The sequence below is a fragment of the Candidatus Sulfuricurvum sp. RIFRC-1 genome (assembly GCF_000310245.1).
GTDB lineage: Bacteria > Campylobacterota > Campylobacteria > Campylobacterales > Sulfurimonadaceae > Sulfuricurvum.
This window is the reverse complement of record NC_020505.1, coordinates 1,151,020-1,266,362: the sequence shown is the minus strand read 5'-3', so window position 1 is coordinate 1,266,362 and position 115,343 is coordinate 1,151,020. Positions and strand designations below refer to the sequence as shown.

At 41.7% G+C, this 115,343-nt stretch carries 105 protein-coding genes and 1 other RNA gene (2 of these 106 only partly in view); 63 read left to right on the top strand and 43 right to left on the bottom strand.

What is annotated here, in order from left to right; translation table 11 throughout:
* On the top strand, nt 1-1,188 hold the 3' portion of the coding sequence (locus B649_RS06330) for a VWA domain-containing protein (RefSeq protein WP_015653686.1). 579 nt of this gene lie to the left of the window's left edge; only the last 1,188 of its 1,767 coding nucleotides appear in the window; the start codon falls outside the window, past its left edge; it ends in the stop codon at nt 1,186-1,188.
* Between the two features lie 13 nt (nt 1,189-1,201).
* Nucleotides 1,202-1,987, top strand: a complete 786-nt coding sequence (locus tag B649_RS06325) for a CbbQ/NirQ/NorQ/GpvN family protein (RefSeq protein ID WP_015653685.1) — start codon at nt 1,202-1,204, stop codon at nt 1,985-1,987.
* Between the two features lie 18 nt (nt 1,988-2,005).
* Here the strand turns inward: B649_RS06325 and B649_RS06320 are convergent, their stop codons facing one another.
* Together B649_RS06320 and B649_RS06315 are read right to left on the bottom strand one after the other, a co-directional pair.
* Complete coding sequence (locus tag B649_RS06320) at nt 2,006-2,419, bottom strand: Rrf2 family transcriptional regulator (protein ID WP_015653684.1); 414 nt, start codon at nt 2,417-2,419, stop codon at nt 2,006-2,008.
* Between the two features lie 48 nt (nt 2,420-2,467).
* Nucleotides 2,468-3,682, bottom strand: coding sequence for an NnrS family protein (locus tag B649_RS06315; RefSeq protein ID WP_015653683.1), 1,215 nt, complete (start codon nt 3,680-3,682; stop codon nt 2,468-2,470).
* Nucleotides 3,683-3,833: 151 nt separating this feature from the next.
* Between B649_RS06315 and B649_RS06310 the strand changes: the two genes are divergently transcribed.
* The 5 genes from B649_RS06310 to B649_RS06295 all read left to right on the top strand — a co-directional run bounded on the left by B649_RS06310 (nt 3,834) and on the right by B649_RS06295 (nt 8,638).
* Nucleotides 3,834-5,126, top strand: coding sequence for an OprD family outer membrane porin (locus B649_RS06310; RefSeq protein WP_015653682.1), 1,293 nt, complete (start codon nt 3,834-3,836; stop codon nt 5,124-5,126).
* Between the two features lie 201 nt (nt 5,127-5,327).
* The gene (locus B649_RS06305) at nt 5,328-7,442 is read left to right on the top strand and encodes a ribonucleoside triphosphate reductase (protein ID WP_015653681.1); all 2,115 of its coding nucleotides are present in this window, start codon (nt 5,328-5,330) and stop codon (nt 7,440-7,442) included.
* Nucleotides 7,439-7,615: an anaerobic ribonucleoside-triphosphate reductase gene (nrdD, locus tag B649_RS12545; RefSeq protein ID WP_015653680.1), complete on the top strand. Its 177-nt coding sequence runs from the start codon at nt 7,439-7,441 to the stop codon at nt 7,613-7,615. The genes B649_RS06305 and nrdD overlap by 4 nt, the downstream gene beginning before the upstream one ends.
* On the top strand, nt 7,599-8,264 hold the full coding sequence (locus B649_RS06300) for an anaerobic ribonucleoside-triphosphate reductase activating protein (RefSeq protein ID WP_015653679.1): 666 nt from the start codon (nt 7,599-7,601) through the stop codon (nt 8,262-8,264). Before nrdD ends, B649_RS06300 begins: the two co-directional genes overlap by 17 nt.
* Before the next feature lie 71 nt (nt 8,265-8,335).
* Entirely contained in the window at nt 8,336-8,638 is a 303-nt protein-coding gene (locus tag B649_RS06295) for a c-type cytochrome (RefSeq protein ID WP_015653678.1), read from the top strand.
* Nucleotides 8,639-8,750: 112 nt separating this feature from the next.
* Here B649_RS06295 and B649_RS06290 read toward each other — a convergent pair whose 3' ends face one another.
* From B649_RS06290 to B649_RS06250, 9 genes are all read right to left on the bottom strand, one after another.
* Complete coding sequence (locus B649_RS06290) at nt 8,751-9,101, bottom strand: chaperone NapD (protein WP_015653677.1); 351 nt, start codon at nt 9,099-9,101, stop codon at nt 8,751-8,753.
* Nucleotides 9,098-10,042, bottom strand: a complete 945-nt coding sequence (locus tag B649_RS06285; RefSeq protein ID WP_015653676.1) for a hypothetical protein — start codon at nt 10,040-10,042, stop codon at nt 9,098-9,100. The genes B649_RS06290 and B649_RS06285 overlap by 4 nt, the downstream gene beginning before the upstream one ends.
* Nucleotides 10,039-10,518, bottom strand: coding sequence for a 4Fe-4S binding protein (locus B649_RS06280; RefSeq protein ID WP_015653675.1), 480 nt, complete (start codon nt 10,516-10,518; stop codon nt 10,039-10,041). Before B649_RS06280 ends, B649_RS06285 begins: the two co-directional genes overlap by 4 nt.
* A gap of 2 nt (nt 10,519-10,520) precedes the next feature.
* The gene (locus tag B649_RS06275; RefSeq protein WP_015653674.1) at nt 10,521-11,129 is read right to left on the bottom strand and encodes a nitrate reductase cytochrome c-type subunit; all 609 of its coding nucleotides are present in this window, start codon (nt 11,127-11,129) and stop codon (nt 10,521-10,523) included.
* Entirely contained in the window at nt 11,126-11,941 is an 816-nt protein-coding gene (gene napH, locus B649_RS06270; protein WP_015653673.1) for a quinol dehydrogenase ferredoxin subunit NapH, read from the bottom strand. Before napH ends, B649_RS06275 begins: the two co-directional genes overlap by 4 nt.
* Nucleotides 11,941-12,738: a ferredoxin-type protein NapG gene (gene napG / locus B649_RS06265; protein ID WP_015653672.1), complete on the bottom strand. Its 798-nt coding sequence runs from the start codon at nt 12,736-12,738 to the stop codon at nt 11,941-11,943. Before napG ends, napH begins: the two co-directional genes overlap by 1 nt.
* A 5-nt stretch (nt 12,739-12,743) precedes the next feature.
* The gene (napA, locus tag B649_RS06260) at nt 12,744-15,533 is read right to left on the bottom strand and encodes a nitrate reductase catalytic subunit NapA (protein ID WP_015653671.1); all 2,790 of its coding nucleotides are present in this window, start codon (nt 15,531-15,533) and stop codon (nt 12,744-12,746) included.
* 157 nt (nt 15,534-15,690) lie between these two features.
* Complete coding sequence (locus B649_RS06255) at nt 15,691-16,590, bottom strand: type IV pili methyl-accepting chemotaxis transducer N-terminal domain-containing protein (protein WP_015653670.1); 900 nt, start codon at nt 16,588-16,590, stop codon at nt 15,691-15,693.
* Nucleotides 16,590-17,243: a Crp/Fnr family transcriptional regulator gene (locus B649_RS06250; RefSeq protein ID WP_015653669.1), complete on the bottom strand. Its 654-nt coding sequence runs from the start codon at nt 17,241-17,243 to the stop codon at nt 16,590-16,592. The genes B649_RS06255 and B649_RS06250 overlap by 1 nt, the downstream gene beginning before the upstream one ends.
* Nucleotides 17,244-17,394: 151 nt before the next feature.
* On the opposite strand from B649_RS06250, the gene moaA reads away from it, so the two are divergent.
* From moaA to B649_RS06230, 4 genes are all read left to right on the top strand, one after another.
* Nucleotides 17,395-18,360: a GTP 3',8-cyclase MoaA gene (gene moaA, locus B649_RS06245; protein WP_015653668.1), complete on the top strand. Its 966-nt coding sequence runs from the start codon at nt 17,395-17,397 to the stop codon at nt 18,358-18,360.
* Between the two features lie 33 nt (nt 18,361-18,393).
* A complete protein-coding gene (locus B649_RS12200; protein WP_015653667.1) occupies nt 18,394-21,084 on the top strand; it encodes an EAL domain-containing protein in 2,691 nt (896 codons plus the stop codon).
* Nucleotides 21,085-21,280: 196 nt separating this feature from the next.
* Nucleotides 21,281-23,023: a nitrite/sulfite reductase gene (locus B649_RS06235; protein WP_291750826.1), complete on the top strand. Its 1,743-nt coding sequence runs from the start codon at nt 21,281-21,283 to the stop codon at nt 23,021-23,023.
* A gap of 66 nt (nt 23,024-23,089) precedes the next feature.
* Nucleotides 23,090-24,355, top strand: coding sequence for a DNA polymerase IV (locus tag B649_RS06230; protein WP_015653665.1), 1,266 nt, complete (start codon nt 23,090-23,092; stop codon nt 24,353-24,355).
* A 9-nt stretch (nt 24,356-24,364) separates the two neighbouring features.
* On the opposite strand, the gene B649_RS06225 is transcribed toward B649_RS06230, so the two are convergent.
* Nucleotides 24,365-27,544, bottom strand: a complete 3,180-nt coding sequence (locus B649_RS06225) for an AsmA-like C-terminal domain-containing protein (RefSeq protein WP_015653664.1) — start codon at nt 27,542-27,544, stop codon at nt 24,365-24,367.
* Between B649_RS06225 and mltG the strand changes: the two genes are divergently transcribed.
* From mltG to rnpB, 15 genes are all read left to right on the top strand, one after another.
* Nucleotides 27,543-28,418, top strand: coding sequence for an endolytic transglycosylase MltG (mltG, locus tag B649_RS06220; RefSeq protein WP_015653663.1), 876 nt, complete (start codon nt 27,543-27,545; stop codon nt 28,416-28,418). The two genes, B649_RS06225 and mltG, sit on opposite strands and share 2 nt — an antisense overlap.
* A 101-nt stretch (nt 28,419-28,519) precedes the next feature.
* Complete coding sequence (locus B649_RS06215) at nt 28,520-30,715, top strand: NADP-dependent isocitrate dehydrogenase (protein WP_015653662.1); 2,196 nt, start codon at nt 28,520-28,522, stop codon at nt 30,713-30,715.
* Nucleotides 30,716-30,855: 140 nt separating this feature from the next.
* On the top strand, nt 30,856-31,818 hold the full coding sequence (mdh, locus tag B649_RS06210; RefSeq protein WP_015653661.1) for a malate dehydrogenase: 963 nt from the start codon (nt 30,856-30,858) through the stop codon (nt 31,816-31,818).
* Nucleotides 31,815-33,206, top strand: a complete 1,392-nt coding sequence (gene fumC / locus B649_RS06205) for a class II fumarate hydratase (protein WP_015653660.1) — start codon at nt 31,815-31,817, stop codon at nt 33,204-33,206. Before mdh ends, fumC begins: the two co-directional genes overlap by 4 nt.
* Before the next feature lie 20 nt (nt 33,207-33,226).
* Nucleotides 33,227-34,396 (top strand): ADP-forming succinate--CoA ligase subunit beta, encoded by a 1,170-nt coding sequence (gene sucC, locus B649_RS06200; protein WP_015653659.1) that lies wholly within the window; start codon nt 33,227-33,229, stop codon nt 34,394-34,396.
* 3 nt (nt 34,397-34,399) lie between these two features.
* Nucleotides 34,400-35,272, top strand: a complete 873-nt coding sequence (gene sucD / locus B649_RS06195) for a succinate--CoA ligase subunit alpha (protein ID WP_015653658.1) — start codon at nt 34,400-34,402, stop codon at nt 35,270-35,272.
* Nucleotides 35,272-35,571: a heavy metal-associated domain-containing protein gene (locus tag B649_RS06190; protein WP_015653657.1), complete on the top strand. Its 300-nt coding sequence runs from the start codon at nt 35,272-35,274 to the stop codon at nt 35,569-35,571. Before sucD ends, B649_RS06190 begins: the two co-directional genes overlap by 1 nt.
* 23 nt (nt 35,572-35,594) lie before the next feature.
* The gene (locus tag B649_RS06185) at nt 35,595-35,924 is read left to right on the top strand and encodes a 4Fe-4S dicluster domain-containing protein (protein ID WP_015653656.1); all 330 of its coding nucleotides are present in this window, start codon (nt 35,595-35,597) and stop codon (nt 35,922-35,924) included.
* Nucleotides 35,924-37,072 carry a 2-oxoglutarate synthase subunit alpha gene (locus B649_RS06180; protein ID WP_015653655.1) on the top strand — a complete coding sequence of 383 codons (1,149 nt, stop codon included), beginning with the start codon at nt 35,924-35,926 and terminating at the stop codon, nt 37,070-37,072. Before B649_RS06185 ends, B649_RS06180 begins: the two co-directional genes overlap by 1 nt.
* A complete protein-coding gene (locus B649_RS06175) occupies nt 37,072-37,926 on the top strand; it encodes a 2-oxoglutarate ferredoxin oxidoreductase subunit beta (RefSeq protein WP_015653654.1) in 855 nt (284 codons plus the stop codon). The genes B649_RS06180 and B649_RS06175 overlap by 1 nt, the downstream gene beginning before the upstream one ends.
* Nucleotides 37,927-37,935: 9 nt before the next feature.
* A complete protein-coding gene (locus B649_RS06170; protein ID WP_015653653.1) occupies nt 37,936-38,499 on the top strand; it encodes a 2-oxoacid:acceptor oxidoreductase family protein in 564 nt (187 codons plus the stop codon).
* A gap of 168 nt (nt 38,500-38,667) precedes the next feature.
* A complete protein-coding gene (locus B649_RS06165) occupies nt 38,668-39,870 on the top strand; it encodes a hypothetical protein (protein WP_015653652.1) in 1,203 nt (400 codons plus the stop codon).
* Nucleotides 39,863-40,444, top strand: coding sequence for an SCO family protein (locus B649_RS06160; RefSeq protein ID WP_015653651.1), 582 nt, complete (start codon nt 39,863-39,865; stop codon nt 40,442-40,444). Before B649_RS06165 ends, B649_RS06160 begins: the two co-directional genes overlap by 8 nt.
* A 2-nt stretch (nt 40,445-40,446) precedes the next feature.
* Complete coding sequence (locus B649_RS06155; RefSeq protein WP_015653650.1) at nt 40,447-42,387, top strand: EAL domain-containing protein; 1,941 nt, start codon at nt 40,447-40,449, stop codon at nt 42,385-42,387.
* Nucleotides 42,388-42,420: 33 nt separating this feature from the next.
* Nucleotides 42,421-42,752: RNase P RNA component class A (gene rnpB, locus B649_RS12380), an RNA gene on the top strand.
* Nucleotides 42,753-42,822: 70 nt separating this feature from the next.
* Here rnpB and B649_RS06150 read toward each other — a convergent pair.
* From B649_RS06150 to B649_RS06115, 7 genes are all read right to left on the bottom strand, one after another.
* A complete protein-coding gene (locus tag B649_RS06150; protein ID WP_015653649.1) occupies nt 42,823-43,833 on the bottom strand; it encodes a site-specific integrase in 1,011 nt (336 codons plus the stop codon).
* A 50-nt stretch (nt 43,834-43,883) separates the two neighbouring features.
* Nucleotides 43,884-44,099, bottom strand: a complete 216-nt coding sequence (locus tag B649_RS06145; protein ID WP_015653648.1) for a hypothetical protein — start codon at nt 44,097-44,099, stop codon at nt 43,884-43,886.
* Entirely contained in the window at nt 44,099-44,311 is a 213-nt protein-coding gene (locus B649_RS06140) for a hypothetical protein (RefSeq protein WP_015653647.1), read from the bottom strand. Before B649_RS06140 ends, B649_RS06145 begins: the two co-directional genes overlap by 1 nt.
* Nucleotides 44,312-44,321: 10 nt before the next feature.
* On the bottom strand, nt 44,322-45,638 hold the full coding sequence (locus B649_RS06135; protein WP_015653646.1) for a hypothetical protein: 1,317 nt from the start codon (nt 45,636-45,638) through the stop codon (nt 44,322-44,324).
* A gap of 187 nt (nt 45,639-45,825) precedes the next feature.
* Nucleotides 45,826-46,083 (bottom strand): hypothetical protein, encoded by a 258-nt coding sequence (locus tag B649_RS06125; RefSeq protein ID WP_015653645.1) that lies wholly within the window; start codon nt 46,081-46,083, stop codon nt 45,826-45,828.
* A gap of 136 nt (nt 46,084-46,219) precedes the next feature.
* On the bottom strand, nt 46,220-47,122 hold the full coding sequence (locus tag B649_RS06120) for a hypothetical protein (RefSeq protein WP_291750825.1): 903 nt from the start codon (nt 47,120-47,122) through the stop codon (nt 46,220-46,222).
* 8 nt (nt 47,123-47,130) lie between these two features.
* The gene (locus tag B649_RS06115) at nt 47,131-48,960 is read right to left on the bottom strand and encodes an ATP-binding protein (RefSeq protein WP_015653643.1); all 1,830 of its coding nucleotides are present in this window, start codon (nt 48,958-48,960) and stop codon (nt 47,131-47,133) included.
* A 169-nt stretch (nt 48,961-49,129) separates the two neighbouring features.
* Between B649_RS06115 and B649_RS12195 the strand changes: the two genes are divergently transcribed.
* Nucleotides 49,130-50,026, top strand: a complete 897-nt coding sequence (locus B649_RS12195; RefSeq protein WP_015653642.1) for a restriction endonuclease — start codon at nt 49,130-49,132, stop codon at nt 50,024-50,026.
* A 196-nt stretch (nt 50,027-50,222) separates the two neighbouring features.
* Here the strand turns inward: B649_RS12195 and B649_RS06105 are convergent, their stop codons facing one another.
* From B649_RS06105 to B649_RS06080, 6 genes are all read right to left on the bottom strand, one after another.
* A complete protein-coding gene (locus tag B649_RS06105; RefSeq protein ID WP_015653641.1) occupies nt 50,223-51,920 on the bottom strand; it encodes a hypothetical protein in 1,698 nt (565 codons plus the stop codon).
* Nucleotides 51,921-52,136: 216 nt separating this feature from the next.
* Nucleotides 52,137-53,705: an EAL domain-containing protein gene (locus B649_RS06100; RefSeq protein WP_015653640.1), complete on the bottom strand. Its 1,569-nt coding sequence runs from the start codon at nt 53,703-53,705 to the stop codon at nt 52,137-52,139.
* 16 nt (nt 53,706-53,721) lie between these two features.
* Entirely contained in the window at nt 53,722-54,216 is a 495-nt protein-coding gene (locus B649_RS06095) for a hypothetical protein (RefSeq protein ID WP_291750824.1), read from the bottom strand.
* 14 nt (nt 54,217-54,230) lie between these two features.
* On the bottom strand, nt 54,231-55,289 hold the full coding sequence (locus B649_RS06090; protein ID WP_015653638.1) for a substrate-binding domain-containing protein: 1,059 nt from the start codon (nt 55,287-55,289) through the stop codon (nt 54,231-54,233).
* A gap of 129 nt (nt 55,290-55,418) precedes the next feature.
* Nucleotides 55,419-57,701, bottom strand: coding sequence for a sensor domain-containing diguanylate cyclase (locus B649_RS06085; RefSeq protein WP_015653637.1), 2,283 nt, complete (start codon nt 57,699-57,701; stop codon nt 55,419-55,421).
* Nucleotides 57,702-57,779: 78 nt separating this feature from the next.
* Nucleotides 57,780-59,033: a diguanylate cyclase gene (locus tag B649_RS06080; RefSeq protein ID WP_015653636.1), complete on the bottom strand. Its 1,254-nt coding sequence runs from the start codon at nt 59,031-59,033 to the stop codon at nt 57,780-57,782.
* A gap of 142 nt (nt 59,034-59,175) precedes the next feature.
* Between B649_RS06080 and B649_RS06075 the strand changes: the two genes are divergently transcribed.
* The 18 genes from B649_RS06075 to mrdA are packed head-to-tail and all read left to right on the top strand — an operon-like array spanning nt 59,176 to nt 75,777.
* Nucleotides 59,176-60,444, top strand: coding sequence for a citrate synthase (locus tag B649_RS06075; RefSeq protein ID WP_015653635.1), 1,269 nt, complete (start codon nt 59,176-59,178; stop codon nt 60,442-60,444).
* Between the two features lie 46 nt (nt 60,445-60,490).
* A complete protein-coding gene (locus B649_RS06070) occupies nt 60,491-60,922 on the top strand; it encodes a CoA-binding protein (protein ID WP_015653634.1) in 432 nt (143 codons plus the stop codon).
* Between the two features lie 9 nt (nt 60,923-60,931).
* Nucleotides 60,932-62,143 carry a threonine ammonia-lyase gene (ilvA, locus tag B649_RS06065; RefSeq protein WP_015653633.1) on the top strand — a complete coding sequence of 404 codons (1,212 nt, stop codon included), beginning with the start codon at nt 60,932-60,934 and terminating at the stop codon, nt 62,141-62,143.
* Between the two features lie 14 nt (nt 62,144-62,157).
* Entirely contained in the window at nt 62,158-64,284 is a 2,127-nt protein-coding gene (locus tag B649_RS06060) for a hypothetical protein (RefSeq protein ID WP_015653632.1), read from the top strand.
* On the top strand, nt 64,281-65,162 hold the full coding sequence (locus B649_RS06055; RefSeq protein ID WP_015653631.1) for a hypothetical protein: 882 nt from the start codon (nt 64,281-64,283) through the stop codon (nt 65,160-65,162). Before B649_RS06060 ends, B649_RS06055 begins: the two co-directional genes overlap by 4 nt.
* 57 nt (nt 65,163-65,219) lie before the next feature.
* On the top strand, nt 65,220-66,074 hold the full coding sequence (locus tag B649_RS06050) for an NAD(+)/NADH kinase (RefSeq protein WP_015653630.1): 855 nt from the start codon (nt 65,220-65,222) through the stop codon (nt 66,072-66,074).
* Between the two features lie 3 nt (nt 66,075-66,077).
* A complete protein-coding gene (locus B649_RS06045; protein WP_015653629.1) occupies nt 66,078-67,619 on the top strand; it encodes an AAA family ATPase in 1,542 nt (513 codons plus the stop codon).
* Nucleotides 67,616-68,392 (top strand): TatD family hydrolase, encoded by a 777-nt coding sequence (locus B649_RS06040; RefSeq protein WP_015653628.1) that lies wholly within the window; start codon nt 67,616-67,618, stop codon nt 68,390-68,392. Before B649_RS06045 ends, B649_RS06040 begins: the two co-directional genes overlap by 4 nt.
* Nucleotides 68,393-68,407: 15 nt before the next feature.
* A complete protein-coding gene (locus tag B649_RS06035) occupies nt 68,408-69,628 on the top strand; it encodes a lytic transglycosylase domain-containing protein (RefSeq protein WP_015653627.1) in 1,221 nt (406 codons plus the stop codon).
* Nucleotides 69,621-70,427: a septal ring lytic transglycosylase RlpA family protein gene (locus B649_RS06030; protein WP_015653626.1), complete on the top strand. Its 807-nt coding sequence runs from the start codon at nt 69,621-69,623 to the stop codon at nt 70,425-70,427. Before B649_RS06035 ends, B649_RS06030 begins: the two co-directional genes overlap by 8 nt.
* A gap of 5 nt (nt 70,428-70,432) precedes the next feature.
* Entirely contained in the window at nt 70,433-71,005 is a 573-nt protein-coding gene (hisB, locus tag B649_RS06025; RefSeq protein WP_015653625.1) for an imidazoleglycerol-phosphate dehydratase HisB, read from the top strand.
* On the top strand, nt 71,002-71,493 hold the full coding sequence (locus B649_RS06020) for an HAD hydrolase family protein (protein ID WP_015653624.1): 492 nt from the start codon (nt 71,002-71,004) through the stop codon (nt 71,491-71,493). The genes hisB and B649_RS06020 overlap by 4 nt, the downstream gene beginning before the upstream one ends.
* Nucleotides 71,494-72,003 carry an LPS export ABC transporter periplasmic protein LptC gene (gene lptC / locus B649_RS06015; protein WP_015653623.1) on the top strand — a complete coding sequence of 170 codons (510 nt, stop codon included), beginning with the start codon at nt 71,494-71,496 and terminating at the stop codon, nt 72,001-72,003.
* 7 nt (nt 72,004-72,010) lie between these two features.
* Nucleotides 72,011-72,505 (top strand): lipopolysaccharide transport periplasmic protein LptA, encoded by a 495-nt coding sequence (gene lptA, locus B649_RS06010; protein ID WP_051013651.1) that lies wholly within the window; start codon nt 72,011-72,013, stop codon nt 72,503-72,505.
* Nucleotides 72,502-73,113 carry a ribosome biogenesis GTP-binding protein YihA/YsxC gene (yihA, locus tag B649_RS06005; protein ID WP_015653621.1) on the top strand — a complete coding sequence of 204 codons (612 nt, stop codon included), beginning with the start codon at nt 72,502-72,504 and terminating at the stop codon, nt 73,111-73,113. Before lptA ends, yihA begins: the two co-directional genes overlap by 4 nt.
* Nucleotides 73,110-73,571, top strand: coding sequence for an N-acetyltransferase (locus tag B649_RS06000; RefSeq protein WP_015653620.1), 462 nt, complete (start codon nt 73,110-73,112; stop codon nt 73,569-73,571). Before yihA ends, B649_RS06000 begins: the two co-directional genes overlap by 4 nt.
* Nucleotides 73,538-73,993, top strand: a complete 456-nt coding sequence (locus tag B649_RS05995) for a hypothetical protein (RefSeq protein WP_015653619.1) — start codon at nt 73,538-73,540, stop codon at nt 73,991-73,993. Before B649_RS06000 ends, B649_RS05995 begins: the two co-directional genes overlap by 34 nt.
* Nucleotides 73,990-75,777: a penicillin-binding protein 2 gene (mrdA, locus tag B649_RS05990; protein WP_015653618.1), complete on the top strand. Its 1,788-nt coding sequence runs from the start codon at nt 73,990-73,992 to the stop codon at nt 75,775-75,777. Before B649_RS05995 ends, mrdA begins: the two co-directional genes overlap by 4 nt.
* Before the next feature lies 1 nt (nt 75,778).
* Here mrdA and ybeY read toward each other — a convergent pair whose 3' ends face one another.
* Nucleotides 75,779-76,201: an rRNA maturation RNase YbeY gene (gene ybeY, locus B649_RS05985; protein ID WP_015653617.1), complete on the bottom strand. Its 423-nt coding sequence runs from the start codon at nt 76,199-76,201 to the stop codon at nt 75,779-75,781.
* 125 nt (nt 76,202-76,326) lie between these two features.
* Here ybeY and B649_RS05980 point away from each other — a divergent pair, with 125 nt between their 5' ends.
* The 6 genes from B649_RS05980 (at nt 76,327) to B649_RS12180 (ending at nt 85,518) form a co-directional block, all read left to right on the top strand.
* A complete protein-coding gene (locus B649_RS05980) occupies nt 76,327-79,944 on the top strand; it encodes a restriction endonuclease subunit S (RefSeq protein WP_291750823.1) in 3,618 nt (1,205 codons plus the stop codon).
* Nucleotides 79,945-79,960: 16 nt separating this feature from the next.
* Entirely contained in the window at nt 79,961-80,623 is a 663-nt protein-coding gene (gene queC / locus B649_RS05975) for a 7-cyano-7-deazaguanine synthase QueC (RefSeq protein ID WP_015653615.1), read from the top strand.
* A complete protein-coding gene (locus tag B649_RS12190; protein WP_015653614.1) occupies nt 80,616-81,257 on the top strand; it encodes a SprT family zinc-dependent metalloprotease in 642 nt (213 codons plus the stop codon). The genes queC and B649_RS12190 overlap by 8 nt, the downstream gene beginning before the upstream one ends.
* Nucleotides 81,258-81,329: 72 nt before the next feature.
* Complete coding sequence (locus tag B649_RS12185; protein ID WP_015653613.1) at nt 81,330-83,225, top strand: PAS domain S-box protein; 1,896 nt, start codon at nt 81,330-81,332, stop codon at nt 83,223-83,225.
* Nucleotides 83,222-83,659 (top strand): response regulator, encoded by a 438-nt coding sequence (locus B649_RS05960; RefSeq protein WP_015653612.1) that lies wholly within the window; start codon nt 83,222-83,224, stop codon nt 83,657-83,659. The genes B649_RS12185 and B649_RS05960 overlap by 4 nt, the downstream gene beginning before the upstream one ends.
* A gap of 5 nt (nt 83,660-83,664) precedes the next feature.
* On the top strand, nt 83,665-85,518 hold the full coding sequence (locus B649_RS12180) for an HD domain-containing phosphohydrolase (protein ID WP_015653611.1): 1,854 nt from the start codon (nt 83,665-83,667) through the stop codon (nt 85,516-85,518).
* An 18-nt stretch (nt 85,519-85,536) separates the two neighbouring features.
* Here the strand turns inward: B649_RS12180 and B649_RS05950 are convergent, their stop codons facing one another.
* From B649_RS05950 to mobB, 5 genes are read right to left on the bottom strand one after another with little or no spacing between them, the layout of a single operon-like run.
* Complete coding sequence (locus tag B649_RS05950) at nt 85,537-86,541, bottom strand: hypothetical protein (protein WP_015653610.1); 1,005 nt, start codon at nt 86,539-86,541, stop codon at nt 85,537-85,539.
* Nucleotides 86,538-88,487 carry a methionine--tRNA ligase gene (metG, locus tag B649_RS05945; protein WP_015653609.1) on the bottom strand — a complete coding sequence of 650 codons (1,950 nt, stop codon included), beginning with the start codon at nt 88,485-88,487 and terminating at the stop codon, nt 86,538-86,540. Before metG ends, B649_RS05950 begins: the two co-directional genes overlap by 4 nt.
* Nucleotides 88,488-88,523: 36 nt before the next feature.
* On the bottom strand, nt 88,524-88,718 hold the full coding sequence (locus B649_RS05940; RefSeq protein WP_015653608.1) for a hypothetical protein: 195 nt from the start codon (nt 88,716-88,718) through the stop codon (nt 88,524-88,526).
* Nucleotides 88,702-89,547, bottom strand: a complete 846-nt coding sequence (locus B649_RS05935) for a class 1 fructose-bisphosphatase (protein WP_015653607.1) — start codon at nt 89,545-89,547, stop codon at nt 88,702-88,704. The genes B649_RS05940 and B649_RS05935 overlap by 17 nt, the downstream gene beginning before the upstream one ends.
* Nucleotides 89,544-90,050, bottom strand: a complete 507-nt coding sequence (mobB, locus tag B649_RS05930; RefSeq protein WP_015653606.1) for a molybdopterin-guanine dinucleotide biosynthesis protein B — start codon at nt 90,048-90,050, stop codon at nt 89,544-89,546. Before mobB ends, B649_RS05935 begins: the two co-directional genes overlap by 4 nt.
* Before the next feature lie 156 nt (nt 90,051-90,206).
* On the opposite strand from mobB, the gene B649_RS05925 reads away from it, so the two are divergent.
* From B649_RS05925 to B649_RS12540, 4 genes are all read left to right on the top strand, one after another.
* Entirely contained in the window at nt 90,207-90,635 is a 429-nt protein-coding gene (locus B649_RS05925) for a FecR family protein (RefSeq protein ID WP_015653605.1), read from the top strand.
* Entirely contained in the window at nt 90,632-91,231 is a 600-nt protein-coding gene (locus B649_RS05920) for an OmpA family protein (RefSeq protein ID WP_291750959.1), read from the top strand. Before B649_RS05925 ends, B649_RS05920 begins: the two co-directional genes overlap by 4 nt.
* Before the next feature lie 2 nt (nt 91,232-91,233).
* A complete protein-coding gene (locus B649_RS12175; protein WP_015653603.1) occupies nt 91,234-93,333 on the top strand; it encodes a CHASE2 domain-containing protein in 2,100 nt (699 codons plus the stop codon).
* Between the two features lie 71 nt (nt 93,334-93,404).
* Complete coding sequence (locus B649_RS12540) at nt 93,405-93,890, top strand: hypothetical protein (protein WP_291750958.1); 486 nt, start codon at nt 93,405-93,407, stop codon at nt 93,888-93,890.
* Here B649_RS12540 and B649_RS05910 read toward each other — a convergent pair.
* The 6 genes from B649_RS05910 to B649_RS05885 form a co-directional block, all read right to left on the bottom strand.
* Nucleotides 93,799-95,451, bottom strand: coding sequence for a transglycosylase SLT domain-containing protein (locus B649_RS05910; RefSeq protein ID WP_015653601.1), 1,653 nt, complete (start codon nt 95,449-95,451; stop codon nt 93,799-93,801). The two genes, B649_RS12540 and B649_RS05910, sit on opposite strands and share 92 nt — an antisense overlap.
* Nucleotides 95,448-95,735 (bottom strand): YggT family protein, encoded by a 288-nt coding sequence (locus B649_RS05905; RefSeq protein WP_015653600.1) that lies wholly within the window; start codon nt 95,733-95,735, stop codon nt 95,448-95,450. Before B649_RS05905 ends, B649_RS05910 begins: the two co-directional genes overlap by 4 nt.
* Complete coding sequence (gltX, locus tag B649_RS05900; RefSeq protein ID WP_015653599.1) at nt 95,732-97,030, bottom strand: glutamate--tRNA ligase; 1,299 nt, start codon at nt 97,028-97,030, stop codon at nt 95,732-95,734. Before gltX ends, B649_RS05905 begins: the two co-directional genes overlap by 4 nt.
* A 47-nt stretch (nt 97,031-97,077) precedes the next feature.
* Nucleotides 97,078-97,728 (bottom strand): TrkA family potassium uptake protein, encoded by a 651-nt coding sequence (locus B649_RS05895; protein ID WP_015653598.1) that lies wholly within the window; start codon nt 97,726-97,728, stop codon nt 97,078-97,080.
* Nucleotides 97,729-99,009, bottom strand: a complete 1,281-nt coding sequence (locus B649_RS05890) for a TrkH family potassium uptake protein (RefSeq protein WP_363921159.1) — start codon at nt 99,007-99,009, stop codon at nt 97,729-97,731.
* Nucleotides 99,010-99,140: 131 nt separating this feature from the next.
* Nucleotides 99,141-101,342 carry an SLC26A/SulP transporter family protein gene (locus B649_RS05885; RefSeq protein ID WP_015653596.1) on the bottom strand — a complete coding sequence of 734 codons (2,202 nt, stop codon included), beginning with the start codon at nt 101,340-101,342 and terminating at the stop codon, nt 99,141-99,143.
* 157 nt (nt 101,343-101,499) lie between these two features.
* On the opposite strand from B649_RS05885, the gene B649_RS05880 reads away from it, so the two are divergent.
* Nucleotides 101,500-102,630 carry an FAD-binding oxidoreductase gene (locus B649_RS05880; RefSeq protein WP_015653595.1) on the top strand — a complete coding sequence of 377 codons (1,131 nt, stop codon included), beginning with the start codon at nt 101,500-101,502 and terminating at the stop codon, nt 102,628-102,630.
* Here B649_RS05880 and B649_RS05875 read toward each other — a convergent pair.
* Complete coding sequence (locus tag B649_RS05875; RefSeq protein ID WP_015653594.1) at nt 102,621-103,085, bottom strand: hypothetical protein; 465 nt, start codon at nt 103,083-103,085, stop codon at nt 102,621-102,623. The two genes, B649_RS05880 and B649_RS05875, sit on opposite strands and share 10 nt — an antisense overlap.
* A 2-nt stretch (nt 103,086-103,087) precedes the next feature.
* Complete coding sequence (locus tag B649_RS12170) at nt 103,088-103,882, bottom strand: C40 family peptidase (RefSeq protein ID WP_015653593.1); 795 nt, start codon at nt 103,880-103,882, stop codon at nt 103,088-103,090.
* Nucleotides 103,883-104,011: 129 nt separating this feature from the next.
* Between B649_RS12170 and hemH the strand changes: the two genes are divergently transcribed.
* The 4 genes from hemH to B649_RS05850 are packed head-to-tail and all read left to right on the top strand — an operon-like array spanning nt 104,012 to nt 107,426.
* Complete coding sequence (gene hemH / locus B649_RS05865; RefSeq protein ID WP_015653592.1) at nt 104,012-104,959, top strand: ferrochelatase; 948 nt, start codon at nt 104,012-104,014, stop codon at nt 104,957-104,959.
* Complete coding sequence (locus B649_RS05860; protein ID WP_015653591.1) at nt 104,960-105,601, top strand: HAD family hydrolase; 642 nt, start codon at nt 104,960-104,962, stop codon at nt 105,599-105,601.
* A 3-nt stretch (nt 105,602-105,604) separates the two neighbouring features.
* Entirely contained in the window at nt 105,605-106,849 is a 1,245-nt protein-coding gene (locus tag B649_RS05855) for a hypothetical protein (protein ID WP_015653590.1), read from the top strand.
* Nucleotides 106,839-107,426 carry a TetR/AcrR family transcriptional regulator gene (locus B649_RS05850; RefSeq protein ID WP_015653589.1) on the top strand — a complete coding sequence of 196 codons (588 nt, stop codon included), beginning with the start codon at nt 106,839-106,841 and terminating at the stop codon, nt 107,424-107,426. Before B649_RS05855 ends, B649_RS05850 begins: the two co-directional genes overlap by 11 nt.
* A gap of 39 nt (nt 107,427-107,465) precedes the next feature.
* Here the strand turns inward: B649_RS05850 and B649_RS05845 are convergent, their stop codons facing one another.
* The 3 genes from B649_RS05845 to B649_RS05835 form a co-directional block, all read right to left on the bottom strand.
* Nucleotides 107,466-110,501 (bottom strand): efflux RND transporter permease subunit, encoded by a 3,036-nt coding sequence (locus B649_RS05845; RefSeq protein WP_015653588.1) that lies wholly within the window; start codon nt 110,499-110,501, stop codon nt 107,466-107,468.
* A 74-nt stretch (nt 110,502-110,575) separates the two neighbouring features.
* A complete protein-coding gene (locus B649_RS05840; RefSeq protein ID WP_015653587.1) occupies nt 110,576-111,322 on the bottom strand; it encodes an efflux RND transporter periplasmic adaptor subunit in 747 nt (248 codons plus the stop codon).
* Nucleotides 111,319-112,542 (bottom strand): TolC family protein, encoded by a 1,224-nt coding sequence (locus B649_RS05835; protein WP_015653586.1) that lies wholly within the window; start codon nt 112,540-112,542, stop codon nt 111,319-111,321. Before B649_RS05835 ends, B649_RS05840 begins: the two co-directional genes overlap by 4 nt.
* Before the next feature lie 140 nt (nt 112,543-112,682).
* Here B649_RS05835 and B649_RS12165 point away from each other — a divergent pair, with 140 nt between their 5' ends.
* The 3 genes from B649_RS12165 to B649_RS05820 are packed head-to-tail and all read left to right on the top strand — an operon-like array spanning nt 112,683 to nt 115,010.
* Nucleotides 112,683-113,399: a DUF695 domain-containing protein gene (locus B649_RS12165; RefSeq protein ID WP_015653585.1), complete on the top strand. Its 717-nt coding sequence runs from the start codon at nt 112,683-112,685 to the stop codon at nt 113,397-113,399.
* Complete coding sequence (locus B649_RS05825; protein WP_015653584.1) at nt 113,399-113,767, top strand: diacylglycerol kinase; 369 nt, start codon at nt 113,399-113,401, stop codon at nt 113,765-113,767. Before B649_RS12165 ends, B649_RS05825 begins: the two co-directional genes overlap by 1 nt.
* A 58-nt stretch (nt 113,768-113,825) precedes the next feature.
* Entirely contained in the window at nt 113,826-115,010 is a 1,185-nt protein-coding gene (locus tag B649_RS05820; protein ID WP_015653583.1) for a saccharopine dehydrogenase family protein, read from the top strand.
* Nucleotides 115,011-115,013: 3 nt separating this feature from the next.
* Here the strand turns inward: B649_RS05820 and amrB are convergent, their stop codons facing one another.
* On the bottom strand, nt 115,014-115,343 hold the 3' end of the coding sequence (amrB, locus tag B649_RS05815; RefSeq protein ID WP_015653582.1) for an AmmeMemoRadiSam system protein B. It continues 471 nt past the right edge of the window; 330 of the gene's 801 nt are visible here — the last part of the coding sequence; the start codon falls outside the window, past its right edge; its stop codon occupies nt 115,014-115,016.

Here is a 115,343-nt window from a genome sequence, read left to right as displayed (position 1 = left end):
GAAGAGGAGATACAACGACAAAACGATGAGCAGCGTCAAAGTGAAACCTTGCAGATGAAGAAAAAGAGTGAACAGATCGATGATAAAAAAGAGACGGACGGACTTCTCCTCTTTTTACCCGAATCGATACTGAGTTTTATGGAGCAAGTGCGTGTAGATCGGCAGGAAAACGACAGTTACGATGAAGATGCCCTCTACAATGCCGAAGATTTGGATGAGATAACGCTGGGACAAAAAGATGCCAACCTCTGTGCACGGATCAAAATGGATCTGGATATCTCTGCCAACAGTATTGAAGAATATCCATTAGGTAAAGGGCATTTTATCGATGAGTGGGACTATAAAAAAGAGGTCTATCTTAAAAACTATGTCTGCATCAAACCCTTTGTTTCTCTCTATACCGAGCCTATCGAGTTACCCAAACGACTGCAAAAAATGATGCGCCGTATCCAAAGTGAACTGGATCTGATGGAACTCGATCGGATCAAAAGAGATAATCTCCCCTATGGCGATGAGATCAATATCGATACATGGATCGATTACAAAGGACATCAGAACCGTTCAAACCACCCGCAGCGATTTTTTGAGACGTATGAGAGAAAGATGAGGGATATGTCTACTCTGATCTTGGCGGATGTTTCCCTCTCCACGGAAGCGGGGATCACGCAAGAGATACGGGTTATCGACATGATACAAGATGCCCTGATGGTGTTCTCCGAATCGCTGCACCGTCTGCAAGATCGGTTTGCCATCTATACGTTTTCATCGATCAAAAATACGAAGGTCAACTTTCACATCATTAAAAATTTCAAAGAGAGCTACAGCGACAACGTTCGCGGTCGGATTCATGCCATTAAACCGGGGTATTACACACGGCTCGGTGCAGGGATACGGGAGAGTGCCAAGATTTTAGAGAAACAGCACAGTGCTAACAAGCTTCTGTTGATTCTCAGTGACGGAAAACCCAATGATGTCGATCGCTACGATGGACGTTACGGGATCGAAGATACGAAAAAAGCGATCGAAGAGGTGAAACAAAAAGGGATCACGCCGTTTTGTATCACGATCGATATCGATGCGAAAGAGTATCTCCCCTATCTGTTCGGGAGAAATTCGTATGCCGTGATTCGCGATGCCAAAAAACTCCCCAAAGTGTTACCCGAAATCTATATGAATTTGACCAAATAAAAGGAATAAAATTATGTCTAAAATGTACTACGTGCCGCAAAGCAATGAAATCGAGCTTTTCAAAGCCGCTGCGGGGATGAATCTCCCCGTGTTGATCAAAGGGCCGACGGGCTGCGGTAAAACGCGATTTATCGAAGCGATGGGAGAAGAACTGGGACGGGAGGTTTACACCGTGGTGTGCCATGATGATCTCAGCGCCGCCGATTTGGTAGGACGTCATCTGATAGATGAAAACGGGACGTATTGGCAAGACGGACCCTTGACGAAGGCGGTGCGCAACGGCGGTATCTGCTATCTGGACGAGATTATCGAAGCCCGTAAAGACACGACGGTGGTGTTGCACTCCCTCGCCGATTATCGTCGTGTTCTGCCGATAGATCGTACCGGTGAAGTGATTGCCGCCCATCCTGATTTTATGCTGGTCGTTTCTTATAATCCGGGGTATCAAAATGTCTTAAAAGGGATGAAACCCAGCACCAAACAACGCTTTATTTCCCTCAGTTTTGATTATCCTGCACCGGAAATAGAGAAACAAATTCTCCTTAAAGAGAGTGGTGTGGAGGAAGCGATAGCCCAAAAGCTGGTTGCTATTGCGGGTGAAATTCGTCAACTCAGCGACAGCGATATTCAAGAGGCGGTATCGACACGTTTGCTCATCTATGCCGGAAAATTGATTGCTCACGGGTTTGATCCTTACCAAGCGTGTATCCATTCGATTGTCGAATCGCTCAGTGATGAGGAGGATGTTTTAGCGGTGCTTGAAAAATTGATTTCTCTCCATTTTACCAAAACAGCATAGGACTCATCGGTAGAAAAATTATAATTTTGTCTCTTTGTTATTGATCAAAGAGGCGAGAGTAGTGGTCGTTAGCATGGTTTCGATCATCTCTTTCGGCATGGCCCACTGATCGTGGAGGGCACATGGATTCGAAGCGTCGCATTTCTCAAATCCCAAAATACACCGATCATGTTCTAGGGGTTCTCCGATCGCTTCGAGGATGTCGCACATACGGATTTCATCGGCTTTTTTAGCGAGACTTATCCCTCCCTCTCGTCCTCTGGCAGAGTGGACAAGCCCTTTTTTTACGAGATCGGTAACCATCTTTGTGAGGTATTTATAGGGAAGGCCCAGTTCTTGGTGGAGAATATTGACTGAATGAGAAGCTTCGTTATGGCGATAAAGGTAGGTGAGGACACGGATAGCGTATTCGGTAGTTTTTGAGAAATGCACAGGTCTGCTCCAAAAGAGAGAATTCAGAACATTGTAATCTATCTTTGCTTAGCCTGATACCTTTTTACCGAAAAGCAATGTTTTGGCGTACCGCATCCCCCAAGCAATAAATAAAACAATCCATGTGAAGGCTGTTATATCAAATATCCATCCGTGAGTCCCTCCGAATGCGGTATCGATTGAGAGCGCAAAACGAGAGAGAACAAGAACTTGTGTCCACCAAAAGAGGGTAATAGCGATCATATCCGCATGAGGCGGTTGTCCTGAGTGACCTAATGTGACGCGTGTTCCAAAACCGATCAGGATCGTGGTGAGAAATCCCAACACCAACAAATGGGTTCCTGCAAATAAAAAATTACTATCATAAAGTATTTCGATTATTTGGATAAAAGCTCCGATTAAAAGGGCACTCGGAAGCCAAAACAGTGCGAGATGGAGTATCCAAAGGATGGCAGGTGAATTAAAAGGGTGCAGTTTCCATCGCAATAGTTCACGAAATAAATAGAGTCCGAGGATAGAACTGATCAATGCTTCGCCCAAACCGAAAGCAACCATGGCAAAAAGTGTTTTTACAACAAAACCAGCAAAAACGGTTTCAACAAAATATTTTGTTTTTGTCTCCTGAGAATGGCTGAAAAAAGGGATCATCCGCTGTGCAACGCTAAAAGTAAGAAATACAAAAAAGAAATTGACCAGTATCGGGCTGAGCAAAGAGAGCCAGTTAAATGGACCGATAAAGAACTCTATGGTATTGGCAATGATCCATATAAAATGGACACCGATTGCAATCGCATGGGCGATTAGTATCCAAAACGGATCTTGCTTGAGGGGAGATTGCCCGATTTTATAGATCCAATACAGTGTATAGACGGCCATCGAATTGGCAAATAAAAGTACGATCATCGATATCCATACCATCGGAGCCCAAATCAAGGAAGAGAGGAAAAAAAGAACGGATCCGATTTGATAGAGCCAAACGATGCGGATGTAGACCTCTTTTGGGATTGCCATACTTGTACAAAAACGTGGAAAGGTTGTAAATAAAAAGCCGTGAAAGATTTGGGCAAATACGATGAACGCCAATGAATAGAGATGGAATTCATTTTCGGGGATCTGGAGTACAACGAGCCCTTTGTGTGACAAGCTAAAAATCAGTATGGATACAATTGCCCAAAGAAGACCGAAGACGAAAAACGGCTGATGCGGCTGTGATAAAAAGTAACTCTTGTTTTGTTGGGGTTGTGAGATAGAAAATTGTGTCATTTTTAGCTCTTTCAGATAGTAATATCGGGATTATATCGGTAGGAAGCAGTAGATGAATTGATCGATGTCAAGAGATGGATTTGATCTGGGTCAATTGATTGGGTATTGAAAAATGATAGAGTGCTCTTATACAAAACATAAGGATGGTAAGATGAAATTAGGAAAACTTAGTCTAGTTGCCGTTTTGGCATTAGGAACAAGCGTATACGCGATCGATAACGTAAAAGTGAACGGAGAGGCGAAAGTTTGGTATCAAACGTTTGAAACAGAAGGGGTCGGTCAATCAACCAATGGTCTTGATTTTTTTGATCACGATGTAAATCCTATGGCCAATGTAAAACTGAGTGTCGGAGCTACCGCTGATTTGCTTCAAAATCTCAGTGCAGGGGTAAAAGCTTCAGCTCTTACAACACTCGGTTTGGAAAATAATCTCGTCGGGGATGTCTCTACCACTAAATTTGATGCGCAGGGCAACAGTGTAGGAACAGCTAAACTTGATGACCAGTCATGGGTAGAAGAGCTTTATTTAGCCTATAGCGTAGGTAAAACGACCGCTAAAATCGGTCGCCAAGCGCTTTCTACTCCATTGGCATTTACCGAAAACTGGAACATTACCGAAAATACGTTTGAAGCGGCAGTATTGCTGAACAACGATCTTCCTGATACGACGTTAGTTGGTGCATGGGTCGGCAAGCATAACGGTGTGGGATTATTGAAACCGACAACCGGTCGCGGAACCACTATCGCGTATAACGGTGAATTTAGTACGTTTGGAGCGGATGGTGCGTATGCCGTAGCGGCCATTAACAAATCCATCCCGAATACAACCGTGCAAGCATGGTATTACAATGTAGGTCAAATCGCCGATGCGTATTGGTTGCAAGCCGATGCAAAGGTTCTTGGTATGGTAACTCTCGGTGCACAGTTTGCCGGGATGAATCCGGACTCTGCATTGGGCGGCGGTACTACCGATCGCAGTACGGAGATGTATGCGCTTAAAGCGGCTGTAGACGTTGCAGGAGTCAATGTGTATGGAGCATTCTCATCGGTCAATGACGGTACTCTTGGATTTTCAAACGTGGCAACGGGGGATAAAACAATGATGTATACCGGACTTGCGAGTGTTTACTTCGACGGTGAAATCGTTGCTGCTCCCGATACCGATGCATGGAAAATCGGTGCATCGACTAAAATGGTTCCGGGTGTCACTCTCGCTGCGAGTTACGGTGAAGCGGAAACCGGAAATAATGGCGGGACTGCAGCAGCGGTTGCCGGTGCAAGTCTTCAGGATAATGACTATTCCGCTTGGGATGTTGTTGCCAGTACCAAAGCAGGTCCCATCGATCTCACCGCGATCTATACGGAATTTGATAGAGAAAATGCTTCGGGTGTGAAAACTCTCGACAATGCGCTCTTCCGTCTTATCGCCTCTTTGAAATTCTAAGCGATCTTTTTTTATCTCAGGGCCTTCGGGCCCTCAATATTCTCCTTATGTTAAGCTTTTTTACGCGAGGACTCGTCATCCTCGCACTTCACTTTTCGGTCTAAATTGACCCAAGTCAAAGATAACTTCTCCGTAATTCAATACAATAACTTCCATAAAAATATTTCAAAAAATGCAATCAGATAATGAGGAGCTATAAGAATGAATAAGATACAACGTGTTATCAAACGAGACGGCTCGACGGAACTTTATTATCCTTTTAAAATTGAAGATGCGATTCGAAAAGCATACGATAGTGTACGAATACCCGTCAATGAAGACGTTATCACTGCGGTACTCTTCCAGATTGTCTATAACAATATAATTGAAGTTGAAAAAATACAAGATTTAATCGAAGAGGAGTTGCATAAATCAGGTGAATTTGAGGTAATGAAATCATTTATCACCTACCGATTTTTACATAAAATGCAGCGGGAACATATCTTAGGATTGGGCGAAGATACCACCTATGTCAACAGTACACAGAGTGTTGAAGAGTATATACACAAATCCGACTGGCGGGTAAATGCCAATGCCAATACCGGATATTCTAACGCGGGATTGGTCAATAACCTCGCGGGCAAAGTGATTGCGAATTTTTGGCTTGATAAAGTTTACGCACCGTATGAGGGGGCGGCTCATCGTAACGGTGATATCCATATCCATGATCTCGATTGCCTCACGGGTTATTGTGCCGGATGGAGTTTGCGGGCACTTTTAAATGAGGGATTTAACGGTGTAAGAGGGCGGGTCGAGAGTGCACCTCCGCGTCATCTGCGTGAAGCGTTGGGGCAAATGGCCAATTTTTTAGGGATATTGCAATCGGAATGGGCAGGAGCACAAGCGTTTAGTTCGTTTGATACCTATCTCGCCCCCTATGTATTTATCGATGCTTTGCCTTTAACAGAAGTCAAAAAAGCGATACGGGGGTTTGTTTATAATCTCAATGTCCCCGCACGCTGGGGTCAATCTCCGTTTACCAATGTGACGATCGACTGGGTCGTTCCCGAAGATTTACGCGATCAGTTCCCGACGTATCGCGATCATCATCTTTTTGAAGAGATCAGTGAAACGGCGCACCATCAGCGACGGCTTCGCGAACGAGGGAAACGCATTCTCAAAGAGCTGACGTATGGCGATTTTCAGGCTGAAATGAACATCATAAACCGAGCATTTTATGAGGTAATGACCGAAGGGGACAACGGAGGACAGCCATTCACTTTTCCGATCCCCACGGTAAACATTACCGAAGATTTCGACTGGTACGGTGAAAATACCGATATCCTGTTCGAAAATACGGCAAAAATCGGTTCCAGCTATTTTCAAAACTTTATCGGGAGTCAGTACATCCGAAATGACTCAGGAGAGGTCGTCGAAAATCCTCATGCGTATAAACCCGGAGCCGTACGGAGTATGTGCTGCCGTTTACAGCTTGATTTGCGAGAACTGCTCAAACGGGGGAATGGACTTTTTGGCAGTGCGGAGATGACGGGCAGTATCGGAGTAGTGACCATCAATATGGCGCGTTTGGGATACCTCTATAAAAATGATTATGAGGGGCTGATCCGTGCATTGGATCGGTTGCTGGAGATTGCCTATTCAACACTGGAGAAAAAACGCCATTTTGTTCAGGATATGTTTGCGCGAGGTCTTTATCCCTACACGGCCCGTTATCTCAAAGATTTTCGTAACCATTTTTCGACGATCGGCGTCAACGGAATGAACGAGATGGTTCGTAATTTCACCGGAGACAGTGAAGATATTTCGACAATATCGGGAATCGATATGACCCAAAACATACTTGATTATCTGCGTGAACGAATGCGATTTTTCCAAGAAGAGAGCGGTAATCTCTACAATCTCGAAGCGACGCCGGCGGAGGGGACAACATACCGTTTTGCCAAAGAAGATAAAAAACGTTATCCCGAGATTTTGCAAGCAGGCGAGGGTGAAAATATCTATTATACGAACAGCTCACAGCTTCCGGTCTCGTTTACCGATGATCCGTTTGAAGCCCTTACGCTTCAAGATGAACTCCAGTGCCGTTATACAGGGGGAACCGTTTTGCATCTGTACATGAGCGAGCGGCTCAGTTCGCCTGAAGCGTGTCGACGGATGGTCAAAAATGTCATTACGAATTTTCGCCTCCCCTATATCACGGTGACACCGACATTTTCGATCTGTCCGGTACATGGTTATATGAACGGCGAACATGAATTTTGCCCCAAATGCGATGAACAGATACTCAATCAAACCCAACACAAGGAAATCCAATGAAGTCTCATGAAATTTTAGAAATGAATGCCGCAAAACGTACCCGTTGTATGGTCTATACGAGAGTGATGGGATATCACCGACCGGTAGAGAGTTTCAATCTCGGTAAAAAAGGGGAACATAAAGAGCGTATATGCTTTCAAGAATCCTCGAAACGCCATGCATCCGCTCTATGATATCACCTGCTTTACGCTTCTAGACTATCCCGACATTCCTGCCGCCATTTTTTGGTTTGCAGGATGCAATCTGCGATGCACATACTGCTACAATCCCGATATTGTTTTAGGATGGGGGACGATCAGTGAACAAAAAGCGTTAAACTTTTTATCTTCTCGGCGTGGATTATTGGAAGGGATAGTGCTCAGTGGCGGCGAAGCCACAACGTATCCAAATCTGATCCCTTTTTGTCATTCGATTAAAGCGTTAGGCTTCAAACTGAAACTCGATACCAACGGTATGCGTCCAGATGTTGTCAAAGAACTGCTTGAAGAGAATCTGCTCGATTATGTCGCTTTGGATTATAAAGCACCGGCTTCTGAAATGAGCCGAATATGCGGCGGCGGGTCTGAAAAACGGTTTTGGGAGTGTTTGGATACGGTGCAATCACATGGTGTTGATTTTGAAGTACGTACAACATTGCATCCTGATATTTTGAATGAACGTCAGATCATAACAATGGCAAACAAACTGAAAGCTATGGGATATCAGAAACCTTTTTACGTACAGGTTTTTCGTGCGGGAACAGAGACATTAGGGAAGGTTGAATCTCCGTCTCGTCCAATTGATTTAGACCTTTTATCCCATTTCGTCGCATTGCGATATTAAAATTGACTTAGATCAAAGCTATTAATTTTGATACGTTATATAATTTTTTATATCATGTATAGGAGTTTCATATGAAAAAAGGTTTGATGTTATTTGGCGTATTGATCGGTTTAGGTTTTGTGAGTGCTCATGCGGCTGAAGAGGGTGCGGTACTTTATAAAAAATGTGCAGCTTGTCACGGTGCTACAGGTGAAAAAGCGGCATTAGGCAAAAGTAAAATCATTAAAGATATGAGCTCAGCAGAGATCATAACAGCCCTCAAAGGGTATAAAGACGGTACCTACGGTGCGGCTTCAAAGGCGATCATGAAAGGGCAGGTTGCATCGCTTAACGATGCTCAAATGTCTGCTCTTGCCGCTCACATCTCGAAATAACTTCTTCGCCCCGTTCGGGGTGATCTTTCCAGGCAGTACCTTTCTTTTGCTTGACCTCCTATAGAAATCTATCGCTGCTTGGAACGATCATCTCTGGAGTATCAGCCTGCGTTTAAAAACGATCCTTGAGATCCCCATTGTATTTAATATCACGTTTCGTTGCATTTTCATCATTTAGCCATTCGGGTAAATCACCGCCAACAGCTTCCAGTTTATCACGCTCCGCATTGAGTTCGTCTTCGCTGTAAGCAAACGACATATCAGCTGAAATAACGTGTTCCATCTCTTGAATTTTTACCAGCTTGGCAATCTCTTCTTCGACACCTTCGCCTTCAATAGTGACAATAATACGACCTTTTTCATCGTGCAAATGGTAGTCACAAAAATCGGCCGCTTTGAAAATCTCGACCACCTCATCGGTAAACTTTGGATTGGTTTGCACCACTATGCTTGAAATATTCACGGTATTCTCCAGTAGTAAATTTTATTCTCTTCGCCTGAACCTATCAGGGTATGCTCATCCAAAAAGATAAGCGTATCATAAAGGGTCTCTCCGCCTTTGAGTCGTCCGATTTTTTTTTGAGTTTCCAGTTCAAATATCTGTAACTCATTTTCATCTCCGTCCGTATACACTCCAATGGAGGCTGAGGGGCTCAACCCTACGGCGTAGACAAAAAAGTTTGTTTCGATGAAATAACTCCCATGCGCTTTATACACACCTACACGTCGGTCATGTCCGCCGCTGATGATCGTATTATTTTGGTATGCGAGACGATTAATCGCATCGAGATTGATTCCGCTGAGCGTTTTGAGTACTTTTCCGCTTCGTGTCTCGATTTGAACAATCTCGCCGCTCTCATCTCCTACGGCTAAAAGTGAGCGCTTAGGGCTCAGTGCCATATCTCCAAATACCCCTCCGCCTGCTTGTACTTCGTAGAGAGATTTGCGTTTGTCCAAATCCATCAGAATAATCGCATCGCCGGAGAGTCCAAAAATAAGGTGATTTGCATCCACAAATCGAACTTTTTTGATCAGCAATCCACTCGTCTTGCCGATTAGCATCACCAATTTATTCTCACGCCAAATATAGACATTTCGAAACGACGATTCGCCGCTCTCCGTAACCATCACGGTTGCCCCCGCAAAATGATCCACCGAATAGATTTTGGGCAAAAATATTTTTCCTGAACCACTAGTTACGCTCGGAAGGGATATGGAGGAGAGTTTACGTCGTGAAGCGAGATCGAATACATTAACGACACCGGTATCGGTAGAGGCATAAATTTTACCCTCTCTCACCACCATATCACTAATCAGACCATCCGTTTTAAGTATTGCAGAAGGCGTTATGAGCTCTGCAATTGCTTGAACAAAAAAAAGAAAAACGAGAGATAAAATTTTCACGCTACCACCTCTATCGCTCCGCTTGGGCATACGCCGATACAATAGCCGCAACCGGTACATTTTTCAGGAAGAATTATAGGATTCAACATCCCTTTAAACACTATCGCATTTTCCAAACAAGGTTCTTTGCACGAAAAACAAATACTCCCTTGATGCGACATGCAGTTCGACATCCTGATCTTAGCATGTCCTTGGATAAATTTCGTCGGATCGCTAAGAACTTTCGGGGTACAGGCATCCAAACATTTATGGCAATCGCTGCATCCCGAAATTTTAAAATCCACAAAAGGGACTCCTTGCGTATCGCGAACAAGAATCTTTTCCTCGCAGGCGCTTACACACATTGCCTCACACGTAAGACATTCGTTAAATGTCGCACCTTCCATCACGTACGGGGGACGGACGATATACTGCGCTTCCTCTTTAAAGAGAGAGGCAATAGCGCCGAAAAAACCCCGACGTGCTTCGTGTTCCATTTTTACAAACCGTTTCCGACTTTGACGCCGATGTCGAGTTCATCAAGGAGATACGATTTGTTTTTATGTTTTTGCCCTTTTTTGTCTGTATAGGCAGGTTTAAAGGTATTTGCCACTTTTAAATCCCCTTTTGTCTGAGGAGCGTGGCATGCCGAACAGTTATAGCGCCCTTGCCATAGCTGCCCATGAAGATCTTTTTTAATGATTTGATCATCGCTTTCTGCTTTGAGATTATCATCATCATCGACCGATATTGCCGGTCTAAAACTGGTAAAGTGACTCTTAGGAATCGGTGTCGCTCCCATGTCTTTGGCAATCTCAGGCATATGACACCCGAGACACGAGTTGTTGTTTTTATCAATTTCCCCAAGGTCATCAATATCATGGGGAATCATAGGCGGTGCATTGGTATATGCACGATCAAACCGTTTTGACGTACCCGGAGCCTCTTTATTGTAATTCGTACCATTTGGGACAGCTGTATCTTCGGTATAAATATCGACTTTACGTAATCCCAATTGTGTTTCATCCACATCTGTATTAACAGCGTAAACACTGCTAATGATTAGTGAAGCAGCGACCAAGCTACCGATTAGTTTTTTTGCTTTCATTCCTCATCCTTTGGTTGTTTTAGTTGAGATCGGATTGAAAATCCGAGCGCGTTTTCTTGACAGACATCTACGCATCTGCCACAATTGGTACACTCACCCATAAGCACACTTTCGCTGCTGTGATTAATCATATGAAGCACCTCTTTTTCAGGGCATACGGTAACACAGCTGCGACAGTCAGTACATTTTGACGCATCATGCCACACACGAATCAGAGAAAAATTCCCGATTAATGAATGAACTGCTCCCAGAGGGCAGACGTATCCGCACCATCCGTTTTCATGCACCAGCAAATCAAATAAAAAGATTACGATCAGTGCACCGCCGCCCATCCCCATACCGAAGATAAGACCACGATGGGCCATCGAAATAGGACTGATAAGTTCAAATACCGCTACACCCATAAGGGCAGAGAGGATTAAACTCAGAGCCAAAATCCAATAGCGCAGCGATCGGCTCATATAAAACCGTTTTTGCACTTCGGAAAACTTTAATGCTCGACGCAGCCATGCGGCACTGTCGCTAATAATATTGATAGGACAAACCCAGCTGCAAAAAGCGCGTCCGCCGATGATTCCGTAAAAGATCGTTATAATCAGCGCACCCAGCAAGATGTCCATCCCTATGCTTGCCCCCGTAACGGCGATTTGCATCACCGCATAAGGATCACTCAGCGGGAGTGTTCCCAACACGGAGGAACTGCTGAGATTGCCTTGAAGGAATTTCCATCCCCACACATTGGCTCCTACGTAAAGAACCAACAGCGAGATTTGCGTTAAACGACGAAGGAGTAGATAGCGATAGTTTTTCATTACAGCTCTCCTTCATCATTCAGTGAATCGAGAGCGCTCTTTTCACTGATTTTCGTTTTGGTCACTTCATTGGAAGCTCCCTCTAGCCGTTTTTCATCGGCTTTGTCCCACCCTTTGATATAGTGGTCTCCCACTTTACCCATAGCCAAAGCTCTGGGAAGAATATGGATCGCGGCGATCTCGGTAACACAGGCATGTTCGCACAGCCCGCATCCCGTACAGTGATCCGCATGAACGACAGGTTTTAAAAATGCATGCTTGCCGGTACGATCATTTTTAGAGTGTTCGATGGTAATCGCTTCACCTAAAAGAGGACAGGCTCGATAGCATGCATCACACTGAATTCCCCATGTCGCGATGCACGAATTCTCATCGACCACCGCCAAGCCCATGCGCGCTTTGTTGATCTCCAAAACCGCTTTGTTTTTTACATAGCTGGTTACTGAGGGTTCATTAAGCGCACCGCTTGGACACACCGGAACACACGGAATATCGGTACACATATAACACGGGACAGCTCTTGGTGTAAAATAAGGGGTTCCAGTCGGGAGATTATCTCCCGGACGTGCAAGGATCAGGGTGTCGTAAGGACACGCTTCCACACACAAACCGCATTTGATACACTTTTGCATAAATTCCGCTTCATCCAATGCCCCCGGAGGACGCAAAACAAGAGGTGCCGCTTTCACTTCCCCCACATAAGCACTCCAGACCAAAGCCCCCATCGCACTAAGCCCGATCCCTCTAGCGATAGAGAGAAGAAAACGGCGACGATCATTAGGAGTTTCAGTTTTCATAATCGTTACGCTTTATAAATTTTGACCGCACATTTTTTATGGTCAACTTGTTTGGAAATCGGGCACGTATGATCCAAACATACTTTATTAATAAATACTTTTTCATCAAACCACGGCACAAATACAAGTCCTTTTGGAGGACGGTTACGGCCGCGTGTTTCAACGTGTGCTTTTACTTTTCCTCGGCGTGATTCTACCCACACCATTTCACCTCGTTTGACACCGCGTTTTTCAGCATCTGCGGGGTGCATATAACACAACGCCTCAGGAACGGCGCGATAAAGCTCAGGAACACGCATCGTCATCGTTCCGCTGTGCCAATGTTCGAGTACACGACCGGTACATAACCAGATATCATAGTTTGTATCCGGTACTTCAGTCGGCTCCATATAGGGGCGGAAGAAGATTTTGGCTTTGTTGTCCAAATTCACTTTCGCACTGTTCGTAACCCCTTGCAGATTTCCGGTTGGAATATCTTTGAACGCATGACCGTAAAACGCAAAGGCACCGTTAGCGGCTTTTTTCGCATACGGATCGTATTTCGCGTTGTAGCGCCAGAACGTCTCTTTGCCATCAACAACCGGCCATTTTAGACCGCGTACACGGTGATACGTATCGAAATCGGCGTAATCGTGTCCATGTCCGTCACCGAATTTGCGATACTCTTCCCAAAGGTATTTTTGCAAGAAGAAGCCATACCCTTTGAATACTTTGCCATCGCTTCCGACAACATTACGTTTGTCACCTTCAACTTCAGAGTTTTGATACCCTTTGCCTACTGCATCCGGCCATTTGAACGCTTTCGCACGATTATTGGCAAATAGCACTTCATAAAGGGTTGCATTTTCATCATAACCCATTGCTTTGGCTTTACCCATCACATCCGGCAATCCGCCATCGAGTCCCGGAATTTTTTGTGCTCCCCATACCTCTTTGATCGTAAAGCGTTTGGAAAGTTCAACAAACTGCCACGTATCGGACATTGCATCCCCCATCGGAGTCACTTGCTGTCTCCAATGCTGGGTACGACGTTCTGCATTACCGTACGCTCCCCACTTTTCATACATCATAGCACTTGGCAAAATCAAATCCGATACTTTTGCCGAAATCCCCGGATAACCGTCAGAGGTCACAATGAAGTTGTCCATTGTACGTGCCGCTTTAATCCAGTGTTCCGCATTACCGGTATCTTGATACGGGTTACAGACGCTGACCCAGGCAAATTTTACTTTACCGTCTTCGAGATCACGGTGGATTTGGGTAAAGTGCGATCCCATTTTAGGGTTAATCGTCCCCTCTGGAATTGTCCAGATCCCCTCTGCCATTTTACGGTGTGCAGGGTTCATGACCACCATATCCGCAGGGAGACGATGGGCAAATGTTCCTACTTCACGCGCTGTTCCGCATGCAGATGGCTGACCGGTGAGTGAGAATGCTCCATTACCCGGTTTTGCTTGTTTTCCAAGGAGGAAGTGAACCATATAGGCTTGTTCATTCACCCATGTTCCACGTGTATGCTGATTGAATCCCATAGTCCAGAAGGTCAAACATTTACGTTTTTTCTCGATGTAGAGATCGGCCATTTTTTGAAGTTTTGCTTTGTAATCGGCAAGACTTTCATCCGAATCACCTTTGGAAACTTTGGCTACATAATCGAGAGTGTAAGGTGCAAGCCCTTTTTTAAACTCTTCGAACGTGATTTTCCAGTGTTTATTCGCATCTCCGCTGTTTTTCATCTCCAGCGTATCACCCGCTTTATACCCTAAATACCCGAGACTGACCCCCTCATCGGCGGTAAGAACTTTGGATTTTTGTTTGGCTGCGGTATCGAGCTCTTTTTTACCGTATTTCGGATGGTTGATATCTTCTCGAAGACCGTATCCGATATCTACAGGACCCGTTGCAAAGACGATATTTTTATCCAAAAACTCTTTGTCCATCGCTTCGGGATGATTGTAAACAATTTCACGGGCGATATAGTTCCAGATTGCCAAGTCGGTATTCGGTTTAAAGATGATTTCGACATCGGCAAGGTCCATCGTGCGGTGTTTGTAGGTTGAGAGAACAACCACTTGCACTTTATCGGGGTTACTGAGTTTACGATCACTGACTCTCGACCAGAGAATAGGGTGCATCTCCGCCATGTTCGATCCGAAAGCAACGATTGTTTCGGCGAGTTCAATATCTTCATAACAGCCTGATGGCTCATCCGCACCGAAAACGTTCATAAATCCGGTTACGGCTGATGCCATACACAGACGTGCATTCGGGTCGATGTTGTTGGTACGGAAACCTGCTTTCATCAATTTGAGTGCGGCATGTCCTTCCATCGCTGTTTGCTGACCTGAGCTGAACATTGCAATACCGGTTGGCCCTTTTTCTTTCAGGGCTGCTTTGATATGCACTTCCATTTCATCAAAAGCACGCTGCCAGCTAACCGGTTTGAACTTCCCTTTTTTGTCAAACTGACCTTTATCATTCATACGTAATAACGGTTGCGTAAGACGGTCGGCTCCGTACATAATCTTTGCATTAAAATATCCCTTAATACAGTTAAGACCACGATTAACCGGAGCCAATGGATCCCCTTTGACCGCAACGATGCGATCATCTTTGGTAGCCATCATAATTCCGCATCCCGTTCCGCAAAAGCGGCAGGCCGCTTTGTCCCAACGCCATCCTGCTTGTCCCTGGAGCGCTGCCGCTTCGACCTTGGCAGGAACTGCCATTCCAATCGCTGTCGCTGCCGATGCAGCAGCGGCACTTTTTAAAAACTCTCTTCTATCCAATGACATAAAAGCCTCCTTAGTGGAATCAATGTTATCCATTGTTATTAATGGATACAGTACGTTACCTTGATGCTATGATATAACTCATGCACTTCAACAATTATAAAGAAATTAAAAAAGAAAGATATTGACTTAGGTCAAGAAAAAAGAAGGATTGAAGTGCCTACGAGGCACTTCGAATAGAATTGGCTTTTTCGAGGTTGTTTTTCAGCTTTTTAAGACGCATTGAGGTTTGATGCAGCTCTTCGCTGACTTGGATCATGACATCTTCATTTTGTTCCAAGATGGCTTCGGCTTCAGGGGTAGAAGCAACCAAAACAGCGGTTGCAGCTTCACTCTTTTCGACCGCTTCGGTTGCACTTTGGAGCGCTTCTTCAACATTCCGTAAAAAATATTCAATATGCGAACATGCGACATCGAGTTCATTTCCCTGACACTCTAAATTCTTTATACCGCTGATCGTTTGCGAATGATTCAAAAATTTGTCAAAATTTCGTTGAATTTCCAATGTGGTACGTGCCATATAGAGAATGATTCCAAACGATATGAACGCTAAAAAAATCTGAATACGATGGGCTAACAATCTTTTTCCCATCATTGCATCTTCGTATTGGCTCACGGCCTTATCCATTAATAATAAGGTTTGATCTCCGCTGTCATAAATGGTTTTGAGATCGAACAGGTTGTGATCTCCCTGCAAATAGCGGTCTATCAAGCCCCCCATCCGATTCCAGTGCGCATGAACTTCCATCATTGTTCTATCGATTTCATCATTTGAAAATCCGCGATAATCCGATGCTGCCATGTTGAGCTGTTTAAAATTGGTATCAAACTCCGCACGGGCAATCTGTAGCCGTTCATATGCCCCTTCTTCATCCACCAGAAGGCGATGCAGTTCTAACACCGTACGCTGGGACAGCATTCTTTGTTTTCCGGCGGTATTGATTACTTTTGCATCCAGTTTTTGACTGGAATTCAACCAAATATCGACCAATATGATCGTTATGAGATTAATAGATAAAATAACTACGATCCATCTAACTTTAGTGGATATGGACTGCATCAGAGTGCCTCCTTAAAATAGTGAGATAAATCTTCTTTTTTTAATACGACTGTTTTCTGGTTTTCTTCAGAAATTAATCCCAACCGGATAAATTTCGCCAAAACACGTGAGAGTGTAGCGGGTTGAATGTTTAAACGATAAGATATTTCCTGTTTTTTTAAACTGTTATAAAGTCCCAAATGATCAGAAAGCATTTTAGCTACTTTTGCCGTGACATCATACACCATTCCCATACTGATCATGCAATCCACCATCTCCTTTTGATCGGATAAAAGGTTTACTAAATTGATGAGCAACTGGTTCTCTTTTTTGACCACATCTTTAAAAAGTTTTAAATCAAAAGAGATAACCTCACTGGGAACCATGAATTCTATATTACTAAAACAGCTGATGATATCACATTTTAGAGAACCTATATTGGTTAATAAGGTTTGGTCCGATAAAGAATATAAAAATATTTCACTGTCAAATCGGTCAACTTTGTAAAATTTAGCTTCGCCCTTTATTAAAAAATAGACTCGGTTCAAATCATCTTCTTCATACACTAGAATCTCGGATGCCCCATACGCTTTGTACTTAGCTGTCTGATTTAATGCGATCAATGATTCAGGATTGCTTTGTTTGAAAAAGTCAAGACGCTCTGTTAATAGCATTCTGTATTGCCTTTTTTTATAGTTAGATTATCAATAGTAACACACATACACGGGTAATATCTTGATTTGTATCAAGTAATTTTGGTACGGCACTAGGATATTATCAACATTACAAACGCTAATGGCATAATGAAATATAAAGGGTGACACCATGCTGCAAGATTCTTTTGGTAGAGAAGTAACGTATTTACGGGTATCCGTTACCGAACGGTGCAATTTTCGATGTCGTTACTGTATGGCCGAAAAACCGTTCAGCTGGGTTCCTAAAGAGAACCTGCTGAGCTATGAAGAGCTTTTTGCCTTTATTAAAATCGGTATTGACAACGGTATCCGAAAAATCCGACTGACCGGCGGAGAACCGACAACGCGCGAAAACCTCGATGAATTGATCGCGATGATTCATACGTATGCTCCCGAAGTCGATATCGGACTCACAACGAACGGGTTTTTATTGCCGGCGCTGGCTCAAAAACTGAAAATTGCGGGACTTAAACGGGTCAATATCTCTCTTGATTCACTTGAACGCGAAACGCTCCATTATATCGTTCAAAAAGATGTATTGGAACAGGTGAAAGAGGGTATCCGAGCGGCAGTAGATGCGGGATTGTCGGTAAAGATTAACAGCGTGATTTTACGGGGAATCAATGACCACGAAATTGTCCCTTTATTTGCGTACGCAAAAGAGATGGGGGCACAAATCCGATATATTGAATACATGGAAAACTCCCATGCAAGCAATGCGCTTAAAGGACTTCGAAGTGATGAAATTATCGATACATTAGGCAAATCCTATCCTTTTATCCCGATTAACAAAGAGGTGAACGGACCGGCAGATCTGTATGAAACGCTTGATGGATATCGTTTTGGAACGATCGAGCCGCATCGACATGATTTTTGTGCGACGTGTGATCGCCTACGGCTGAGCGCTGAGGGCGATTTAATCGGATGTTTGTACTTTGAGGGGGCGAAAAGTATTAAAGAGGCGATACGGGACGGAAATACTAAAAAAGCGACCGAAATCCTATCGGATGTGGTGTTTAACAAACCCGAAAAGAATTTTTGGGGTACTGAAAATGTAGAAGTCTCTTCACGTGCCTTTTACCGTACCGGAGGATAACTTAATCAAGCGATTGAGTGGAAGGGAAAAATAATGAATAAATTTCATATCAGAATTGGTTTAATCGCATTGGGAGTTGTCATCGGAATATGGAATTTTTACATTTTAGGAATTGAATGGATAGCGTATCAAGAGACGAAACGCTCCTATTCTCAAACACGCGCATTGATTCAATTTTCACAAAGTATAGGTGATTTTGTCCATGAATCTCAAAAAGAGCGGGGATTAAGTGCCGCATATCTGGGCTCAAATGGTGATATCGAGTTTAAATCTAGGTTGAAGAAACAGCGGCTTCTCAGTGATAAAAAGTTTTTAGCACTCCTTCAGAGAGTGAGAACGTTAAGTCGCTATTCTTTACCGGCTACTTTCCATCAATCGATTCAAATGTCAATTGAGAAACAAAAGCAACTGGGCGATATCCGTGAACGGGTCTTCAACCTTGAAATCAGTGCGTCCGAAGAGATCGATTTTTATACCGAACTGAATGCCAATTTTTTAGGATTACTCCCATTATCGGCCAAATTAGCACCGACTCGTGAAATTGCATTGCGATTGTACGACAATACATTGCTGGTGGAGTGTACCGAAAAAGCAGCCATCGAGAGAGGAACTCTTGCGAATATTTTTGCTGCCAAACGATTTGAGCCGGGAATGTATGAAAAAGTAATTTCGGTTCATGCTATCCATCAAAGTTGTAAACAATCATTCATTGATAAAGCGTCCAATAACGAACGAAATTTATACAATAGCTATTTTTCCCATACATTATTTCAAGATTCTCATCGTATATATGAACAAGTCCTCAGCGGTGATTTTTCGATGGGGGCTACTAAATGGTTTAACCATATGACTGTCAATATCGATCAGTTAAAAACCCTGCATGAAAGATTTGATCAGCTGCTTGAAGAAGATCTGTCCCGATTAGAGAAAAAAACGCTCTTAAAGCATGAAATTTTTTTAGTCGGCTCTTTCGGTTACGGATTTTTTATGCTTTTGGGGGCTATCTATTTAGTCCAGCAAATGTTTGCGATGATCAATACGCTCCGAATCTCATCGGTCGTATTTGATTCCAATGAGGGAGTTTTGGTTGCCGATATAAACGGAAAAATCATGCGGGTGAACCCTGCCTTTGAAAAGATCAGCGGCTACAGTGAATCGGAAGTTTTAGGATTGACACCGGCACTCTTAAAATCGGGACTCAACGATAGCCAGTTTTATAAAGATATGTGGGATTCACTTATTAACAAAGGGTTTTGGAACGGAGAAATCTACAATCGCCGTAAGAACGGAGAAATTTATCCGGAATATCTAAGTATCTCTGCCGTTCGAGACGAATATCGAAACATTACCCATTATGTCGGAATTTTTTCCGATATAACGGCTAAAAAAGAGAACGAAGAGCGTATCAATCGATTGGCTTTTTACGATCCGCTGACGCAGCTCCCCAATCGCAGATTGCTGTTTGAACGTTTGGAACATGCGCTCGTAAAAAATGAAAGAAATAAAACCTACAGCATGGTGGCTTTTATCGATTTGGACAATTTTAAAATTGTTAACGATACCAAAGGACATTTGGTAGGCGATGACTTACTGAAAGAAGCGGGAAACCGTCTCCTCGAAGCGATACGTGCTGAAGATACTGTAGCCCGTTTAGGAGGGGATGAATTTGTTATTTTGATTGAAGATTTAGGACCTTCTCGTGAGCAGGCTTTCAAAATCGCATCCGATATCGGCAGCAAAATATCCTTCTCTCTCCAAAAACCGTTCGAAATACACGAAGAGCTTTTCTTTGTCACCGGAAGCATCGGAATTGCTATTTTAGATAATTATACACAGACCGTGAATGAGATTTTAGCGCAGGCGGATACGGCTATGTATAGTGCCAAAGAGTCAGGAAAACATACTTTCCGTTTCTTCGATTCCGCACTTCAGCAAAAAATGTTGAAAAAATTAGAGTGCGAAAAAACACTCTTTAATGCACTGGAAGAGAACCAGTTTCAACTCTTTTACCAGTTTCAATACAACCATCAAAATGAGATAAGCGGAGCAGAAGCACTCATCCGATGGTTTCACCCGGAAAGAGGGATCGTCTCCCCCACCGAATTTATCCCTATTGTCGAAGAAAACGGCTTTATCACTGAAATAGGTAAGTGGATTATTGCCGAAGCGTGCAGAACACTGCATGAGTGGAGTCATGATCCCATACGAAAAAAATGGACGCTGTCGATCAATATCAGTCCGAAACAATTTTTGGACGAATCGTTTACGAGTGTATTATTAGATAATGTAAATAGATACGCACTCCCGCCTTCACTCCTTCGTTTGGAAGTGACCGAATCATTGCTGATCAATGATATTGAAAAAATTCAGGACATTATGTATCATCTTAAATCGCATGGATTTACCTTTTCGCTTGATGATTTCGGAACCGGGTATTCGTCATTATCCTATCTGAACAGTTTTCCTTTCGATGAGTTAAAAATCGATCAGTCGTTTATCCGAAATATGGAAAATGATCCGCATGCTTCTGCGCTGGTTCGGGCAATCATTACGATGGCGGAAGTACTTGGGCTGGAGATCGTAGCCGAAGGAGTTGAATTGGCTGAACAACATACAATCCTCCAATCTATCGGCGGTATTCATTATCAAGGGTATTTGTTTTCAAAACCCGTATCAAAGAATGAGATGCAGTCTGTACACTCACACGAATCCTCAGACGTTTGACCTATATCAAAGCAATTCATTTAACAATCCTCTATAATTATCGAACCATAAAATAATCTTCCCCTATCAGGGGTTGATTCAAGCAGTATGGTAAAAAAATGACCTCCTTCATCTAGCTTCGATTCAAAGCACTGTACTGTTTGACTCAACTCATAAACATTAAAAACCAACCTAATCATCAGGGTACAATATGGAAATGACGGAAAAAAAATTAAATAAACGTGAACGCCATAAAGCTGCACTCTCTCCTATCGAATATTATCCTCAAATAGAGACTTTGGACTTTAACAGTATCAGCGAAGGGGACATCTTTTATTTACAGGATTTCGGTATTTTTAACACCCCTATCGAAGAGGAAGCGTATACCCTTCGTTTACGTATAACTGCAGGGCGGATTACCATCGCTCAACTGCGAGCCATTGCCGACATTGCTAAGCGCAATGAGCTTGAAATTATTTTGACCGCGCGTGCCGGTCTGCAATTGCATGGGCTAACTTGCGAGAATGTATTGCAGATATATAAACAGATCAACGAAATCGGGATTACAACATGGCAAACTTTCGGCGATAACGTACGCAACATTGTGAGTGATGTGTATGATGGACGAGGGTGTATGAGTGTGATCGAGACCTATCCTCTGATAATGCAAATGCAGGAATATTTTCTCAAAACTCCCCGTCTTGTCGGTATGCTGCCGCGTAGAATATCCACAGGGATTTCGGGCAACAGTGCCAATGTCACCTCATTTTTTGCCAATGATCTCTATTTCGCATTGGCAAAGAGAGAGGGTGTTTTTGGGTTTAATGTCTATATGGGGGGTAAAAATACCGAGATCGCCCGCAGTGCCGATATATTTTTGCTTCCCGATGAGGTAGTATCTTTTTTCAAAGCCTTTATCGAAGCATTCAACAAGCATGGATTGCGATTTACCCGAACGCGAACACGCCTGTTTCACCTCCTCGAAGAGATCGGAATGGAAGCTTTTGTGGAATATGTCGCACACGAGTACAAGCAATCTTGGCAAAAAGCGGGCGATTTGGTTCTGGAAAAAGGGCTTTTTTCGAAATATCAGCGGCTTAAAGACGGCAGTTATGCATTTTGCTATGAGAGCAATTTCGGGCGTATCAGTGCCGAAGAGTTGATGGCTATTGCGGATTTTGCCGAGACACACTCTGCCGAGGTACGATTAAGTACGGATCACAATCTTTATATTCTCGGATTATCTCAGCCATTCTCTCCTTTTGAACATCTCAAAAAGAGTCAAACTATCGTAGCGTGTGCGGGGAGCCAATATTGCCCTTACTCGTTCTGGGACATTAAAGACGATGCGCAATTGCTCCCTTTGGAGAAAATCAGTGAGCATCGTATTCAAATAGGGATTTCAGGATGCGCAAAAGGGTGCGGCAGACACCAGCATTGCGATATCGGGCTCATCGGGCTGCGTACCAATAATTTCGGCAATACGGACAAAGGGGCACGGATCTATCTCGGTGCCGAACACTCCGCAGGGATCAGTGTCGGACGAGAACTCTTTGAGATGGTTCCTCTGGAACATATCCGATCGGTGATAGATCTTATTATCCATGAGTATGAACAAAGCGGTTGTGATACGTTTGAATCTTTTTCTACACAAATACTAAAGTGCTATTCCATAGAATTTATTGCATTATGGCTCTTGATAAAATTGGAGAGCGGAGCAATAACCCCTTTGTACGCGATGGATACTCTTGAGCATGTTGCTGAAGAGTATCGTTTTATGGCAGAAAAAGAGCGCTTAAGCGGATATTTTTCGACGGCAGTTTTAGCACTGATTGAGGATGATTTTAAGGATGCAATACGTCAGATGAGCAAAAAACTGTGGAGCGTCGGAGAAAGCGACCCGCAGATTGCTCCGCAAATTAAAAAACTTCTCGTCAGTAAAAAATACTGGGAAGTTTGAGATATATTTCATTTCATATAGACATAAATTGGCAATTATTTTTCAAGGTGTTATATTCTTCGATGTATGATAATCCATTTAGATCTTGACTGTTTTTTCGCCTCTTGTGAACGTGTCCGTAACCCCTCTTTGCTGGGGAAATGTGTTGCGGTCGGAGGGAGAGGCGATCCTTTTATTTTTGACAAAAAAACCGTACCCGCTAAAAAACTGATGACCCTCAATTCCGGGGCGTTTGTCCCCTCGCTGTTTCATGCTGAGCACGATAGCAGTAACTATTTTAGAGACGGCGATACGATACGCGGCATTATCACTACGGCGAGCTATGAAGCTCGTCGCTACGGTATCAAAACGGCCATGAGTGTTCACGAAGCACTGAGACTTTGTCCTCACCTCATTGTCCTTCCTCCCAACCATCTTCTCTATCATACGATGAGCCATGAATTGATGGAGTACCTCTCTACCGTAGTACCGGTGATGGAGCAATACAGCATCGATGAGATGTTCGGGGATTTGCGAGGGTGGATTGATGAAGCGGATACCTACGAGTTTATCCGACACCTCCAGCATCAGATAATGTTGCAGTTTAAACTTCCGGTCTCGATCGGAGCGAGCCGCTCCAAATGGATAGCAAAACTTGCCACCTCAGCCGCCAAACCTTATGGGGTTCGTGTCATTTATAGCGATGAGATTGAACCGTTTGTTCGCGATATCGGTATCGGTGAATTTCCGGGTGTCGGAAAAGCGTATTCGCTCAAAATGGAACGCTACGGCATTAAAACCATCGGTGATGCGTGGAAATCGCAAACCCTGATCCAATCATGGGGCAGGGGAGGCATGGACCTGTATGCGAGGATGAGAGGGTGTGATAACGAAGCGGTGCAAGCGAGCCGATCCCGAAAAGGGATAGGGATATCACGATCGATGGATCACCCCATAAAAGAGAGAGAGGAACTCTATCGGCGCATCCATATCTTGGTACGTCATTGGAGCCATACGATTATGAAACTGGGGGTCAATCCTACCACCTACGCTTTTTCATTGGGGTATGAGAATTGGGGGCATTCAAAAAAGCAATTTACCCTTTATCGCCTTTTTAATGAAACATTCCTTCAAACTTTTACGATCGAAAAATTTAAAGAGCTTGATATCTATCCCCATATCAGTGTCCGCTATATCGCTATGAGTGCTACCAAATTTATCCATCATGATCCGAAAAGTTTTGATCTGCTTGAAATCCAAACGGATACTAAAATGCGCAATCTGACCGATGCTTTGACCAAAGTGAGGGATAAATACGGGATGGATATTGTTCGTGGAGGAGGGGAATTGTAATATTGGAAATTACTTTTTCTTCTTATCATCCATCATCCACAAAAACGGATACACAACCGTCCGTTTGAGAATATTAAACGGAGCCGTGGCAATCTCTTTGGCAATCGCCGTTTCGACTTTAGGATCATCGAGTTTTCCGCTGAGGGTGAGGGTTGTGGAAAGAGAACCGTCCTCCCCGAAGAGGATATACCCCACCATCGGCACTTTTCCCAGAACGGAACCCAGATCGGTTTTAAGGGTCAGCGTACCATTGAGTATTTGGGCATTCAGATCAGCACGCCCTTCACCGAGAATATTCATCTCAGGAGAGTTCAGGGTGAAATTATCGACATTCACAATACCTTTATTATAGGCAAAATGGGCATATCCCTCTTTGACCGGAAGTCCTTGTCTGTTGTAGCTTGGGAGTGAAAAGGTCGCTAATGAGGGGACGGTATTGACAAAGGCGAGGACATTGTTGAGTACCTTATAATCTTTTAAAATCGTATTTTCAACCCGCATAACCCCTTCAAATGCGTCGGCTTCTCCTTTAGCCTGAAAGGAGAATTTCCCTCCGCTAAAATCACTGAGGGCAAAGAGATGCTCCATAAATTTATCGTTGAATCCGTTTCCGTCAATATAAAAGAGGCCGTTGCGTATTTTAAGCGCGGCGCTTCCACCCATGTGGTAGAGCGAAGCATCCAAATCATCATTGTTTAATGTGGCTTCCATTCGATCAGCGACAATTTTACGTCCTTTCATCAGATAGAGGTAGGTATTGGAGGTGTGAATGCGAATCGGGGGCGTTTGAGAATCTCCCTTGGATGAAGACTCTTGATTCGGTTGATTGGCGATAAGAAAAGAAAACAGCTGCGGGACATTGATACCGATGTTTTTAGCCTGAACATCGATTTGATCATCGCGCCGATTGATGATTAGACGATCATTAACCCGAATACTCGTCCGTCCGTCTTGATAGAGACCGCTAAAGTGATACTTGGATACGGCCTTATCATTAATCATCATCAGTGAATAAGGGTATTCGATCGTACCGTTAAAGGTATATTGCGAGTTTTCAGGAGTATAAAAAAGGTTAAGATTTCCCTTTTCAACATGATATTGACGCAGAATAGGGGAGCGCATCGAGAGCAAGGCTATATCATCCAGTGTAATTTTCCACCCATTTGGGATGGTCGAAAAATGGGCTTTAAGAGCATCAGAGTCTAAAATTATCTCTTCACCGGAGGCATCGAGTGAGAGTTGAAGGGATTCTTGTGCGTCAACGAGAGGGGATATTTTAGGACTGAGCGGAATCATATCGTTGATTCGAATGGACCCTTTGAGCGTATCGAGCGATAAGTGACCGGTGAACTTTCCTTTCAGTAAATCACCTAAGACGGCTTCAATTTGCTCAAATGCAATCTCATTCCCATCCATACTCGCATGGAATGGGGATAAGAGTAGTGGGAGTTGATGGATACTCCATGCCGAGGCGTGTGAAGAGCGGAGCGTTGAATGGTTGTGATCGTAATGGATATCGATGTTAAAAGGGGCATGCGTGAGCTGTATCTCTCCCAATTTAAAATCATTGAGTTCAATCTGTATATCCGTTTGCTTTTTCGATCCGTTAAAATACCCGTTGATTTTTCCATGAATAGTATTTGAGAGGCTGAAAGGGACAGATTGGAGAGAACTTGTCGCATTGCGATAGTCGAATGGGGCACGAAAGGCTTCAATGTCGAGTTTCTCTCCCAGTACGTTCCAGCGTGATGGCATGATGCTGAGAGAATCTCCTTTGGGAGCAATGATGTATTTAACACGCAAAGGTTCACGGGAATCCCATAAACTCAGCTGTTTTTTGTTCCCTAAGGGTACGATATCATAGGCATCAATCGATACCGACCCTTCTTCGCTGGAAGCGTCATATTCCCCTTTTACCCGTGCGTGAGCGACATCTTCACCGTAATGGGCCGTAAAATTGTCGAATGTAACCTTGTTTCGATTGACATTGACAACTCCCCCTTGCGTTTTTAGCGGTATCTGGTCCAAAAGTAATTCCGAAGCGGTAGGTCGAAAGATCCCTTTTACAACAGTATCCAGGCTATGCAGATTGATAGAGAGATTCAGATCCACATCACATTCTCCCGAACTTTGCTGAATCGGCAGGTGAATGTCATAAAAATTTAAAAGATTTGTGATCGGAACATTGAGTTTGGCATGCGCCGTCCGTATTTGAGCATCCAGCATAGTGTGAGGGGTCGTAAAGTCAAGAATTACACTGCTGTTTTCGGTTGGGAGAGCATAAAAAGTCCCGCTTTTTGGAAGAATGTGAAGTTTGCCTACGCGGTAGTACAAATCGATACGGGGAGATTTGATAGGTTCGAAACCTTGTGCAAAGGTGTATTCTCCATTGAAAATAGTCGCTTTGGCTTGCAGCCCCTTGATAAGTTCTTCGGGTTTATCGTAATGAAATTTACCTTCAAAGCGTTCAAGAGTGATTAACGAAGCTTTGGCATAGTGAGTTATCCACGGTTGAACTTCAGGATCAACATCTAAAAAATCGATGATCGGTTGAACGCTGCGCAGCGGCTCATCGGTATGAAGGGCAAACATCAACGAATCGGTATCTCCGGATGCTTTGATAATGAGGGGAGGAGTTTGGGGAAGGTTTAGGCTTATATTAGTATGTAACCGTTGTTGCGGGAGTTCTACCGTTAAATTTCCGCTAATGAGCGCACCGTTGAGTCTGGCATGGGGCAATGATAGTTTAAAGAGATTTTCATTGAGGGAAAAAGTGCCGTTGTAAGAACCATTTTCATCATATAACGTAATTTTGCCGAGGGAGTTTTCACGGTAGTGCAAAGAGAGGCGAATGGACTCATATTGAATAGTATCAATATCGATTTGCTTTACCCAGCGCTGAGTATGCCGAATAAGGGGAGGAAGTTTTCCCAATGGCTTTAGGGTAAGAGGAAGATTGTCACGTTTAAACGCGCTCAGATCAACTTTTGAAGCACGAATCAGGAGCCCATTTTCCCATTTGAGATATAATTTCTCGATTTTGAGTCCATTAAAGCTCAAACGATCACAATTAATACCTTCAAGCAAAGCGATAAACGTGAAAAAGCCTAGAAAAAAAGTAAAAAATAAACCAAAAAGAATGTACCTATGGGTTTTGGGAATAATATTGGTGATAATTGTCTCTTTCATGACCTACCTGTTCTCTACCGTCACATCACCAAAAATCGTCTATATCCCGCAAGGTTCCGTATTTAAAAGTATAGCACACCTCCAAGATGAAGGGGTAAATCTCTATAAGATTGATGCCTTTATTCTCCGTTTGCTCGGTCAGCCTCAGCAAGGGTGGATTGATCTAAAAGAGGAGAAAACAAGCCGTATCGAGTATCTTTATAAATTGACAACGGCAAAAGCGGCTACTCGTGCTATTACCTTGATCCCCGGAGAGACTACGGTCATATTTTTACGTCAACTTAGTGATGAACTTTCACTCGATATGAATCTTCTTCAACGTGCGTATGAAAAGCATGCCCCTTATAAAGAGGGGAGTTTTGTACCGGATACCTACAGTATTCCGAATGCGATCAGTGAAGAAAAACTGATCATACATCTTTTAAATGAGTCGGAACAAAAGATGAGAATCTGGGCAGATGAGTATAAGAAGCCGTATAATAAAGAAAAATGGTTACAAATTGTAACAAAAGCATCGGTTATTCAAAAAGAGGCTGCATCATTGTCCGATATGCCGTTTGTTAGCTCCGTGATCGATAATCGGATAGAAAAAGGGATGCGTCTTCAAATGGATGGAACCCTTAACTACGGTGAATATTCTCATCAAAAAGTGACGGCGCGTCGAATACGCACGGACAAAACTCCCTATAATACGTATAAAAACAAAGGTTTGCCTGCCTTTCCCGTCTGTAATGTTTCCAAAGATGCCATCCATGCTGCACTCTATCCTAAACACACGGATTACCTCTATTTTGTCCGAGGCAAAAATGGTGAACATGTGTACAGTAGTTACTTTTCTACACACCATCAAAACATAGTAAATGCTACAAAATGAAACATATTTCTAACTTTTTGCGCTTGTAGTATGGGCAAAGTGAAAAAATGTCGGACGTAAGTGTTATGATGCTTTCATAAAAAAAATAACAGGAGAACCTGATGGCAAAAATCATTTGGTCAGTAATTGATGAAGCACCGGCACTAGCGACCTATTCGCTACTTCCAATCGTAAATGCATTCACACAAGCCGCAGGCGTTGAAGTTGTAACAAGTGATATTTCACTTGCAGGTCGTGTTATCGCAACATTTCCAGAACGTATGAGTGACGCTCAGCGTATCCCCGACAATCTTGCACAGTTGGGCGTTATCGCTACACAACCAGATGGTAACATCATCAAGCTCCCTAACATTTCAGCTTCAATTCCTCAATTGAAAGCATGTATCGAAGAACTTCAGTCTCAAGGATACGATCTTCCTTTGTATCCTGAAGAACCAAAAACAGACGAAGAAAAAGAGATTTTTGCACGTTACGCAACGTGTCTCGGTTCAGCGGTTAATCCGGTTCTACGTGAAGGTAACTCAGACCGCCGTGCTGCGGTTGCGGTTAAAAACTTTGCGAAGAAAAATCCTCACAAACTACGTGCTTGGGACGAGGGGTCAAAAACTCGCGTTGCCCACATGAACAGCGGTGATTTCTATGCGAATGAGCAATCAATCACCAAAAAAGGTGACGGTAAAGTGACGATTTCACTTAACGGTAACGTTCTCAAAGAGATCAATGCGGTTGATAGTGAAGTCCTTGATGGTACATTCTTGAGCACTAAAGCATTGCGTGCGTTTTACGCTGATGCGATTTCTGAAGCAAAAGAGAAAAACATCCTTTGGTCGATCCACCTTAAAGCAACGATGATGAAAGTAAGTGATCCGATCATGTTCGGTCATGCGGTATCGGTATTCTTTAAAGATGTATTTGAAAAATATGCGGCAGAGTTCAAAGAGATCGGAGTTAATCCGAATCTTGGCCTTGGTGATTTGTACAAAAAATTGGCAAAACTTCCTGCTGATAAAAAAGCGGAAATCGAAGCGGCTATTATGGCGGTTTACCCGACTCAGCCTGCAATGGCGATGGTTGACTCCGACAAAGGGATCACAAATCTTCACGCTTCAAATGACGTGATTATCGATGCATCATTGCCGGTTGTGGTACGTGACGGCGGTAAAATGTGGGATCCATCAGGAAAAGTACAACAATGTATCGTTACGATCCCAGATCGTTGTTACGCAACAATGTACTCAGAGTGTATTGAAGATTGCAAGAAAAACGGACAATTTGACGTTACTACTATGGGTTCTGTCTCTAACGTCGGTTTGATGGCTCAAAAAGCGGAAGAGTACGGCTCACACCCAACGACATTTGAAATCGCAGAAGAGGGTGTCGTCACTGTTTCTGATGATAGCGGCGTATTGATGAGCTTCAACGTTGAGAAAGGCGATATCTGGCGTATGTCTCGTGCTAAAGATATCCCGATCAAAGACTGGGTTCGTCTTGCAGTAGAGCGTGCAGAGATCGAAAACGTTCCGGTTGTGTTTTGGTTGGATGAAAACCGTGCGCACGATGCTGAAATTATCAAAAAAGTAAACGCGTATCTTCCTGAGTTCAATAAAGGAGGAATCGAGTACCATATTATGGCACCTGAAATTGCTATGGCGTTTTCATTGAAACGTGTACGTGCAGGACAAAACACCATTTCAGCAACAGGTAACGTTCTCCGTGACTACTTGACTGACTTGTTTCCGATTTTAGAACTTGGAACATCGGCTAAAATGCTCTCAATCGTTCCTCTCCTTGCAGGTGGAGGATTGTTTGAAACAGGTGCGGGCGGATCGGCTCCGAAACACGTTGAGCAATTCGTAAACGAGGGTCACCTTCGTTGGGATTCTTTGGGTGAGTTCTTGGCTCTTGCAGAGTCACTTCGTCACATTAACAAAACGAAAAAAGATAACAAATTGTCTGCTCTTACAGCGGCATTGGATGAGGCAAACGCGGCGTATTTGGATAACAACAAAGAGCCTTCACGCAAAGCGGGTGAGCCGGATAATAAAGCAAGCCACTTCTTCTTGGCTCAATACTGGGCAAAAGCATTGGCTGAGCAAACAACGGATGCAGAGTTAGCATCTCGTTTTGCTCCAATTGCAAAAACTTTAGTTGATAATGAAGCGAAAATCATGGAAGAGCTTCTTGCAGTAGAAGGAAAAGGTCAAGAGATCGGCGGTTATTATCATCCTGATATCGCGAAAGTAACAGCAGCAATGCGCCCAAGTGCAACATTGAATGCTATTATCAGCGCAATCTAAATTTTAGATTCCGGTTCGCCGGAATCGTTTTTTATCTGTAGAGGTTCTCTATAGATAAAAGGCGATTCAATCGTCTTTTACTTCTCTGATTATAAAATGATAGAGAGTATGTAGTAATTTATGACACAAGGAGTAAAGTGATGATTAAAGGAAAACGTGTCGGTATCGTAGGTGCGGGGAACGTAGGTTCAACGGTCGCTTACTCTCTTGCAATGCTCGGCTCATGTCATGAAATTATTTTGCGTGATAATAAAATCGAAATCGCTCGCGGGAAAGCGCTGGACATGTCTCAAGCGGCTGCGGCAGTACGATCTCATACGGTTGTAAGTGTCGCTGAAACGATGGCAGATATGACCGACTGTAATGTGGTCGTTGTAACAGCAGGAAGCCCGCGTCTTCCGGGTATGAGCCGAGATGATTTGTTGATGATTAACGCTAAAGTAACCCGTGAAGTTATGGAAGGGATTGCCAAATACTCCCCTAACGCAATTGTCATCATTGTTTCAAATCCTCTCGATGCAATGACCTATGTAGCCCTCAAAGAGAGCGGTTTTGATCGCAGTCGAGTAATCGGTATGGCGGGAGTACTCGATAGCTCACGTATGGCAGCCTTTATTCAAGAAAAATTGGGTTACGGCGGAGGTCAAATCCGTGCATCGGTTATGGGTGGACATGGCGATGATATGGTTCCCTTGCCGCGTTATTCGACGGTAGCAGGTGTTCCTCTCTCAGATGTACTCAGCCAAGAAGAGATTGATGAGATCGTTCAGCGTACCCGTAAAGGGGGAGCAGAGATCGTAGCGCTTCTTCAAACAGGATCAGCGTATTATGCTCCGGCAAAATCTACCGCCATCATGGTAGAAGCTATTTTGAGAGATACCAAACAAATCCACCCGTGTGCCGTTTACCTTGAAGGTGAATATGGTTTTAGCGATGTTGTCAGCGGTGTTCCGGTTATGCTTGGAGCTAACGGCGCTGAAAAAATCATCGAAGTGACACTTAATGAATCTGAGAAAGCAATGTTTGCCCGTTCATGTGCATCGGTTCAATCGCTTATCGACACACTCAATACCAATAAATTTTTTGAAGGAGCCAAAGTATGAGTTATCGCGTTGAAAAAGACACCATGGGTGAAGTTCGAGTACCGAATGACACGTATTGGGGAGCGCAAACACAGCGTTCATTAGAAAATTTCCAAATCGGAGAAGAGAAAATGCCGTATGAAATTACACGCGCATTTTCGTATTTGAAAAAAGCGGTTGCTTTGGTCAACTGCGATCTTGGAATGCTTACCAAAGAGAAAGCGGATGCTATCGCTCAAGCGGCCGATGAAATGCTCTTGGGAAAACTCGATGCTCATTATCCTTTGGTTGTATGGCAAACCGGTTCAGGTACCCAATCAAATATGAACAACAATGAAGTGTTGGCCAGCCGTGCAACAGAGATTTTGGGCGGTGATTTCCGAACTCAAAAATTGGTTCATCCGAATGACGACGTTAATAAATCTCAAAGTTCTAATGATACCTATCCTACAGCGTTGCATGTAGCAGCAGTTGTCGCAGTAGAAGAGCGTTTGCTTCCGGCAATTGATCATTTGCGCAAAACATTGGCTCACAAAGCAGAAGCGTTCAGCGATATCGTTAAAATCGGCCGTACTCACTTGCAAGACGCAACACCGTTAACACTCGGTCAAGAGATCAGCGGTTGGGTAGAGATGTTGAACAAATGTGAAAAAATGGCGAAAGATTCTCTCGAATCGGTTCGTGAACTCGCACTCGGCGGTACAGCGGTCGGTACGGGTTTGAATGCACATCCTGAATTAGGTGAGCGCGTTGCGGCAAAATTGTCTGATCTTACCGGTCATCAATTTGTGACTGCACCGAACAAATTTCACGCGTTGACCAGCCATGATGCTTTGGTTTTCGCACACGGCGCACTTAAAGCGCTTGCTGCGGATATGATGAAAATCGCGAACGATGTACGCTGGTTGGCATCAGGACCCCGTTGCGGAATCGGTGAGATCACAATTCCTGAAAACGAGCCGGGCTCATCCATCATGCCGGGTAAAGTAAACCCGACTCAAAGTGAAGCAGTAACAATGGTTGCGTGTCAAGTCATGGGGAACGATGCATGTATCGGTTTCGCGGCAAGTCAGGGAAATTTTGAGCTTAACGTATTCAAACCGGTTATTGCGTACAACTTTTTACAGTCAGTACGTTTGTTGGCTGATTCGATCGTTTCGTTCAACGACAATTGTGCGGTTGGAATCGAGCCGGTACGTGATCAGATCGATGCGTACTTGAATAACTCATTGATGCTTGTTACGGCATTGAACCCGTACATTGGGTATGAAAATGCGGCGAAAATCGCTAAAACAGCACACAAAGAGAACTCTACACTGAAAGAAACCGCGATAAAACTCGGTCTCCTCAGTGCCGAAGAGTTCGATAAATACGTCATCCCTGAAGAGATGACAAGACCTATAGCGTAAACTTACAACAGGAGGAATGGATGAATATTCACGAATATCAAGCAAAAGAATTATTCAAAAAGTACAATGTACCGACCTTGCGCGGTCACATTGCATTTACACCCGATGAGGCGGTTAAAGCGGCTCAAGAACTCGGCGGAAACATCTGGGTTGTTAAAGCTCAAATCCATGCTGGAGGACGCGGTTTAGGGGGCGGTGTTAAGCTTGCCAAGTCAACGTCTGAAGTGCGCGAAATGGCGGCTCAAATCCTAGGGATGCAGCTCATAACACACCAAACAGGACCTGAGGGTAAACTTGTTCAAAAAGTGTATATCGAAGAGGGTGCCGATATCAAAAAAGAGTACTATCTTGGACTCTTGCTTGACCGTGCTCTTGAAATGCCGATCATGATGGCTTCAACTGAGGGCGGTATGGCGATTGAAGATGTTGCCCACAACACCCCTGAAAAAATTATCAAAGTTTCCATCGATCCATTGACCGGTTTCCAATCTTTCCACGGTCGCAAATTGGCTTTTGGCTTGGGTCTTCCTGTCGAAGAGATCAACACGTTTATCAAATTTGCAGCGGCGCTTTATCGTGTTTATATGGATCACGATGCTGAGATGATCGAGATCAATCCGTTGGTTAAAACGGGTGATGGTAAATTCTTGGCATTGGACGCGAAAATGGGCTTTGACAACAATGCTCTCTACCGTCAATCACAAGTCAATGAAATGCGTGACTTCACAGAAGAAGAACCGACAGAAATTGAAGCGGATAAATACGGACTCAGCTACATCAAACTTGATGGCAACGTCGGTTGTATGGTTAACGGTGCGGGTCTTGCAATGGGTACGATGGATACGATCAATTACGAAGGGGGAAAACCTGCCAATTTCCTCGACGTAGGCGGTTCAGCGAGTGCCGAAACGGTAGCTAAAGGGTTTGAGATTATCCTCAAAGATCCGAACGTCAAAGCAATTTTTGTTAATATTTTCGGCGGAATCGTCCGTTGTGATCGCGTTGCTAACGGTATTATCGAAGCAACAAAAATCACCAACGTAAACGTACCGGTTATCGTACGACTTGATGGAACAAACGCTATCGAAGCAGCTGAAATTTTAAATAATGCCGGTATCGCTAATATCGTAGCGGCAACCGATCTCGCAGACGGTGCGCGTAAAGCCGTTGCAGCAGCGAAAGGAGAATAATTTATGTCTATTTTGGTCAATAAAGATACAAAAGTAATCGTACAAGGTTTCACAGGTAAAGAGGGGACGTTCCATGCAGAGCAATGTATGGCATACGGCACTAAAATCGTCGGCGGTGTTACACCGGGCAAGGGTGGACAAGAACACCTTGGTCAACCGGTTTTTAATACGGTTTCCGAAGCGGTAGCTCACACGGGCGCTACGGTTTCTATGATCTTCGTTCCGCCGGCTTTCGTTTCGGATGCGGTTATGGAAGCGGCTGATGCGGGAATCACTCTTGCGGTAATTATTACCGAAGGTGCTCCGGTAAAAGACATGATGTTTGCAAAAGCCTACGCGGTTAAAAAAGACATGATGACCATCGGGCCGAACTGTCCGGGAATCATTACCGCTGAAGAGTGTAAAATCGGTATTATGCCGGGGTTCATTTTCAAAAAAGGGAATGTCGGTCTTATCTCTAAATCAGGGACATTGACGTACGAGTCAGCGAACCAAGTGGTTAAAGAGGGATTTGGTATCACGACTGCGGTTGGTATCGGCGGCGATCCGATTATCGGTTTGAGCTACAAACAACTCCTTCCGATGTTTGAAGCAGATCCGGAAACGCATGCAATCGTTATGATCGGTGAGATCGGTGGAGATTTAGAGATCCAAGCGGCAGCGTATATTAAAGAACATATTACCAAACCAGTCGTTGCATTCATCGCGGGTCAAACAGCACCTGCGGGTAAACGTATGGGGCATGCTGGGGCGATTATCTCCGGCGGTGCCGGTACGGCGGCTGAGAAAATGGCGGCACTTGAAGCAGCGGGCGTTAAAGTCGTTGTTTCTCCGGCGGATATCGGTAAAGCACTCGCTGAAGTGATGAGAAAATAATGAATACCGTCTTTGAGGTGGCCAATATTCGTTGCGGCGGGTGCGCCAACACAATTACAACTTCTCTCAAAGAAGCAGGGTTTAAAGAGATCTGTGTTGATCTCTCGTGCGAGCCTCGCAAAGTAACAGTCGATATTACGGACGAGGCGCAATTAGCACAAGTTAAGGCAATATTAAGAAGTCTCGGCTATCCTCTATCAAGTGAGGAAGAGGGCGCTATCGATAATGCCACACTAAAGCTCAAGAGTTTTGTCTCGTGTGCTATAGGTAAATTTTCAACTGATACAAAATCAGATTAATTTCAAAATTGTGAGGAGAACAGATGTTTAAAACGATCAATCCCGGTAACGTCCCTGTATGGGTAAATACCGATAACTGTAAAGCATGTGATATTTGTGTATCGGTATGCCCATCGGGTGTACTCGGTATGCGTTATGAGCCGACATCAACCTTGGGCGCTATGATCTCGATCAATCACCCTGAAAGTTGCATCGGCTGTAACGAGTGTGAACTCACATGTCCTGACTTTGCTATTTATGTTGCAGATAAAGCAGATTACAAATTTGCAAAACTTACTGATGAAGCAAAAGTACGTCAAGCGGCTATTATCGCTAATAAGTATATGTCACTAGACCAAGCAGGAGTGAAGTAATGGCAAGAGAAGTAATTTCAACAGGTAACGAATTATCAGCACTTGGTGCTTTTGATGCAGGTTGTATGTTTTTCGGCGGATATCCGATTACACCATCGTCGGAAGTAATGCATGAGATGTCTGATCTTCTACCGACTGTCGGCGGAAAATTTATCCAAATGGAAGATGAAATCGCCGGTATCTCGGTTGCGCTCGGTGCTTCGATGGCGGGTACAAAATCGATGACGGCAACCTCAGGTCCGGGGATTTCGCTTAAAGCAGAGCAAATCGGTCTTGCATTTATCGCTGAAGTACCTTTGGTTATCGTAAACGTTATGCGTGGAGGTCCATCAACCGGTCTTCCGACTCGTGTATCTCAAGCCGATATTGGTCAAGCACAGTATCCGACGCACGGTGACTATGCATCGATCACATTGTGTGCAGGTTCACTCGAAGAGTGTTACACTCAAACCGTACGCGGATTCAACTTGGCTGAAAAATATATGTCTCCGGTATTCGTCCTTTTGGATGAGACGGTAGGTCACATGCACGGTAAAGCAGTTCTCCCTGATCTCGAAGAGGTAAAAGCTAAAATTGTTACCCGTAAACGATTTGACGGCAAACCGGAAGATTATCGCCCATACGATGTTCCTATGAATACCCCTGCGGTATTGAATCCAATGTTCGAAGGGTACCGTTTCCACTTCACGGGTCTTCACCACGGTCCAACCGGATTCCCTACGGAAGATGCGGCACAATGTCAGTTCAACATCGAGCGCCTTGTCGGTAAAATCGATGCGGTTGCGGCAGATGTCGGGTTGGACAATGAAGCCGATTACGAAGAGTTTATGATGGACGATGCGGAAGTGTGTTTGATCGCATATGGCAGTATCTCTCGCGGTGCTAAAGAAGCGGTTATGAAACTTCGTGCTGATGGGATCAAAGCAGGTCTTTTCCGCCCAATCATGATCTGGCCGAGCCCTGCGAAAAAACTCAAAGAAATCGGTCAAAAATTTGACAAAATCTTTGTAACCGAGCTCAACATGGGTCAATACCTCAAAGAGATCGAACGTGTAATGGGACGCAGTGATTTCACTACGCTTCACAAAGCAAACGGCCGTCCAATCGCACCACTTGAAATGGTAGCAAAAGTTAAGGAGATGTTCTAATGGCTTTCAATTACGATCAATATTTACGTGTAGATAAAATGCCGACACTTTGGTGTTGGGGTTGTGGTGATGGTGTAATCCTTAAATCGGTTATCCGTGCTATCGATAAAATGGGCTGGGATATGGACAAAGTGTGTGTCGTTTCTGGTATCGGATGTTCCGGGCGTTTTAGCTCATACATCAACTGTAATACCGTTCATACCACACACGGTCGTACGATTGCATACGCTACGGGGATCAAATTGACTCGTCCTGATGCGCACGTTATCGTTGTAGCGGGAGACGGTGACGGACTTGCGATCGGTGGTAACCACACGATCCATGGTTGTCGTCGTAACATAGATTTGAATTTTATCCTTATCAATAACTTCATCTACGGTTTGACCAACTCTCAAATCTCTCCGACAACTCCACAGGGTATGTGGTGTGTATCGGCGCAAAACGGTAACATTGACCCAACCTTCGATGCGTGTAAACTCGCTATCGGTGCAGGTGCTTCATTCGTAGCGCGTGAGACAATGCTCGATCCGAAAAAACTCGAAAAAGTTTTGGTAAAAGGGTTCTCCCATAGAGGATTTTCATTCTTTGACATTATGTCTAACTGCCATATCAACCTTGGTCGTAAAAACAAAATGTTGAGTGCTATGGAAAACCTTGCATGGATAGACAGCATCACTGTTCCGTTGAAAAAATGGGAAGCACTTCCAGCAGAAGAGCAAATGAACAAATTCCCTACGGGTGTATTGCGTGAAGTGGAACAAGCTGAGTACTGTGATATGTATGAGATGGTCATCGCATCTGCACAAGGCAAACGCGGCAAAATCACGCAAGATGACTTTGCGAAAAAAATCTAAGGAGAAACCATGAGACATACGATACGATTTACAGGCGTCGGTGGACAAGGGGTTCTTCTCGCCGGTGAAATTATGGCAGCGGCCAAGATCAAAATGGGCGGTCACGGGCTTAAAACAGCTACCTATACCTCACAAGTTCGCGGTGGAGCAACGGTTGTTGATATCACTCTCGATGACAATGAAATTTTTTACCCGTATGCGAATGAGGGTGAGATCGATTTCATGCTCTCAGTTGCTAACGTGAGCTACCAGCAGTTTAAAAACGGTGTTAAACCGGGCGGAATCATCGTTGTTGAGCCAAACTTGGTTCACCCAACCGAAGAAGATCGCCAAAAATGGATCATCGTAGAGATTCCAATCATCACCATCGCAAAAGAGGAAGTCGGAAACGTTATTACTCAATCGGTTGTTGCCTTGGGTATCACCAATGAGTTCACCGGTGTACTTGACCCTGAAACATTGAAAGAAGTTATGCTTTCAAAAGTTCCTAAAAAAGTACACGAAGTCAATAACATAGCTTGGGATTTGGGTATCAAATACGCCAAAGAAGCAAAAGCAAAACTCGGAATGTGATTTTTTTATATGCGGTTTTACCCGCATATAATTTTCATTAACATGTAATGTTTAAATATTCGAAAATCTTATCAAAATACACTTCTAATACCCCAAATAACTTCCTAAAATAGACATTCCTCATCTCTTTTGTGATAAAATTTTCTACCACACTATCAGATGGAAAATATGGCACGATTCAATTTACTTTTTTTACTTTTTATTACTATTTTCATCGAGGCAAACGCCCAAGATAAGAAGTCGATTTTTGTTCTTCATTCCTATTCTCAAGAATACAGTTGGACGAAACTTCAACACGATAACTTTGTCTCAAAATTGCAGACGTCATCTCCCTCTGCACTGGATATTTCAGTCGAATATTTGGACACCAAACGTCTTCAACTTTCACCGGAATACGAAACCTTTTTTCGCTCCTATTTAGAAGAAAAATTCAAAGGAGTTTCTCCCGATGCAATTTACGTAACCGATGATAATGCGTTAAACTTTTTCTTGCATCAAAAAAGACCTTTATTCGCTGCTTCTCCAATTTTCTTTTCAGGGATCAATAACCTTTCTTTAGAGACGAAACTGGATAAAAGCCGTTATACCGGAGTGTATGAAACCAAAGATATTGTCCCGAATATTGAGCTGATACGGCAGTTTTCTCCGCAAACACGCGATATTTGGATAGTGGGTGATGATTCGACGACGTATCATTCTATCGAAACGGATATCCGTGCACATATTCATAAATATCCTAAATATACGTTCCATTTTCTCTCTTCCAAACGAATCAGTGATATAACCGCAAGACTTCCGAATTCTCCGAAAACGTTTGTACTGCTCACAACGATCGGAGGATGGAGTGATGCAAATAGACATAATTTCACGTTAAAAGAATCGATTGCAATTTTGAAGCAAAACAAAAATCTTATTTTGTGCAGTATGGAAGATGCTTACGTTCAAGGGGGAGTCGTCGGCGGTTTTGTTACAAGCGGTGCGAATCAAGGCTCCCATGCAGCGGAACTCGTACTGCGCCATTTCAAAGGAGAATCGGTTAATACTATAGGATCGATTACGAAGAGCCCGAATGTCTATATGTTTGATCGTAGCGCATTGATGGAATCACGCTTGATTCTTTCTGAATACATTGCACACGATTCGATCATATTGCATGAAAGAAAGTCTTTTTTTGAACGCTATCAACAAAATATTTTGAATGCCATTTTTATCCTCTTTATTTTCTTTTTACTTTTTTTACTCATCGTATTTCTGATCTCATTACAAAAAAATTCTCATATTAAAATATTGGAAAAAGAGCTGAAAGAGTGTTCGGATGAAGTGGTGCTTCAAAAAGAGAAACTCACTCTCTTAGAAGCTGTGAATGAATAAAAAACTTATTTTAGCGGCTATTTTTTTTATGATACTGCTGATCGTTCTCCCTTTTGTGCAAGCACTCTTTTTTGCACAGCAATCGTCTGGGAAAATTACGATTGACCAGCCTATAAATGCCCCTTACTTAGCCACTGGAAAGAAAGATTTATCCTTGGTTTTTTTCGGCTATGTAGGATGTGCCAAGGTATGTACACCGATTCTGCATCAAGTGGATGATTTGTATGATTCACCCGAATTTGCCCCAATAAAACCGTTTGTCGGATTTACTTTTGTCAATTTGATGCCGGACATCCAGCCCGATCAAGTTCCAGCATTTGCAAAATCGTTCAATGGTGATTTTGAAGGTATCTATTTGACACAAAAAGCGTTGATGGGAATTGATAGAGAGTTTAGTCTCTTCTTTTCAAAAAGCCTCTCGGATCCTACCGAAATAGATCACAGTGACCATATTTATCTGGTTAAAAAAGAAAAGAATGGTATAGTAGTACTCAAGAATATTTATATAACCCATCCGCTAGACCGTGAACAGATGATTGCAGATATAAAACACTATGTGAGGGAAGCACCATAAAGATGAACATTCCTGATAAATTTTTTACGATCCCCTATATCCCGGAATTTGCCCAAAAAAGTTTCAACGAATATTTTCTGAAAGCTGATAAAGTGATGCTGGTCATGATCACGATTCAGTGGGCTATCGCAACGCTGATCACGTCAGTCAGCTATGATACCTATTTATACGGCTTTATCGGAGGAGGGCTTATAACCCTTATTCTGTTCATCGCTCATCTCTATTTTAAAGGGACGCAAGTGATGCGTGCCCTCGTTGGGGTAGGGATGATGTTATTTTCTCTGATCTATATCCAGCAGCATCTTGGACGGATTGAGATGCATTTTCATGTTTTTATCGCTTTAGCTATTCTCTCTGTCTATAAAGATATCGTCCCCGTTATGGTTGCTGCGGCAACGACGATCGTTCATCATTTAGTTTTTAATTTCCTTCAACTTTATGAAATCTCATTATTCGGCATGCCGGTCATGGTATTTAATTACGGATGCGGGATGGATATTGTTTTTTTACACGCTGTCTTTGTCATCGTTGAAGCATTGGTAATCGGTTACATTATCAAATTGCAGATTGAATACGGTGTAGAACTTAACCGTTCGGAAAAACAGATTTCAGGTTTAAATGAGGAACTGAGTTTTACCTCCTTGCATGATTCGCTGACAGGTCTTCCCAACCGCTATAATCTCTATTCACAGCTCAAACTGATGGTCGCTAATGCCAATCGCTATGAACGTAAATTTGCCGTATTGTTTTTAGATTTGGATCATTTCAAAAATATTAATGACACACTTGGACACAACATCGGAGATGCATTGCTCAAAGCCGTTTCACTAAAACTCAAAACATTGATTCGCGAAAATGATATCGTTGCACGGATCGGCGGTGATGAATTTATTATTGTCCTTAATGATTTTAGTGATTCAGGAAATTTAGAGCAAGTCATCGTGAAAATTCTCGATGCTTTTCGTCATGAATGGCCTGTGCAAACGCATTTCCTTAGACTTTCAACCAGTATCGGAGTCGCGATTTATCCCGATGATTCCAAAGAGATCAACGAACTGATGAAATTTGCAGACATAGCGATGTACAAAGCAAAATCGGAAGGGAGAGATCAGTTTAGCTTTTTCACATCAAAATTAAATGATCAGGTCCATAAAGAGGTCAGAATTGCTCACGATATGCACCGCGCGTTGGAAGATAGCGAATTTGTCCTCTATTATCAGCCAAAAATTCATATCAAAACGGGAAAAATTATTGGTGCAGAAGCTTTGATCCGATGGCATCATCCTGATAAAGGGATTATTTATCCCGATCAATTTATTTCGATTGCGGAAAATACCGGATTTATTTTAAAACTCGGAACATGGGTTATCGAAGAGAGTGCCGAGATGATCAGCCGATTAGCGCATAGCGGATATACGGATATTCACGTCTCGTGTAATATTTCAACACGACAATTTCAAAATCTACATTTATTTTCAGACATTGAAAATGCGATTCGTATCAATGAGATCAATCCGGCACAATTCGCGATTGAAATTACCGAGAGCGTTATGATGGAATATCTGGATGTGACTCTTGAAGTGATTAAAAAAATCAAACGTTTAGGGATTCATATCTGCATGGATGATTTCGGTACAGGGTATTCGTCATTGTCGTATCTTCGACAGTTTCCGATTGATTCGTTAAAAATCGATAAAAGTTTTGTGGATGATATTTCTGAAATGGGGAATAATGATCACATACTTCTTAACACCATCATTTCGATGGGAGAAACCTTCAATCTAAATGTTATTGCTGAAGGGGTTGAACATCAGTATCAGATGGAGTATTTAAAAGAGCGCGGATGTGGATATTATCAAGGATTTTATTTTGCCAAACCGGTTCCTGAAGATGAATTTTTCGATTTATTAAAGAAAAACAGTACGATTTCAATCTCTGGATAGTACTTTCTAATCTAATATACTTTATAATTTCATCAGGTACAACAGGTGATAGCTTGGAACTAGTAATCCCAAGAGGTAAAGTCCGGGCTGCTGTAGGACACGGTTCCATCTAACGGATGGCCATGGTAACATGAGGGACAGTGCAACAGAGAGTAGACCGCCTCGCAAGAGGTGAGGGTGAAACGGCGGGGTAAGAGCCCACCAGTCTTTTAGGCAACTAAGAGAGCTATGTAAACCCAACCGGGCAGCAAGAAACAGATGGTTAGCGTCCTACATCGCTATTGTTTCGCTAGAGGCCTAGAGTGATCTAGGCAGTAGATTAATTATCACTTCATCCAGAACCCGGCTTACGTTGTACCTATTTCTTTCAAAGTCCCTGTACAAGGGAGTTCCAGAGCCTTCATTTTTTCGACTGTGACCATATTGTGTCAACGATTAGCCAAATAAATTGAAGTCTCTTCCTAAGTCTATTTTTCTTGCATCAATTACACTCGCATAATGTGCTAATGTAATCTTCGGACTAGAATGTCCTAACAATCCCGCTAACTCATTTATACTGACAATCCCGTTTTGAAGCATCAAAGTTGCGAACGTATGACGTGCTGAATAGAGCTTCCGTTTTGGCAATTCGCACTTGTTTAAAAGTGCAGGCCAACGGTGCTTAAATTTCGTTGCATCATCGATATCTCCAAAGAGAAAATCGTGTTCACTCTTGATCTGCTCCACTTCACTCAATACGAATGCAGGGCAGGGTATCTTACGAATAGAATTTCGGGTTTTTGGTACATCGACACGTCCACGAGTGCGAACCCGTTTTATATCGATCCATCCATCCGATATGTCTTTCACTTGTAACCCTAGAATCTCTTCGGGTCTCATACCAGTATGAAATGCCAACATTAAATAGGGTCTCATGATCCCTTCGGCTTTAGAGAGAATCAGATTGACTTCTTCTTTAGTGAAGTAGTCAACCTTTTTCTGCACATCACTCCGTAATTTAATATTGACTGCTGGATTGGTGCTTAATACGCCATCATCGATGGCAAGCTCAAAAACCTCATACAAAACAGTTTTATAAGCACCTTTAGAGACGGACTTGATCGGGAGGCTGTTGATGTAGCTTTTAACATCTAGCCGAGTAATCTTGTCTATCTCTAAATCTTTAAAACGTGCATTAACCTTATCCCAAATCGGTTTTTTAACGAAGTAGGATCGGTTAGAGTCTTTGAGTGTTAGAAATACTTTAAAATAATGCTCGAAGGTCTTCGGCTTATTTTGATGTATTTCACCTGTAACTATCATAGAAGAAAGCTTTGGGATGATCGTTTTATTTACAAACGAGCGATTGGGTTTGGTATCGTCCAACCCCGTTGCCTTACGTATTCTTCGACCTTCTACGTAATAATCAACCCATAGCTTGTTTCCACGAACGAAACAATTTGCCAATTCACCATCCTTTCGGACAGAAACGCTATGCGCCGTTATTGTATCATGACTCATATTAGCAACCGATTTAGGACGCTTTCGTATCGCTCATCGGCGTATTCTCCCGTTATGAGAGGATGAACCTTTGAAACGTCGAAGCGGACGCATTTTCCGATAATAACATAATGTTCATCTTTCTTAATATCAATAGTTCTAAACTTACGGCGCAATGTGTCTGGATGGATATCGTAATACTGTGCCAGATGGGGGAGGGATAGATATTTCATTATCGTCTCTTGGATGCAGTTCTGGCATTTAATTCATCCCTTGCCATTTCGATTTGATAGGATAAAAGCTGATACTTTACCGATGTTTCTTCTAGTCCGTATTGTTCCAATGGAAGATCAATTAATAATCTACGCAAGCCATAAGTTGTTTCATATCGGATCGATTGATAATGTTTATTTACATACGCTTTTATATCTGTTTGATTATTCATATTGACTCACTTAAAATGGAATATCATCGGTCAAATCCCGACGATCCAATTCACGGCATATCGCCACATATTTCTCAAAGAGTTCACCGTATAGAGGATCACTTTTGGAAATAGCGTGCATTTCTCTTGATAAGCTTGCTTCGAAATTTTGCAGTCCTTCGTCACTGTAAGTTTTGAGTTCTGTTTCAAAGTCTGGTTTCTCCTTGTATTCTTCATGTAAATTTTTTAGGTTTTGTTTTAATTCATAATCGTCTCTTGCTTTTTGCAGTACATCGAGCATGAAATACATAGTCGGGATACTGTCATGGATGAATAAGCGTGTAAGCACCTTTTTCATAGATTTCTCGGCATCTTCTAGGGAGTATCGATAAGTGATCTTTTCGATCTTCTCTAAGGGTGTATCAACTTGCATGAACTCTTTGATACTGTAGGAGTCTTGTATATGTTTCCATATAGGCAAGGTTTCCGCTCTACGTCGATTAGGTGTATTAATCTGATCTTCGGTGATCGTTGAGAGATCAAGAAGCCGTACTTGATCACAAGCGTGTTTAAACAGTGTTTCGGCTCTTTGTAATGCTTGATCCACCGTATCAATCCCGAAGGTCTTTAAATACTCTCTGTGCATCTCAAACTCGACGTTAAAGATCGGTTGTTCCATATCCAATCCATTGACTCCAAAGTGATTAATCATAAGCTCACGTTTGATCTGTGATGCTTGTTTGAGTTCAGTACGTTTGTTGTATATACGGAGTAAAAACGGTTTTTTACCGACGTAATAGGTTTCTAGTTCATACGCACTAGCGTGTTCGGCAATATTGGCATGGTGATCTTTCTTTTTAGAGAGAATCATCTCTTTACGTAAGTATTTAAAATCATGCTGTACGAACATATTCACATCGATACGGGTGATCGGAAAGATGTTCATAGTGAGATCTTTTAAAAACACTTTATTGATATATTCGATTTGAGATTTTAGACCTAATGTATAGATTCCCACTGCATTGACTTGAACACGGATGTTTTGAATATTAGGGGATTTTTCGGAGTCTTTGAAAGCGACACGAAAGAACTCATGATAGAACCAGTGAAAGCCGTCTCTTCCCATTCCGCTGTATTGCACTTCGATATCGTTGATCTTGACGATGATATCGTTATCAGCGTATTGGTAGTTGAGCTTTTTGAAATAGGCTTTTTTATCTTCGATCTGATCCATAAGAGACTCATAGAATCGATCATATTGTCCTCCGCTTTGTGCGAAGTATTGGAGAGCGTCGATACCGCTCACAACTGGGGTTAAAGTTACTGAATCATTTAAGTTGGTATCCATAGTGAATAAATCCTGATAGTAATTTGTTTATAGTCATGGGGAGACTCCTTGTTAAGTAATTTGATTTATGTCTGGGGATGTTATTAGAATCCCCAGACGCTAACACGCGCAGCTAAAGGCAACGAGCCTTCAAGCGGCATAGCCGCAGGATAGGCTCGGAACCTACGCATGCGCTACGGTTTCTTTGTTAGATACCGTAAAAGATAGCTTTGCCCACTGTGGCAACTTCTACCTCGACAACTTCATTCTCACGCCCTTTGTAAAGTTTGACCTTTTCAGGAGGGATAGAGATATCCATAAGCTCTTTACGTGATCCGCCATTTTTCAATGGAGTTTCTAAGAGCAACTGCACTTTATTTTTACCTTTGATTACTTCACCCGTTTCACGGTTGGTGTAATCGTTTGAAGTGAACACGTTCAAAAGAACTGCACTAATTTTTATCATGGTTAATCCTTGGGATTGGAATTAACCGAAGCTTCGGTGCTGTTAAGCGATTTTGCAAAATCTGAGGAGAAGTTTAGGATTTTTGAAAATTTTAGGATAGAGATTTTTACCCCGAAATTTCAGGGTATTTTTTATTTTAGGAGGTAGGTGAAGGTTTTATCCCCTGCAGTAGGGATTTTGAAATTTCTTCAAAATATTTTTGTAATTGGTCACTTGTTCCAATTTTTCCTTTTTCACGGCTCTTTTCTATTCGGTTTTCAAGTATTTGACTGATCTTATCAACATCAATAAAAGGTATTTTTTCATTTTTTGATGGGTACGCAAAGATAGGAAGTTTTTTAAAAATAGTTTTTAAATAGACACCTTCCATCTTATTTGGATAAATATTTACTTGTTCTCCTAGTCGTATAAATATTGATTCAATTACATTTTTAAGAGTGTTCTTCGGTACTTCCATGTTTATATAAATAGTTCGATACAAGTAAATCGATGCCGAAGTAATGATGACTTTGCGTGTGACATTATAACCCTCAAAAAACTTTGCAATTTTTTGAATGTTTTTATATTCGTTGTATCGTTGAATATATTCTTCTTGAATTTGAGTTAATTTTCGTTTTCTCATTAATAATCGAATATTTTTGGCTACATCTGGAGTTGAAAGTAAAAAAGTGTTAATCTCCGAGAAGACGTTTAAAATTGATTCAGAATCTTTTTTAAAATCTTCAAATACTTTATAACTTTGAAACATGAAGTGAACTTTTTCAATATCCCCTAGAGAGTGATAATACTCAGCACTCATTTTAAATGCATTCATATAGCGATCAAGATATGTTTTATCATCCTTGATATTAGCAATACGTTCTCTTTGCAGATCGGATGTATTTTCAAGTACGGCAATTGTTGAATACATTTTATCTATAATAGTTTCAATAAATTCAACGAGAAGGTATTGTCCTTCTCTAAAATTATCTGAGAATTTTAAGATAGGTTCGAGTTCATTTTGAAGTTCAGTATGAGTCATTATTTTAGCCAAATTCAAAAAAAATATTATCTTAATGCCAGACTGGCATTTGCAAACTGTTGTGTCCAAAAAGCATGCTTTTTACCATTAGAATAACTAGGAATTTGACTTCGTAAAAAATCAATTTCTCTTTTTGCCTTTGCGATATGACTCAAGAGAGCTTGTTGTTTTGTTTCTGATGTTATTCGAATTAACGCATTTTTAGGTATCACATGAAGTTTCAAACGTTCATTCTCTGGACTGGTAAAACACTCATAATCATGTAAAGAAAATAATTCTTTGAATTCTGCTTTATCAAGGACAATAAATCCTTCTTTATATGCCTTTTCTCCTTTTGGTATAACTTGATCTTCAATAATCATGAGATAACCACCATCAATTAAAAAATTATGAATTAGCCGCATTTCGTCATTCCATTTATCTGGATGAATTTCATGAAAAACATTAGTCATCAAGACAATATGACACGAACTTTTATTCATATTATCTCGTAAATCTGTCTCACTAAAAAAATGTCTTTTCTTGCTATCATGATAAACAATATTTATATTGTCTTCACAGATTTCACGATCTTCATCATCAATATTGTAAGCAAAATATTCTAGACAACTTTGTGTATCAATACCCTTTTCTTTGTCCAACTCAAATAATGTTGTGACAAGTCGCCCTTTACCTGCACCAAAGTCTAATAAAGAAAGAGGACGATGCCTCGATAAATACTCATAAATTTGTTGAACTTGACGATCATTTTTGTCCGTCATTACAGAGTCTGGCGCTTGTAGACATTCATATGCATATTGAATAGTTGCTAATTGAGCAGGAAGTGATAAAAAATCAGTCAATTCATTAATTTTTTCTTCATCTCCTATCAATCCTTGCAAAACTTTTTCAGGAATTTTTCCTGCATAAGAAACTGATCCATTATCCATGTACCAGATACTCAATGGATCAACATGAGCTAAGAGACTGACAGAATGTGTAGCGATCCAAACTTGTCCATTTTTTAGAACAGATCTTATTTTATCTATCGTGTCCAAAAGGATATTAGGATGTAGTGAATTTTCAGGTTCATCTATAAATAAAATAATATTTTCAAGTTTTGTTTCAAGAGAATAAAGAGCGATACATAATTGCAAAAGTATTTTTTGTCCATCTGACAAATTCGTTTGCCCCAATGGAAAGCCATATAATGTTGCTTGTCCATTTACACGTTTTAACTCAGTATTTAAAAAATCTCTAATATATTGTTGTAGTCTTTCATAATCAAATTCAATCTTATCTTTTTCTAAAGAGTTTTTCTCAGAAAAAGGATGCTTTGAATCCCACCATTGATTTTGAATAACCTGTATTTTAGACAGTACCGCTTTATGCCAATTAGAACTATTAAGATCATCCATTTCAGAAGAGTATTTGTCCCTATCTTCGCCCGTCAGTGTATGTGGGTCAATCAGTTCTAAAGATTGAGCTTGAAAATTTAAAAAAAAATATTTTTCTTCTGCTTCAATATCAGTATGAATCAAACTAAAATTTAATTTCCTTACATCATCTTCAATTTTTTCTTGCAAGTATTGAACTCTTTTTTTTCCTTTTATATTTTTCTCATTATCTTCAGAATTCAAGCTTCCTTCAGTCAAATTCAAACTACTTTTTAGGTACTCAATATTATCAATTAGTTTTTCCTTTTCGAGTACCGATGGTTTTATTTCGAGTGTTGAAGATATTAATTTTAGTAATCGGCTTTTTCCTACCCCATTTTGACCAGCAATGACTACAAGTTCACCTAATCGATACATTTTTATAGAATCAAGTCCAAGATTTTGTTCATTAGCAGGAATTATTACATCAGTTATTTTCATTATTTACCTTATAAACTTTAATTGACAAAAGTATATCAAGTATATAATATTTAGTAACTAATAATATTTTTTAGTATATAAAAAATCATCCTTTTATTAAACACAATATACCTATTTCAGCTACATATCAATACAATCTCCACATACTCAATTAAAAAAAAAGAATAATATGCAAAAAAGTATCCTCTACAAACGAAAATTATATTTAGCAGTGACAATTTATATTATTGCATTAGTAGCAATTTATTTATTTTATGGATTCGTATTATCTATTTATTTTGCACTAACAGTAGTATTGTTGGCATATTTCATAAATATCATTGTTAATTTTGCAGAGTTAAAGTTTGACGAAAAAGATCAATCGATACAGCAAAAAGAAGAAGAAAAAAATCAACTAGCGCGTGTTCATAAAAATGAAATAGAAGCAGTTATGAGCTTCTTAGAAAAAGAACGTCAAAAAATCCATGAAATAAAAACTGATGCAATTAATGAGGTTCAAATATCTACAAATAAAGAAATAGAAAAGATTAGACTTGAGGCAGAAGAACGGATTACAATACTGCAAGAGTCTGAACAATCCAAGCTCCAAGAGATCGAGCAAAAATACAAAGATCAGATTATCGAACTGGAAAAAGCGCAATCATCTAAAAATGGATGGATACCAAAAGAAGAGTGGCTAAAACTCCAAAAAGAAAAAGAAGAAAAAGGACGCTTGTACGAGCTTAGAGTTGGAGAACATTTTGAACGCGATGGTTATGAAGTTGAATACAGAGGAATTAGCTTGGGCAAAAGAGATGGAGGGATTGATCTAATCGCTAGAAAAGAAGCAGAAATTATCTTGATCCAATGCAAAAATTGGAAAGGCAACATAAAAATAAAACAAGCTGATATCCGAAAGTTTTACGGTGACTGTTCAAAATATATTGAGGATAATTTACTATCACGTGATGAGGTTCAATATAGATATATAATACCTTCAAGAGGTTTACTTGATTATCAAGCTGAACGATTCTTTATAGAGAATCATACACGGATTCGATATGTTTTAATTGAGGCACAAAATTAATAAGAATGACAAAAATGGCGGTTAGCATAGCGTTTCAGTCACAATACCCCTTGAAAGCCCGTAAACATGGGAGTAAAAAGCACTCGGCTTACGTTGTACCTATCTTCGATTTACTACTTTTACTGCTCAGTGCTGCACAAATTTACAATTAAAAGTGAAGATTGAACATCTGGCTCCTACCGCGATTATTTATTTTTTACTCTTTTTCATTTTTAGCTAATCCAGAAAGAATTGCAACTAAAATTAAACTTAGTATCCACCCTAATAAATTTTCAATCCACACCATAAAGCGGATAGTATGATTGAACGTAGTGAAAGGGATTAAGTCAGTTATATTACCTGAAGGAGTAGGAATATAAACCCCCCAATCTTTCTCCATTTGTAAATCTACAACGGGAAGAATTATATCAAGTGAATACCATATAGGTTGAAATGTTGTATACTCACCAGGTGATGCATAATACCAATTATTTGAAGAATTAAAATCTGATGGGGATGAAACCCATGGCGTTCCATGAATATCAACTTTACAACTACGATTATTATCTATATAAAGTAGTGGATTACTTGGTGCAAAAATAGCTACTTTTGCTGCATACCAATATATTAATCCAAAAATAAGCCATATGCTCATCATGACTAATAAGGTTCTCATAGGACGGTAACCATATTTTGATGTGATACCATATAGGAGTTTGAAAAAATAAGATAATTGATAATATAAATAAGACTTTATAAAAAAAAGACGACATTTAATGAGATAAGACAAGTTACTTTTCTCATTCTTAGTATTTATCTGGAGATTTTTTATTCGGGCTTTTTTTAATGATTGTTTTTTATCATGGAAAGCAATCATTAAATAGTCTGCCTCTTCGTCATGCCCCATATCGCGTAATACTTTTACCAATTGTTTCCATGGTTGAAGATTTAGTGTCTCTTCATCAGGAATTTTATTTAACCAGTTAATTCTGAATTTAGCGTCAGTGGGTCCATAAATATGATTATATTTAAAACCATCAAGGTAGACATGCTTTATAGTATCCTGATCCCAAAAGTTCTTTTCGACTTTTTCTATTTTTGTTTCGATATTTGAATCACTTTCATCAATTTGTAAATTATCATCTTCAACTTCAACAAGTGAGTCAATGTATGAACCAGATAGATTAATATTTCCTTCAACAATTGTTGTATAGTCGAAATATATAGAACCCGCTATATACATACTATGTAATGACAAAGCGCATTCATTAGGGTTTTTGAATGTACCTTTATGACACTTCATATCCGAATCAATTCTTGCTCCATTAAAAGATATTTTTCCAATACTAGTAAACCCTTTGTTCAAATACACACTACCATGAATTACTACACGGTTGCAGTGCATACAGGCGGTTTCCTTAGCATCTTTTTGAAATTTCCCATTTTTACAGACTAAGCTTCCATTAATTTCAGCTGCAATAAGTCGAATATCTTTTTTTGATTCAAATCCCTCACGAAACATGACACTACTACGGATGTGAGCTCTATCCCCACGTAGTCCTTCTATTAGAAGACAGCCTTCCAAATCTAACGTTTTTATATCAGCATCAATTAGAATTATTTTATTATCAAATACTGATTTTATAAAATGAAATGGATAATTAATGGTTGTTCCATTTAAATCAAGTTCACCAGTAACCCATGCACCTGAAAATCTAAGACCTTTTGGGTCAATATTGAATTGATTTTTCTTGTTTACTGCCAAACAACGTAAAAATTCTGCTCGTACCACATTATTATCTGTTTTCTCTAAAGGACGATTAGAATTAATTTTAGCCGTTTCTCCTTTTCTACAACTATCTAAAACTATTTGTTCGGCAAAAGTTAATGGCATAAGTTCACTAAGTATTTTCATATTTTTATATCCAGTTTTTTTAATAAATTCTATAAATATCGCTTTTTCTCATTCCCACTTTTCAAGTGGGAATGCATATCACTTGTAGACTTATACATTCCCACTCAGGAGAGTGGGAGCGAGTGAAGCGCTCTTTGGGGTGTTCGCATTTTGATTCACACCCGATTTGGAAAAAACAAACGAGTGTGATGATTAGTGGTTGCACAATCGTATTTTTCATGACTCATTAATGATTAAAAAAACTTCTTTCATTTTATCTGCCGGTATCGGTTTGGAATACAAATAACCCTGAATGTTTTCACATCCGTTTTGTACCAAAAACTCTTTTTGTTCAAGAGTTTCAACCCCTTCGGCGATAATTTCCAAATTCAAACTTTGTGCCAGTGCTACAATCGCTTTTGCGATAGCGGCATCTTCTTCATTGTTCGGCAGTCCGCTGATAAAGGATTGGTCTATTTTGAGTTTATTGATAGGCAGTTTTTTGAGGTAGGAGAGGGAAGAATATCCTGTTCCAAAATCATCAACCGCTATTTTTACCCCTGTAGCACTGAGCTGTTTTAAAATATCGATCGCTTCATCTGGGTTGGTCATGATTTGATCTTCTGTCACTTCAAGCTCAAGACACTCTACCTTGCATCCTGTTTCCGTAATAAGATTCTTAAAATAATCGATGAAATCTTTTTGTTGAAGCTGTTTGATGGTGAGATTCATCGCTAAAATCCCAGGGTTCAATCCCTCTTTGTACCATTGAGCCATTTGGGTCATGGCACTTTTCATTACAAATCGATCCAGTTCGACAATCAGCCCCGTTGATTCGGCAATCGGGATAAAAGCGGCAGGAGAAACGAGGCCGATTGATGGGCTTTGCCATCGTACCAAAGCTTCCATCCCTACGAGAGTATTGGTTTTGCCATTTATTTGCGGTTGATAATAAACAATAAACTCCTCATTTTTGAGTGCAGTCCGCAAACTTGTATCCATAACAACGCGTTCAAGTGCTCTGGCTGTCATTTCAGAACTGTAGTAGCGAATGTTGTTTCTACCCTCATTTTTAGCGGCATACATCGCTGCATCGGCATATTTTAGGAGATCTTGAGCCGTATCGCCGTTATCAGGAAAGAGGCTGACACCGATACTGCATCCTACATAAAGTTCGTGATGTTCAACAATAATCGGTTCGGATAGAATTTTGAGAATTTTGTCGGCAAGCAAAGGAGCTTCTTCTACTTGTTCCTTCCCTTCGACAATCACCGTAAACTCATCACCGCCAAATCGCGCAAGGGCCTCTTTGTTGTGAATAGTTGTATTCAGCCTTTGTGTCACAATCCGTAAAACTTTATCACCCGCTTCATGTCCAAGCGAATCATTGATCTCTTTAAAATGGTCGAGATCAACAAAGAGAAGTGCCATTTGAGTATTATTGTCTTTAGATTTATCGATTAGATGTTCAAGCCGTTCAGTAAACAAAATTCTATTTGCCAGACCTGTAAGGGCATCATGTGTAGCCTGATATTGGAGGGCATTTTTTTGTTCTCTGAGTTTATTATGCTGTTCAAGAAGGGCTATCTTCGAGGCTCTTATCGACGTAATCATGGTGTTCATTGTGGATGAGAGGGCAAAAATTTCTTGTGAATCATACTCTGGAAACAATTCTATAGGGATACCGTCTTTATCACTGTTGCTGATAACATCGATAATATCCGATATCGGTTTTAAAATGAAAAAATGTATGGCGATGAAAAGAGATAAAATCAAAAGTAAAGAGATCGCTGCGGTATTGATCAACGCTTCTGTAATAATATTATTCAGTTTTTCGTTTCATTTCATTATCAGAGATAAAAATACTGATTGAGCCTAGTTTTTCACCTGAAGCAGCCGTGATCTCATATTTATTCGAGTAATAGCACGTTTCTAGCTGCTGGCGTTGTTTATCGCTTTTAGCGTTAAAATCGATAAGCGTACCATCATCATCCCGAATTTTTCCACTGGTATAGGCACCCCGGCCTAAAATTTTCCCCATTTTGTAATCTTCAACAACAATGGCAAATATATTTTTAGGTTCCATTTCATTGTATACGAGATGGTCATATTCATTAACCGCATAAGCTTCTATCAGGTTGGAAACGTTTTTTCGAAGAGAAGATACCGTGATATTTGAACTTTGTTTCATCTCTTCTATCATTGTATTTTTGGTTGCCAAATAGGTGTAACTCGAATGTATAGACATGATTAAGCTAACGGTGGAGATGATGATAATCCCCAGTGTGACCATCATGGATTGTTTGTTAGAACTCATATTTACGCTTTTCATTAATTTTTGCTCTCAATACCTAAAACATTTCTTTGGATAACGCTGAACAGCTCGTGGACATTTTCACGAGAAACTGCCAGTACAGGAAGCTGTTGATTTTTTGGAACTATTTGCCCTTTGAGATGCATATCCATGCTAAGTACAGCTTTTTCTCCCATCAAATAAGGCTGCTGCATCGCAGATGCTACAAGGACACCTTTGGAAATGAGATCTATAAATTCAGGTTCTGCATCAAAGGTGAGTAAGAGAATTTTCTCTTTTTTCCCTGAATGGGCTATAGCATCCAACGCACCCTGATACCGATCTGAACCCTGAAGCCAAATTGCACGGAGGTTGGGATGGTTTGCCATCAATTCTTTTGAATAGTTATACGTCTCTTGATAGGAAAAAGTTGATTGCTGTTTAATATCTGCACTTTTGATATGCGCCTCATCCATCGCCTGCATAAAACCGGCAGTTCTCGCTTGACCGTTCAGCCTTTTTTGAGGGATTGCGATAATACCGACTCTTCCATCGCTCCAATCACGCTGGAGCATTTGCTTGGCTAGAATATTCCCGATTTGGTAGGCACCTTGTTTGTTATCGGAAGAAATATAGGAGACATAATCACCCCCGTCTGTTCCGATATCAGAGATAACGACAGGGATATTTGAACTGGATGCCAATTTTAGAATGGTAGTGCACGCAGATGAAGTGGTAGGTGAAACAATAATTCCAGATACATTTTCGCGAATCGCTTTTGCAACAAACTCCAGTTCGCGTTTCGGACTATTTTCAGCACTGTAGATCTCAAGTTTATACCCGAGTGTATCGGCACTTTTTTGTACACCGCGTCCCATGATGGACCAAAAAGGGATTCTGGTATCGGAAACGATGTACGCTAATTTTTTTTCTACCGGAGGTTTAGTGAGCACTAATGGTGAATTTTCCGAGGAAAAAAGGGGTGTTTTGACTGCATCGTTTTCTTGCGTTACAGTGTAACCGAAGAAGAGGACAAGCGTGAGGAATGAGAGTAAAAAAAGGAGCAATACAATAACTCTAGGGGTAAGCTTGTCCATACAATACCTTTTTGCACATCTATTAAATTGTAGTACAACGTACCTTACTTTACCTAATCCGGCAGTAATTTTTACCTTCTTTTCCACGCGCAAGAGGAGTCCGGTCTTTAATATTCACTTTTTTACCGATCATTCTAAAGTAAGTATTGCCTGATCCTGTTTAGAATCAAAAACATGGTAACGGTTTTTACCCGATTGCTTAGCTACATACATTGCCTGATCTGCCTGACGGATTAGCTGATCCCCGTTCACTTCATCATCTTGCGGAAAAAAAGTTACTCCAATACTGGCAGAGACTTGAATCACTAAATCACCCAGATGAATGGGTTGGCTTGCTGCTTCGAGAAGCCTTCCAATAATCGGCAATGCGGCTGACATATCATCTAAATCCACGAGAATAGCGACAAACTCATCTCCGCCTAATCGTGAGAGGGTATCTCCCTCTCGTAATGATTGTTTCATCCGCGCTGAAAGAGCTATAAGCAATTGATCTCCGACAGGATGTCCATAGTTATCGTTTACCGCTTTAAACCCATCAAGATCAAGATAGAGCACAGCCAATTGCTTTCCTCGTCGTAGGGTTTGAATCATTCCTTGGTACAGACGGTCCGATTCCAAAATTCGATTAGGCAAACCTGTGAGTGCATCATAATGGGCTAAGTATTCGAGTCGCTGTGAATGTTCCATTAATTTGGTTTGCAGATTTTTTTCTTTGGTAATATCATAGAACCATCCCAATACACATGATATTCCTTCAAATTCTATCGGCATATAAGAAGCCAATACCCAAATGGTTTCATTGTTGACAGATAGTTCTACCAATTGGTTATAAATGATTTCATTGTTTTTGATTTGAGAGACGATTTCATGATATTTTTCTTGATCAGCATAATAATTTTTTGGATTTTTCCCTAAAACGTCAGAAACATCAGCCTGAATGAGACGGGCATACGCTTCATTGGCGAAAATAACTTCTTGACCTTCATTTTTTGCTATTCGGACAGCAATCGGACTCATTTTTAGTAAATACTTGAGGGTATTTTCACTGTTTTCTAAACGAATTTGGTAATGCATTTGCTGCGTAATATCCTGAACAGTACCTAACGAGTATAGAGGCTGTCCGTCTGAATCAAATTTGGTTTCACATTGTTCACTCACATATTTAATTTTTCCATCGCGCATTAGAAGTCTATGGATAATTTCGTATTTTTCTTTTGTTGTTAGAGATCGTTCATAGGCATTTGCAACTTTCTCACGGTCATCAGGATGTATAACATTCAAAAATGCATCGTAGGTAGGGTTAAAGGTCGCTTTATCAAGTTCAAAAATATTAAAAATTTCATCGGACCATTCCAACGTATTACTGGATATGTCAAAATGCCAATTGCCAAGATGAGCAATTTTTTCGGCTTGTCTTAGGTTATTTAACAGATTTTTAGTTTCTTCTTCACTTCTTTTACGCTCGGTAATATCTTCAATAATTGCAATTCCGCCTTCGATAGAACCATTGGCATCACGCAAAGGTGCATAGAACAGGATTAGCCAGAGCAGTGTATTGCTGAGTGTTGTTAGATATTCTCCTTCATAGGATCCGTCTTTTCCCTCAATGGCTTCACTTAATGCGGGTAATATGCGCTGATCTTTCAACGTGTTCATATCAAGACCGATAAGACTCTCTTTCGGCGCTTTTAAAAGCTGAGCGAAGTGGTCATTGCAGTAGGTAATTACAAGCTCTCTATTATAATGAAGTATGCCGGCGGGTGTATGTTGGAGAATAAGACGATAACGTTCCTCACTGAGCTTTGCTTCTTGTTCGCTTGCTATGGCTTTTTGTTGCAAAACAAAGCTTTGGCTCATACTCGTATTAATAGAACGGGCAAGAAAAACCAGAAAACCAAAATAAAGCAGCAGTGCAATTCCTATATTGGAAGATAGCCTGCTTTGATCTAGAAGTAAACAAATCGTGATGGGCAACAATGTTAAAAGAGAAAAACCAATATTGCTGGGAAGATCAGAAGCATTTGAAAGGGTATTTCCTGCTGTCAAACCGGCAATAATTATAAGCAAGAAAATTAAATGATCAAAATCACTTGAAGAAAAGAGTAAAGCACCAATCGAGCCCCAAATAATAGCGGATACAAGTGTAGCGATACGTAAATTTATCAGACGTTGTCGGGTAATTACAGCATTCGTTTCGGGAGTGTTCTGATATGCGGTAATAATGGCTATACGTATAAGTGATATAAGGAAGAGGAAAATAAACCAAATTATGACCATTTGAGAATTATCAATATTTCGTTCAGCATACATCAATACCAATCCCAATAAAAGACTGGAAACGACACCTATCTTACTGCTTTCGAACAAGAGTTTCAAATGTTCACTTTGTATTTGAAGATTAATGATTTTCATGGAGTACCCCGACTTTTACAAATCATGTAAGTATTGCCTAAAGATATGGTTTGATTATAACATATATTTATATGTCAATCACCCGACTCGATAACAATTTCTCCCTTCTTCTTTTGCCCGATAGAGAGCATCATCGGAACGTTTAAAAAGACCCAGCGGTGTATCATTACCTGATTGCATTGCAATTCCGGCACTGATATGAACCGGTTGTGAAAGGTTAAAATCATATTCGGATACTTTTTGCAAGAGTCTTGAAACCAATTGTTTCGCATCTTCGATATTTTGTTTATGAGTCAAAATAGCAAACTCTTCACCGCCGATGCGGTAGAATTGATCCTCTTCCCGCAGATTGGAACGGATCAGTGATGTTAAACTTTTAAGGATATCATCTCCAATTTGGTGTCCATACGTATCATTAATCGTTTTGAAATAGTCTATATCAAAGATTATCAATGTTAATGAAGGGTTTCCGATACGAGCAATCAGATCCGTATCGAAGCTTCGTCGATTATAGATGTTGGTCAATCCATCAAGTTCAGCGAGAATCGAAAGGGTTTTATTTTTTTCCTCAATAATTTGTTGCTTATGATCAAGCCGTCGCATAAAATAGAGCACAATAGTGAAAAGACTCAGTAAAAATAGAGTCAATATTCCCATAATCAAATAAAAAATTCGGTTTGCTTCTGATAGTTCATCATCAAAAGGCATTTTCAACGAAATCATGGCCCGAATATTTCCCACTCTCTCTCCGAATCCCGCCATATTTCCATATTGTTCAATCAATTCAATCGGAGCCTTATCGGGGGTAGAGTGGCATTTCATGCATGAATCTTTGCTCGGGTCTATGGGCATGGCATAATAGATATAGTTATGATTATTTTCATGAAGAATCGAGCTGTATTCTTTAACGCTGGGGTTGGAACGAAAATATTGGAGTAATTTATGTTCGTCAGGAGAAGCTTGATTGAGTGAATTTCGAGGATTGTCTGTCGCTAATTTGTAGTAGATTCGGGTAATGTTATGTTCGTCTCTAAGTGTATTGAGCTGTTGATGAACCCCATGCGCTATATAGGTGAAGGATAAGACTTTTGGATCGAAAAACTCCTTATAGAGTTTGTTTTCTTCTTTCAGTTTATAGATAACCGGCTTTAGGTCATCTTCGAGATACCTATGCAATGCTTGTTGATTCAGTAGCAATTGATCCAATTTTTTCTTATTTTGATCTTCTGCATATTTGTGAGTGTATTCATAGAGTGCTACTCCTATAATCGCATAACCGGCGATTAGCAACAGCGAGAAAAAGATAATAAGATTCTTATTTTTTAAATCCATGATATTTCCATGTGTAAAACGGTTTTAGTTATATAGTATATCTTATATTAAATCATAATGAACACAAAGAGCGCTTAATTGCCATCTAAATGGGGTAAAAAATGCTATATTACTCAAATGAGACAGATGGAAAGGAGCTGCTATGGATACCGTTACCCTCACGGATAATCGCACGGGGAAAAGTTATGAATTCGCCGTTTTACCTTCAACACTTGGGCCGGATGTTATTGATGTTCGTAATCTCTACAAAGAGATGGGGATGTTTACCTACGATCCCGGATTTACCTCTACGGCGAGTTGCACCTCTGCGATCACCTACATCGACGGTGAGCAGGGAGAATTACGGTATCGCGGGTATGATATCAGCGATCTGGCGATGAAAAAGAGCTATTTGGATGTTGCCTATCTCTTGTTAATAGGGAAACTTCCGAATGAAAAAGAGCGGGCAGAGTTTGATATTGAGTTGCGAAAACGCTCGTTTATCCATGAGGGATTAAAGCGTCTGTTTGATGCATTTCCCGATAAAGCCCATCCGATGGCGATGATGTCTTCCGCAGTTTCGGCACTCTCTACGTTTTATTTCGAACACCTCAATGTTGATAACGACGACGAAGCGCAGATAATGGCACGACGTATCATTGCCAAAATACCGACATTAGCCGCTTTTACCCATAGACGCATGTTTGGAATACCCTATATCTATCCCGATATTGAACGTCCGTTTACCGAAAATTTTCTCTACATGATGCGTGCTTATCCGGGGGAAAATTTAGAGATACGCGATGTTGAGATCAAAGCACTCGATACCATATTTACGCTCCACGCAGATCATGAACAAAACGCTTCCACATCGACAGTACGAGCTGTGGCATCGACGGGAGCACACCCGTATGCGGCATTGTCAGCCGGAATCAATGCATTGTGGGGGAGGGCGCACGGAGGTGCGAATGAATCGGTGATCGCTCAGCTCGAATACATCGGAAACGTCGATAATGTGGATGCTTTTATCGAGCGAGCGAAAGATCCGAATGATGAGTTTAAATTGATGGGATTCGGGCATAGGGTTTATAAAAATTTTGATCCACGTGCGAAAATCCTCAAACATCTCCTTGATCAGCTTAAAGATGAACTGGGCGTTAACAATGATCTTCTGCAAATTGCCGAGAAAATCGAACAAATAGCTCTCAATGATGAGTATTTTATTAAGCGCAAACTTTACCCCAATATCGATTTTTACTCAGGTCTCATTTTAACGGCACTGAAAATTCCGAAATCGATGTTTACGATCATCTTTGTCATCGGTCGATCTGTCGGATGGATCACCCAATGGATTGAGCTGAAAAAAGACCCGGAGATGAAGATAGCCCGTCCAAGACAACGCTATATCGGAGAAGTCAAAAAAGGAATTTAGAGATTTTGGTATAATAAGAAACTTTTACCTAATTGAGGAGCTTTTAATGGAGTGTGAATTCCCGAGCGTCAATGCATCATACGAAGAGATTAAATCTATTTTATCTGATGTAAAAACCATAGCGGTTTTAGGACTCTCTCCCGATTCAAGCAAAGACAGCTACCGTGTTGCTGAATATCTCAAAAGCGTCGGATACACCATTATTCCCGTTTATCCGAAAGAAGAGATGATTTTAGGGGAAAGAGTATATCGTTCGCTTTCCGAAATCCCTTGTACGGTCGATATGGTTAATATCTTTCGTAAAGCTGATGCTCTGGATGCCATTGCCGATGTGTGTATTTTGCGCGGTGATGTAAAAGTATTTTGGGCACAAAAAGGGATCGTGAACAATGAAGCGGCAGAAAAAGCAGAACGTAACGGTATACGAGTCGTCCAAAATCATTGCTCGATGGTTGAACATCGAAATATTAACGCTTAAAGGGTATCCTTGGTTGATTTAGAAACAATATATCAAGCGCATGAGCGTATTCGCGGGACGGTCGTTGAGACACCGTTCGCGTATGCTCCGAGACTGAGTGAAGAGTGCGGGATCGAGATTTATCTCAAAAATGAGAATCTCCAAGTGACCGGAGCTTTTAAAATCCGTGGTGCTTACAATAAAATAGCCTCTTTAAGTGAGGCAGAACGCTCATGCGGTGTTATCGCTGCAAGTGCGGGTAACCATGCGCAGGGTGTTGCTATGGCTGCACAGATGTTTGAGGCTAAAGCGCTGATTGTAATGCCCGAATCGACCCCTTTGACCAAAATTAACGGAGTACGCTATTACGGTGCAGAGGTTATTTTGGCCGGAAGCAATTACGATGAAGCCTATGCCTATGCAGCGGCTTATGGACGTGAACATGGCATGGTTTTCGTCCATCCGTTTACGGATGAAGCGGTTATGGCGGGACAGGGAACTATCGCGCTTGAGATGATTGATTCGATGAATGATCTTGATGCAGTTTTGATCCCTGTCGGCGGTGGCGGTTTGATTTCCGGGATGGCTTCTGCCTTTAAAGCTCTCTCCCCTAAAACAGAAGTGATCGGTGTAAGTGCTGTGGGTGCTCCGGCTATGAGAGACTCTTTTGATGCAAAGCGAGCGATTGACAGCACTTCGGTACGAACGATTGCGGATGGTATTGCGGTTCGAGATACCTCTGAAGTGACATTAGGGCATATTTTAGAGTGCGTTGATCGCATGGTGAGTGTCGATGATGAAGAGATCGCTAATGCGATTTTATTTTTATTAGAGCGTCAGAAACTCGTTGTTGAGGGTGCAGGTGCAGTGGGTGTTGCTGCAGTTTTACACGCTCATCTGAGTGATCTTCAAGGTAAAAAGATTGGTATTGTTCTCAGCGGCGGAAATATGGATGTGACGCTTCTTTCGATCATTATCGAAAAAGGGCTTATTAAATCGGGACGTAAAATGAAACTTACCGTCACGTTGGTTGATAAACCGGGAGCATTGATGAAACTTACCGAGATGCTCCAAGGACTCAATGCCAATATCGTTCATATTGATTATGATCGTACCTCTACGACACTGGCGTATGGGGATGCCAATGTGATGATTCATTTGGAGACAAAAGGGAAAGAACACCAATCTCAGATTCGTGCATTACTCAAAGAACACCGCTATCTAAGCAGTGAAGAACACTAAAGGGATCATTAGAAATGGAAGTTTTAAAATTATTTAATATTAAAGCTCCTATTTTAATGCTTAAAGCACTTAATGATGGGAAAATAGGGGTCATAGATTCTCTAAACTCCCTTCGGATTATTGATTTAACAAACTACGCGGTTGTCGGCGGTTTTAAAAGCAGTATCGTTCATGAACGATTTATCGGTTCGCATGTCGATATGACTACCGATGGTAAGTTTTCGATTTCCATAATTCCCGGTAGCAACAATGCTGCTTTATTTAATGTTCCCGATAAAGAGCTTCTTTTTAAAGTAGGTCGGCACCAAGGGGAAATCGAGAGTGTCGGTATCGATCCGAACGGCCGTTATTGTGTAACATGCGGACAAGACGGCAAATCGTTTGCCTGGGTTCTCAAAACAGTCAGGCTGGCCTTCTCTATGCCTCCTCATTCAGATTTTGTCAGTACAGTTTCTTTTAACGATAACGGTCAATGGATTGCGACAGGGAGTTACGATCGAACGATTAATCTCCTGAATATGGCGATTATGAAGCATCCGATAAAGCTTCGAGGGCATAACAGCGCGATTGTAAAAATCATTTTCTTGCCCGCAGCAAAGCTTCTTTCTGCTGAAAAAGAGGGTGGAATTATCGTCTGGGATATGCGTAATGGCAAAGTGATCAAACGCTTGCCGAAAATGAATGATGAAGTTACATCAATGGCGATAAGTATTGATAAGCGCTTCGCGTTTGTAGGGACGAAACTGGGATATGTTGGGCTGTATGATCTGCAAATAATGGACCAAATTTCACAACGCTACATTAAAGAAAACGAATCGATCAGCACTCTTGCCTTTGTAGACACTCCGTTTCGTTTGGCGATCGGTACCGTTGAGGGGAACATCCGCATTTATTCTCTGTTTGGGAATGAAGAACAACTTTTTAAAATGCTTCGTGAAGAGCAGTATAAACTCTTTTACGATGCTCTTGATGCTAATCCGATGATTCTTTATTCTAAACCTTATGAAGCCGCTGAGCGGATATGGGCGGATGTTTTGGAAAAAGCACGTCTTTTCCTCGAAAAAAATGAACGTCAAAAAGCAAAAGAGATTCTGAGTATTTTTATCGGTATTCCGAAAAAAAATGCTTTGATTAATCAAATGCTAAGTGCGTATGAAAAGTATACGCAGTTTAAAACTTATGTGCAAGAGGGACGATTTCCTTTGGCTTACTCCATGGCAAAGCAATTTCCCGCTTTTCAAGACTCTGAACCGTATAGAAATATGGAAATACGATGGAAAAAACTCTTTTTTAAAGTTCAAGAGTTAATATTAACCCATAATGGGGATGAACAGGCTCGTCAGCTATTAGCGCCGTATCGGGGAATTTCCGAGAAAACCATATTAATACAGCAACTTTTTGATCAGCGTAAAATGTATGAATACATGAAAAAAACAATTGCTGCTCGTGATTTTGTCAAATTTTTTGAATTGATTAAGATGCATCCGTTTTTAAAAGAGTTTTCCGAATACACTACCATCATGGATTATGCTGATAAACTCTATATTCAAGCACACAAGGGATATGCTCAAGGTGATTACGTCAATGCTCGAAAATCGTGTGAAATTTTGAAATCTTTTCCTGATTATTCTGCCGAAGCACAAGAGATGTCGGATACGATTAGGGTTAAGCATCTTTTCTATGATGCGATTGCATCGAATAATCTCTCTAATGCATTTGGCTATCTCAGTTCCTATCCGTTGCTCTATGAAACTCATGAAGCACAGGTTTTGGAGCGGCAATGGAATACTTTAGTGGATAAAGCACTAAAATTTGCCTCAAAAGGGCTTGCGCAAGAGACCCTTTCGGTTTTTGAGCCTTACTTCGGTATTACCGATAAATTTACGGCTATGGCGGGTGTGGTTGCACAGGCATATTGCGTTCAGTTGGAAGATAAAATACATATGAAAGCACCGCAAGATATCGTAGAACGGGGTATCCGTCATTATGTTGGGTTGTTCGGAATCGACGAAGGAATCATGAGCGTATTTGATTATTTTAAAAATGTTTACACTTCAAAACTCGATCTTGACGTACTTAAACAAGGTTCGTTTGAGACGTGGATGCCTTCAATGCGTATTAATGATATCACAGCCCTATGATAGCAATCGATTTAGGTTCCAATACTATCCGTTTTATCGAGTTTGACGGTCAAATGTGGGGAAAAAGCTTCGAGAAGATCGTTAAAACGGCTGAAGCACTTCATGCAACTAATACGATCGGTGAAAATGCGCTGTATCGTATCAATGATGCGATTACGGAAGCTAAGAGAAAACTCGATTTCAAAAATAATGATGTGATTGCCTATACGACGGCCGCAATGAGGCTTGCTTCAAATTCAGCCATAATTCTTCAAAAAATTGCAGAAAATACTGGAATCCATTTTAGTATTATTGATAGCCAAAAAGAGGCTGAACTTACGTTAAATGCAGTACGGTATCGGATGGAAGCATTAAATATAAAACCTCAATCCTTTGTATTGGCCGATATCGGCGGAGGCTCCACCGAACTCATCCGATACACAGGCAGCGAGACTCATTCCGTGAGCTTGAATATGGGGATTGTAACCCTCTCAGAATGTGCCGGATCGACAACAGAACTGTTGGATAAAATCAATCAGTTTAAAGAGAGTATAGAAGGATCGATTGATCTTTCTTATCCTCTTCAGCTGGTACTCACGGCAGGAACCCCTACAACTATAGCCGCTTATTTGCTTGGGATGGATTATGAGAGCTATGATTCCGAAAAGGTCAATGGGTATCGCTTGCGTTTAGAAGATTGTTATCGTGTTTATGAGGATCTCTTAGCGATGGACGACTTAACACGTATCCGTTACGTCGGGGTAGGACGTGAAAATTTTATCATCGCCGGTATTTTAATGGTTACCGCTATTTATGAAGTGATGGGGTGTCATGAGGCGATTATAATCGATGACGGGTTGCGCGAGGGGATTGCACTGGAATATTACAATCAGCCATAAAATTTTGTCCTTGGTCTCAAGTTAGCTATAATAGAATACAAAAAAGAGGGGAATAGATTGAAATTAACTAATATTAAGCGTGTCGGCATGATCCTTCGCCCCTCTACCCCTGAGTTAAAGGTGATGTTTTTCGAAGCCAAACGAATTTTTGAATCGCGCGGGATAGAAGTGATTATCGACAATATCAGTGGCGGAATGATCGATGTTATGGGTCAACCGTTTGAGATGATGTGTGAAAACAGCGATTTTCTCGTTACCATCGGCGGGGATGGAACGCTTATCTCGGCTGTTCGCCGCTCGTACCGTTATCAGATCCCTGTTTTAGGGATTCATGCGGGAAAACTCGGATTTTTGGCCGATCTTGATTTCGCAGAACTCGAATCGTTTGTGGATAAGATGATCGAGGGGGAATACCGTATCGATAAACGCTCCATCTTGCAAGCAACGATTGTTACTCAAAAAGGGGTCAATGAAGTATTTGCCTTTAATGATATTGTATTAACTCGCCCCTCAATCGCGAAAATGATCCATATCGAGACGTACGTCGATGGACAAAGTTTTAACACCTATTACGGCGATGGTGTCGTTGTTTCAACTCCTACCGGTTCAACGGCGTACAACCTCTCTGCAGGAGGACCGGTTCTTTTCCCGCTGTCGCAGGTATTCGCATTGACACCGATATGCCCCCATTCGCTGACACAGCGGCCGATGGTCTTTCCCGGTCATTTTGAAATCGAAATGAAAACCCCGGATGCGAGTGCTTTGGTGATTATTGACGGTCAAGATCTGGTAAAAATCAGTCATAAAGATACCGTCAACATCAAACTTGCCAGCGGTGCAGCCCATCTGATTCACCGCAGGGAGTTCAATTATTTTGAAGTCCTCAAAGAGAAACTCGGATGGGGGAATTAATCGGTGATAGAACGATTTTATTTAAAAGAGTTTTTAACTTTTAAAGAGGCTGATTTAGAATTTCATCCTGGGCTTGTCGTATTTACCGGCCCAAGCGGAAGCGGAAAATCGATTTTGATGCGTTCCATTTTGGCCTCAGTAGGGCTGGAAAATGTCGAAGCACAGATATGTGAATCGAGCGTTTCGTGGGATATCGATGAAGAACGTTACGGGCTACAAAATGAATCTCTCAATATTTTTCGTCATGTTAAAAAAGAGAAAACACGCTATTTCATCAACAACCAAAGCACCTCGAAATCTTCGATGGAGTCAATCAGTTCTACCTATCTGCGTCATTTGAGCCTCAAAGATTACAGTGATTTTGAACCCTCGGCATTACTTAATCTTGTTGATGAGCGTGTCGGTGCAAAAATACCTAGCCATCTCATTTTATTACAATCGCATAAAGAGCATTATGGTGAGTTCAAACTGTTCTCTGATCAACTTAAAGCGATCGAAGAGAAAGAGAAAAACCTTTCAGAGCTAAAAGAATTTGCCCTTTATGAAATCGGTAAAATTGATGCGATAAAACCTCGAATCGGTGAAGATGAAGAGCTAAACCTTATCAAAAAACAGCTCTCTAAAAAAGAGAAAATAGAGGCTTCTATCACTCAGGCTCAGGCGATATTCTCGCATGAATCTCATGTGAGCAGTGCACTTGGAATGCTGGAAATTGAGAGTTCATTTTTTGATGATGCGATGAACGAGTTACGCAGCGTTTTTGAAGGGGCGCTGGAGCGTTTGGAAGAGCTTGAAGAGGTATCGATTGAATCCATTCTGGATAGAATCGAGCAAATATCGGAGCTAAAACGACGTTATGGAGGTGTGGAAGAGGCATTGGCTTATCGGAATCAAAAAGCATCTGAACTCGAATCATACGAGACGATAGAGCACTCCAAAGATGATCTTATCAAAAAGATTGCTGCTCTCAAATCATCGTTAGAATCCTCCGCACAGGAACTTTCGCGAGTGCGTCACAGTATTCTTAAAGATACTCTTAGTACTCTAAACGGTTATTTGGTGATGCTTTATCTGCGAGAGGCAACCTTGGAACTGGAATCCTCAGTACTCAGTGCTACGGGATGCGATAAAGCGGTATTAGGTTTATCCGGTACAAAACTCGATAAACTCAGTTCAGGGGAGTTTAATCGGCTTCGTCTGGCCTTGCTGGCACTCGGGGTTGAGAGTATGCAAAGCGGCGGCGGTGTTTTAATGCTTGATGAGATTGATGCAAACCTCAGCGGTGAAGAATCGATGAGTGTGGCTAAAGTATTACGTCATCTCTCAACCCACTATCAGATTTTTGTCATCTCCCATCAGCCTCAGCTCACTTCGATGGGGCAACAGCACTTTCTAATCTATAAAGATGATGAAAGCCGTGTCCGGGAACTGAATCCACTTGAGCGGATTGAAGAGATTGCCCGTATTATTAGCGGAGACAGCGTGAGTGAAGAAGCGCGCGGATTTGCAAGAGATTTATTTGAACGTACCCGAGGAACCGTATGATTATCGATACCCATGTCCATTTGGATGATGAACGCTACCGCGAGGATTTTGAAGAGATGATGGCACGCGCTCACGAAGCGGGAGTGGAAGGGTTTATCATCCCCGGAGCCCATCCCACAACACTGCCACGGGCGATAGAGCTGTGCGAAGCGTATGAGGATGTTTATTTTGCCGTTGGGGTGCATCCTTATGATATGGAGCATATGGAATCGGTTGATTTCGAAACATATGCCGCTCATCTAAAATGCGTTGCGATCGGTGAATGCGGATTGGATTATTTTAGACTTGAGGGGAGCGATGAAGAGAAATATGCCGAAAAAACCCGCCAAGATGAAGTTTTCCGCGCTCATATACGATTTGCCAAAAAGGTTAAAAAGCCGCTGATTATCCATATTCGCGACGCGAGCCATGATGCAAAAATGGTACTCCTCGAAGAGGGTGCTGGTGAAGTAGGGGGAGTTCTGCACTGCTATAACGCCGATGACGAGCTTCTTTCTCTTGCAAAAGAGGGATTTTATTTTGGTATCGGCGGAGTCGTCACCTTTCAAAATGCCAAAAAACTGGTCAACATCTTGCCCAAAATTCCACACGATAAACTTCTCATTGAGACCGATGGACCCTACCTCACACCCCACCCGCATAGAGGGAGCCGCAATGAACCCTCATATACCCGATTTGTGGCCGATAAAATGGGAGAATTATTAGAAATGAGTGTTGAATCAATCGAATCGCTGACAACCCGAAATGCTAAAAATCTCTTTGGTTTAGGTTAGAGTTATGGAGGGGATATGAAGCATCTGATAGTGTTGATATTTCTTTTCCCCCTCTCTATGTATGGAATCGGATTTGATCCGCATGATCGTGAAAAGATCGAAGTTCTAAGTCATTTTGATATCCCCGCTAATTACCTCAACGACCCCTATCTGCATGATGTGTACGCTCAGAAAAAACGCGAATGTGCATTGAATGGTTTTGTGGAATCTTCTGAAAATGCTGATATTTTTATCCCTATGCTCTCTTCTTTGATTGCCCAATCCGATTTGCCGAGCGAATTTCTATTTGTTGTTTTGGTTGAATCTCAACTAAGAGTTGAAACGACTTCATCTCGCGGAGCTGCCGGATTATGGCAGTTTATGGAGAGTACGGGAAAACTACAGGGATTACGTGTCAATAAGTTTGTTGATGAGCGTCGTGATCACATTAAATCAACCCGCGCCGCTATCGCTTATTTGAGTACATTAAAAAAAGAGTTTGGAAAATGGTATCTGGCATTGATCGCTTACAATTGCGGTGATGGAAGGCTTAGAAGAGCTATTGCAAAAGCCGGAAGCAGCGATATTCATATTTTAACCGATCCAAAACGAGGTTTTCTCCCCAATGAAAGCCGAAACTATATTCGAAAAATTGTCGCTTTGTCTTTGTTGTCAACGGATGAACTTTTCTTGTCTCAAATCCAGTATGATTCGCTTCTGACTACGAATCAAGAAAATCCTATTGCGACCGTTTATCTTCCTGAAGGTGAGAATATCGATCGGATAGCGGCTGTTTTAGAAATGCCTAAAAACAATTTGGTAAGACTTAACACCCATCTGAAAAAAGGGGTAACTCCTCCGAATGTTCAATCCTATCCAGTCTATATTCCCAAAGAAAAATTGGAAGATTTTCAACGCAAATTTAGACCAAAAGATTTTAGAGGCTATTTTGTAATGCATCGGGTTAAATCCGGGGAAACACTCGAACAACTTTCAAAGCGTTACAATGTTCCTAAAACCACTATCATGATGGAAAATATGATTGGTGAGAAAGAGGAAAAAAATCTCAATCGTCGGGTTAAAATACCGATCAATAAACCTTTTTTAAAAAATACCCGTTTTCACACGGTAAAATCGGGTGAAACCCTCGTTTCAGTCGCGCAATTGTATAATGTGACTCTTGAACAAATAAAAATTAAAAATCCGTTTCTAACCAATACATTAAAAGAGGGTGAGGAGATAAAAATTGATGATTAAAACTCTTTTGATTGTTATGCTGTTTTTATTAGGCGGATGTACTACAAAAACCGGTTCCTATTCGTATCAATCTACCAAGCCATCTCAAAAATATCCCTCAGAACAACTTGCCATGAGTTCTTCAACAATTTATAAAACGAACGGAGAACTACAAGCTACGATGCGTCCCTATACCGTTATGGGACAAGAATACTGTCCCACCGTTGTTCGTGTTGGAGATGTGTTAAGCGGACGAGCAAGCTGGTACGGAAATGATTTTCACGGCAAATCAACCAGTAATGGTGAGGGGTATGATATGTATGCCATGACGGCGGCGCATAAAACACTGCCGATGAATACTGTTGTTCGGGTAACCAACACTGAAAACAATGCTCAAACCATCGTTCGGATCAATGATCGCGGACCGTTTGTCGAGAGTCGAATTATCGATCTCTCTTATGCCGCTGCGCAACAAATCGGTGTAGATAAAAAAGGGACGGCACCGGTAACGTTAGAAGTCTTGGGTTTTGAGCCTTCCTCGTCACGAACCATCGATTTGCAGGCTATTGCAAAAGGGCCTAGAGAATCCGTCTTAAGCAATTTTTTTGTTCAAATCGGCTCGTTTGAGAGATTTGAAGGTGCAACAACGACGAAACAAAAATATTCAAATTTTCATGGCTACTCTGCAATCATCAAAGATACAGAGTATAATAACAAACGTCTATTTCGTGTGTGGCTGAGCGGATTTAAATGTGAAGCCGAGGCACGTGATTTTATCTCAAAGGGCTATTTTGAAGGCTCATTTATCATAGGGGAATAATTAGTATGATCCATAAAAAACGACAAACCAAAGAGACCGATATCGATCTATCACTTCGAATTTTAGGAGAGGGAAAAAGTACGATATCGACCAAAGTGGGCTTTTTGGATCACATGTTGGAGAGTTTTGCCAAACATGCTCAAATCGATTTGATGATTACGTGCGATGGAGATGTTCATATTGATGATCACCACAGTGTTGAGGATATCGGAATCGTTTTGGGACAAGCCCTTCGTGAAGCAATTTATCCCATCGAAAAAGTGGAACGATTCGGAAGTGCTACGATCGTCATGGATGAAGCGGCGGTTAGCTGCGACTTGGATTTGAGTAATCGTCCATTCTTGGTTTACGATGTTCCGGTATCGGGCAAAATCGGAACTTTCGATACGGAGCTTGCCGAAGAATTTTTTCGAGCGGTTACCTTTAACGCCGGTATCACAGCACATATCATTATGGTGCGCGGTAAAAACAAACATCATATTATTGAAGCAGCCTTTAAATCACTTGCCGTAGCACTTCGACGTGCATTGGCACGTAATGATCGTGCCGGTGTGCCGAGTACCAAAGGTGTTTTATGATTAAACTGTTGATTCTGGATGTTGATGGGTGTATGAGTGATGGAAAAATCATTTACACTGCTGATGGGCTAGAACTCAAAAATTTTAACGTTAAAGACGGATTCGCGATTAAAGCATGGGTCAAAATGGGGCATATGGCCGCTATTATTACCGGACGTGATTCATCTATCGTTACCAACCGAGCAAAAGAGCTGGATATCGCTTATTTGTATCAAGGGGTCAAAGACAAACGTGCTGTTGCAATCGCTATGTGCGCAGAACTCGGTATTGAGCCTCATGAAGTAGCGGTAATCGGCGATGATCTGAATGACTATAACTTACTGCAATGGGCCGGGCAAGCTTATACACCCCAAGACGGGTCTGACTATTTGAAAACCTTTGCGCATGTCTTAGAGCGCTGCGGCGGCAATGCATGTGTACGTGAAATGATCGAAAAAGTGATTCGTCGTAACGGTGAAGAAGAAAAATTTTTAGCGTTATGGATCTAAATGTCGATTAATCTTTTTTTTATTCTATTGCTGGGGCTGCTGGTCGGGATGTACAACTATTTTACCCCCAATTATACCCTTTCGAAAGAGGTGGGTGAAATCCCTAAAATAGAACTTTTTGCCTTCACTCTGTATGAAATTTCCCATAAAGGAATTGAGCATATACTCGAAGGTCAAGAAGGGAAAAAATTTGATGAACGCTATACGGTAACATCAGCAAAATTTAGCGATAATACGAAAACGTTATTTCAGACGATTAGATCGGACAATGTCGATTACCAAAGTGATGTTATCAATTTGAATGGAAATGTCCATTACGTTCGTGAAGACGGATTGGAATTTCGATCGAATGAGGGGACATACAATACAGACACCTCGCTGATTCAAACGCAGGGTGCTTTTGTGATTACCCAAAAATCCAATCGGATAGATGGTAATACATTGCATTACGATAATGAAAACGATACGGTATCAGCAGATCATGTACGTGTAAGTTACCAATTAAAATAGGACAATAATGATGATACGATTTTTAATATTTTTAGCCCCATTTTTCATCTCTTTAGCACATGCTGAGGAGTTGAAAGTGATCTCGGAGAGTTTTAAAGGGGATCAGCAAAAGGGTGTATCGGTGTTTACCGGTAATGTCAAAGTGACAAAAGGCTCTGATGAACTGAATGCTACCAAAGTGACCATTTATACCGACAAAGAAAACAAACCGACCAAATATTTTGCCGAAGGGGATGTATCGTTTTATATCCTAACCGAATTGGGCGAGAAATACAAAGGTAAGTCGCAAACAGCAATCTATCTTCCCAATGAGAGCGAATACCAATTTTACAAAAAAGTTGATTTGATCCGTATCGATGATTACCGTCGGGTTAAAGGGGATAAAGTTGTCGTTAACACCGTTCATGGGCATGCATCGGCCGAAAGTGCTAATAATGAACCGGTCGTTATGACCTTTTCCCTTGAAGATAAAAAAACCAAACCTAAAAGTACGGCGAAATGATTGAAATTATTGATTCATCGTTTGTAACGTCTGCTCCGAATATCCGTTTAACGCCGGAGAATGAGTACCAAAACGAAGTGGCGTTTATGGCGAGATCGAATACGGGGAAGAGTTCATTGCTCAATACCCTTACACAGCGTAAATCTTTGGCAAAAGTTTCGGCGACTCCGGGGAAAACGCGTCTGATTAATTATTTTGACGTGATATTCGCCGATCGAGAGACGAATGAGCGTCTGAGTGCTAAATTTGTTGATTTACCGGGATTCGGATACGCTAAAGTCGCCAAGTCCTTAAAAACCGATTGGGAAAGCAATCTTACAAACTTTATCTCAGAACGCAAACAAATTCGTGTCTACGTTCATTTGATCGACTGTCGTCATCCTGATTTGGAGATCGATCGCTCTGTTGATCAATATTTACATGAAATTTGTACCCCGGAACAGTTTATTGTGACTATTTTTACTAAAATTGACAAACTCAACCAAAAAGAGCTTAATGAGCTTAGAAATCGATTTCCGGGTGCATTGATGGTTTCGAACTCGAAACGTCGCGGGGTTGATAAAATTGTTGAGCATATTTACCGTCTTTTGAAAAGTGATGATGAATGAATATCACCTATAAAAAGCCGACCCTTCGTGATATCCCCGCTATGCAGAAATTGGTTGCACCGGAGGTAGAAACCGGTGTCATCTTATCACGCAGCAATGATGAGATTGCGACCAATATCCGATCGTATTTTTTAGCAATGGATGGAGAACAATTGGTCGGTTTTGTCGCACTGCATATCCACTCTCCCGCATTGGCTGAACTACGCTCAATGATTATCGATACGGCGTATCGAGGGCAGAATATCGGCAGTGCGTTAGTTGAAAATGCGTGTGAAGAGGGACGCCGTTTAGGATTAAAAGAGGTATTGGCCCTTACCTATCAGCAACGCTTTTTTGAACGTTTGGGATTTATTGAAATTCCTAAAGAGTCTATTCCTGAACATAAGATTTGGGCAGATTGTATTAAATGTAAACACTTTCCGGTATGCAACGAAGTTTCCCTTATCAAAACGTTATAAGCCGACTTTTTTTAGTCGGTTTATTTATCGTTTATATCAGTTTATCCAGTCTCTATCTTTTATTGCCGCCATTGCTTGCGGTGTTGTTTTTTGCCTATTACGATGCCCTGAGTAAACATGATCTTTTCGGCTTGCTTATTGTGGGGGTGATGCTGCTGATATTTGAAGCAGAAAAGGGGTTTTGGTTTGGAAGTACGATTCTTTTTTTTACGGTGTTATCACGCTATTTACTCCCGAAACTAGAGCAGCTTATCCAGTGCCGTATTTGTATGGGCGCCATTTTTGTGGCTTTGGCATATCCGGGTTATTGGCTCTACATTTGGATTGCGAATGGAGTTTTATTACTTGCTACTCCAGCCATAGATTGGCATATCGGACTCTACATGATTGTTGAATTTTTAGTGATTGCGACGTTGATATGAAAGTACGAATTTTACTCTCTTTTTTTGTCCTTGTTTGGATTGGACTGCTGGTACGGGTTTTTCACCTTTCGGTTCAGTCAAATGAGTATTATGAAGTTCTCTCTGAAAACAACAGTATTAAGACCGAACTTTCAGCCCCGGTTAGGGGAGAAATTCTCGATCGCACCTCTGAACCCATCGCTATTAATGAGTTGGGATTCAAAATCGCTTTGGCTCCGCATCTCACCAAAGGGAAAGATACGACATTGTTGGATGGAGAGATAGCCTATCTTCTCTCCATGATTCCAACATTGGATGGCAAAAAGATAGCCAAGACCTATAAACAGGAAGATTCATACTACAACCATGCATTTATCGATGTCGTTGACTTTATCCCTCATGAAACCATCATTCCCCTCTATTCATTAATGAACTTACGTGATACGATCAAGATATCACCGTCGCCAAAACGATTATACCCCTATGGCGCAGTGGCTTCCCATCTCATCGGATACGTAGCAAAAGCCAACCAAAAAGAGATTGATAAAGACCCTTCTTTACAACTTTTGGGTCATGTGGGCAAGAACGGTATAGAAAAATATTACAACCACTATTTACAAGGTGTCGCAGGTGAACGCCGCATCAAAGTGAACGCCCATAATGTTGAAATCGAAGAGATAGGGAGAAGTGCTACTCAAGAAAATCATAATTTAGTCCTCAACATCGATATGAGACTTCAAAACTTCATTACGCAGGCTTTTGAAAAGCGGGTAGGGACGATCGTGGTTATGGATGTACACGGTGCTATTTATGCTGCAGGGAGTTATCCTGAATACGATCTCAACACCTTCGTCTCTGGTATTAGTTCAGATGAATGGAATCGACTCATGAACAGTGTTGACGCCCCTTTCACGAACAAAATTATCAACGGTCTTTATCCGCCGGGATCTACGATTAAAACGGGAATGGGACTTATCTATGTAACCTCGGGTATGCTTAATGAACAAAGCACGGTTCAATGCAGCGGATCTATGAAACTGGGTAATCGTGCTTTCCGTTGTTGGAAGGGTAAAGGCCACGGTACCACAGAACTTTCCAAAGCAATTACCCAAAGTTGTGATGATTATTTTTATAAAGGTTCTCTCCAAGTCGGAATAGAGCGAATGAGTACCAATCTTATACGGATGGGATTAGGGAAAAAAACCGGTATTGATCTGCCCAATGAGTTTATCGGCACCGTCCCTAGCCGTGCATGGAAACGGGAGAAATACAATAAACCGTGGTATCAGGGTGAAACCCTTAATACGGCGATCGGTCAGGGGGATTTTCTCGTTTCACCACTGCAAATGGCGCAATTTACCGCTCTGATGGCAACCGGAAAACTTCCGGTACCGCACGTTGCAAAAACGATCGGAAATAATCCCTATACTCCTACGCCGTTGGATGTTTTAACGACAGTGGAAAAAGAAAAACTTCCGATTATTCAACGAGCCATGCGTGGAGTATGTAATGACCCGGGCGGGACGGCAAAAGGGTTTGTCAGCACCCGTTTCCCGATTGCCGGAAAAACCGGTACCGCTCAAACTACGGGGATTGCCCAAAACGTTAAACAGCGCCAAAGTGAGCACTCTATGGATTACTTCAGCCGTTCACATGCATGGTTCACGACGTATGGACCTGCCGAAAACCCTCAGTTTATTGTGACGGTGTTGGTAGAACATGGAGGACACGGCGGTGAAGCTACCGGAGGGATAGTCTCATCAATCTACAATAAGCTTGATGATTTGGGATATATTAAAAAATAAACTATTCTTCCAATGTCCTAACGATAAGGCTTTTTGGCAGTGCAAATTTTTCGATCAACTCTACTTCTTTTTGTCGCATTTCACCGCTATCGATTTCGTGGTCAAATCCGAGCAAATGAAGGATGCCATGGATAAAGAGGAGGGCGATTTCATCGTCTTCACTGTGGCCTAGATCATTGGCGACACTTTGGACTTTATCGACACTGATGACGATGCTCCCCAACGGTGCACCCGGAAACGGCTCACTTGGAAAGCTCAGGACATCCGTCGCTTTGTCGATGCCGCGAAACTCACGGTTAATTTCGGCGATTTCGGTGTTATCGGTGAGAATCAACTCAATCTCTTGGTCGCTCAGGGTATCAGCGATTTGCTCTAGGAGCTGAAAATTATAGGTTTTATCGGTTCGGTTATCAAGTTCTATCATGGCGGTATTATATCGTTTTATTTATATGACAAATTGCAAAGTAAAATTTAATTTTGGTATGTTTAGGTACAATATTTGCTATATAAATACTATAACTATTGATGTGAAAGAATGCAATGAATACAGTGTCAAATGAAAAAAATCTTCTTCTTGCTTTAGGCTTCACTTCCAAAGAAAACAGTAATGGTATTTTCCATAAAAAATATGCTGATAACTACACCATAGAAATAGATTTTGTTAATGAAAAGTTCAATTATGGAAATCTAATTCAAGCTGAGAGTAAAACAACGCAGAATTTTTCACAAAAAGAAAATTGGGTTGTCTTGGAATGTGTCGATAGGCTCATAGAAAAAGGATATGCACCTAATCGTATTACCCTTGAAAAAGTTTTCCCATCGGGTCATGGCACAAGTGGTCGGCTAGATATTTTGGTTTCTCGTAATGACGGCACAGCCTACATGATGATTGAGTGCAAGACGTGGGGAGCTGAATTTGAGAAAGAGTTTAAAAATCTGAATAAAGACGGTGGACAGCTTTTCACCTATTTTCAACAAGACAATAATACGGATATTTTGATTCTCTACGCATCACGCTATAACGAAGCTGATAAACATGTCGAATATACCAATCAAATTGTAAAGGTGGAAGAAGAATACCGAGCGGCGGGAAATGTAAAAGATTTTTATGATCGCTGGAACAAATTGCCAAAAAATAACGGTATTTTTGAAGAATCAGCAAAAGCGTATGGATTCGTAAGCAAAGCATTGACACGAAAGGATTTGAAGGCATTAAAAAGCGAAGATAGCAGCTTTATTTTTAACCGATTTTTGGAAATTCTTCGACACAATGTGGTATCCGATAAACCTAATGCTTTTAATAAGATTTTCACTCTCTTTTTATGCAAAATCATCGATGAAACGAGAACACTTGATGAGGAGCTTCATTTCCAATGGTTAGAGGGAAAAGACACCTCTATCTCCTTTCAAAAACGGTTATCTGACCTTTATACACGTGGGATGAAAGAGCTTTTAGAAAAAGAAGTAACCGATGTCAGCGATAGTCAGTTTGACAAAGAATTTCAGCAAGTAGATGATCTTTATCGCGATAAATTTAAAGATATTTTGACCGAAATTCGACTCAAAAAGAACAATGAATTTGCCATTAAAGAAGTCTATGATGATGATTCATTTAATGAGAATGCCATCGTAGTAAAGGAAATAGTTGAGTTACTGCAAAACTATCAAATCCGTTACAACTATCGCCAACAATTTTTGAGCGACTTCTTTGAATTACTTCTTACGACAGGTTTGAAACAAGAATCTGGTCAGTTTTTTACCCCTGTACCTGTAGCACGGTTTATTATCCGAAGTATCCCGTTTGTGGATATTGCAAAAGCCAAGATAGAGAAAGCGGATAAAACCGATCTTTTGCCTGTTATTATCGACTATAGTGCAGGAAGTGGGCATTTTATCACCGAGTCCATGGAAGAGGTACAAAATTACATTGATACGATTGACGAATCGAAACTCAGCACTGTTGCGGCAAAATCGGTAGCCAAATGGAAAGCCGATCAGTTTGATTGGGCGGAAGATTATGTTTATGCGATTGAAAAAGATTATCGTCTCGTGAAAACGGCAAAAGTGAGCTGTTATCTCCATGGTGACGGTTTAGCAAAAGTTATCCACGGTGATGGATTAGCCGATTTTGAGACGGCAAAAGAGTACAAAGACAAGCTTAAAATCACCGATAAAACATATAAACAAGATAATAAAGCATTTGATATCGTTGTTTCAAATCCCCCGTACTCAGTGAGTGCGTTTAAAGGGATGATGAACAGTGAAAAATCTGCGAATAATTTTGAGCTTTATGGACGACTTACCGATCAAAGTAGCGAAATCGAAGCACTGTTTATCGAGCGTACCAAACAGCTCCTCAAAGATGGTGGAATAGCAGGGGTTATTCTCCCTAGCAGTATTTTGAGTAATGGCGGTATCTACTCCGATGCACGGGAGATTATCTTAAAATACTTCGATATTATCGGTATTACGGAACTGGGTTCCAACACCTTTATGGCGACGGGAACCAATACGGTCGTTCTTTTCTTACGCCGTCGAAATAATGCAGACCATCGCAATATCAAAGAATCTATTAGCAAACTTTTTGAAAATAAAAATGACATCACCATCAACGGTGTAGAAACTCCTTTGTCGAAATATTTAGCTCATGTATATGAGGGGATGCACAAGGATGAATATTTCTCTACTATTGAGAATTCAGTGGAAGAACAAGAAAAACTGCTCTATTTCATTATCACTTATCCGCAAAAAGTGGTCATTGTTAAAACAGGCTCTAAAAACGATGAGAAAAAGTTTTTGGGCTATGAATTTAGTACTCGTAGAGGTAGTGAGGGGATTCATCCGATCCAAAGAGATAAAACCATTGATGAATGTACGATGCTCTACGACCCGAACAGTTATGACAATGAGAAACGAGCGAGCAGTTATATCTATAGTGCTTACAAAGGCGAATTCAAACCAATCGATGAGACTCTAAAAGAAAATATCTCGTATGCTAGATTGGTTGATATGCTCGATTTTGAACGGACAGGTTTTAGAAATACAATCAGTCTCAATATTAAAAAAAAAGTAGTTATTGCGAGTAAATGGGAACTAGAAAAAATAGGGAACATATGCTCATTAGAATATGGAAAGAGTCTATCTGAACAAGTTAGAGTTAAAGGCGAATTCCCTGTTATGGGTTCAAATGGTCAAGTAGGATGGCACAATGAATTTATTGTTAAAGCTCCAGCCATTATTGTAGGACGCAAAGGATCAGTTGGAAAAGTTGTATGGCAAGAAAAAGATTGTTGTCCAATTGATACGACGTATTATGTTGTTTGTAAAAATAATGCAATAGATTTTCAATATCTATACTTAGTGTTATTAGCACTTCCATTAGAATCATTAGGGCAGGGAGCGGGTGTACCTGGACTAAATCGTAATGATGTATACGATATTCAAATTCCTCTCCCACCTCTTAAGATTCAGGAACAAATAGTAAAAGAGTGCGAAGATGTGGACAACTTGGTCATTCTTGCTCAGAATACTATAGAAGATATTAAAATCGAAATTGATCAAAAAATACAAGAGATCTATCAATCATCATATCCATTACAAAAATTAAAAGAGATCACTTCTAAAATTGGAAGCGGTGCAACTCCTCTAGGTGGTGAATCAGCTTATAAACAAAGTGGGATTACTTTGATACGAAGTATGAATATTTATGATGATGGTTTTAAAATTAAAGGGTTGGCATATATAGATGATACACAAGCAAAAAGGCTTGATAATGTGACCGTTCAAGAAAACGATATACTTTTCAATATTACTGGGGCATCTGTCGCTCGATGTTGCATAGTAGAAAATCAATATTTGCCTGCACGTGTTAATCAACATGTCTCTATTATAAGACTTAATGAGAGTGCTTTACCTCAATATGTACATCAGATTCTTATAGGTTCACATGCCAAAAATGAACTTCTTTTTAGTGCTGGCGGTGGTACTACACGTGAAGCTATTACTAAAACCATGCTTGAAGATTTTAAAATTCCTCTTCCGTCATTAAAGATTCAAAAAAAGATCGTTACTGAAATCGAAGCACTTGGAGTAAAACTTGCAGAAGCTAAATCGTTGATCGAGAGTGCAAAAGCCAAAAAAGAAGCAATTTTAAAAAAATACCTCTAATCTATGGATATTTAACATGAAAAAAGCACTTTGTATTATGAGCGGCGGGATGGATTCAACCCTCGTTGCTTACATCATGCGTTCACGCGGCTATGAAATTGTAGCGCTCCATTTTAATTACGGTCAACGCACGGCGGATAAAGAGCTTGAATCTTTTCGTTCTATCTGCAATGACTTAGAGGTGCGTGAAAAATATGAGATCGATCTTGATTTTTTTAAAACCATCGGGGCATCGGCACTGACGGATCATAGTATCGATGTACCTACGGGTGGGATCGAAGCGGGGGTTCCAATCACCTACGTACCGTTTCGAAACGGTATTTTTCTCTCTATCGCTATGGCAATCGCCGAAAAAGAGGGGTGTTCTGCCATTGCCATCGGAGTTGTCGAAGAGGACAGCAGCGGCTATCCTGACTGTCGTGAGTCTTTTATCGAAGCATTTACCAAAGCGGCAAATCTGGGGACCAAAGATTCCACGAAGGTGACGATTGAAATGCCTCTTGTCCGTTTACAAAAATCACAGATTGTACAAGAAGCATTAGCTCTCGGTGCACCATTGCATTTGACATGGAGCTGTTATCAAAGCGAGGAGAGGGCATGTGGAGTTTGCGACAGCTGTCGATTGCGCTTACGTGGCTTTGAACGTGCCGGAGCGGTTGATCCAATAGAGTATGTTTGATTCTTACACGTCACCCATAACGATCCACTACCGTCCCCGGAACCGTAATACGTATATCACGATCACCCATAACGGTGAGGTATGTATTCGGACTCCAATCAAAGATGAAAAACGGATTCGGATGATTTTGCGTGAGAGAGAAAGTTGGATTCGCTCTAAAATGTCTGTAATTGCATCCGCTACAATGACCTATCATACCCTTGGTGAAACCATCCGGTTCAGAGGAGAATCTCTCCCAATCACTCAGTTTTTAAATTTGTCCGAAACACTCAAAAAAGCTAAAAATACCATTGATATTGAAAAATATTACCATCATTTCTACAAAAATGAGGCACTTTTAACACTCCCTTCACGTGTATCGCATTATGCTCGAAAGATGAATTTACACCCCAAAGAGATACGGTTTAAAAAGATGCGGCGGCGATGGGGGAGCTGCAGCAGCGAGGGGATTGTAACCCTCAATACGATGATGATGCAGCTCTCGTATGAGCATATCGACTATATTATTGTTCACGAATTAGCCCATTTACGGCATATGAACCATTCGCTTGATTTTCATGCTTTGGTCCGGAGTATTTTGGAAAACGAGCGAGAACTGCGTAAAGAATTGAAACGTACACAGATGATGCATTAAATTTTTCTTTCCAAGTTTATATTAACATAGAATAATGTAATATCATAAAAGCTACTCAAATAGGATTTGAGGATGAAAAAAGAAAATATTATCTTTTACCTTATCGGTGTATGGGTCAGCATATTGATCTTAAGCAGTATAGGGGTATGGTTACTCGATTTTTCTAATTCAAAAGAAAGCGTTCCTATTCACGCGACAGTAGAAGCATCCGGCTCTATTATTGCCCTTTTTCTCGCTTTTTTCCTTTTTAAATTTGACAATGATGCCCAATATTTAAGCCGTTATCATTTTGCTTCCATTGCCCTTATTGCGATGGGAATTTTCGAATTGTTTCATGCTATCAGTCTCCCCGGATCACTTTTTGTTTGGTTGCATACGATTGGGCTCTTATTGGGGAGTATCCTTTTCCTTAGTGTATTTCTTCCTGAAAAAAAAGTTTCCTCTCTCCTCTATTATGGCATACCTATCGCAACAGCTATAGTTTCAATAGGTATTGCAATCTTTTTACTTTTTAATAGCGAAATACTTCCATCTGCAATCGTCAATGGCTATTTCTCGACAAGTGAAATTGTTTTAAATAATCTATCCGGTTTGTTCTTTTTTTTAGCGGCATACTCTTTTATCCGTTACTACCGTATGGAGCAAGACTCGAAAGACCTCTATTTTATTGGCCTTACCATCATGCTGGGGAGTGCTGCATTTCTTTTTCAAAATTCGGTAATTTGGGAATCTTATTGGTGGTATTGGCACTTCATCCGTTTGGGAGGATTGTTATTTGTCCTTCTCTATTTTATCCGTTTTATTGCAGAAAAGAACAAAAATTTTATCAGTCGAGAAATACAATCCAGTATTGTTGATTTTTCTGCGGATGCCATTATCACAATATCGCCGAATGGGATTATTTTAACGTGGAATGCTTCATCTGAAAAGCTTTTTGGCTACACAATTGAAGAGGCTGTCGGTAAACCGATGGTTTTTCTTTATAGCTTGGATTGGGCAACGAAAGAAGCAGAACTCCGTAATCATATTTTAGAAGGAGCATCTTTAGAGCAATTGGAAACCGTGTTTATTTCTAAGAAAGGGATTGAGTTGAATGTTGCCATTTCTCTTGCACCGCTAAAAAATTCAAACGGAGAGATTATTGGTCTCTCGAAAATTGTTCGAGATATTACAGATAAAAAACGTGCTGAAGATCAAATTCGTACCCTTAATGCCGAATTGGAGCGTAAAGTGTTGGAACGTACAGCCGCACTTCAAAATGCTTACGATGAGATGGAGGCATTCACCTATTCGGTATCACATGACCTGCGTTCCCCTTTGCGTGCGACGGATGGATTTTCTCAGGCACTTCTCGAAGATTATGGCGACAAGCTTGATACAACGGCGCAAGATTATCTCTCCCGTATCCGAAGTGCGAGTCAAAAGATGGGAGGGCTGATCGATGATCTGCTTCAGCTCTCCCGTCAAACCCGTACTTCGATGGTCCCTTCTACGATCGATTTAGGCGTTATAGCACGTCAAATTATCTCGGAACTAGTACGACAGAATCCCGAACGGCATGTTGAAGTTATTATCGGGAATGACTTGAACGGTTATGTCGATGCAAATCTCATGCACATTGTCTTGGATAATCTTTTGGGGAATGCTTGGAAATATACCTCGCAGCATCCTACCGCTACAATCGAATTTGGATCAATGACACAAAACGGTGAAAAAGTTTTTTTTATCCGAGATAACGGTGCGGGATTTGATATGTCGTATGTGGATAAATTATTCAAACCGTTTCAACGTCTTCATACGGTAGAGGAATTTGCCGGTAACGGGATCGGTTTGGCTATGGTGTACCGGATTATCAAACGGCATCTTGGCCGCGTTTGGGCAGAGAGTGAGATCGAAAAAGGGTCTACTTTCTTTTTTGTTTTGGGGCTTAGTGAATCAACCTATAAACACACGGAGGACAAATCATGATCAATCAATACATTTTACTGGTGGAAGATAACCCTGATGATGTAATGCTTACCCTGCGGGCTCTAAAAAAGGGGCATGTTATTAATAATGTGATAGTTGCAGAAGACGGCGCTAAAGCATTGGACTTTTTATTTGGGAAAGGGGAATTTGAAGGACGTAACACCGCAGATCATCCAAGACTTATTTTACTTGATTTAAAACTTCCGAAAATTGGCGGATTCGAAGTGCTCGAAGCGATTAAACATGATCCTATTCTCAAGCGAGTTCCTGTCGTTATTCTCACTTCATCACGTCAAGAAGAGGATGTTGTGCGTGGTTATGATCTGGGTGCTAACAGCTACATCCGAAAGCCCGTCAATTTTGATACCTTTATCGACACCGTTACCCAAATCGGGATGTATTGGCTACTGACCAACGAATCAGCAGAGGTATAAAATTCATGGAAAAAGAGTTACTGCGCGTTTTGGTTATTGATGATTCTGAAGATGACACACTATTGCTTGAGAGAGAGTTGAAGCGCGGAGAATGGGAAGTCACCCTTTTTCGTGTCGATACCGCCGAAAAGATGCAAGAGTCGTTGCGCAATGATTCATGGGATATCGTCCTATCTGATTTTATCATCCCCGGATTTGGCGGGATGGAAGCGTTAAAACTTTTTAAGAGTTTTGATCTTGATATCCCGTTTATTTTGATCTCGGGTAAGATCAGTGAAGAAATGGCTGTTATAGCATTGCAAGAAGGGGCTCAGGATTTTATCCTAAAACAAAATTTTACCCGTTTATTGCCGGCGATCCGCCGTGGTATAGAGCGTGTCAACATACTCACCGAAAAACGGAAAACACTCGAATCACTCTCCAAAAGTGAATCGCTTTTTAGAACCCTTGCCTCTGTTGCACCCATCGGAATCATACGAACCGATACTCAGGGACAATGCATTTATGCCAATAAAAAATGGCAGGAGATTACAGGTATAGACGATCCATGTTTGCTAGACGCCCCGATTTCAGGAGAGGTTCATCTTCAAAAAACAGATGGAAGTTTTGTATGGATATTAGGAGAAGTCGCACCGATCATTGAGAATGACATAATTACAGGCTATATCAGTACAGCAACGGATATTTCCGCAGAAAAAGCCAATGAAGAGCGTTTGATTCGGCAAAAAGAGCTTTATAGCGCTCTTAGTTTTACCAATCAGGCAATTGTCTATTCAGTAACACCGCAAGAGTTATTTGATGAAATTTGCCGGGTTGCGATTGAGAATGGAAAGTTTAATTATTGTTGGATCACTACTTTCAATCCTCGAACGGAAGAGTTTGAGCTTCAATCTGTGGGTGGGGGAGACGAGGAATTTATTGCTGATCTGAAAACACTTATAAACCAAAAAGGGAATTTCTGCCGTGAGGGACTTCAAGACAATTCTGATCTTATTATTAATGATATTGACGACCCTGCTGCCGATCTAACAATCTGTCATGAACTTGGAAAAAAATACAATAGCAGATCGTTCGCCAATTTTCGCTTATGCAATGATAGATCGGCATGTGGTATCTTGACTTTTTGCTCCGATCAAAAAGATTTTTTTGATGAAGAGATACGTACGTTGCTCCGAGAGATGGTGGGTGATATCTCATTTGCTTTGAAAAATTTTGAAGAAGAAAAATGGCGCGTGAATGCCGAAGAAACACTGCTTCGAAATAAACAAACCATTGCAGATTTACTCATCGATACCGTTGCCGCTATCGCCACAACGATTGAAATGCGTGATCCTTATACGGCAGGTCACCAAAAACGGGTCGCATCACTCGCATGTGCCATTGCTCAAGAGATGGGAATGGGACATGAGAGAATTGAAGGGTTGCGTCTGGCGGCACAGATTCACGATGTTGGAAAAATTCAAATTCCTGCAGAGATACTGAGTAAACCTACCAAACTAAGCGATATTGAGTTTTTAATGATAAAAACCCATCCGGAAACAGGGTATGCGATACTCAAAGGGATCGAATTTCCATGGCCGGTTGCTACAATTATTCAGCAACACCATGAAAAAATGGACGGTTCAGGTTACCCTTTTGGTCTAAAAGGCGATAATATACTTTTAGAAGCACGCATTCTTACCATCGCTGATATTGTCGAAGCAATGGCTTCTCATCGTCCTTACCGACCCGCATTAGGGATCGACGCGGCATTAAAAGAGATTCTAAAAGAGCGGGGAATCAGATTGGATGCCGAAGTAGTTGATATTTGTATTACCCTTTTTGAAGAAAAACGTTTTTATTTTATGGAAACAAAATAGTTTTTTATCTGATAGAGTCTAAAATAGCAGTTCGAGCTGTTTCATAGCCGAACGTGACGGATTTAAAATCCCTTTATCTACCCCTGCGACAAGGGCAAAATGGAAGCTTTTTGATTGCAAGATGGACAAAACTTCTTCAGGATAACGATAAAAAAAGATATTTTCTATCCCGATTGTTAGGGAAGATCGCATCGATTCAGGTATCAAATAGATAATTTTTGCCCAAGCGGCCTGAGCATCGAGAAAATCAATCTGCTCATCGATCAGCTCTAAAAGCGGTTCAAAAATAACGACACGATCACTGCTGCCGAACTCTTTGCTCTCTAAACGCGAATTGGTAAAGACAGGGATAAAATGTCCCATTTTACTAAATCCACGTATCTGAAACGGAATCCGCAAAAAGGTATAAAAAAAGAGAATATGTTCGAGATACGGAATAAAGAACGGTGAGAGCATCTGCCGTTCATAAAAGGTATCATTGTGGATAAACGAGGTTTCAAAGAGGGTTTGCTCGATAATCGTAATCGTTTTTTCTTGAGCACGGATAAGTTGAGAGTGTTCAATAAAGATATCCGCATCGGTGAGGGCAGGGGAAAACAAGACGATTGATTTTTTTTCCAGAGGCCAGAGTTTTTCCCAAATCTCGCGCATCGATCCCTCAACATTGCAAAAATTGGACGGAGTGGAAATCATAGAGGAGAGATGCAGTGTGATCGGATCACAGGCATATACCTGAAGCTCTTTTTCGAGGAGATAAAAACGGAGGAGTTTTTTCAGTGCCAAATCAATATTGTCAACTTTAATCCAAGCGATTTCACTGTCGCTGATTTGGGTCGGTTTATCGAACATAACGCCATACGCACCGTTTTGGAGCGCTTCAGGGATATCTTCCGGCGAATAAGCGATAAAAAAAGATCCACGCTTTACTTTGGAAGGATCAAAGACGACACTTTCAAAAAGGCTGATCGAAGGATCTCCTAAAAGAGTCCCTTTGCTCAGTGCGAGGATATTCTCAAGTCTCATCCAACCGAACTTCCACATGAGCGTGGTTTTTCAGGTCGAACCAAACAAAGCCCATCTGCGTCTTTTGCCGCTAGAATCATCCCCTCAGAGAGAAGACCCATCAATTTTGCCGGCTTGAGGTTGGCAACAACACATACTTGAGTTCCAACGAGCGATTCTGCACTGTAGTATTCTCGAATCCCCGCGACGATTTGTCGCGCTGACTCTTCACCCAAATCAACTTTGAGCTTTAGGAGCTTGGAGCTTTTAGGGACCTCTTCGGCATCCAAAACAGTTCCGATTTTGATCGAGGTTTGGAAAAACTGGTCGATAGTGATAAGACCGTCTTCGGAAACGGTAGATTCTTTTTTATCTTCCATTTTAGGTTTCGGCTCTGCTTTAGGTGCTTCATCAATCATCGCTTTTGGAGCCTCTTGCATCAACGGTTCATCCACACGCGGGAAAAGCGGAGGGATTTTTTTGATTGTAAAGGTTTCCAGAAGTCCTTTATCGAGGATGAGACGGTTATAACTCTCAGTTGTAATCTCAAATCCGAGTGCATCGGCAATTGTCGCTGTGGTATTCGGCATGATAGAGTTGAGCATTACTGATGCTTTAGCCAACAGGTTAGCGACCAAGGCAACCGTAGCGAGTGCTTCATCATTGCGTCCCTCTTTGATCTTAACCCAAGGTGCATGCTCTTCAATCGCTTTATTGCCGATGGTAAAGACTTTCCAGAGTTCTTCAAGGTAACGGTGAAGCTGCAATTCACCTAAATAGGTTTCCAAAGAGTCTAAGATGGCATGAGCGTCATTTAGCTCTTTAGCATGATATTTCTCTACATCGATACTGTTGATCACAAAATCGGAGTACTTTTCAGACATCCCGATGATACGATTAAGAAGATTCCCTAAATCGTTAGAGAGATCGGAGTTCATACGGTCAATCAGGGCACGTTGTGAGAAATCTCCGTCTTGACCGAACGGTACTTCACGCATCATGAAATAGCGGAAGTTTTCGACGCCGTAGTGTTTGGCAACTTCGCGTGGGTCAACGACGTTTCCTTTGGATTTTGACATCTTCTCACCATCACGTGTCCACCATCCGTGTGCACCGATATGGCGCGGCAAAGGCAATCCGAGACTCATCAAAAATGCCGGCCAGTAAATCGCATGAAAACGGAGAATGTCTTTACCGACAAGCTGAGTTGTTGCAGGCCAAAATTCCATTTTTGCTTCATCCGAACCGTATCCGAGTGCGGTAACATAGTTCATGAGTGCATCGAGCCATACATACATAACGTGGCGCGGCTCATTAAGTGATTCAGGCAGATGTACTCCCCAGCTAAAGCTGGTTCGGGTTACGGAGAGATCGTTAAGACCCCCTTTGACAAAACTGATCACTTCATTACGGCGTGATTTCGGGAGAATAAATTCTGGATGGGCTTCATAATACTCTAACAACGGTTTTTCGTACTTGGAGAGTTTGAAAAAGTAGCTCTCTTCTTTGAGAATTGTAGTTGCTCTTCCACAATCAGGACAACATCCGCCTTCCATGAGCTGAGATTCAGGGAAGAAGGTCTCACAGCTGACGCAATAGTTTCCTTCGTAAAAATCTTTGTAAATATCGCCGTTTTCAAACATCTTAAGAAATGCGGCTTGAACGCCTACTTTATGCGATGCATCGGTTGTGCGGATAAACTGATCGTAACTAATTTCAAATTCGTCCCAAAGAGTACGAAACGTTGCGCTGATCTCATCCGCAAATTGTTGCGTCGGTTTTTCCAGTTTTTTAGCCGCTTCTTCGATTTTTTGACCGTGTTCATCCGTTCCGGTGAGAAAATAGGTTTCATTTCCGATTAGACGTGAATTACGTGCAAGTGTGTCTGCAATGAACGTAGTGTAAGCATGACCTATATGGGCTTCGCCGTTGACGTAGTAGATAGGAGTCGTAATGTAATTCTTCATTGTTGTTTTTTATCCTTAAGAAATTCAATCGTTGTATTAAAAATCAAACCCGCCGGTTTCACCTTTGGACATACTCTCATACACACTTCGAATGTATTTGGTGCGGATTTCGCAACCGATACATTTTTCACACACATAGCAACTGCTTAAATCATGCTCTTGTTGGCACTCTTGGAGAATTTTTATGGCTTCATCCAATAGTTCTTCATATTCATTATTGCTGTCCGGCATAGACACTCATAACCTCATTAATTTCATCTTTTGAACCGAAAAAGCAGGGGCTGGTATCGTGAACGTGTTTAGGTTCTTTATCTAAAACACGTACTGTACCGTCGATCGCTTTTCCACCGGCTTTTTCAAAAATAAAGGCAAAAGGGAATACTTCAAACAACATTCGAAGTTTCCCCTCCGGCTTATCACTTGCGCCCGGATAACTAAACAAACCGCCCCCTTTGAGGAGGATTTGATGAAGATCGGGAACCATACCGCCGGAGTAGCGGAGGCGATAGCCGCGAGCGAAGAAACTGTCAATCATGATTTTATGAAAAGGAGCCCAACATTGTTGCGTTCCGCCCGGTGCATTGATTTTCCCTTTTTCATTCAGTTGAATATGCTTAACAAACTCAAACTCACCGTTTTGAAGCAGATAGAGAGAAACATTATGCTCATCCGCAAATACCAACTCAACACGCGGTCCATAGACGACATAACAGCTCGCGACCATTTTACTCGGAGTAAATTCACCCTCATAAATACCGAAGATTGATCCGACACTGAGATTAACATCGACAAGAGATGAACCATCCAGCGGATCAAAGGCAATAAAATAGTGACCGTTTTCGTTGAGCACCATCGGGTGTTCTTTCTCTTCGCTGGCAATCGTATGAACACCTTCGACACGGCTCAGTTCCTCTTCGATAATCAAATCACTTTGGATATCGAGTTGAAGCTGAGTTTCACCGGAGCTGTTTTGTTCTTGAGAGTAGCCGATATCTTTAACATCAATGGCGTTTTTAATCCGAATAGCGCTTTTTTGGATCGCTTCTAAAATAACATTCATTCTATAACCTTTGCGTGAGCTAAAATCCACTCGATCACCTGATCGGGGTTGTTGAGATCGAGGATGTCTATTCCATGAGGAATATCATAATGCGCCGTATCTATACTCTCATCGATCGCTAAAGCGTTCATATACGGAAAGTAGTCGGTATCGATGTGCCCTCGAAAGATACTGATACGCGGAAGCGGAAGATTTTTCAACCCCTCAACGAGCAATACGTCAAACTCACCGAAAAGAGCGACCAATTCGTCCAACTCTTTGTGACGTTGCGAAAAATAGGTGGTACGGGTAGGGGAGGTGACGATAACCTCGGCTCCCGTATCACTGAATTTATAGCTGTCTTTTCCCGGAACATCAAACTGAGCTTTATCTTTCGGATCATTTTTGATGATAGCGACTTCTAAATTGTGTTCATGGATCAATTTTCGTGCTACTTTGAGGATCAAGGTAGTTTTGCCGCTATTTGAGGGACCTGTGAATGCAACTGCTAAACGTTTTTTCAAATCAATAACCCTCACGTAAAATTAGGGATATTATAGTCTAGGTTCATTTTAAACTTTCTAAAGAAGTGAAACAATTGATTAAAATGGATTGTAAGTCGATATACGATAAAGTTGTTCGAAGAAAAACACCCCCCTCTACGCTATCAAGGAGATTGAATGATATGGAAAGTTTTTGCCCTCGTTTTGACGCTTGCATTGTCTGCTCAGGCACAAGAATCGGTTGCATTTATTAAAAGTCTCAAAGGTGATGTCAGCATCAAAAGAGAAAATACAATTCACCCTGCCAAAAAAGGGGAAAAACTCTTTTCACATGATGTAATACAGACGGAAGAAAAAGGGGGAACCGGACTATCATTTAATGATGGAACCCGTATATCCGTTGGATCAAAAAGTATTTTGGAGATTGATGATTATCTCTTTGCCCCTTCTCAAAAAGCCTTCCGTTTTGATTTGTCGCTTCACAAAGGAAGTGCAGTATTTGAATCAGGCAGAATCGGTAAATTGGCTCCTGAAAAAGTAAGTTTCAAAGTACCGCAAGGAGTTGTCGGAATTCGCGGAACTAAATTTGTAGTAGAGGTTGAATGATGGAAGCGTTATTGATTTGGAGTGCATTTATTTTGTCCCTGCCGTTTATCACCTCTGAGCCTTCTACTACAGTGATATTGCTTGAAAACAATACCTCCCATAATGCGATTGATGTTTCAACCCAATTAGGTAAAGTAACAATTGATCAGCCTTATTATGCGACAACCCTGAGTGCACCGGATAAAAAACCAAGCGAGGTTGAAAAGCTCGATCCCGATAGTGTCAATAAAAAATACGCTGACGTACTGGGGAATCTTCCGAGTAAGGCGGTATCAACGCTCTTCTATTTTGAACCGGGAACGGCAGAAATAGCACAATCATCGAAAGATCAGGTAGAAGAACTGATTAAAACTATCGCTTTATATGATCCTGCCTCTATCGATATAATCGGTCATTCCGATCGTGACGGAGATGCGGATAAAAACTATGAACTCGCGCTCGAACGTGCGCATGCCGTTGAGAAGTTTTTGCATGAGCGAAACGTCAATATGGAACGTTCCAGTGTGGTATCGTATGGAGAAAATGATCCCATCGTTCCAACCGAAGATGGTGTGCCGGAACCTAAAAATCGTCGTGTAGAAGTGATCGTTCGCTAATCGTGAAATCTCTCATTTTTGCAGCGGGTTCATTACTACTGACGGGTTTATTTTACCTATTTTGGTGGAATGCACCTCTGCTTCGCCAGCTTGATTACAAGATATATGATCAATTGAGCAGCGATTTTCCTCCATCCCATACTCCTGAATCTACGGTTGTTGTTGAGATCGACGATAAAAGTCTGAAGGCTTTCGGTCAATGGCCGTGGCCCAGAGTAATCACCGCAGAACTTATCAATCGGATTAGTGATGCCAAACCAACGGCTGTTGTTTTGGATATTGTTTTTTCAGAAAAAGATCGATCATCACCGGATACGCTCCAAAGGTTTTACCGAGATTTTTTTGATTTGGATATCCGTGTCGATGGACTTCCAGAACCTTTGTTGGATAACGATCAAATTTTATCCGACGCACTGATGCAGTCGAATACTATTCTTCCCGTTTTCAGTGATATCAGCATGCATCCCAAAGAGTGCCTGCTTCCCCCTTCGCGTATCCAAGATCAGCGTATTGAAACAGCACAATTGGAAAACATCGATGCAATGGTATGCAGTTTGCCGATTTATCAACAACGCTCAAAAGGGATAGGACATATTCATGCCGTAGCCGATAATGACGGAACATTTCGACGGTTATCCATGTTTATGCGCCATCATGATGAGTTGATTCCAACGCTGGGGATTGCGGCAGTAGCATCGAAAAATATTTCTATTTCTACCCATCCGATCTCATCATTGAAAGGTGATTTTGAATTTAACATCGGAAATAGCCGATTTTCAGTAGATAAGTATGCAAACGCACTGTTGACGTTTTATTCTTTTGAAGCGTATCATAGAGTCTCAGCCTATGATTTGCTCAGCGGTAAAATTGATCCCAGAATATTAAAAAATAAATTTGTCTTTATCGGAACAACGGCCTTGGGATTGGATACGTGGCATACAACTGCCAACGGTACGATTTTACCGGGAGTATATCTTCACGCAACCATGGTCGAAAATCTTTTAAACAATGATTTAAAGGTTCAGCCTTCACTTTTTCCTTGGTTCAATCTTCTCTTATCGTTTGTAATCGCAGTGATTTTATTGGTTTTAATGGTTCGTAAACGCTATTTGAGCATACTCCTCTCTTTTATGGCATTGTTTGGGATAAGCTTTGGTGTGACCTATATTGCATGGCAGTACAATATCTATATTTCTATCGGATATTTCCAGATTCCATTGATCTCTTATCTATTTATTCTTTCAATGTTAATGTTCTTTATCGATTACCGTAATACCAAGCAATTTATGGAAGAGATAAAGCGCTCATCAGAGCAAAAGCGTCTCTTAAAATCAGAACTCGACCGCACTGAAAGTGAGATAGAGTACCAAAAAGTGATGTTGTTTCAACAATCCAAACTGGCTGCTATGGGGGAAATGATTGATAATATCGCTCATCAGTGGCGTCAACCGCTCAACACGCTCGGTGTCATTGTACAAGATACCCAATACGCGCATAGAAGCGGAAGATTGGATCAACACTACCTTCACTCCATGACTACGGAATCGATGGAACAGATTGAGTTTATGTCTCAGACAATTGAAGATTTTCGAAACTTCGTTAAACCTGACCAGAAGAACAGCCCCTTTGATTTGAATGAAGCGGTTGAACAATCGGTTCAACTGTTATACGGCATGCTTGAGGCTCATCGCATTAGTATCAATGTTGAATATTCTGAAAGAGCATTGGAAGTCTATGGCTCCACGGGAGAATTCAAACAGGTAATAATCAATCTTTTGAATAATGCGCGGGATGCTTTGATCGAAAAAAATCCCCCTGATCCCGCCATCATGATTCGTATTTTTGGAGATGATACCTACGGAGCGGTTAGTATTCAAGATAACGGCGGAGGAATCGAACCCGAGGTGATAGGACGTATTTTTGAACCCTATTTTACTACCAAAGAAGAGGGGAAAGGGAGCGGGATAGGGCTGTATATGTCGTATGCGATCATACGAACCAAAATGGGAGGAATGATTGAGGTCTCTAACGTTGAAGATGGAACATTATTTACGTTGACCCTTCCTCTTTGGAGGGATCCGTTTTCTTTAATAGAAGAATGATCTGTTTTGGGAAAAAACTTCTAAGGCTTCTTGACGTATAATAGCGATTATTCGATGACTAAAGGATAGAAATGCGATTTTCTTGGATAGCAATGGCCGCTTTATTGGCTTTCAGCGGATGTTCTCAAAAAGGGGCTTTTGATCTTTTTAAAATGGATGCGTCACATGAACGTGCAGTGGAACAGCTTCGAACCGGAGCCATTGTCTTGTCTTTAGAGACAAAAGCAATCCTATCAACACTCTATCTCAACCCTATTTACCCTGACCAATACAAAGATGGGGAATATTTTATCGCGGCAGTCTATTTTGAGCGGGACAATCGTGATATTCGAAAATGGGATTTAAATACTTATGGGTATACGTTGACTTTGAACGGTAAAAAAGCAACGATCTTGGAAGAGCTGAATCAAAGCGATCCAAGACGCACTTTGATTCCGGTTCAGAACAACTGGAATAAATACTTTTTTATTCGCTTTGACTCAGTTGCTGACTCTTCTTTAGCCCTTCAGCTCGAAAATAATCGGACAGGGAAGGTTGTGTTAAAGTATCAAAAATAGCAGCTATCGATACCTTCTCACCTAAAATATTTTTGTAGATTACATAATTGGCAAGTACCCGCTTGCCATATTCGCGGCTCTCTGCATTTCCCACCAATTCCATACTCATAAACGGTTCATGTTCGCCCGGATTGAAATACGCTCCACTGAGCAATAGCCGTTTGGTAAATCCGATCCCTCCGTTATACGCATACGCCATCAGTACCGGATTGTAAAGGGTCGCTTCGATGTGTTTCATATGCTCGATTGAATAAGCGATACTGTACTGCGGATTAAACATATCATCATACGATTTTATTTTCATCGGATGGATTTTAGAGATACTATCGACGTTAAAAGGCATAATCTGCATAAGCCCAAGGGCAAATGAACGTGAAATTAAACCCGGAATCAGACGAGTTTCTTGTCGCATCAGCGCGTACAGCATGGCTTTTTGATCGGTTTTGATCGTATTCATATACTGATCGTATGGCATGGTATAGTTATGGATATAGGGTTGATATATCCGTTCAATCATATAGGCTTGAACGGCTAAAGAGTCTTCTCCGTCATAGCGCTCAATGATCTCATAAAGTTTTTCAGGGGGAGTGGCAACCAACTCTTTGTGAAGCGCATTCCATTCAAACGGATTGTCTCCTTTGAAGCCCCCTTTGTCAGGTGTCGGAAGGGTAGTAAAATAGTTTTCGGCCACTTTCCCGACACGCTCTTTAGCCCATAAAGTGTACATATTGATATCGAGGCCATTTGCAAGTTCGTTTAATACCGTTTCATCACCATTGATGCGGTAAATCCAAAAGTTGTTTTTGTCCCGTTCTATCGGAGAAAGGGCCTGACGTTTAGCTTCTTTGAGGTGGTAGAGAGCGTTGTCACTGCGTTTGTATTTAAGGGCATTGATACCCAGATAAAAATGGGTTTGTCCATCATACGCTCCGCCGCTTACATTGGCAAGAGAAGCTTGGAGTTTTTCCATTTTCGGATCGGTTGCGCTTAGATAAACCAGCTGATTAAATCCACGCATGGCGCTTAGTTCAGCAAGTGTTTCATTCTCGACATTGTGATTGAAATGCTCTTGGCGATACAATGGGCTTGAGATAAGAAAGAGTTTTAACGAAGGTGCCAAATCACTGAAAAGGGTGAAATGGTTGTTGTGGTTCATGGTTCTAAGCCAAGCGGTATCACCAAAACGTTCACCAAGCCGCATCGCGATCAGTTCACGTTCGAAACTTTGTAATGACTCTGCCTTCATCGGGGTGAGGGCGAGATAAAGACAGTCTTCTTGTTCGATACTCATTAACGCCGAAGCCGGTTTTTGGAGGCACTCTGAGGTATAGCGTATCTCGATTTCATCCGTTTTTTTCGCGTAATCGAATAAGAAGCGTTGATTCACATTGTCTACTTGATAAAATGCTTCTTGAGCTTGTGATGCATTGATATCTTGTTGTAAATATTGCCAAATTAAAAAGTTTTTTTCACGTGAAGCGGGCTTATTGCTAATATCTTCTAAGGTAACGCCCCATACATTGCTAAGGAGCAGTACCGCTAGGGATATTGAATACTTCACGCCATAACCATCGCATTAATGACATTAACCAAGATAACATCAATGATATTTAGGGCGACAATCAAAATAATCGGAGCTAAATCCAAACCATTAAACACGGTTGGGATGAATCGACGAATTAATGCGTAAGCAGGCTGAGTGAGACGGTAAATAATCTGAACAATCGGATTATAAGGATCAGGGCGTACCCAAGTCAAAAGTGCTCCGATAATAACAATCCATATGTATACGGTAAGAAGAGAATGGACGATTCCGCCCAATCCAGAGATAATGCCGCTCATCATTTGACCACCTCTTTGAGATAATTTTTGATATGTGTGTATAAATCGTTCATTTCAGGACCGTGTTCTGCACCGCCGATGAGAATACGAAGCGGTTTAAAAAGGCTTTTTCCCTTCAAACCGCTGTGTTCTATCAAATAGGCTTTGTACGATTCGTAATCATCAAAATGGGGAGCTTTTAGGGTCAGATTGCGCAAGATATCAAATCCTTCCTTATACTCATCCGGGACATTTTTAGGGGCAAAAATTGCACCGATTTTAGCACGAAGCTCTTTAAGTGTACTTGCCTCTTCCAAAAATAGCTTTGCGAGGTTCCCGATCTCTTCATCGGCAAAACCGACATAGCGCGAAAGCTCTTTAGGATCGAGTCCTCGTAAATGTTCGCGGTTAATAAATTTGAGTTTATCAATATCAAAACGGGCAGGAGCTTTTGAGAGAGTTTTTAAATCAAACCATTTAATTGCTTCTTTGAGGTTAAAAATCTCACACGGAGGTTTGTTCCCCATTAAAATCAGGTAATTGGTGATTGCTTCCGGTAAAAATCCCTCTTCGAGGAGCCATTTAACACTTGAGGCATCATCCCGCTTGGACATTTTTTTCCCCTCGTTTCCGAGGATAATCGGCAAGTGGGCATACTCGATCTTTTTAGTATATCCCAACGCTTCGTGAATTGCCATTTGCTTAGGGGTATTGGAGAGATGATCTTCTCCACGGATGATGAGAGAGACATCGGCGAGCATATCATCCACCGCACAGGCAAAATTATACGTCGGATACTTATCGGCACGCATTAAAATAAAGCTGTCGATATCATCGGCGGCAAAAGTGCTCTCACCTTTGATAATGTCGGTTACTGTGATTGAATGCTCCGGTTTTTTAAGACGAATGGTGAAGGGGAGGGGATTGTCGATAACCTCTTCGGGATGAAGGTTTTCGCACGCGCCGTCATAACGATAAGCGACTTTTCCCTCTTTAGATGCTTCACGTTTTTCTTCTAAGGTTTCAGGGGTACAAAAACAGTTGAATGCTTTTTTGTCTTGAAGGAGTTGAAGCGCCATTGCACGATGAAAGCGTAGGTTGTTGCTTTGGAGTTGTTGCTCTTGGTACTCTATCCCAAATAGAGCTAAAATCTCGAAAATCTCTTTCTCTTTACCGGGAATGTTACGCTCTTTATCGGTATCTTCGATACGGATTAAGAGGGGCTCTTCACGTTGAACAGCAGAAATATAATTAAACAATGCGACGCGGAGATTGCCGATGTGCATATCTCCCGTCGGGCTTGGGGCAAAACGAAGCATAAATATTTCCTAAAACTTTTTTGCAATTTTAGCAGAAATAGACTAACTCACACCTTTTTGCTGAGCGCTTCGATATGTCCGCTGTTACCCAGTACGACGAGAATATCCCCTTTTTCAAGAATATCGTCTTTTTCGAACGAAGTGTACCAGACGCCTTGATGTTTATAGGCAATCGGTTTAACCTCGTATTCCCCCTCGAATATTGGAGAGAGGATTGAAGTACCAACCCAAAAAGAGGGGACGGTAAGCTTGGCAATTTTCATGGTGATCGAGAGGTCAATCGTTTCGTAATGCATATTCTGCACCATTTTTTTAACAATCTTTTTTGCCGATTCCATCTCGGGATAGATCACCTTTGCCGCACCGAGTTTGGAGAGAATTTGTCCGTGTACGGTCGTAATCGCTTTGGCAATGACGGTTTCTACCCCTAACTCTTTGAGCGCCATAACTGTGAGGATACTCGCTTCAATGTTTTCTCCGATACTCACGACCGCTACATCGACATTACCGATTCCCGCTTCGCGCAGTGCCCGTATATCCGTTGAATCGAGAATAACGGCATCTTGTACGTATTCGTTGATGTCCCGAACATGTTCTTCATCCAAATCAACGGCAATAACACTCAGCCCCTGTTGTGCCAACCCTTTGGCAACGTGAAATCCAAATTTCCCTAAACCTAAAACCGCAAATGTATCCATTTATATAATAACCTTTCCTTCTGCATATTTGATTCGGCTCTCCAGAGCTTTTCCGACGATAATGATGGTAAATGCAAATACACCAACTCTTCCCATGAGCATTAAGACGATAATGTTAAGTTTTCCCGCATCACTAAAAAGTGCGCTATAGCTTAAAACACCGCCGTTTCCGGTCGATAACCCTACCGTGCCAAACGCAGAGGTTGTTTCAAACAAGATCCGCAAAAAGGGCAAACGGTCCACTTCGCTTAAAATAATCGTTGAAATGACAACATAGATGGAGGCAATAAAAATAACGGCATACGCTTTATTGATCTGATAGGGTGAGATAGAACGGCGAAAAATATGAGCGTGCGTATCACCTCTGAGCGTATACCATACACCGATCAGGGCAAGTGCCACAACCGTCGTTTTAATCCCTCCGGCTGTTCCTCCCGGACTTCCTCCCGTCATCATCAAAAAGGTAGAGAAAAAGAGGTTCGCATCGGTGAGAGTGGAAAAGTCGATGCTGTTAAAGCCGGCAGTTCGATAGTTGACGGATGCGAACCATGCCGCTAAAATCTTCTCATAGGTACTTAACGATCCGAATGATTTTGGATTATTCCACTCCAGCGAGAGGAGCAGTGCCATTCCGATAAGAATCAAGACCCCACTCATATAGAGAACAATTTTTGTATGGGTTGAGATACGCAATAGCTGTCCGCGTCGATAATTGTAAATTTCAAGCAGTACCATATATCCCAAACCACCGAGAATAATCAGCAAAGGGACGGTAATGTTAACCACGAAATCACCACGGTACCCCATCATATTATCGCTAAAGAGAGAAAAACCGGCATTGTTAAACGCAGAAATCGCATGAAACGTTCCAAACCAAGCCGCTTTTCCTAACGGCATATCGACCCAGAAACGGAGAGTTAAGATCACCATTCCGATCGCTTCAATGATAATGATTGAAGCAAATACAATTTTTATGAAACGGACCAACCCGTCCATACCGGGGTGATTAAGGGATTCTTTGAGGATCAGGCGATCTCTGTGATTGATCTTTTGTTTACGCATCACCGCCATAAAGGTCACCGCAGTCATATACCCAAGCCCTCCGATTTGGATCAGGGTAAGGATGACAATATGACCGAACGAGGTAAAATCTACGGGGGTGTCCTTTACGATCAAACCGGTAACACATACCGCCGAAGTGGAAGTAAAGAGAGCATCGATAAAGCGTAACTCTCCATGATGTGCAAACGGAAGAGAGAGGAGAACCGCACCGAAAAGGATAAGTCCTATAAAACTATAGAGGATTATTTTGATTTCGTGAGTATGAATAGCGAATCCTTTAGTAATAAACTAAACGGAAAAATTATAACGTTTATATGGTGATAGAAATATAAAACGGTGTCACATTAAAGTTAAACATCATATTCTGCCCCCAATTCGGATCGGGTCAGCTTCAGCCGCTCCGCTAATACGGTTGCAAGACTTTGCATAAATAAATAGGCCCCTTTTTTATGATGGATAGAGAATAGCTCAAATGCTTCGCGTGAGATGACATACAATTCGGTATCGGACGCCGCAATGACATCGGTATAGTGCGGAGCCCCTTCTAAAAAGGAAAATTCGCCGAAAAAATTATTTTGCCCCAACGTACTGAGATGCACACTTTTTCGATCCGAAAAGGGCAACATGATCCGCACCACTCCCCGTCGAATCAGAAAAATTTCTCCGGTTCCATCCCCTTCAGAATAGATGGTATCCCCTTTTTTATAGGATCGGCTCTCTACCAAACTCTCGATCTCTGCGAGTGTCTCTTCTTTACGTCCCCTAAAAAGGTCAAATTCACTCAACGAGAGGAGCCTTTCCTTTTTTTCTTCGATCAAAGAGTTTTTAATTATCTTGTTTTCAGCCCATTCAACGGCATCATCCAAATCGTCGAAGACTTTGATCGGACTCAAGTGTTTTAATAGACCTACTTGGTTGAAATAGCTCTCTAAATCATCTCCGCTGGGAAGCTTATGGGGTAATCGGCATAAGAGGAGATAACCTTGTTTGTCATGCAAAATATCTTTTATCTGCAAGAGAATATGAGCGGCGGTTAAATCAACGGTCTGAACCCGTTTCATGTCCATTATAATGTATTTTTTATGCCGTAAATCTTCCTGAAGCATCGAATAAAGCTGATTTGCTGTTCCGAAAAATAGGCTTCCATGTAGTTCATACAGTGAAAATGCCTTCCCATTTTCATTTAAAATATTATTTTCTTCTTTACTACGAATAATTCTGCTCCGAACTTCTGTTCCGTCTTGATGGCGATAAATGACCGAAGCCCCGATTTGCTGTCCAATGTACAAAACGATCGCCAGCAGCAATCCAATGCCAGCCGCAGCGATAAGACTCACAAAGAGAGCCGTAACGGCAACGGCAATGATGATGATAAAATCCAATGATGTTTTACGAGTGCGAAGAAGTTTGATGCTGTGTTTATCGATCATACGAAAACCGATAATCATCAGTATCGCAGCCAAAGAAGCTACCGGAATCCAAGCAATAAACGTCGCAAACAGCAAAAATGCGATAACGGCCATCGATCCTTCAATAAAGCCGGACAGACGTGTTTGCGCACCGCTGGATATGTTGACCATCGTGGCACCCATGGTTCCAGATCCCGGCATTCCTCCGATCAGTGCTGAAACGATGTTTCCCGAACCTTGGGCGATTAATTCTCGATTAGAATCATGAAAAGAGTGCGTCATCGAATCGAGAATTACACAGGTTTTCAGTGTGTCAATCGAAAGCAGTGCCGCAAGTGTCAACGCCGGAAAAAAGAGAATGGAGAGTTCCGACCATCTAAAATTCTGCAACATATCAAATCGTCCGCTCAACGTCTGTAAAAAATTGATTCCGTCGTTTCCTCCGAGTTCACCGATGACAAAGGGGTTATTGGCGACAAGGAGCTGCGGATCAAACATAGCGGAGATGAAATAGATTGAACTTCCGCCAACCAATGCCGCAATGACTGCCGGAATCAGTTTTAAATACCTCTCGGCAATCATCATCGTAGCGATTGTTCCTATTCCTACGACGATACTTTGCCATTGCCAGATGGTGGGAATCTGCAGTGCTTCATAAAAATGGACACCTTGTGGCAAGCCCAGGAAAATCGGGGTTTGTACAGCGATAATATAGAGCCCGACACCGCTTAAATATCCGCTTACAACCGGAAAAGGCATGTATTTAATTAATCGTCCTAACCCAACCGCTCCAAAAATAATTTGAAATAAACCGGCTAAAAAAGCGATTACCATCAACATATAAAAGACCAAATCCGGTGCAACGTCCTGCGCAATGTATTCCAAAGCAAAAGCCGATAAAACTGCCGCTGCCGGAGCGCTAGGGGCAGATATCAAACGATTCGTCCCCCCTAAAAGCGAGGCAACCAACCCTATGGCCGCAACTCCCAATATCCCAGCTATTGCACCATAGGCAGCATAATGCCCCCCAATCGTCGCATAGATCGTCACCCCAAATGCGATAGCGGCAGGCAATGCCACCAGCATAGCAGCAGTTCCACCCCAAAAATCATCGATAAATGTGTTTGATTTAAATAGTTGCATTACGCCCCGAAACTACAGTATTGATTGTATCTATTTGATTGTACCTCATTTATTGTTCTAAAAAAATATGAGGGTGATGATGCTTTATCGCTCCGTTGCTTTTAGATCAAATGAGCTACAATTTTCAATAACCCAAGAGTGAGAGAAAACAGAGAATATGTATGACGCCATTATAATCGGTGCCGGGATAAACGGTTGTTGCAGTGCCTATTTTCTTCATCGCGCAGGATTACGGGTAGCCCTTGTGGATGAAGCGGGAATTGCTTCGGGCGGCAGCGGGGCGGCTGGAGCATTTATATCTCCCAAAATCTCGAAAGCAGGTGAGCTCAAAGAGATCATGGGTGAAGCTCACGCAGAAGCATTAGCGTTTTATACTGCAAATTTCCCCGAGTTTACCCTCACAAAACCGCTTCTTCATATCGCTAATTCTCCACAAGAGGGGGGAAAAGTAACAGCATTCAAACGTGAGAGCACTCTAGAACAAACCGCCATGAGTGAGGGACTACGTTCTCTTCTCAGTGATGAAGCGCTGCAGTGCGAATCGATCTATTTTTCCCATGGTGCAGTTGTCGATGCTCAAGGCGTGTGTTGCGCATTATCCAACGGCGTTGATTTTTTTTGCTTCAAAGCAGAGAATATTACCCATCAAAATAGTACTTGGCATGTAGGAGAATTACGTGCAAAGCATTTAATCCTCTCTATCGGCGCTTATCCCAAACTTCTGCCGATCGACTACGTTGGGCTTCGTGGTATTTGGGGACATCGCATCGATATACAGACCTCTACCGCTATCCCCTCGATTTTGCATCATCATGTTTCCATTTCACCGACAACGAAAGAGGGGATTGTCGCCATCGGTGCTACGCATGATGTTCACTATTCCCCATTTTCCGGGGAGCCATACGAGAGAGAGGAAGGGAGAAAAATACTCCTTAAAAAAGCCTCTAAAACACTAAAATTAAATAATATTAATATAATGAAAGACTACATGGGACTTCGTTCCGGTTCAAACGATTATCTGCCGATGCTGGGACGTTTGGTGGAGTCTGATGCGACACTACAAAAATATCCCCATATGCGTCATGGAGAGGCGATCGATCCATCCGAATATATCTACTATCCTAATCTTACAATGATAAATGGATCAGGCGGGTATGGTTTTGTCCTCGCTCCGTATCTGGCTAAGCGGTTAAAAGAGTACATTGTGGATGGAGTGAGCATCGATCCTATCCTCTCACCGTCACGTTTCTTTCCGCGTTGGGCAAAACGGAAAAAAAATCAATCGTAAACAACAACTCCATAGTTGTCATCAATACGGTAAAAGCGTGAATCCGCCGTGATAATCAGCTCATCCAAACGGGCGAGATGTACATAGCTTTTTTTACCGATTTTAATCCCGTTTTCGAGAAAAAACCGCTTTAGATTGACAAATTTAATATCATTGACAAACTTGTATTCGAACTGATTGTAGAGGCGCATTTTTTTGTAGCCGAAAATATGGCTGTCGATCCCCAGCTGGGTCGCGGCGTATTGAGTAGGTAGATAGCCGCCGAGATCGGTCAAATCTTCTTCGATATGGGCATATCGCGCAGGGAGGGTACTTTTTTCGAGAAAAACGTACCGGTTGAGCTTGATGTGGCGTGTCTCATTCCAGTATTGATAGGCAGGTGAAGAGATATCGAGTTTGGTATAGACCTCTTTCCATAGCCAGTGTTTATCAAGAGTGCAATAGAGGGCAGACATGGTTACTCGTCGTAATCAGGATCGTTAAGGGCTAAACGTTTGGCGTACATGAAACGTTGCTTGTAGTAATCTTTGTCGATGGAATCATATTGTACTTTTTTATTCGAATACGAGGCATGGATGATTTGCCCTTCGCCCGCATAGATTGCTACGTGTGAAGGGTCTGATTTGTAGGTACGGTAAAAGAGAAGATCACCTACTTGTAAATCATCCATACTTACACTTTCCCCTAATTGTGCTTGTTCCGCAGCACTGCGGGGGAGTGAAATACCGAATTGTCGATAGACTTGCTGAGTAAAACCGGAGCAATCGGTACGTTCACCGTCTTTGTTTCCAAAGCCATAGGGAGTTCCTAGAAAATCTTTAGCGTGGGAGAGGAGTTTGTCTTTGGCGTTTTTAATATTTTTGACGATTTTTTGGGTTTTTGTTTTAGATTCTTCTGTCTTGGAGGATTCTTCGGGACAAGCAGCTTTGGAAGCAATAGGGGCAGGTTTTGGAACCATGAGAAAAGGCTTTTCATCTTGACCGATGGTATTGGTTTCAATTTTATCATTTCTCAACACCGGAGCTATGAATGCAACTTCTTTGACTACAGGTTCTGTTGGCGGAGTAGGTTTTGCGATGACTATAGGAGCAGAAGCTTTAATAAACGGGTTCTCTTCGTTTTTGATCGTATCGTTTGTTTTTTTTAATTCACGTTCATATTCTAAGAAGAGGGACGGCTCACGCCTCTGCGACTCTGCCTGAGCCGTGATTGTCAGTAAAATCAGCGATAACACTGTGCGTCTAATCAGCATTAACCCTCCTCATTTTTTCTGCTATGTAGTCATTATAGATTAAAAAGCTTTAGTTTTTTTTATAATCCTAAAATTTAACGGATCGTTATGGTACACTTTCTTTAAAAACGAATGGATAATAAGCATTAGATGAGAGAAGCTATTATACTGCTGAATATGGGTGGACCCAACAACCTGAACGAAGTTGAGATGTTTTTGCACAACATGTTTAACGATCCCTATATCATCCGAACTAAGAGCAATTTACTGCGCCGTTTTATCGCCGGGATGATCACATTAACGCGTGCTGAAAAATCTCAGGATATTTATCGTCAAATCGGGGGAAAATCACCTCTGGTAGAGCTAACGAAAAAACTGGTTTCAGCCTTGTCAAAGGCGGTCGGTCCCCAAGTTATCGTTGATTTCGTCATGCGCTATACTCCACCGATGGCGGAGGAAGTATGTCAACGCCTTAAAGAACAAGGGATAAAAAAAGTCTATTTAATCCCGCTTTATCCTCAATATTCCTCAACGACAACCCAATCTTCGATCGATGATTTTGAAGAAACGGCTCATAAAATAGGGTGGGATGTCATTACGGTAGAGATTAAACATTTTTTTGCGCATGAGACCTATAACCGATGTGTGGTCGATCGTATTCAAGAGTCCTTAGGGGAGGAGAATGCATCGTCATTTGAGATCATTTTCTCCGCCCATGGGTTGCCTCAAAATATCGTCGATCAGGGGGATCCCTATCAGAGACAGGTGATTGCCCATGTCGAATTGATCAAAGAGTTAATGAAAAATATGGGATTGAATTTTAATGGAGTCCATTTGGCCTATCAATCCAAAGTAGGGCCGATGAAATGGCTGGAGCCTTCTTTGGAAAACACGCTTCATACGCTCCAAAACAAACGGGCCATTATCGTCCCAATCGCCTTTACCATCGACAATTCAGAAACCGATTTTGAACTCTCTATCGAATATGCCGAAGTGGCTCATGAACTCGGATACGATGAATATCGTGTCTGCCGCTGTCCAAACGATCATCCTCTTTTTGTCCAAACACTCAAAGAACTCTACGAGAAAATGAGATAAATGAAAAACATTGCCCTCTTCGATATGGACGGAACGCTAATCGATTCGGGTTTAGATATAACCCTCTCGATTAATCATGTCCGGTTAGAGTGCTACGATCTTAAACCGCTCAGTGTTCAGGCCGTTATCGATGCAATAAATGCTCCCGTACGTAATTTAGCTGAGATTTTTTACGGTAATCCTATTTATGAAAAGCGTGCGAGAGACCTTTTTGAATGCCACTATCACGATCAGTGTATCCAAAATGTAAAACCTTACGAAGGAATCCCGGCACTTTTGGAGAAACTTCATCAAAATGGCTATTTGATGGGAGTCGCGACAAATGCTCCGAGTGTTTTTGCCAAACGGATGTTAGAGTATTTGGGACTGAATTCTTATTTTAGGCTCATCATCGGTGCCGATGAAGTGGAGTCCCCGAAACCCCATCCACAGATGCTAAACCGTCATCTCGAACACTACGAATTTCGTTCAGGTACGGATTATGCTTGGATGATCGGTGATAATTCCAAAGATATGGAAGCCGCTTCTCGTGCAGGCATACCCAGTGTATTTGCAGGGTGGGGATTCAGTTCGGAGGGAAAAGGGGATTATTATGCATCTTCACCTGAGACGTTATACGATATCATCTGTAAAAAGGGATAAATTATGATCAGTATTGACTTGCTACTCACTATTTTTATCATGTCACTTTTATTTTTACGTCATACCGCAGTCTATAAAGATCCCAATAAAATCAATTATACCCCTGTGGTTTTGGCGCTTGGTGCAATCGGGGGGCTGCTTCATTTTATTCTTAGCAGCGGAATGGATGCTAATGTATTTAAAGAATCCCTGTTATCCCTCAGTGTCGGTATCGTCCTCTCTGCCATTATGAGCGTAATGTCTCAGACCGTTTCACTCATGAATAGCCATAATGAACGCCAACGTCTTGTAGGAATCAGTGATGAGATTAATGCATTAGGTTCATCGGTTGGAACACTCAAAGATCGGCTTGATCTCGTCGCTCAAATGGAAAGCTCGACTCACGATCAAATTCGCAATGTCTTCAAAGAAGAGATCGACGCGTTAAACGTCATTCAAGCCAATCAAAAACTTTTTGTTGCTAAAATCGAATCACTTTTGACACAGCAGCAAAGTGCGATGGAAAAATTCGAAGAGTTTACCCTCTCAGAACTTCCAAGTTTGGATAATGTTGTCCATCGTCATATCGATCTTTTGCGTGTTGCGGAACAAGATCATTTCAATCAACTCAAAAGTTCGGTTCGTGTGAACTGCGATGAGCAAAAAGAGCTACACACACAGTTAAAAACCCTGCATGATCTTGTAGTGCAAATCAGCCATCGAGAACTTCCCGATCATACCATTGCCGTTTTGCAAAAAGAGATGGATCGTATTGTCCATGACTTTTCTCACCATTTACAGACCTTAGGGGTTAAAAGCGAATCGATTGTCACTTCATTGCTCGAAAATGATTCTTTGCTAAGAGGCTCACGTGAACAAAGCGAACTGATTATGCAGCAAATGGTTCTCTCTTCGAAACAAATGCGTGAGATGACATCCCATTCAAAAGAACTCTCCGAATCGCTCAAACCTCTCTCTCGCCTTTTCACTTCTGCCGAAACGCTCCACAATGAGTTTATAAACGCCAAAGGGAAACTCAATGAGTTGATTATTACCCTCGAAGCGTATGAGCACCAAGAGTATCGTGCTATTCGTAAAAGTTTGGAAGAGGTAGCTTCAGAAGCCATTGCACAGATGCGTCTTTTGACCCAAACCCTCCAGAAAACAGAATCTTTACCTCTCATAGAGACGAGAAATGTTCAAGAATTGGCCAGTAAAGTAAAACTGCATAAAAGCTATTTAGGAGAGATGAGAGACGATGTCCTATAAGCGAAAAGCGCAAGAACAAAAACGTGATTTGATTTTAGAAGAGGCGACGGCTCTTTTTATCAAAGAGGGTTATGAGAATATGAAAATCTCAGAGTTAGCAAAAAATGCGGGGGTTTCCATCGGGGTCATTTACACCCTTTTTGGTTCAAAAGAGACACTCTATAACCACTATGTAATGAACCAAATGGAGTATTATATCGAGGTAATTAAAGAAGAATTACAACACCATACGGATCATTTAGAGATGTTAAAAGTGGTCACAAAAATCCACTTTTCCGCCATTATTAAAAATAAAAATGCCCTCAAAGAGAGTATTGTGAGTGATCCGACCTTCTTTCTCAATATTGCCGCTGATGAAGACAATCCTCTCTTGCATTTGTATACCTATATCGCAGAAACAGTTATGAAGCCGCTCTTGAACGAAATGGGATGTCAAAAAGATCCTTTGGAAGTTTTTTTTCTCTATGACGGGATTACGTTAGGGATGATTAAATACTGGATAGTAAAAGGCGGAGATTTAATGGAGCGGGTTGATGAGGCAATCGAAACGCTCCTTTTGATACTCAAAAGGTCGTGAGTGAGAGACACCCTGTAATAGGCTGTGTCTCGTTAAGAATTACGACAAATTGCGTCGCTCATAAAATGTGCGCAGTCTTGAATCCATAGGATACATGAGACGGTACAATACCGGAACGATAAAGAGGGCCAACAGGGTTGAGCTGATTAACCCTCCTATGACCGCGATCGCCATCGGTGCGTTGCTCTCATGTCCGGCACCACCGCCGAGAGCCAGCGGAAGCATGGCAAAAATCATCGCAAACGTCGTCATCAAAATAGGGCGAAGACGTTTTTCTCCTGCTTCGAGGAGGGCTTCATCGACATTTTTTCCCTCTTTGATGGCATTATTTGCAAAATCCACCACCAATATGGCATTTTTGCCCACCATACCCATAAGGAGGATAATCCCGATCATTACGAAAATACTAAAGGGATTACCGGTGAGGAACAGGGCCAAAATGACTCCGGTAAAACTGAGCGGCATTGCTACCATAATAATAAACGGCTGTATTAACGATTCATAAAGTGCCGCAAGGATCAAATAGATGAGTACCACAGCAAGCAAGACGGTAAATCCGAATGCTTCTGCCGTCTCCTGCATCCGTTCGATATCACCCGTATAACGGTATTGATACCCCTCGCCTAAGATAGGGGGAAGCTTTTCATCGATCATACTGACAATAGAATCGAGCGGTGCTCCATTAAGGTTTGCCGTTACCAAAATTTTACGTTCCCTATCAAAGCGGTTGATTGATGCAGCTCCTTCTGTCGTCTCCAGCGTAACCAAACCATCGAGCATTACCTGTTCACCCGATGCGGTTTGAATCTGCATCTTTTTAAGGTCTTTCATTAACGAACGGTATTCATCACCCGTACGGAGAGTGATGTCAAACTGACGGCCGTTTTGTTCAAAATTCGATATAGCGCTGTCACTCGAATAGGTTGATCCGATCGCACGAGCAATTTCCTGAGCTGAAATACCTAAACGCTGGGCACTTTCACGATTAACACCGATACGTACTTCAGGTTTCCCCGGTTCAAAATCGGTATCGATATCGATCACACCGTCCGAATCTTTAAGCAATTTCACCAGTGCTAGCGATTTGCTCTCCAGTGTTTTTAAATCCGGTCCTGTTAATACGACCTGAATCGGAGCATTGCTCTCTCCCGTATCGATAGGAGGGACATCTTCGACACTTATCGTAAAATGAGTATACGATTGGAATTTCTCACGATACGACTGGATAAGCGATTCAAGCCCTTCGCGTTGGCCTACCGGTAAGAGTTTCGCATAAATCATCGCTTTATGCGCCTCCTCAGCGGCGTTGTATCCGATCGAGAGGACGAGCGTTTCGATCCGTTTGTCTTCTTGCATGGTCTTAACCATGGGAGCTATCTCTTTTTTCATCGCTTCGAGTGAAATTCCGACAGGGGCCTTGATCATCACCCGCATTTCGGACATATCTTCCATCGGTACAAAGGTTCCGCCAACTTTTCCCGCAAGAGAGAATGAAAAAATCAATACCGCCAAAACACCAATGACCGTTATCCATTTAAATCGGAGCAAGCGTGTGAGAATAGCGCGGTAAAAGAGGTCGAGTTTTAGAAATATCGGCTCTGTTTTTTGCCAAAATTTACTCTCACCACCGCTTAATAACCGCGCACCGACAGTTGGAATAAACATGATTGCTACGAAATAAGAGATTAGCACCCCAGAGGCAACGGTCATAGCAAACGAGTTGAAAAATTTACCGACAATACCACCCATAAACGCTACCGGTACAAATACCGCTAAGAGCATGGAAGAGATCGCCAAAATAGAAAAAGAGATCTCTTTTACCCCTGCGAATGAAGCCTCCAGCGGTTCCATCCCGTGCTCTATTTTTTTGGAGATGTTTTCGATAACGACAATGGCATCATCAATAAATATCCCTATCGCCAGAGTCAAACCGATGAGAGTGAGACGATTGAGATCATATCCCAGCACATCGATCATGGCAAATGTCCCTATGATAGAAGTCGGGATCGCAAGTGCGGAAATGATTGTAGCGGTTAGATTGCGTAAAAAGAAAAAAACGATCAGTACCGCCAAGATTGAACCGTAAATTAGGTCAAACTTGACATTTTCGATGTTGATGAGAATCTTTTGGGATTGGTCTTCTACCAGTTCTAAATCATACGAATTTCCGGCAAGAGCTTTGAGGGAAGGGATCGTCTTTTTTACCCCGGAGATCACCTCCAAATCATTGGTTCCTGCGATTTTTTGCACTTCCAGCAAAACCCCCTCATGCCCGTTGAAGGAAGAGTAGCTTTTGACGTCTTTAAGCCCGTCTTCGACACGCGCAATATCACTCAACCGTACACCGGGAGTGATGACAATGGATTTCAGTTGCTCAATCGAAGAGGCGTCGGCACGCGTTTTAAGGATAAATTCGTTTGAATTGGAGATAAGTTTCCCACCCCCGGCACGAACATTTTCTGCCGTGATACGCGATTGAAGAGTATCAGAGGAGATAGCGTATTTATTCAGTAAAAAAGGATCGGTAAATATCCGGATTTCACGATCTCGATACCCGACGATATCAATTTTAGCAACCCCTTGGATTCGTTGTAACTTCGGCTTGATCTGCTCATCGGCAAAGCGCATCAATGCTATCGGGTCACCGGTTTTGGTACTGATAAAAAGTTTGATGGAAGCGGCACCGGATGCGCTCACTTTTTGTACGGATGGAGATTCTACCTCGGCATCGAGATTAAGCGTTCCGATCTTATCGCGTACATCGTTGGCCGCTTCTTCGATATCTTTGGTCAGCTCAAACTGCACCGTAACAACGCTTAAGCCCTCATAACTGGTGGAAATAAGTTTATCGATTCCATCCACACCGGAGACCGCTTCTTCGATCTTGTCGGTTACTTTGGACTCGACACTCTCAGGATCGGCACCGGGGTAAGCGGTTTGAATCGTTACGATCGGGAAATCGATATTAGGAAACAATGCGACCGGCATAGATCGAAATGATATCATCCCGAAAACTACCAATGTCATCACGAGCATCAAGGTGGTGATAGGGCGATTAATGGCAAATTTATACATGATACTTTCCTAATTCTGCCCAAAATGGGCAAGCTTTAGTGCCATAGCGGCTAGCGTGGCCAAATGGGGTTTACTCATTTGGCGTTCTCAAATAATATATACGCTTCGCCAAAAAGCCCCGGAGCGATGTTAGAGGTGAGTACTTCCGCCGTTGCTTTTCGATTTTTTGCATTGACCGAAGGATAGATTTTTGAAATAGATCCCATTCTCTCTCCCTTCTGACCATCAATACGGTAACGAACTTTGGAGCCGATTTTAATAGAGTGGAGGTATTTCTCATCGAAATTCAACATAAGCTTTACGTCCGGTGAACTGATAAGATGAAAGAGGGCTGATGCGCCGACGACACTGTCTCCGAGTTCGATATTGCGACTGGCGATGATACCGCTAAACGGTGCACGAAGTCGGGTTTTTTCTAGCAGAGTCTCTTGATATCGTAAAGAAGCTTTTGCTTCTGAAGATGCGGCAGAGGCTTTTTGGTAGGCGAGGGTGTGTTGATCCATCAGTTCCGCTTCGATAACACTTTCGACTTGACGGTAACGATCATAGGTTTGACGGGCAAACTGCTCTTCGATTTTAGCCTTTTTAAGTCTCTCTTTGGCCAGATCGATACCGGCAATTAAATCGTCGTTATCGATTTCCAGCAAAACGGAGCCTTTTTTGACATGGCTTCCGACATCAACATTTAGCCTTTTTACGATTCCTGACGTTGCAAGATTCAAATTGGCCTCTTTACGTGCAAACACATCAAATGTAGCATATACCTCTTCTCCTAATAACGAGAGGGTTAACAGTATTGATAACAATAGTATTTTAATCATTGTACAAATTCCTTAGGGTCATATCCAGCGTAATAATAATAGGCTGCATGGGCATAATTTAGTGTGCGCAACGCACGATTAAGCTGATTGGTCGAATCAGATAAGACATGGAGTGCATCGAGATAGGTAACATAATCGACGATGCGGGCTTCATATTTCTTTTTTACCGCATCAAACGTTTTGGTAGAAGCTTCTAACGTTTTTTGTGAGGCATCAATTAATACACGGGACCGTTCAATGTAACGTGTCGCCAAAAGACGGTTTTGATTTGCCTCTTTCGTAGCGTACAACAATTCGCTGCTTTGTGCCTGCGCTTGAGCCACTAAAGCTTGTTTTGATAGCGAGGCAGAAGAAAAATCGATTAAGTTCATACTGAGTGAGGCAATCAATTTATTTTGTTGATCGACACGCATTTGAGCAATCGGATCTTTATAATAATCGTTAAACGTGTACTGATCTTCGAGCTTAATGGTAGGGAGATTTTGAGCATCGCGCATTTGCGCTTCATGCATTTTTGCATCTCGCGAATATTTCAGGGCATTGATTTTATCGAGTTCTTGGATCTTAATCTCTTTAGGCGCTAAAACATTCGATTCACTCAAATCCGTAATTTTTTGATTGCTTATCGTTTCCAAATCGGCTTTTTGGCGATCGGCTTGGTAATTCAAGTTTTCAATTTTAAAATGTACATCGGATACTTCTGATCGCATTCTCATCAACGCATCTTCACTAACAAGTCCAGCCGATTGAAATTTTTCTAAACGGACCATTTGTGCTTCGAGTTGATCTCGCATCGTGTTCAATGTTTGTATTTCATCCATCGTATTTTGAAATTCATAATATTGTTTGATTACCGTGAGTGAAATCTCTTTTTTAGCACCGTCAAGATTGTGTTTTGCCGCATTTTCAAGTGCCTTGTTTTGGTCGAGGAGATTTTCACGTTTGAACCCGTCAAAGACGATAAATTCCCCTTTTACACCTGCACTGTAACTTTGCTTTGCATCAAAACCGCCGGTTCGATCGACAAATGAAGCCGTTCCAAAGCCGTCTAACCGAGGAAAATAGGCATATTTTGCCGATTCGTAGCCTAACTTAGCTGCGCTAGATTGCTGTTGATAACTCTCTATCCGCTCATTATTCTGTGCTGAATCGATCAAAGAGGGAAGTGTAGTTTGTGCGTGAAGTGCATAGGATGCCATGAGCAAATAGATGATTCGCACGATAATTCCTTGTTTCAATGTCCTTAAAAGAGAGAAGTATAAAGGGAAGATCTTTAAATATGAATTAAGTTCATTTTTCTTCTATTTGTCCAATTTATCTAAAAGACTTTATAATGGCAAAAAAATAAGGGTTTTAGTCAATGGTAGAATTTTATGAACTTTTCGATGATGAAAATATACCGTATCGCTGTGATGTAGAATTGGACCTCATCGAAGAATCACCCCAAGAAGAACGTCCCTGGCTTTTATGGCTTTTTGTAAAAGCAGATACCGTTACGGAAAGTTTAGAATCTTTTACCAATGATTTAATCACAGCTTTAAATACATCCGTAGACGCGGTATTTGCCGGCAGAGTAATGAAAGAGGGATGGGCAGAATTTTATTTTTATGCACCTCAATCCAAACGGTTTGAAAACATCAGTTCCGAAGTAATGAACAATCACGGCGGGTATGTCTATGAACGCGGTTCTTCCAGAGACAGTAAATGGGAGATGTACAGCGACAATCTCTATCCTGATGCGTATGGGTTGCTCAGCATTCAAAACCGTCATACGATTGACGCATTACTCGAAGCAGGGGATGATTTGAATATTGTTAGAGAAGTTGAACACTATCTCTTTTTCCAAACCAAAACGTCAATGGAACGGGCTGTATCTCAGCTCTCTTCACACGGCTATGAAGCAAAAGAGTATGTCAATGATGACGAAAGCGATTACGGCTACGGTGTGGTTCTCGTTAAAACCGAAGCGATCAATCCTGAAATCATCGAAGAGACAACGACATCACTCTATGAATCAGCCATCCAAGAACATGGCATTTATGAGGGTTGGAGCACGGTGTTGGGTGAGAAACAATAATGGCGCTCAATAAACCTCGTTATACACTATTTAAAAATACCCGATATGCCTTGAACGGTCTGCTGGAAGTGAGTCAAAACGAAAAATCGTTTCGTTTGCAGATCCTCCTCTTTGTTGCGGGGATGATTACAGCGTGGGTATTACCTATCACCTTTTTGCAAAGTGCTATTTTGGCGGTTTCACTGTTTATCCCTCTGATGGCGGAAATGATCAACAGTGCTGTTGAGAGAACGGTTGATCTGGTCACTTTTGATCACCATGAACTGGCAAAACGGGCAAAAGATGCGGGAGCCGCCTTGGTATTTCTCTCTCTTGGAATGCTGGCGTTTATTTGGGGGCTTACTCTCTATTACGCATTTTGTCTGTAACGTTTTTGTAAGAGACTTTAACCTATAATTTCCATAATTTTAAATCAGGGGATATGCCGTGGCAACAGCACTTATTATCGGCGCCGGTGGAGTAGGGCGCGTAGTGGCACATAAATGTGTCATGAACAACCAAATTTTTGATCGTATCATTTTAGCGAGCCGCAGTATCGGACGTTGTGAAGAGATTAAAAGCGAACTTCCAGAAGGTGCAATCGAAATCACAACCGTAGATGCGGATAATACCGATGAAGTTATCGCATTAATCCAAAAATATTCACCTGATATTTTGATCAATGTAGCGTTACCGTACCAAGACCTCACAATCATGGATGCGTGTATCGCGACAAAAACCCCTTATCTCGATACCGCAAACTACGAACACCCAGATGAGGCGAAATTCGAATACAAACTCCAATGGGAGAGAGACGCAGCATTCAAAGAAGCGGGCATTATGGGATTACTCGGCAGCGGATTTGATCCGGGTGCGACCAACGTATTCTGCGCCTATGCTCAAAAACACTATTTTGATGAGATTCACACCATCGATATCCTTGACTGTAATGCGGGAGATCACGGCTATGCTTTCGCAACCAATTTCAACCCTGAGATCAACCTCCGCGAAGTGAGTGCAAAAGGTCGCTATTGGGAAAATGGTGAGTGGATTGAAACCGCACCGATGGAAATCATGCAAGTATGGGATTATCCTGAAGTGGGACCAAAAGACAGTTATCTTCTCTACCACGAAGAGATGGAATCACTCGTCAAGCACATCAAAGGACTTAAACGTATCCGTTTCTTTATGACGTTCGGTCAAAGCTACCTTACCCACATGAAATGTTTAGAGAACGTCGGAATGTTGGGAATTGAGCCGGTAGAACATCAAGGGATGAAAATTGTCCCTATGGAATTTCTAAAAACATTGCTCCCTGATCCGGCGTCACTCGGTCCTCGCACCAAAGGCAAAACCAATATCGGTATCGTAGCTGAAGGTCTCAAAGACGGCAAAAAACGTAAAATCTACATCTATCAGATCAAAGACCACGAAGAGTGCTACGCCGAAGTTAAATCCCAAGGTGTCTCGTATACTACGGGTGTCCCTGCCGTTATCGGTGCAAAACTGATGGTTGAGGGCAAATGGAGCGGTACTGGTGTATTCAACATGGAACAACTCGACCCTGATTTCTTCATGGATGAGATGAACACCCAAGGACTTCCTTGGAATGTTATCGAGATGGACGTATAACGTCTATCTAAACAACGCACTCGCATATCCCACCACGCGGGAGCTATCTCCACTCGCATCGGCACTGGTGCGATAATCGAGCAATATCGCTTCCATAGTACGTTTATTCGCCACATCCAGCATCGCTTCTACGCCGATTTTTCCGCACGCTTCGCATCCTTGATGGAGCATCGTACTGTTCTCATGTCGAATCGCTTCCAAACAGATCAAATCGAGTTCTTTCGCTTCATCCAACGAATAATAGTGACTTAGATCGGTGCTGATAACGACGGCGGTATCGGGCTGATTCAACAGATAATCGATGATAGGGGAGATTTGCAGCGGATCAGCGTG

Excerpts from the sequence above, each read along its gene's own strand:
- B649_RS06325 (WP_015653685.1), top strand. The coding sequence starts at position 1,202 with ATGTCTAAAATGTACTACGTGCCGCAAAGCAATGAAATCGAGCTTTTC.
- B649_RS06315 (WP_015653683.1), bottom strand. The coding sequence starts at position 3,682 with ATGACACAATTTTCTATCTCACAACCCCAACAAAACAAGAGTTACTTT.
- B649_RS06310 (WP_015653682.1), top strand. The coding sequence starts at position 3,834 with ATGAAATTAGGAAAACTTAGTCTAGTTGCCGTTTTGGCATTAGGAACA.
- B649_RS06305 (WP_015653681.1), top strand. The coding sequence starts at position 5,328 with ATGAATAAGATACAACGTGTTATCAAACGAGACGGCTCGACGGAACTT.
- nrdD (WP_015653680.1), top strand. The coding sequence starts at position 7,439 with ATGAAGTCTCATGAAATTTTAGAAATGAATGCCGCAAAACGTACCCGT.
- B649_RS06300 (WP_015653679.1), top strand. The coding sequence starts at position 7,599 with ATGCATCCGCTCTATGATATCACCTGCTTTACGCTTCTAGACTATCCC.
- B649_RS06295 (WP_015653678.1), top strand. The coding sequence starts at position 8,336 with ATGAAAAAAGGTTTGATGTTATTTGGCGTATTGATCGGTTTAGGTTTT.
- B649_RS06280 (WP_015653675.1), bottom strand. The coding sequence starts at position 10,518 with ATGGAACACGAAGCACGTCGGGGTTTTTTCGGCGCTATTGCCTCTCTC.
- B649_RS06275 (WP_015653674.1), bottom strand. The coding sequence starts at position 11,129 with ATGAAAGCAAAAAAACTAATCGGTAGCTTGGTCGCTGCTTCACTAATC.
- napH (WP_015653673.1), bottom strand. The coding sequence starts at position 11,941 with ATGAAAAACTATCGCTATCTACTCCTTCGTCGTTTAACGCAAATCTCG.
- napG (WP_015653672.1), bottom strand. The coding sequence starts at position 12,738 with ATGAAAACTGAAACTCCTAATGATCGTCGCCGTTTTCTTCTCTCTATC.
- napA (WP_015653671.1), bottom strand. The coding sequence starts at position 15,533 with ATGTCATTGGATAGAAGAGAGTTTTTAAAAAGTGCCGCTGCTGCATCG.
- B649_RS06255 (WP_015653670.1), bottom strand. The coding sequence starts at position 16,590 with ATGCAGTCCATATCCACTAAAGTTAGATGGATCGTAGTTATTTTATCT.
- B649_RS06250 (WP_015653669.1), bottom strand. The coding sequence starts at position 17,243 with ATGCTATTAACAGAGCGTCTTGACTTTTTCAAACAAAGCAATCCTGAA.
- moaA (WP_015653668.1), top strand. The coding sequence starts at position 17,395 with ATGCTGCAAGATTCTTTTGGTAGAGAAGTAACGTATTTACGGGTATCC.
- B649_RS12200 (WP_015653667.1), top strand. The coding sequence starts at position 18,394 with ATGAATAAATTTCATATCAGAATTGGTTTAATCGCATTGGGAGTTGTC.
- B649_RS06235 (WP_291750826.1), top strand. The coding sequence starts at position 21,281 with ATGACGGAAAAAAAATTAAATAAACGTGAACGCCATAAAGCTGCACTC.
- B649_RS06230 (WP_015653665.1), top strand. The coding sequence starts at position 23,090 with ATGATAATCCATTTAGATCTTGACTGTTTTTTCGCCTCTTGTGAACGT.
- mltG (WP_015653663.1), top strand. The coding sequence starts at position 27,543 with ATGACCTACCTGTTCTCTACCGTCACATCACCAAAAATCGTCTATATC.
- B649_RS06225 (WP_015653664.1), bottom strand. The coding sequence starts at position 27,544 with ATGAAAGAGACAATTATCACCAATATTATTCCCAAAACCCATAGGTAC.
- B649_RS06215 (WP_015653662.1), top strand. The coding sequence starts at position 28,520 with ATGGCAAAAATCATTTGGTCAGTAATTGATGAAGCACCGGCACTAGCG.
- mdh (WP_015653661.1), top strand. The coding sequence starts at position 30,856 with ATGATTAAAGGAAAACGTGTCGGTATCGTAGGTGCGGGGAACGTAGGT.
- fumC (WP_015653660.1), top strand. The coding sequence starts at position 31,815 with ATGAGTTATCGCGTTGAAAAAGACACCATGGGTGAAGTTCGAGTACCG.
- sucC (WP_015653659.1), top strand. The coding sequence starts at position 33,227 with ATGAATATTCACGAATATCAAGCAAAAGAATTATTCAAAAAGTACAAT.
- sucD (WP_015653658.1), top strand. The coding sequence starts at position 34,400 with ATGTCTATTTTGGTCAATAAAGATACAAAAGTAATCGTACAAGGTTTC.
- B649_RS06190 (WP_015653657.1), top strand. The coding sequence starts at position 35,272 with ATGAATACCGTCTTTGAGGTGGCCAATATTCGTTGCGGCGGGTGCGCC.
- B649_RS06185 (WP_015653656.1), top strand. The coding sequence starts at position 35,595 with ATGTTTAAAACGATCAATCCCGGTAACGTCCCTGTATGGGTAAATACC.
- B649_RS06180 (WP_015653655.1), top strand. The coding sequence starts at position 35,924 with ATGGCAAGAGAAGTAATTTCAACAGGTAACGAATTATCAGCACTTGGT.
- B649_RS06175 (WP_015653654.1), top strand. The coding sequence starts at position 37,072 with ATGGCTTTCAATTACGATCAATATTTACGTGTAGATAAAATGCCGACA.
- B649_RS06170 (WP_015653653.1), top strand. The coding sequence starts at position 37,936 with ATGAGACATACGATACGATTTACAGGCGTCGGTGGACAAGGGGTTCTT.
- B649_RS06165 (WP_015653652.1), top strand. The coding sequence starts at position 38,668 with ATGGCACGATTCAATTTACTTTTTTTACTTTTTATTACTATTTTCATC.
- B649_RS06160 (WP_015653651.1), top strand. The coding sequence starts at position 39,863 with ATGAATAAAAAACTTATTTTAGCGGCTATTTTTTTTATGATACTGCTG.
- B649_RS06155 (WP_015653650.1), top strand. The coding sequence starts at position 40,447 with ATGAACATTCCTGATAAATTTTTTACGATCCCCTATATCCCGGAATTT.
- B649_RS06145 (WP_015653648.1), bottom strand. The coding sequence starts at position 44,099 with ATGAAATATCTATCCCTCCCCCATCTGGCACAGTATTACGATATCCAT.
- B649_RS06140 (WP_015653647.1), bottom strand. The coding sequence starts at position 44,311 with ATGAATAATCAAACAGATATAAAAGCGTATGTAAATAAACATTATCAA.
- B649_RS06135 (WP_015653646.1), bottom strand. The coding sequence starts at position 45,638 with ATGGATACCAACTTAAATGATTCAGTAACTTTAACCCCAGTTGTGAGC.
- B649_RS06125 (WP_015653645.1), bottom strand. The coding sequence starts at position 46,083 with ATGATAAAAATTAGTGCAGTTCTTTTGAACGTGTTCACTTCAAACGAT.
- B649_RS06115 (WP_015653643.1), bottom strand. The coding sequence starts at position 48,960 with ATGAAAATAACTGATGTAATAATTCCTGCTAATGAACAAAATCTTGGA.
- B649_RS12195 (WP_015653642.1), top strand. The coding sequence starts at position 49,130 with ATGCAAAAAAGTATCCTCTACAAACGAAAATTATATTTAGCAGTGACA.
- B649_RS06105 (WP_015653641.1), bottom strand. The coding sequence starts at position 51,920 with ATGAAAATACTTAGTGAACTTATGCCATTAACTTTTGCCGAACAAATA.
- B649_RS06095 (WP_291750824.1), bottom strand. The coding sequence starts at position 54,216 with ATGAGTTCTAACAAACAATCCATGATGGTCACACTGGGGATTATCATC.
- B649_RS06090 (WP_015653638.1), bottom strand. The coding sequence starts at position 55,289 with ATGGACAAGCTTACCCCTAGAGTTATTGTATTGCTCCTTTTTTTACTC.
- B649_RS06085 (WP_015653637.1), bottom strand. The coding sequence starts at position 57,701 with ATGAAAATCATTAATCTTCAAATACAAAGTGAACATTTGAAACTCTTG.
- B649_RS06080 (WP_015653636.1), bottom strand. The coding sequence starts at position 59,033 with ATGGATTTAAAAAATAAGAATCTTATTATCTTTTTCTCGCTGTTGCTA.
- B649_RS06075 (WP_015653635.1), top strand. The coding sequence starts at position 59,176 with ATGGATACCGTTACCCTCACGGATAATCGCACGGGGAAAAGTTATGAA.
- B649_RS06070 (WP_015653634.1), top strand. The coding sequence starts at position 60,491 with ATGGAGTGTGAATTCCCGAGCGTCAATGCATCATACGAAGAGATTAAA.
- B649_RS06060 (WP_015653632.1), top strand. The coding sequence starts at position 62,158 with ATGGAAGTTTTAAAATTATTTAATATTAAAGCTCCTATTTTAATGCTT.
- B649_RS06055 (WP_015653631.1), top strand. The coding sequence starts at position 64,281 with ATGATAGCAATCGATTTAGGTTCCAATACTATCCGTTTTATCGAGTTT.
- B649_RS06040 (WP_015653628.1), top strand. The coding sequence starts at position 67,616 with ATGATTATCGATACCCATGTCCATTTGGATGATGAACGCTACCGCGAG.
- B649_RS06035 (WP_015653627.1), top strand. The coding sequence starts at position 68,408 with ATGAAGCATCTGATAGTGTTGATATTTCTTTTCCCCCTCTCTATGTAT.
- B649_RS06030 (WP_015653626.1), top strand. The coding sequence starts at position 69,621 with ATGATTAAAACTCTTTTGATTGTTATGCTGTTTTTATTAGGCGGATGT.
- hisB (WP_015653625.1), top strand. The coding sequence starts at position 70,433 with ATGATCCATAAAAAACGACAAACCAAAGAGACCGATATCGATCTATCA.
- B649_RS06020 (WP_015653624.1), top strand. The coding sequence starts at position 71,002 with ATGATTAAACTGTTGATTCTGGATGTTGATGGGTGTATGAGTGATGGA.
- lptC (WP_015653623.1), top strand. The coding sequence starts at position 71,494 with ATGTCGATTAATCTTTTTTTTATTCTATTGCTGGGGCTGCTGGTCGGG.
- lptA (WP_051013651.1), top strand. The coding sequence starts at position 72,011 with ATGATGATACGATTTTTAATATTTTTAGCCCCATTTTTCATCTCTTTA.
- yihA (WP_015653621.1), top strand. The coding sequence starts at position 72,502 with ATGATTGAAATTATTGATTCATCGTTTGTAACGTCTGCTCCGAATATC.
- B649_RS06000 (WP_015653620.1), top strand. The coding sequence starts at position 73,110 with ATGAATATCACCTATAAAAAGCCGACCCTTCGTGATATCCCCGCTATG.
- B649_RS05995 (WP_015653619.1), top strand. The coding sequence starts at position 73,538 with ATGCAACGAAGTTTCCCTTATCAAAACGTTATAAGCCGACTTTTTTTA.
- mrdA (WP_015653618.1), top strand. The coding sequence starts at position 73,990 with ATGAAAGTACGAATTTTACTCTCTTTTTTTGTCCTTGTTTGGATTGGA.
- ybeY (WP_015653617.1), bottom strand. The coding sequence starts at position 76,201 with ATGATAGAACTTGATAACCGAACCGATAAAACCTATAATTTTCAGCTC.
- queC (WP_015653615.1), top strand. The coding sequence starts at position 79,961 with ATGAAAAAAGCACTTTGTATTATGAGCGGCGGGATGGATTCAACCCTC.
- B649_RS12190 (WP_015653614.1), top strand. The coding sequence starts at position 80,616 with ATGTTTGATTCTTACACGTCACCCATAACGATCCACTACCGTCCCCGG.
- B649_RS12185 (WP_015653613.1), top strand. The coding sequence starts at position 81,330 with ATGAAAAAAGAAAATATTATCTTTTACCTTATCGGTGTATGGGTCAGC.
- B649_RS05960 (WP_015653612.1), top strand. The coding sequence starts at position 83,222 with ATGATCAATCAATACATTTTACTGGTGGAAGATAACCCTGATGATGTA.
- B649_RS12180 (WP_015653611.1), top strand. The coding sequence starts at position 83,665 with ATGGAAAAAGAGTTACTGCGCGTTTTGGTTATTGATGATTCTGAAGAT.
- B649_RS05950 (WP_015653610.1), bottom strand. The coding sequence starts at position 86,541 with ATGAGACTTGAGAATATCCTCGCACTGAGCAAAGGGACTCTTTTAGGA.
- metG (WP_015653609.1), bottom strand. The coding sequence starts at position 88,487 with ATGAAGAATTACATTACGACTCCTATCTACTACGTCAACGGCGAAGCC.
- B649_RS05940 (WP_015653608.1), bottom strand. The coding sequence starts at position 88,718 with ATGCCGGACAGCAATAATGAATATGAAGAACTATTGGATGAAGCCATA.
- B649_RS05935 (WP_015653607.1), bottom strand. The coding sequence starts at position 89,547 with ATGAATGTTATTTTAGAAGCGATCCAAAAAAGCGCTATTCGGATTAAA.
- B649_RS05925 (WP_015653605.1), top strand. The coding sequence starts at position 90,207 with ATGATATGGAAAGTTTTTGCCCTCGTTTTGACGCTTGCATTGTCTGCT.
- B649_RS05920 (WP_291750959.1), top strand. The coding sequence starts at position 90,632 with ATGATGGAAGCGTTATTGATTTGGAGTGCATTTATTTTGTCCCTGCCG.
- B649_RS12540 (WP_291750958.1), top strand. The coding sequence starts at position 93,405 with ATGCGATTTTCTTGGATAGCAATGGCCGCTTTATTGGCTTTCAGCGGA.
- B649_RS05905 (WP_015653600.1), bottom strand. The coding sequence starts at position 95,735 with ATGATGAGCGGCATTATCTCTGGATTGGGCGGAATCGTCCATTCTCTT.
- gltX (WP_015653599.1), bottom strand. The coding sequence starts at position 97,030 with ATGCTTCGTTTTGCCCCAAGCCCGACGGGAGATATGCACATCGGCAAT.
- B649_RS05895 (WP_015653598.1), bottom strand. The coding sequence starts at position 97,728 with ATGGATACATTTGCGGTTTTAGGTTTAGGGAAATTTGGATTTCACGTT.
- B649_RS05885 (WP_015653596.1), bottom strand. The coding sequence starts at position 101,342 with ATGCAACTATTTAAATCAAACACATTTATCGATGATTTTTGGGGTGGA.
- B649_RS05880 (WP_015653595.1), top strand. The coding sequence starts at position 101,500 with ATGTATGACGCCATTATAATCGGTGCCGGGATAAACGGTTGTTGCAGT.
- B649_RS05875 (WP_015653594.1), bottom strand. The coding sequence starts at position 103,085 with ATGTCTGCCCTCTATTGCACTCTTGATAAACACTGGCTATGGAAAGAG.
- B649_RS12170 (WP_015653593.1), bottom strand. The coding sequence starts at position 103,882 with ATGCTGATTAGACGCACAGTGTTATCGCTGATTTTACTGACAATCACG.
- hemH (WP_015653592.1), top strand. The coding sequence starts at position 104,012 with ATGAGAGAAGCTATTATACTGCTGAATATGGGTGGACCCAACAACCTG.
- B649_RS05860 (WP_015653591.1), top strand. The coding sequence starts at position 104,960 with ATGAAAAACATTGCCCTCTTCGATATGGACGGAACGCTAATCGATTCG.
- B649_RS05855 (WP_015653590.1), top strand. The coding sequence starts at position 105,605 with ATGATCAGTATTGACTTGCTACTCACTATTTTTATCATGTCACTTTTA.
- B649_RS05850 (WP_015653589.1), top strand. The coding sequence starts at position 106,839 with ATGTCCTATAAGCGAAAAGCGCAAGAACAAAAACGTGATTTGATTTTA.
- B649_RS05845 (WP_015653588.1), bottom strand. The coding sequence starts at position 110,501 with ATGTATAAATTTGCCATTAATCGCCCTATCACCACCTTGATGCTCGTG.
- B649_RS05840 (WP_015653587.1), bottom strand. The coding sequence starts at position 111,322 with ATGATTAAAATACTATTGTTATCAATACTGTTAACCCTCTCGTTATTA.
- B649_RS12165 (WP_015653585.1), top strand. The coding sequence starts at position 112,683 with ATGGTAGAATTTTATGAACTTTTCGATGATGAAAATATACCGTATCGC.
- B649_RS05825 (WP_015653584.1), top strand. The coding sequence starts at position 113,399 with ATGGCGCTCAATAAACCTCGTTATACACTATTTAAAAATACCCGATAT.